Below are 115,343 nucleotides of genomic sequence, written 5' to 3' on the forward strand. Positions count from 1 at the left end.
TAAATCGGCTATTTTAGCCGGATTTAAAGATTTCAACTTGATAAAAAAAAGCGTTGCGGCTGTTCCTAAAATAAGCCCTCCCTGCCACGCCAAACCGCCATTTTGAAGCATAATAACTTCTTTGGGATTTTCCGCAAAGAATTGAAGATTGAGCAGAATAAAAAATATCCGGCTGCCGATGATCCCTGACAAAACACTCCAAAAAACCAGATCAGCAATTACCTCCGCGGAAATTCCAACGCGCCGTGCATCTTTTTGTAATAAAAAAGCACAGACGATGATCGCGATGGCGAGCATTAAGCCATACGAATAAATTGTGAGCGGCCCTATTTGGCAGATAATGGGATGCATTTTATTAAGATAAGGACTGTGCCGATGGTGATCGCGCTATCGGCAATATTAAACACCGGCCAGATACGAAAGTCAATGAAATCGATCACATAACCGTAAAACAACCGGTCGATAAGATTACCGAACGCTCCGCCCAAGATCAAAGAAAATCCGATCAAAGATATTTTATCAATCGTTTTGCTGTTACGAAAATAATAAACAGCAAAAATAATAAGCGCCGCGACAATGACCGGAATAATAGCCAAAACAACGCCTTGGTTTTTGAGCAGACCAAAAGCGATACCGGTATTATGGACCAGAGTAAAATGAGCAACGTTAAGGACAACAGGAATGGATTCGCCTAAGGCAAGAATATTGGAGAAAAAAGCTTTGGAGATCCGATCAAGGAAAAGAACGACCAGGATGATAAAAATAGCTAAAAGGATGTTCGCTCGAGAGTCGGCGCGGCCTCTCATTATTTCGTTTCAAGCTTTTCTTGGCACTTTAGGCAAGTTTGCGCATAAGGGATTGCCTTGAGACGAGCGACGGCAATGGGTTTGGCGCACTGTGCACAAATTCCAAAATTACCGTCATTAACTTTCTGCAAAGCTTCATTAACTTTATAAAGCAGTTCGCGGTCATTGGAAGCAAGCCCTAAAGAAAACTCACGGTCATACATATCGCTGGCAATATCCGCGATATGCATTCCATGCCCGGAGCTATCTCCCGCGATCTCTTTCTGGGAAACGGAGGCATCGTTCGACATTTGCTTAATTTCACCGACAATCTTTTCCTTCATTCCTAAAAGAATTTTCTTATACTGCAGTAAATTCTTTTTATCCATCTTTTTTAACATCGGGCATCTCCTTTACCACCGGGGTACACCGTTCGCACAGTGTTAAATGTTGTTTATCTTGTCCGACAAGAACACTATAATTCCAACAACGTTCGCATTTTTGACCGTCCGCTTTTTCAACCACAACAGCCGTTTGCGGAAAATCCGCGCCAATGCCATTTTTGATCTCGCTGACTAACTTTACCTTAACGCCGGAAACAATGAAAACGGACTTTAGCTCATTTTCACTAAATTGATTTAACTGTTTTAAATCCCTCTCGCTCGCCGTTTCAAAAACAATTTTCGCGTCCAAGGAACTGCCGATCAGGCCTTGCTGGCGCTTTTCTTCCAACGCTTTTGAAACATGCGGCCGTAAAGCGATGAGCACTTTAAACTTTTCATCTGTTTTATCTTCTTTCCACTGGCCTAATGCTTTAGGCCAAGGCAACAGATGAACATTAGCAGCGTTTTTAAGCGTAGGATCCTTTGGCATAAACTCCAGGATCTCCTGCGCTGTAAAGCTAAGCATCGGTGCCGCCATACGGACCAAAACATCCAAGATTTCATAAAGAACAGTTTGCGCCGCGCGCCTTTCCTGCGATTTTGCGGCTGAAGTATACAGTCTATCTTTTAGGATGTCAAGGTAAAAAGACGACAAATCGTCATTGCAAAACGAATAGATCGCCTGATAGGCTTTAGCGAAATCATAATGCGCGTTCTCGACGTGAGAACCGTAAGCCGACTCAACAACATTGAGCGTAAAACCTAACCGATAAAGCGCCCATTGGTCGATCTCTAACAGATCTTTATAGGCAACTTTATCTTTTTGCGGATCAAAATCATAAATATTGCTTAACATATAACGCGCGGTATTTCTGATCTTGCGATACGCGTCAATAAGCCGCTCTAAGATCTCTTTAGAGATCCTGATATCTTCATTGTAATTACTGGCGGCAACCCAAAGCCTTAAAATGTCCGCTCCGTAATTTTTAATAACATCTTCCGGAGCGACAACATTGCCTAAAGACTTAGACATCTTGCGCCCTTGGCCGTCCATCACAAATCCGTGCGTTAAAACAGCCTTGTACGGAGCTTTTCCTTCCATAGCCACCGCCGGAATCAGCGAAGACTGGAACCATCCACGATGTTGATCAGAGCCTTCTAGATATAGATCGACGGGAAGTTTTTCTCCCAGCATAGCCTTAGCAACCGCCTGGTGGCTTACGCCGGAATCAAACCAAACATCCAAAATATCATTCGTTTTTTCAAAATCACTTTTTTTACAATGAGGACAAGTCAGCCCCGATGAAATAAATTCTTTAATGTCTTTTATAAACCAGCAGTCGGTGCCTTCTTTGCGCGCCATTTCGGCAAAACGCTCAATAACAGAAGAATCTAAATGATATTTTCCACAAGCCTTGCAGGAAAGCGCGGGAATCGGAACACCCCAATAACGCTGACGTGATAAACACCAATCAGGGCGCGTTTGGATCATTCCTAAGATTCTCTCCTGCCCTGCCGCCGGAATCCAGCGGACATCTTCTTTGATAACTTTATTCAATTGTTCGCGCAAATTATTGTGATCAATTTTCAAAAACCATTGTTCAGTAGCGCGAAAGATAACCGGTTTTTTGCAGCGCCAACAATGCGGATATGAATGCTGAATTTTTTCGCTAAAAAAGAGCTTTCCCTGTTCTTGAAGCGCTTCAATGATTTTTTCATTGGCTTTAAAAACATGCGTTCCGGCAAAAACACCCGCCTCTTCTTTAAAAATTCCCCGTCCGTCCACCGGCATCACAATATCCAAATGATACTTCAATCCGGTCTGATAATCTTCCTGCCCGTGGCCCGGCGCTGTATGCACCAAACCGGTTCCGTCTTCTTTGGTTACGTAATCAACGGTAACAACAGGACATTCTTTTTTAGAGCCAAATGGATGAACGTACGTTAAGGATTTTAATGATTCGCCGCTTAATTCTTTCAAAACCTTATGATCTCTGATATTGCCTTTTTCTAGGACAGAATTCGCCAAGCTGCTTTCTACGATAAAAACTTGCTGGCCTGATTCGATCAGCAAATATTTATACTTAGGATGGACCGCCACCGCCACGTTGGCCAAAAGCGTCCACGGCGTTGTGGTCCAGATAAGCAAAAACAGATCTTTACCTTTTGGAAAGCCTGAAATACTTTCCGGATTATTCACTTTAAATTTGACATAAACCGCCGGAGATTCGTGGTTTTCATATTCCACTTCCGCTTCCGCCAAAGCTGTTTCGCACGTCGGACACCAGTTGACAGGCTTTAACCCACGGTAAATATATTTCTTATCATTTAAAGCCGCTAATGATTTTAAAATCCAATATTCATAATCTTTGGAAAGTGTCAGATAAGGATTTTCCCAATCGCCAAAAACCCCTAAGCGCTTAAATTGTTCGCGTTGAAGGCCAACATATTTCATCGCGTAATCGTGCGCTTTTTTGCGGAATTCCACGCAATCAACTTTTGATTTATCCGTTTTTAATTCTTTGAACAGCTGATGTTCAATAGGAAGCCCATGACAATCCCAGCCCGGAACATAGTGGCTATCAAAACCTTTCATGGTCCAGTATTTGACGATCATGTCTTTAAGAATTTTATTTAAGGCATGGCCGATATGGATATTGCCATTGGCATAAGGCGGCCCGTCATGCAGAACAAATTTCGGCTTTCCGGAATTATTTTTGCGAATGGCCGCATAGAGATTCTCTTGTTCCCACTTGGCTAACATTTGCGGCTCGCGCCCGGCCAAATTAGCCTTCATGGAAAACTCTGTTTGCGGAAGGTTTAGAGTTTTTCGGTATTCCATTTTATTTGATGTATTTTCCGATAATGATATTGAGGTCTTTTTTAACTTTTGCAGGAATTAGCGCCGCGGGCGTTACAATAGCATTCTTAATGGCACCTTGGGCGGTTAATGTTTTCAATCGACTGACTTGCGGGATAGCTTTTTTTAAGATCCGCTTGGCATTTTCAACATTTTTATTTAAATTGGCGATGATCATTTCTAAACTTACGCTTTCATGCGATGAGTGCCAGCAATCATAATCGGTAATGGCCGCCAGCGTCGCGTAAGAAATTTCCGTTTCACGGGCTAATTTGGCTTCGGTTAAATTGGTCATTCCGATAATAGACATTCCCCAACTGCAATAAAGATGTGATTCGGCTTTTGTGGAAAACTGCGGGCCTTCCATATTAATATAGGTTCCGCCTTTATGAGCGGTTAATCCTAATTCTTTAGCGCTTTTATAAAGAATTTCACTAAGAACAGGACAAACCGGATCAGCGAAAGCCGTATGTACCACAATGCCATCGGTAAAAAAACTGGCTTGGCGCAAAAAAGTCCTGTCGAGAAATTGATCCGGGATAACAAAATCTAAAGGTTTTAATTCTTCTTTCAAACTTCCGCAGGCAGAAACCGAAAGAATGGCGTCAACGCCGAGTTTTTTCATTCCGAAAATATTGGCGCGATAATTGATTTCGCTGGGAGAAATTCGATGGCCTTTTCCGTGGCGAGGCAAGAAAACAACATCCGCGCCTTCCAGCGTTCCGCTCATATACACGTCAGAAGGGTCGCCGAATGGGGTTTTGACCTTGATCGTTTTGAGCTTTTTAATTCCCTCAATGTTATAAAGCCCGCTGCCGCCGATAATCCCAACTTTTGCCATTTTTATCCCTTGGATAATTGAACTGCTCTTTTTTTAGCCGCCGTAAGCGCCGCCTTAACAATTGTTTCAAATTTCTTTTTCGTAAATACATTTAAAGCGGCAGCCGTCGTGCCGCCTTTTGATGTTACTTTTGCGCGCAAAACTTCGGGGTCAAGATTTTTTTGCTGAGCAAGATTAATGCTTCCTAAAAATGTGGCTTTCACTAGTTGCTTCGCCATGGACTCACTAAATCCTAGAGACTTCGCCGCATTGATCAAACATTCCATAAAATAATACACGTAGGCCGGACCGCTTCCCGAGACAGCCGTAATACCATCTATGAGTTTTTCTTGAACAATGATGGTTTGCCCTACGTGATCAAAAATCCTGCGCGCAACAATAAGATCATTTGAGCTGGCATATTTTCCCTTGGCAACCGCCGTTATTCCCTGGCCGATCAAGGCAGGCATATTGGGCATGGTGCGCACTATTCGAACATTTTCTTTGAGGATTTTCTCGATAAAACGAGTTGTGATGCCGGCGGCAATAGAAATCACTAATTGATTTTTTGTAATCCTGCCCTTCAAGACATTAAGAACTTCTTCTATGTCCTGAGGTTTAACCGCTAAAATAATAATATCCGACGATTTAGCGATTGCTGTCAAATCCATCGTCTTAGTTTTGTAGCGGCTCTTTAAATAAGCACAACGTTTCTTGTCTTTTTCGTTAACGCAAATAGAGAATTTCTTAAGGGAGCTGGCGATGATCGCCTCACCCATATTCCCGCCGCCAATGATACCAATTTTTTTCATCGTTTAATACCCTTTTAGGCTTCTTTAAAAATAGCGCGCCCGATGCGCACCATATTTGATCCTTCTTCAATAGCGATCCTATAATCTGACGTCATTCCCATGGACAGATATTTCATCTCCACGTTTTTGCAACCGCTTAATTCGCTTTTTATTCTATCGCGAAATTGCCGCAATTGGCGAAAAGAATTGCGAATTATTTCTTCATCTTGGGTCAATGGCGCCATCGTCATTAAGCCTAAGATCCGCAGATTATTTAATACGGATATTTTTTCGACCGCATCAAAAGCTTCTTCATTAGAAAAACCGAACTTTTGTGCTTCGCCGGATGTATTAATCTGGACCAAGACACCTGCTGGGCGATTAAGCTTTTTAGCCTCTTGATCTATGGATTGAGCCAATTTTAAACTGTCAACCGATTGGATGATGTCAAAAACTCGCAGCGCATCTTTCACTTTATTGGTCTGCAAATGGCCGATCATATGCCGCACAGGCGACGGATGAGCACCTTTCAAATGAGCAAATTTATTTTCCGCTTCCTGTACTTTATTTTCGGCAATGTCCGTAATGCCATAAGCACAGGCTTCATTGATCTGATCAATGGAAGCAAATTTAGTAACAACGACTAAAGTTATTTCCTGCGGATTTCGTCCTAACTTATGGCAAAGCAACGAGATATCATCCCGCAAATGAGCAATATTCTCAGAAATCATTGCCATAAATTATCATAAAATTTTTGGAGAGTCAATGGATATGGGAAAGGATAAAATCAGAGCGCGCAAGCGAAAGCCATCTTCCTCTAACAAATAAAACAGTCTCACAGCCGCCCTGTCCATTATTCGCGGTGTAAGACTGTTTTTCTGTAGGATGCTTCCACGGCATCCGCCTACATTATGATCATTTCACGGCGGAAACAGCCGTTACTTTTGGAACAATTTCTACCCTTAACGAGTGACAAAAAATAACCTCTAAAAATTGATCATTATTAACAACATAAAACCCGCCCTTGACCCGGTAACAAATCGTTTCTTCTTTTGTTTTGGTGTCACACGTTTTAACGATCTGAAGGATCGGCTCGGGTAGTTCTTCGCGCGTTGTCGCTATTTTCTTAACGAGATAAATAAAGACTTTGTGGACGCGCGTAATAGATTTCTTATCCTCGGTTCTCTCGCTGACGTAGAGAACCCGGCGCTTGTTTTTAACGGAAGTTAGGCTTTTACAGAGGATCTCTCTCATATCCGCCTTCTCCTTTACCTGATACGCCATGCTTCTATTCTCCTTACTACTTTTTCGCCTTGTCTTATGGATTTAGAAAGGCCAGGCGAAAAAAAAGCCGTGTTGCCGTCATTAAATGTATTTCTACACTTATCTCTTCGGCAACCCGGCTCTCCCACTCCGTGGCTGGTGGGATCAAAATGGGCTTTGCGTTAGCGTTTTCGGAAAATAAGTTTTGTGTTATTTCCTTTTACTTCATTTGAAGTATATCATCCGAAAAATGTGAAACAAGGCATAAACACCCCTTTCAAGAAAACGTTTCCTCTTTTTTAAAAGAAACACAAAGAAATAGAAAAGTTTTTTATTGTCAAAAAAAGCTAGAGAAGGCAAGAAACAGATGGATAAGCTTGAAAAGCTAAGAAGAAGGGCTTTTTTTGAAGAAGGAAAAGCGAACGCGGGATTCTTGATTTTTTAGCAGTCTTTCGATATTGGAACGATGGCGCAAAACGATAAAAACACAGAAGATGATCCCCAAAACAATAAGCTCGGTGGATTGTTTTAAAACGATCATCCAGACGGGCAAAAACACCGCGGCGATAACGGATGCCAAAGACACAAATCCGGTCGATAAAAATACAATGCCCCAAAGCAGAACCGATAATCCGAGAACCGGACGAATGGCAGTTATCTCAAAGGTGAGCCCAATTAAGACCCCCAAACTTGTGGCCATGCCCTTACCGCCTTTAAAATTTAAAAAAATAGTCCAGTTGTGCCCAACCACAACACAAATAGCCAAAAGGATCCGAGGCAAAACTCCTTCCAATCCAAAAGCATCTCCGATCAAAGTCACCGGGATAATTCCCTTGGCGACATCAATCAGCAAAACAATGCTCCCCGGAACTTTTCCCAAAACGCGAAAGGCATTTGTAGCCCCGACATTTCCGGAACCATGCTGGCGGATATCAATTCCCTTTAATCGCCCGGCTATATAAGCGGTAGGAATAGACCCGATAAGATAACTAATAATTAAACTAAGCGCGATGTTGAGAAGAATCATTGAGAACTTTCACTCCTTCTCTGATATATCCGATGCCGGATATGACCGTTAAAATAACTGCCACGGACCAAATACTTATGGAAAACTCCCATTGCAATAAAATCCCTAAAATGCAAAGAACTTGTAAAAATGTCGTTGCCTTCCCCCACTTTGTCGGAACAATATTCAATTTTCCCTGGACAATATAAATGATCATTGACCCCAAAAGCAGAATAATATCTCGGCTAATGATGGTCACAACAACCCACAGCGGAAATTGTACGGCTCCGAAAAAACTTCGCATTTTAAAAAGACAAAGAAAGGCGCTGATCAAAAGTAGCTTATCAGCCACGGGGTCTAGGATCGCTCCGGCCAGTGTTTTTTGATGATGTGTCCGTGCAATATATCCGTCGATCACATCCGAAATAACAGCCAGCAAGAAAGCACCCAGAGCCACATAGCGCAAATATTCGCGATCAGGCGAAAAGGAAAGTGTTGTTCCGATAAAAAAAGGAACGATCAGAATACGCCCCACCGTTACTTTATTAGCAAAGCTTAGAGCCATTTAATCTTCAACTTCCAATAATTTTGTGTTGTCCTTGGGGCAATTTTCAACTCGAGAGCTAAAGTGCCTACCGCAAAGCGGGCAATATTTTGATTTTATGTTTTGGCCGCTAATAGCTTCAGCCACAACTCCAACCGCGCTTTGTGCTTCTTCAGGAGCCGTACGCTTATCCGTGCTTTGGCAGCCCATAACAAAAATCATCAAAAATGATACAACACCACAAATTATTTTGAAAGGCATAATTTATTTAATAAAACGCATCCGCTGGATCGGCCAATAAATAAGATCTGCTTTGCCGATCAAAAATCCTTCCGGAACAAATCCCCAATAACGGCTGTCTTTACTGGACGCGCTATTATCTCCCAAAACAAAATAAGAATCTTTCGGTACAATGATCTTTTGGCTTATGGCGCCAAAAGACCCGCGATTATAATAATAAATATTTTTGACCGGCGGTTCAGTGATCATTTGCCCGTTAATATAGATCCTTCCATCTTTGATCTCAACGGTTTCTCCGCCAAAAGCGATAAGGCGTTTAATAAAATCTCTTTTAGTATCTTCCGGATAAATGAAAACAACAACATCACCGCGTTTTGGCTTACTAAAACCCGGTAAGCGTATTTTTGTAAACGGCACTTTAGGCCCGTAAGAGAGCTTATCCACCAAGATGCGGTCACCTTCTATCAAGGTCATGCGCATAGAACCCGTTGGTATCTTAAAAGCCTGAATAATGAACGTGCGAATAAAAAGCGCCAGAACAAGGGCGACTAGGATCGATTCTACCCATTCACGCCAAACTGATTTTTTTTGCATAACTCTTCTTTCTTTTATAGTTTCAAAGCCGCTAAGAACGCTTCCTGGGGAATTTCCACTCTACCGACCTGCTTTAACTTCTTTTTTCCTTCTTTTTGTTTTTCCCAAAGCTTTCTTTTGCGCGTGATATCTCCGCCGTAGCATTTGGCCGTAACATTTTTTCCAACGGCACGCACCTTGGCGCTGGAAATGATGCGCCCGTCGCAAGAAGCCTGCACTTTTACTTCAAAAAGCTGTTGAGGAATAAGTTCTTTGAGCTTTGACACCAGCGATAAGCCCTTTTCGTAGGCACGATCTTTGTGAACAAGGCAGGAAAAAGCATCACAAGGTTCGTCATTGATCAAAATATCTAGTTTCGAGATCTGTGCTGTCGTGTAGCCTTTAAATTCATAGTCAATGGAGCCATATCCTCTGGTCACCGATTTGATCAGGTCATTAAAATCAACAATAACCTCCGAAAGAGGCATATCGAAAATCACTTTCATGCGGTCGGAAACATAAGTGCTATTTTGGTACACTCCGCGTTTTTTCTTGGCTAAATCCATAACGCCGTCCATGGAAGAAACAGGTGTTAGGATCGAAACCGTCAAAATAGGTTCTTCGATATGGGTAATTTCCGCAGGATTCGGCAATTGAGCCGGGCTTCTTAATTCCACAATTTCATTATTCTTTTTAACCACGCGATATTCCACGCTTGGCGTTGTCAAAATAAGATTAAGGTCGTATTCGCGCTGTAATCTTTCTTGAACGATTTCCATATGCAAAAGCCCTAAAAATCCGCCGCGAAATCCGTGGCCGAAAGACTCAGAGCTTTCTGATTCATAAACAAAACTTGGATCGTTCAGGCGAAGCTTTTCTACCGCTTCGCGTAAATTCATAAAATCTTTGGAATTGACCGGATAAATGCCGCAAAACACCAACGGTTTAAGTTGACGATAACCTTCTAATGGTTTTTCCGTCGGATGATCTTTGGAAGTGATCGTGTCCCCCACTTTAACTTCGTGAGGGTCGTGGACATTGCACGTAATATAACCGACTTCTCCGCAGGAAAGTTCTTTGATCTTAACGGCTTCCGGTTTAAAAACACCGACTTCTTCAATGGTAAATTCTTTTCCCGTGTGCATCATCTTGATCGGCATGCCGTGCGAAAGTTTTCCGTTCATAACGCGGACATAAATAATGATCCCTTTGTAGATATCAAACTTCATATCAAAGATAAATGCCTGCAACGGAGCGTCGTCATCGCCTTCGGGATGCGGAATAAATGTAACGATCTTTTCTAAAAGATCCTCAATACCGATCCCCTCTTTAGCAGAAACTAAGACGATATCCTGTTCTTTGAATTTAAAAATATCCTGCAGTTCGCGCTTAACATTATCAAGATCAATATTGGCAATATCGATTTTATTGATCACCGGTAATATCTCTAAATTATTTTGAACAGCCAAATGATAGTTCGCCACTGTTTGTGATTCCACGCCTTGAGTGACATCAACAACTAAAAGCGCCCCTTCACAGGCGCGAAGAGATTTTTCCACTTCATAGGTAAAATCAACATGTCCGGGCGTATCAATAAGATTTAACAAATAATCTTTGCCGTCTTTGGCGCGATAATCGATCTTTACCGCCGAGGCCTTAATAGTAATGCCACGTTCACGTTCAATATCCATATCATCTAAAAGCTGATTTTGGAATTTGCGTTCATCAATGGCGCCGGTCAACAACAAAAGCCGGTCGGCTAAGGTAGATTTCCCGTGGTCGATGTGGGCGATAATGGAAAAGTTTCTGATCCGTGTTTTATCCATGGGACGGTTCTTTGATAAGCTTTAAGATCTTTTCAACGACTTCTTCAATTGATAAAAATGTTGAGTCAATGACAATAGCGTCCTCGGCTTTCTTTAAAGGACCGACCAAGCGCGTCATATCTTTCGTATCACGCTCTTTTAAGTCGCCGGCTAATTGCTGTTCGTTTATCTGTTTGCCTTTATCTTTTAATTCCTGAATACGCCGGCGGCTGCGCTCAGTAAAATCAGCATCCAAATAGAATTTCTTTGTCGCTTTTGGGAAAACCACCGTACCGGTATCGCGGCCTTCCACAACAATATTATGCTTTGCTCCCACCGCTTTTTGCCACTCAACCATAATGGCGCGCACTTTAGGCGCCCGGGCAATGTAAAACGTGCTATTGGTGACTTCTTGGCTACGAATAGCTTCGCTAACGTCTTCTTGATCAAGCAAGACCTTAAGATTCTTTCTTTCGTCTAGATCGATTTCAATGGATGTTTTTTTTGCGAGCGCGACTAAGGACATTTCGTCTTCTAAACCAATTTTCTGGCGCATCGCTTTAAGCGTTAACGCGCGATACATCGCTCCCGTATCAAGATAAAAAAAACCCAACCGCTTGGCAAGCTCTTTTGCAATTGTGCTTTTGCCTGCGCCCGCCGGACCATCGATGGTGATAACAACCGGCGATGAACTATTCTTAACTTCGTTCGATGGCATCTCTTTTTTCTTTTGATTTCTTGAACTGCTCGGTGAGATTCTGTTCATTGTCAGCCACGATCGACTTACGGATCGCGGCGAGGATTTTGACAAATTCATCTAAAGATTTCAAGATATCCTTGGAGTTGGTAAAGCAAATATCGCGCCACATTTCTGGATCAGATGAAGCAATGCGCGTTGTATCCCTAAGCCCTTGCGCCGCGTATTCCAGATACGAAGAAGGAATAGCCGCCATAAGCCCAAAGGCCAAAAGATGCGGCAAGTGACTGGTAAAAGAGAGAATCTTATCATGCTCTTCGGGCGAGATAATCTTTGTATTAGCTCCAAGCTTTTCCCAAAGTAATTTTACTTTTTCTAAAGCCGGTTTATTAGTTTTGTCCGTCGAAGCAATTAAACACCAAGAATTCTGAAATAGATCAAGCTTGCTAAATAGCGCCCCTTTTTTCTCCGATCCGGCAAGAGGATGACAGCCGACAAAAAAAGCATGAGACGGAATGTTTTTCTCGGCCGCTTCAACGATTTTCGTCTTACTGCTTCCCACATCGATAATAATGCAGCCTCTTTTTGCGGCCTTTCCGATTTCAGGCAGAAGTTGAATAATCGTCTTGACCGGTGTCGCCAGAATGATCAAATCCGCGTTTTCCACAGATTTTTTGATATCATGCGAGGCCTTATCAACCGTGCCATTTTTTAACGCGTGGACTAAGGATGCATGTTGGCGTGAAACGCCCACAACTTCTTGCGCTAAGCGATTTTTTCGCAAAGCCATGCCCATCGATCCGCCAATAAGCCCGATCCCGATGATCGCCACTTTTCTAAACATTGGATTTCTCTGTTCTGTCATAGATTATAGCTCTCTTCCGACAGCAGCCGCGATCGCCTTAAGATCTTTGATCAAAGTCGCAAAATTCTCCGGTAAAAGCGATTGCGCCCCATCGGATAAAGCCTCTTCGGGATTTTCATGAACCTCGATCATCAATCCATCGCATCCCGCCGCTACCGCCGCTTTTGAAGCGCTGGCAACCAAACCCCATTTTCCGGTGCTGTGGCTAGGATCAACAACAATAGGAAGATGCGATAGCTGTTTAACGGCCGCAACAGCGTTAATATCTAAAGTATTTCTGGTGAACGTTTCAAAGGTGCGGATTCCCCGCTCGCAAAGAATAACATCGAAATTTCCGGCCGAAAGAATATATTCCGCCGACATAAGCCATTCTTTGATGGTCGCGCTCATGCCTCGTTTAAGCATGACCGGTTTTCGGATCGCGCCCACTTCTTTAAGAAGAGAAAAATTCTGCATATTGCGCGCGCCGATCTGCAAGATATCCGCATATTTAGCGATCAACCCAACGTCACGCGGGTCCATAACCTCGGTGATCATTAAGATCCCGACTTTTTCGGCAGCTTCTTTTAAGTATTTCAATCCTTCTTCACCTAAGCCTTGAAAATCATACGGCGATGTGCGCGGTTTAAATGCCCCACCGCGTAAAACGGTAGCGCCGGCTTCTTTAACTTTCTTAGCAACGGAAAGGATTGATTCTTTGCTTTCGACCGAACACGGGCCGCCCATCACCACAAGCTTTTTCCCGCCGATCTTAACGCCGCGGCCTAGATCAATAACAGAATTTTCTTTTTTGAATTCGCGGGAAACTAAACGGTACGGAGCCAAAACAGGCATGACCATTTCCACGCCGCCAAATGCCTCCAAGGGCACCATACGCAGCGCGTCTTCCGGACCGATAAACCCGATCACGGTTCTTTCAACACCTCTGGAAAGATGAGCCTTTAATCCTAACTTCTCGGCTTTTTGAACAATATGCTGAATTTGCTCTTCTGTTGCATCTGAACGTAAAACAACAATCATAAATCCTCCTTCAATGAGACCATCATATTAAAATAATAGTAAGGCCAAATTGAGCTCTGCGCTAATTTTGCTTTGCAAAATTAGCGCAGAGCCTAATGCTAATATTACTTGTTTTTATAAAACTTCCCTTAAGGCTGCAATGAATTTCTTATTTTCTGCTTCTGTTCCGATCGTAACACGTATAAAAGTCTCTAATCCCCAAAATCCCATATCGCGGACAATGATCCCTTTTTTTAAAAGGCCCTGAAATACTTTAAAACCATCCCGTTTCACATCCACCAAAATAAAATTTGTCGAGCTCTCAACAAAAGACAATCCCAGCTTCTTTAACTGCGCATACAGATAACTTCTTTGTGTCCGAATAAGCTTCTTAATTTTTTTGTAATACGTCCTGTCTTTAAGGCACGCCAAGGCTGCCGCCTGAGCTAATGAATTAATATTGAACGGTTCCCGGATGCGATCCAGCAAGTCGATCACTGTTTGATCGGCAATGCCGTATCCGACACGCAAACCTGCTAATCCATATATTTTTGAAAACGTCCGCGTAATAATAATATTTTTGTACGTCTTAAGAAGCTTGATCGTGTCCGGATAATCCGCTTTTTGCACGTATTCAAAATAAGCCTCATCAAAGAAAACTAAAATATCAGGACGGATACTTTTCAGAAAATCATCAACTTGGTTTTTTGTAACGTAAGTCCCCGCGGGATTATCCGGATTGCCGATAAAGATGATCTTCGTTTTATCCGTAATAGCGCGTTTCATCCCTTCCAGATCATAACGAAAATCTTTTAAGGGAATAAATTTCACCGTAGCCCCGCAGGCTTTGGTCGCGATCTCATAAATAAGAAAAGACGGCCGGGCAATGATCACCTCATCGCCTTCTCCGGCAAAAACACGAACCGCTAAAACAATAACCTCATCCGAACCATTGCCAAAGATAATTTGCGACGGTAGAACTTTTAGCTGTTTGGCTAGTTCTTGACGTAAATAAAAGCAATACCCATCAGGATAACGGTTGATCGTTTTAGCCGCCTGGTTGATCGCCTTTAATGCTTTTTGGGACGGCCCATAAGGATTTTCGTTGGACGCAAGTTTAATAACGCTGCGCAACCCTAAGTCCCTCTTGACTTCTTCGATGGGCTTTCCCGGTAAATACGGCTTAATGTCGAGAATATTCTTTCGAGCAACGTTTTTCATAAGCTATTCCGAAACAGGATACGAACCTAAGATTTTTAAATATTTACATTTATCTTCCAGCTGGGCCAAGGCCTTCGCCACTTTTTTGTCAAGCCGGTGGCCTTCCAGATCAACGAAGAAATAATAATCCCATGCCTTTTTCTTGGACGGACGTGATTCTATTTTCGTTAAGTTGATCTTATTTTGACTGAACGGCGTTAACATCGCATGCAAAGCGCCGACTTTATCTTTGATCGAAAAAACAATGGATGTCCGGTCGCAACCCGTTGGAGGGACATCTTGGGTCGAAATGACCAAGAACCGCGTAATGTTATGCGCGATATCTTCGATATCTTTTTTAAGAATTCTTAAGTTGTAAACTTCCGCGGCCAAAACTGAGGCGATGCACGCGGCATTCTTTTTTGTCGCCACGATCTGAGCGGCCTTCGTCGTTGACGCAACTTCGATTTGCTCGGCCTTTGGTAAATTAACTAAAAGCCAAGAACGGCATTGGCCGAATACATACGGATTAGAATAAACGGTTTTGATATTTTCTAATTTTGTATTCGATAAAAGATTATGGGAGATCTCTAAAAGAACTTGTGAGCAAATTCTTAGATCAGAATCCACCAAAAGATCAAAGGTGTGCGTTACCGCCCCTTCAATGGAATTTTCGATAGGAACAACACCATAATCCCCGTGGCCGTTTTCAACCCGACGAAAGATCTCAGAAATATTATCGCAAGGCACATAGTTCACCTGCGACCCGAACTTCTTCATAGCCGCCAAGTTAGAAAAAGATGCCCGCGGGCCAAGATAAGCGATGTTCAAAGGTTTTTCTAAAGAAAGCGACGAGGACATAACTTCCCGATAGATCGCTTCAAGTGCGGCCGCCGGCATGGGCCCTTTGTTCAATGCCTTGATGCGGTCTAAAACGGCCTTTTCTCTATCAGGAGAATAGATCCCTTTTTTGTTTTTGATCTTTTCTTTTCCGATCGACAAACTAATCTTCGCGCGCGCATCTAAAAGCGAAACGATCTGCCCGTCAATAGAATCAATTTTCTTGCGTAGTTTGGCTAGGCTCATGAGAATCCCCCGATGGCACTTCGTTTTTATCTTCTTCTTTTGGTATTGTTTGTGTTCCATCCTCAACCGGTTGGGTAATTTCACTGCGTTCCCCGGCTCGAATAACCTCTTGCTCCGGCTGTTCATCCACCGGCTGAAGCGAAGAAAAATCTTCCAGCTTCGGCAGATCAGCTAATGACTTTAATCCAAAATATTCTAGGAATTGTTTTGTGGTCCCGTAAATATACGGGCGCCCGGGAACTTCTTTGCGCCCGACGATCTTGATCAAATTTTTTTCTAAAAGATGCGCCACAACTCCGTCACAATTAACCCCGCGGATCAATTCAATATCCAGACGTGAGATAGGCTGCTTATAAGCAACGATAGCCAATGTTTCCAAGGCCGGTTTAGAAAGTTTTTCTTTATGCGTGGAATGATAAAACTTCTTTATGTAAAGCGCGTAATCGGGATTGGTCAACATCTGATACCCGCCGGCGATCTCCACAATGGACATCCCGCTTTTTCTTTCCGTATATTCTTGCTGCAAGCTAACGATCGCGCTGTGGATCGCCGCTCCGTCCACGCCCTCAACGATCTCTTTGATCTGATCTAAGGTAATAGGCTTTTCACTCACAAACAAAACAGCTTCGACAATATTTTTTACATAATTATTTTCTGATTGTTCCATTATCGTTTCACCTTTTGTTTGTAGATTTCGTTTAACAAATCTTCCGTCGTTGAAATATCTTTAGAGCGCTCAATGGCCTTTTTGATCATTTCGAGTGCTTCCGGACGTTTATACTGTAGTTGCAGCAATACCGACAATGCTTCTTCTTGCCAATCTGGGACTGCAACCCCCGGAACAACGCCAATTGCCTTATCCTGAATTAAACCAAAGCGCCCCACTTTTCCTTGAAGCTTGGCAATGATCTCTTTGGCTTTCTGCATACCGATGCCGGGCAATGTTTTTAAGAAATTAATATCGCCGTTATCGATTGCGGTCGCAATTTGCGAGATGGGCTTATTTAAAGCCCGCACCGCCGCGCGCGGGCCGATACCGGATACGGTAATAAACTGTTCAAAGAAATCTTTTTCCACTTCATTCATAAATCCCACTAAAACGGGAAATCCCCGAGAAGGATCTATTTGAAAATAATGATACGTCACCAAATCAATATTGCCATCTTTATCGATGCTTTCCTCAATGCGTGGCGAAAGCGCCACAGGAATTGCTACTTCATAATACAGCCCTTGAACATCAACGACTAGCGTATTCCCTTTTTTTTCGATGAATTTACCGCGCAACCGAGCGATCATATTTTTAACCTAAGGGACTGAACATATCCTAACGCGAGCGCCAAAGCATCACTGGCATCCGGCGTTAGTTTTTTCGTATCAATGTTAAGGATGTGGGCAACCATGTTTTGTGTTTGTATTTTTGATGCCGCTCCGCTTCCCACCACGGCTTTTCGGATACGCTTAACACTATGCTCAACAAGTTTGACATCACGCTGTGCGCACAACAGGCAAATAACGCCGCGCACATGGCCTAGGATACAGGCGATGGTCGCATGATGATAATGCGTGTAAAGTTTTTCCAGGACCATAACATCCGGCTTATATTCGGCAAGGATTTCATTGAGGGTTTTATAGACAATGCCAAGCCTATTTTGAATTAAATCTTTTTCTTTCGTTTCGATCGTTCCGGCTTCTAAAACCTTAAGTTTATTTCCATTAAAATCAATAAGGCCGTAACCGGTCGTCTTTAACCCTGGATCAATGCCGAGGATCTTCATTGAGCTCTTTTAGGAAATACTTTCCATCACATCATCGGGAATATCAAAATTCGCATAAACCGACTGAACATCTTCGTGCTCTTCAAGCATTTCCATCAAACTTAAAACTTGTTTGGCGTCATCGCCTAAGACTTTAACCGTTGAACTAGGGATCATCGTAGTCTCGGCTGTTTGTGTCGGAATATTGTGCTTTTGCAAAGCGGCTTTAACAGCTTCAAGGACTGTGGAATCACAATAAATTTCATAAGCATCACTTTCGGTTCTTAAATCATCCGCTCCGGCATCCAGAACAATTCCCATCAGATCGTCTTCTTTAGCTTTTGTTTTTTCGACCGTAATAAATCCTTTTTTAGAAAACATCCACGCCGTGCTTCCGGCGCCGGCTAGGCTTCCGTTTTTCTTAGCTAAAATGTTGCGAACTTCGGCAGTCGTGCGATTCTTGTTATCTGTTAATGTTTCAACCATGATCGCAACTCCGCCGGGCGCGTAACCTTCAAAAATAGCCGTTTCATAAACAACGCCAGGTAATTCGCCGGTCCCTTTTTTAATAGCATTTTCGATATTGGTCGCGGGCATATTAATTCCTTTTGCCCTCTGCATTGCTGCGCGCAGACGAACATTGGTTTCTGTATTGCCGCCGCCATCTTTAGCTGCTGCTGTAATTTCGCGAATGATCTTACTGAACGCAGCACCAACCTTAGCGTCGGTTGCCGCTTTTTTGTGCTTAATTTTTGCCCACTTCGAATGACCTGACATTGTAATTCCCCCTTATAATTTTCCTGTTTTTACGTACTCGTTTTACATTTAAAAGAACAGGCCAGTAAGCCGAGTTCTGTTCCTCTCGATTTTTTCATAGGCGAGATCGACGGTTATTCGACTAACTCTAAAGATTGCTCTCTAGACTCTTGCAGCCTACCCGGAAATTCTAACGAAGCGGATAAACTTCGTTTCGGCGATAAAGCCGAATCTTTCCCTATTTGGCCTTGCTCCATACAGAGATTGCTCGTTTCACTCTTCCTGATGATGCTTTGGCAAAAAATCCTTTCGGATTTTTTGCCAATAGGAAGTATCGTCACTGTGGCTCTGATCCTTGGTTCGCTTACGCTTTGATTTGAAATTGCAACGCAATTTCAAATCAGTGAACCAGTCCCGCATTATCGGGATGTATTATCCTTTGGAGCTCGGACTTTCCTCCCCAATGTTAAACATCGGGGCAACCATCTTGGCCTGTTCTTTTTTTATGGCCGCAGACGCCAATTTATCTGCGTCGCAATTTTTTTCCCTGGGCACATGCCGGATATCAATTGATTTAAATCCTTCGGACAAATGCGTAACGAGAATATTCAAAAACTTTAAATTCGGATTCTTTATCTTATATTCGCCTTTAACCTGACGACAAAGCAATTCGCTATCTGTATTGATCTTGACCGTGTCAGCGCGTAGTATCAATGCTTCCTGGAGGGCATAAATTAATGCCGCATATTCGGCAATGTTATTGGTCGCGTAACCAATCGGTTGGGAAATATTTTTAATGACCTCGCCGTTTTGCATCACAACGATCCCGACCGCTGCCGGCCCGGGATTTCCTTGACAACCACCATCGATATAAAACTCTAGCATTGTTTTTTAAAGATCGTCTTCCAGGTAAAGCACGCGAGCACACATCTCACAAAAAACCAGCCGGTCGTGCATCTTGATCTCATTGATCACCTGCGCCGGGACATTCATGAAACACCCGCCGCAAGATCCGTTTCTAACCGGAACAAGCGCTAAACCTTCCTTATTTTCTAAAACTCTCTCATAGCGAGAGAGATTGGTCTTTTCAATGTCAGGGATGATTTGATTGCGCTTGGCTTCTAAGGCCTTGGTCTTTTCCTGCAGATCCTGAATAAGAGCATCAACTTCTTTTTTTTGAGAAAGATATTTCTTTTCTTCTTCAGCAAGAAACCCTTTTTCCTTTTCGATCAAAGCGCTAACTTGATCACTTTCATCATACGATAAAAGGATTTTCTCTTCGATGATCGATTTATCGGCTTTTAAACTTTCGATCTCTGTTAATTTCGCGTGATATTCCTTATTGGTTTTAAGAAGCGAAAGTTGCGCGTTATGCTTAAGGATATCTCCTTCTTTACTCTGCAGTTCAAGCTCTTTAGATTTACGGTCAACTTGAACGGTTTTTAGCTTATCTTCCAGATTCTTTAAACTTGTTTTTTTGTCCTCAAATTGCTTTTTGAGATCTTCAATATAAAGCGGTTTTTCCCTTAACTCTTTTTTGTGATGAAATATTTCCGCGTCAATCGTCTGCAGCTCAACTAACCTTTTCAATTGATCTCTGATGGAAGTAACGGCCACGATAGTCCTTTTAGATTACCTAAGTTATTATTACAAAACGATTTAACTTCTGTCAAAAAACTGGTGGGCACAGAAGGACTCGAACCTTCGACCTCTGCCATGTGAGGGCAGCACTCTAACCAGCTGAGCTATGTGCCCAAAACCTTCCGTCCCACAACTAAAATTCAAATGATTTGACCCTGCTCACATTCGCTGGGCCCACCAGGACTCGAACCTGGGACCAATTGATTATGAGTCAACTGCTCTAACCGCCTGAGCTATGGGCCCGGAAAATTATATTTTCCAGTTAAATGAAGAGGTATTTTACTATCAAAAGCCTTTTTCCGCAAGAAAAAATATTGGCCCAATTAATTTAAAATTGGTAAAAAATCCATATTTTTGTATAATAGATAGTCCTTTGGCAAGCTTTTGGACAATGCTAAAAGATGCCACTAAAACCAGTAAAAATCAAATAAAAAGTATTGGCTATGAACATCTTAGGAATTTCTGCTTTTTATCATGATAGCGCCGCTTGCCTTGTCCAAAATGGCAAGATCATCTCTGCCGCCCAAGAAGAACGCTTTACCCGGAAAAAACATGACCACTCTTTTCCTGTCAACGCCATCCGTTTCTGTTTAGAACACAGCCGCCTCAATTCAAAAGACATCGACCTGGTCGCTTTTTATGATAAACCTTTCATAAAATTTGAACGTATCCTTCAAACTTATCTAGCTTATGCGCCGCTAGGTATTAATTCCTTCCTTAAATCCATGCCTTTGTGGATCAAGCAAAAGATCTGGATGAAAGAGCTGATCAGCCGGGAACTTTCTTTTGGCGGAAAGATCATCTTCCCCGAACATCATCAATCCCACGCGGCTTCGGCATTTTTTCCTTCTCCGTTTAAAAAAGCTGCCTTTTTGACCATTGACGGTGTGGGTGAATGGGCGACAACCAGTTACGGCGTCGGAGAGGACAATCAGCTTCAGATCTTAGAAGAGATCCATTTCCCGCATTCGCTAGGACTTTTGTATTCGGCATTTACCTATTATCTTGGTTTTAAGGTTAATTCCGGCGAATATAAAGTGATGGGGCTGGCTCCTTACGGAAAACCGATTTACAAAGACTTGATCTTGTCTCACTTGATCGATCTTAAAGCTGACGGCTCTTTCAAGATGGATATGAGTTATTTTAATTATTGTGTCGGTTTAACGATGACCAGCGGACGGTTTCACAAGCTCTTTGGAGGCCCGCCCCGAAAACCGGAATCCCCTCTTCAGCAACATCATATGGATATCGCCCGTTCTCTACAGGAAGTTACCGAAGAGATTATGCTGCGCATGGCACATCATGTTCACAAAAAAACAGGGCAGAAAAATCTTTGCCTGGCAGGCGGCGTTGCCTTAAACTGCGTTGCCAACGGCCGCATCTTAAATGAAGGGCCTTTTGAAAACATTTGGATACAACCTGCTGCCGGTGATGCCGGAGGAGCTTTGGGCGCGGCTTTGATCGGTTGGCATCAATATTTTGGGAATCCGCGAACCGCAAACGGACAGAAGGATTCACAGCAAGGTTCTTATCTGGGGCCGTCGTTTAGCGAAAATGAAATTGAATCCTATCTCAAAGAAAGCAATATTTCTTATACGCGGTTAAGCGATGGACAGATCCCGGAGAAAATCGCCGATCTTCTCAACAGTCAAAAAGTCATTGGATGGTTTTCCGGGCGCATGGAATTTGGGCCGCGCGCTTTAGGCGCTCGTTCCATTATCGGTGACGCCCGATCAGTTCAAATGCAAGAAACAATGAATTTAAAAATAAAATTCCGGGAAAGCTTTCGCCCCTTTGCTCCGTCCGTATTAAAAGAGAAGGCAACAGACTACTTTGATCTTAAATCAGAAAGCGATTATATGCTTTTGGTCGCTTCGGTAACCGAAAAACAGCGCCTGAACGTTTCCGAGAGCGATAAAAGCCTTTTTGGCATTCATCAGCTTCGCGTTGCTCGGTCCACTATTCCGGCTGTAACCCACGTTGATTATTCGGCCCGCGTTCAAACCGTCGATCAACACAACCATCCGCTTTTTTATCGGATGATCAAGAAGTTCGATGAGAAATGCAATTGCCCTGTCATCGTCAATACATCATTTAACGTTCGGGGAGAGCCTATAGTTTGTACGCCAAAAGACGCCTATCTTTGTTTTATGCGCACCAATATGGATTATCTTCTTTTGGGAAATTTCCTTTTAGAAAAAGAAAAACAGATCCCGCTCAATAAAGATATCGACTGGCTGCGGGAATTTGAATTGGATTAAATTATGAGTTACGAAACAAAGAATATTGAAACCGAAAAGAATGAGTGGCGCCGCTTTGGCATTTCTTTTGGTGTAGGGATGCTTATTCTTGGCGGATTACTTTTTCTTAAGGGAACGCATTATTATTTATACCTTTGGCCCATTAGTGTTGCGGCTTTTTCTGCTGCAATTTTTTGTCCGCAAGCATTAAAGCCAGTTCACAAAGTATTTTCTTTCGTCGGAACTTTCTTAGGATGGCTTCTAACCGCCGTCATCCTGATTTTTATCTTTTATATCGTCATGACACCGATTGGGATTATTTTAAGGATTTTGGGGAAAGACACCCTACAGATAAAGCTTAAAAACCCAAACGCACAAAGCTACTGGATCACAAAAAACACTTCCCCGGTAGAAGAAACCTCTTACGAAAAACAATACTAGTTTCTAGAAAAATAAAGGCGCCCCCACTGTTTTGCAAAGCAAAACAGTGGGGGCGCCTTTTCCCTGCAAACCTATTTTCTCTTTACAGCATTCCTTCCCCTTCACGAACCGCCATATCCAAAAAGCTTTTTAATCGGCGTGAGCGGGTGGGGTGCCTTAACTTTCTTAAAGCCTTTGATTCAATTTGCCGTACACGTTCACGGGTCACGTTAAATTCACTGCCAACCTCTTCCAAGGTTCGGCTTGAACCGTCATGGATTCCGAAACGAAGCTCCAATATTTTTCGTTCCCGTTCGGCTAGAGTATTTAAGACGCCGCCAATTTCATCTTTAAGCATCGAATGAAGTGTCGCATTGGCTGGAGAAACAGCTTTTTTATCTTCAATGAAATCGCCAAAATGCGTATCCCCCTCATCACCAATAGGTGTTTGCAGAGAGATCGGAACTTGAGAAATCTTTAAGATCTCTTTCACCTTGCCGATAGGAATTCGCATTTGCTTGGCAATTTCTTGAGCCATCGGTTCACGGCCGTATTCTTGAACAAAGAGCCGAGAGACACGAATGATCTTATTGATCGTTTCCGTCATGTGTACAGGAATGCGGATCGTTCTTGCCTGATCAGCGATAGAACGCGTAATAGCCTGCCTGATCCACCAGGTGGCATAGGTTGAAAATTTATAACCTCTTTGATATTCGAACTTTTCAACCGCCCGGATAAGCCCCATGTTCCCTTCCTGAATAAGATCAAGAAAAGAAAGCCCGCGGTTAATATACTTTTTGGCAATACTGACAACCAAGCGTAAGTTCGCTTCAACCAAAAGTTTTTTGGCCTTATTAAATTTTGATTGACGGATCTTAATGATCCGCAGCTGGTCTTTGACATGATTAACGGGCTCATCTAATTCTTTTAATAACTGACGCTTTTCTTCCTTCAATTTAGTCAGTTGAGCCGCTTTTTTTTGCGCCTTCATCATCCGTTCAACCCGGTCAATGTTGAATAAAATATCCGTCAGCTTGACAACGATATCTTCATTGATCGAAGAAGTTAGTTTAAACTTAGCGATAATTCTCGCCGAGCTTTCCGAACCGATCCGAGAATGGCGCGCCTCATGAATAAGCCTGGTGAGATCCTTAATAAGCTTAGGCCGGCGTTCTAGTTCATCTTTGATAACGTCCTCGACGTTAATTTCCCCTTTTAGAACCTCATTGATGATCGTAATAGCTTCTTTGCGGGCAAAGGTTATTTTAAATAATGATTCCGCAAAACGGTTTTCAGCTTCTTCAATTCTTTTCGCTAAATTGATTTCGTTTTCACGAGACAGAAGAGGAATGGAACCCATTTGCTTTAAATACATCTTAACGGGATCATCCAACGGAATAAATTTCTCCGAATAGACATTAACGTTTTCTTCTTTGGCTTGCTCTTCTCGAAGGCGCAAGATCTCTTGTTCACGCGCATCGTCCCCGGAGCTTTCTTCCGGCGCGTTTTCGGATTCCACCACTTTGATCTCTTTGTCTTCCAAGATGTCAAAAACTTCATCAATATCGCTGGAAGAACCGACATCGTCGGAAAGGACTTCATTGACTTCGTCGTAAGTCAAGAATCCCTTGCTTTTCCCAAGCGTTATCAGTTTTTCTACATCTTGTTTCAATTCCTTATTTTTCATCATTTACCTCTTGATCAACTGGTTAAACTGATGTTTAAGTTCATCTAATTTGTTGCTATCGCCGGACATTTCGGCGTCTTTGATCTGCCCTAAAAGATCCTGGCGTTTTGATTTCGCCTGATCTGATTTGATACGATTGACAAAATCATGGAACATTTTTTCTTTATCGCCAGTTAACGCCTCATCGGACGCCGTTAATTGGGCGATCATCGTAGCAACAGCCCCCTCGCCAATCGTATTGATAAGATTTGCCGCTGTTGCCTCTTGTCCTTGGTCAACTAAAAATAAGATCTTTCCGATGATCTGCCGGATATCTTTATCGTGAAAATCGTCCGCTTGAACACGATCTTTCAAAAGCGGAATAAGGCTTTCATCTGATAATAATAACTTCAATAGGTTTCGTTCGACAATACGCGCCTTGATAAACGGCGCTACCAGCGGCGCGATCTTTTCTTCTCTTGAATTCAATTGCGGAACTTTTTGTAATTCCGTCAGCAAAGCCTGCTCGGGGATCGCCAAAAGGCTTGATAACTGTTTAATATAGCCAAACTTCATAACGGCATTTTTAAACTTGGCGATCGTTGGAAGCATTTCTTTGGCAATGGATGCTTTGCCTTCAACCGTTTTATGGCTATACTTGCCCATTAACGTTTTTAATTTATATTCAATGAGCGGTTGAGCTTGGGCAATACGCTCATTAAATTCTTCTACGCCAAATTTACGAATAAATGAATCGGGGTCTTCTCCCGCCGCTAAGATCGCCACCTTCACATTTATTCCTTCCTCGATCAATAGATCAAGGCTTCGGATCATAGCAGATTCTCCTGCTTTGTCCGCATCAAAGAGCATCACAATATTTTCCGTATAACGGCGGATCAGGCGAATTTGCTCGACAGTCAGCGCCGTTCCTAAAGAAGCGACGATATTATCAACACCGGCCTGGAACGGAATAATAAAATCCATATAGCCTTCAACAACGATCGCGAAATCTTTAACACGAACGGCATCTTTGGTCAAATGAAAACCATAGAGATGATTGCCTTTTGTGTAGATTGGTGTTTCCGGCGAATTAATGTATTTGGCGGCAACTCCCTCTTGCATCGTACGAGCGCCAAAGGCGACACAGCGCGACCTACTATCAAAGATCGGAAAAATAATTCGATTTCTAAACCGGTCAAAAAATCCATCACGATTTTCCCTAGGAACGACCAACCCCGCTTTTTCCATTACATTGATCGTAATGTTTTTTGACCGTAAATGATTGATCAGTTTGTCCCAGCTCTCCGGAGCAAAACCTAGCTGAAATTTCTTAACAATATCTAAATTGATCCCGCGCCCCTTAAGATATTTGACAGCCGTGACAACCGATTCATTTTCGGCTAAGGCAAGCGTTGTATGAAAGAAATCAGCCGCTAATTCATTGGCTTGATAAATAAGCTGATTAAGGCTAGCGACTTTAGGGTCGCTTCTTTCATCGGTCGGTATTTGAATGCCAACTTTTTCGGCTAAAAACCGGACCGCTTCCGGAAATTCCAGACGCTCTTGCTTGGCAATAAAACTAATAACGTTGCCGCCTTCCCCGCATCCAAAACAATGAAATATTTGCTTATCCGGATTAACAACGAACGAAGGAGTTTTTTCGTGATGGAACGGACAATTGGCCTTAAAATTGCGTCCCGCGCGTTTTAAAGGCACGTATCCGGCAACAATTTCCACGATATGGCAACGGTCTAAAACCTGACTAATGATCTCTTCGGGAATAAGCCCCATCAATGCCTCACTCGTTTAAAACCTGAACATGAAATAAATTCAAAATCATCTTTTCGCTCTAACTGATCTAGCAATAAATTAATGCCTAAATTATCGCTGGCAATATGCCCGGCAATGATGACATTGATATGTTCTGATTTAATTCGATTGTAATGATCTTCCGATAAATGCATTCCAACGTAAGTTTTCACGCCAAGCTGAGACATGCGCGCAAAAACTTCTTTGGACCCTTCTGTTCCACCGGTCATATCCACCAAAACTTTTCCTGGTTTATCAGCCGGTTTCCCGATCAAAATGGTCGGCCCCGCTTTATTGATAACCGCATCTTGATATTCAGGTTCTTTCAACAAAAGGCTGATAATATCACGTAACGATCTTGGCTTTGCGGAATCAATTTTCTTCTGCAAATACTGATTCACAAAATTATCGGACGGCGTATGGCAGCATAAAAATGGAATATTAAGCAACCGCGCCGCATCGACCGCGCGTGTATGATTTCCGCCGTGAAGCCGGCGCGCCACTTCATCCATCCTGGAATCCATAAGCATTTTTGCGATATTCTTTTCCACGCCCAAATGATGTAAGATATCCGCTTGCAAACCCATCACATCATAAAGGCCGGCTAACGCGATTCCTTCGGGATGATGGCCGAAAATAAGATCGATCTTCTTTCCCTTTTGGGACAACCGATCCGCCAAAAGAATTTCGCCAACTTCAATATCAATGCCGACTAAGATCCGCTTAACTTCTAACGAACGGTCACCGAAAAGAACGCGCGTATCCGAATAAGGATTTGTTAAGCTATCTTTATCAAAGAGCTTTTTTTCTAAACGACTTAAAGACCGGTATTGTTTCTTTGTCTCAGCGAGCTTTGCGGCAATTTCGCTTTTACGGCGCAAGTCTTTCGCTATGCCTTGCCTGACAAAGAAACCATAGATTTCGCCTAATGTCAACTATCAAACCTCAATGAATAAAATATTATTTCTTATCGTTTTCTAAAACCGCGCTATCCCGAAGATCTAAAGCAGCTCCATTGATTTCTTCGTCGGGAAAGAATTTTTTGACCAAACCGTTGAAAGAAACTTCATAAATCTTCGGTGACAATGAAAGCAGGCGTTCTCCGGTTAAAGATTTATCAATGTTCTTTTTGAAGTATTCGACTCCGGTCACGGTTAAGAATAAAAGTGTCAGGCTGCACAATAAAAGCGCGCGAACAACAGACAAAACAAGCCCGCCCCAACGATCAAGAACGGAATGCGCTTCGATATGAAGCAGCATTAAGAAACCATCGCGCAAAAATTTGAAAACAACCATAACAATGACCCATAAAGATCCAAACGCGATGAACTCTGCCACGCTTAAGGATAAGTGTATTTTTTCGTTTAGAAAATCGGCAAGCTTTGTATAATAGTGAAGTGAAATGAAAATGGAGGAGACAACAGCTAATAATTTAAATAACTCGGTGACAAACCCGTTCTTGATCCCGATGTAAATAATCCTTACGGCAATAAGCCCCACCAAAATGTCGATCCAATTGAGGCTTTTTATGATTTCAGTAGGCATTTTTTCGGAATTTTATTTAAATTTTTATTTTGAAACGCTAAAGTATAACACACGCCCCTAGCAGTGTCAAGGAAACGCTTCCTCGGAAAACTGGGAATACATTAATCATAACATATTGAAAATAATAATGTTACAATCTACGTAAAACACGACAAAAGCAAAGCTAATCTTGACAACACCCCCAAGAAGTGCTATCTTTCCTTTCATGAACTCTGAGGCTCTTAAAAGCGAAGAAAACAACGAAGAAAACAATATTCAGGGCTTACAAGAAGATTTGATGAGTGCGCGTAAAGAATTATCTATTCTTTATGATGTCAGCAATGCCATGCGCACGACCCTCGAACTCAATCACATCCTCTATATCATCCTTACCGGCGTCACCTCTCATGCGGGGCTTGGATTTAACCGCGCCATTCTTTTTCTTGCCAATAAAAAAGAACGTATCCTGGAAGGAAAAATGGTGATCGGCCCCGAATCGGGAGAAGACGCCAACAAAATATGGAAATCCATTGAGGCAGAAAACAAAGACATGGATGACCTTATTTCCGTCTACCAAAGCTCAAAACAAGCCATTGAGTCGCGGTTTAACCAAGAGATCAAAAAGTTGAAGATCCCGCTAAATATGGAAACCGGCGGCTTATTGGCATCCGCATATTTTCAAGGAAAACCGCTTAATATTCACAGCAATGAAATATCAAAATATGCCAGCGATCCTTTATTAAGTGTTTTTAAAACAAACGAGCTGGTCATTATGCCTCTTAAGGCAAAAGATAAAGTCAATGGGATTATCATCGCCGACAATCTTTTTACTCGAAAACCCATCACCGAAAATGATCTTAAAATATTCATGATGCTCGCTAACCAAGCCGGGCTTGCCATTGAAAATTCTCAACTCTACGAGCTCGTTGTTCACAAAAGTCATACCGATTCTTTAACGAGTTTATGGAATCACGGTTTTTTTCAAGATACACTCGTCCTGGAGATCGAAAAGGCACGGCAAAACAATGCTCATGTCGGCATTGTCATTATTGATGTGGATAATTTTAAGAAATTAAATGACACTTGGGGGCATCAAAACGGAGATGTTGTTTTGACTGAACTCGCGAAGATCTTAAAGGATTCTTCCAGGGAAAATGATTATATGTGCCGATACGGCGGCGAGGAATTTTCCATTATCCTGACTCAAACAAACCGCGAACAAGCTTATTTTATTGCCGAACGTCTGCGGGAAAGGATCGCTCAATACAACTTCCCAAAATTTTCTTCCGAGAATTTCTTAAAGTTAACGGTCAGCGTCGGTGTTGCCGCCTTCCCAGAAGACGCGCACACCAAAGAAGATTTAGTGATGAAGGCTGACCGCGCGATGTACACGGCCAAATTCATCGGTAAGAATAAAACCTGCGTTCCTGAACCAGAAAATCCTTAAGCGACCGCGACAGGGTCTTCCTGCCTTGCTTCTTTCTGTTCATCATCCGCAAATTTAACCGAAACGATCTTTGAGATCCCTGTTTCTTGCATGGTAATGCCATACATAACATTGGCATTAACAATGGTCTTTTTATTATGCGTAATGACGATAAACTGCGATATTTTGGCAAAATCTTTGAGGAGATAACCAAATCGGCCGACATTCGATTCGTCCAAGGCCGCGTCAATTTCGTCTAAAATACAGAACGGACTAGGCCGGACCTTAAACACGCCAAAGATAAGCGCGATGGCCGCTAAGGTTTTCTCTCCGCCGGATAAAAGGCTGATACCCTGCAATTTTTTCCCGGGAGGCCTGGCGATGATTTCAATACCGGATTCCAAAACGTTTTCCGGGTCAACCAAAACAAGCTGAGCTTCCCCGCCGCCAAATAACATTCTAAAATAGATCCTGAATTCCTCACTAACTTTTGTAAATGTGTCTAAGAATAACTGGCGCGTTGTGCGGTTGATCTTTCCGATCGTATCTTGCAGTGATTCTTTGGCTGTTAATAGATCACTTTGCTGCTTTGTTAAGAATTCGAAACGTTGGCGCAGTTCATCAAATTCTTCAATAGCGACCAAATTAACAGTCCCATAAGAATCACATTTTTGTTTTAAGCGCTCTATTTCACTGGCCAAGGCATCCGGTGTTAAAACCGGTTGTTCTGCGGCTGGTTCCGTGCTTTGCGCGTCTGCCAGTAACGAGGCATCAACCGGCGGCAGTTCGTCGAAATTGATTTTATACGCTTGGAGAAGCCTGTCTTTAATGCTTTTTTCTTTATAGGAGATCTCTTGCTCTTTCATCTGATGACCATGGCGGACATCATGGATTTCTTCAACATCTTTTTGCACTTTATCAATGCCCTGACGAATTGTACCAACCTGCACTAACACTTTCGCCTTTTGCTCTTCAGATTCGCTCAGTGCTTTTTTAAGCGATTCACCTTTCAGATTTAACTGCGTGATCTCTTCTTTGAGTGTTTCGATCCCTTGAGCAAACTCGGCTTTCTTTACTTTTTGCGATTCTTTTTCTTCTTCTAACTTTTTAATTTCTCCCAGGCCGCTTTCCAATTCCTCTTCAAACATGGTTAAGTTTTCTTGCTCGCTTTTCTCTTTATCTTGGGCTGATTCGATTTCTGTTTCCAGCTGAGCAATAGCAACGGTCGTATCTTCTTTTTCTTGAGACTTAACCGCGATAGCATCTTGTCGTTCTTTGATTTGATTTTGATAGGATTGAATTCCTTGTTCGATCGTTTCTAACTGTAAAGCTAACTCGTCTTCTTTGGTCTTCAAGGAAGCAACTGTGCTCCTGACTTCCCGGATCTCTTCCGTCACCAAGTCTAATTCTCCGACAAGCTTGCTTTCTTCTTGAAGGATATTGTTCTTTTGCGCGTCATAACTTGAGAAAACTTTTTCTAGATCATGAATAGCCGAAACCAACTGAGCTATTGCCTCTTCTTGAGCTTTGATCTCAGATAAAAGTAAACCTTTAGCTTGATTTTTTTCCTCGATCTCTCGGGAAAGCTCATCAATACGCGCGGTGATCTTTTCCGGATCCAGCTCGATAAATTTCATCTCGCAGATTACTTCCCAAAGCTGGTTGGTATTGATCTGAGTAAAATGATTCTTCAAATCGCCTGTTTTCTGAGGATCGACCAACCGGGCCTGTTTAACTTTCCCGATAATACCTTTAAGATTTTCTAAAGGAACGGCGTTCGTTAAAAGCGTTCCCTCAACCACGGGATCAGGCATATCTTGATACTGAACGCGTAACTCTTCAATAAATTGCCTTTGGGAAATTAAAGAGAGTTTCTTTTTCTCCAGATTGTTAACTAACTCTTCTATTTCGGTAAATCTCCCCTTGGTCGCATCCAAGTCTCTATTTCTATTTTGGCGCTCTTCTTCTAAATTCTTGATCTTGCCGGTACACTCTTCGATCTGGCTGAGAATATTCCTTAATTTGCTATCGATCTCTTCTTTCTCAGAAATAACTTTGGCATTTTCGAGCTCTAAGCGGCGTTTACGCGCTAAAGCATTCTGAAATTCCTTCATCACCTCGGTGACCTGGTTTTTAACCGCGACTTGCTGAACATTCAAATTAAGGATCTCTTCTTCGGCTTTACGGATGGAATCTTTGGCTTCCCGGATCGCTTCCGCCACCAGATGCAAAGAGTCTTTTTTCTCGCCTAAGGTTTTCATATTTTCGATCAAGGAAGTTTTGAGAAAAGAAAGGGCGTTTTTTAGCGCTTCGATTTTCTCCTGCTGCATACGGCAACGCGCCGACAATTGCTCTCTTTGCTGTTCAAAGCGGGCTTCATTAGAAAGAATATTGGCAATACGCTCCTCATTAAAACCGATCTGCTTATTATTCATCGCGACTTGATTTTCCAGCTTCAGATCATCGGCATAGATTTGATCGATCGCTTGTTCGAACTTCGCGATCAAGGCTTCCTGTTCGCTTAGACTGCTATTTAATTTTTCTAGTTCAGCATTTAATTGGTTTTCTTGGTCTTGAAGCCCGCTCACCAAACGATTGATCTCTTCTTTTTCTGAATTGAACTGGCTGATCTGATAGGTAGCGAACTTAACTTCAAATATCTTAAGTTTTTCTAACTCATCTTTGTAGCGGCGAGCTTTATTGGCCTGACGCTCCAAAGAGCCTATCTGGCGCTTAACTTCAACAATGATGTCATTAATGCGCAATAAATTATCATCCGTGTCTTTTAGCTTGTTTAAAGCTTCACGTTTTTTGGACTTATACTTTGTAATGCCGGCCGCTTCATCAATGATAATTCTTCTGTCTTCCGGACGAGCACTGACGATCAGGTCAACTTTTCCCTGCTGGATCAATGAATAAGCTTCCGCGCCAATACCGGTTCCCATAAATAATTCCAAAATGTCCTTAAGGCGAACTACAGATTTATTAAGAAGGTACTCGCTTTCTCCGGAACGAAACAAACGCCGCGTGACCGTTACTTCATCGTATTCGGTTGGTAACATCCGCGATTCATTAGAAAATGTCAAGCTCACTTCGGCAAACCCAAGCCCTGATTTTTTGTCGGTTCCGTTAAAAATAACATCATCCATCGATGCCCCGCGCAGCTCTTTAACGCTTTGTTCACCTAAAACCCAGCGGATAGAATCGAAGATATTGCTCTTTCCGCAGCCATTAGGCCCGACGATCGCCGTAATACCGGGTTCAAAATTAAGAATCGTTTTATCGGCAAAAGACTTGAATCCGAAGATTTCGAGCCGTTTAAAATACATGAGAATTCCTCCCGTTGGTTAATTTTTAAATTTATAAGATCTTTACTTCTTACTTACAAGTAATTCTTTCACAATAGAAACTGTTTTGTTCAAGCTTGTAAATTTTGGCAACATATCTTCGGGGATCACAACGCGATATTTTTTTTCGATCGCCGCTAAGATCTCTAGCGCCATCATTGAATCCATCCCTAGGTCTTTCACGAAACTTGCATCGCCGTCGATCGAGGCGGGTTCCGTCTCTAAAACTTCCGCGACTAATTCTCGCATATCTTTTTCGACATTAACCTTTGCCCCTGCATCTGCCATACAATATTCTCCTTTAGTTTTGTTCGCTCTCCAACCAAGCGTCAATACGGTCTTTTTTAAACCGCCACTGACCGACCGTTTTTATCGCCGGTATCTTGCCTTTTTTGAGCCACTCATAGATAGTCCTCTTCTTGACTCGAAGATAAGCAGCGACTTCCTCAATTGTCATTAAGCTTTCGTAGATCATTTTTCCGTTTTCAAAAATTGTTAAAAATCACTGTAAAGTAATTTACAATTTATTACATTCCTTTACATATGTCAATATTTTTTACATTTTTTTTCACTATTTATCGGTAAAGATGATAACACGACATAATCGAACATTAAAATACTGTTTAATGTGATTTTATACTTTTTGTTACCGACGAGAAATAAGAGGAACGGGAGGAAAATAGCAGATAATTCGGAAGAATAATGCTAAAGAAGAAATACTAAAAAAATTATTCGAACTGCGGATCCGCGTCAACATCAGCAGAATAATCAACATCTTTGAAGCCGAACCCAAAAAGTTTTAGAAAATCTTGCCGATAGCCTTCGATGTCAGAAATCTTTTCGACATTTCCTGTGCTGACAACGCTCCAAAGCTTGGCTACTTCGGCTTGAACATCATCACGCATTTCTAGATCATCAACACGAATGCGTCCTTGGTCATCGACAGGAACAGAAGTTCCGTTGTAAAGCCTTTGTGAAAAAAGCCGGTACATTTGTTCAATGCACCCTTCATGAATATTTTTCTCTTTCATGATCCGATTCAATAAAATAAAATACAAAGGAATGAACGGAATAGCTGAGCTGGATTGAGTTACTAATGCCTTATTAACAGAAATAAAAGCTCTTCCGTTGTTTTTCTTGAGGCGCTCATCGAGTTTTTTGGCAGTTGCCTCTAGATGATCTTTCGCCGCGCCGATCGTTCCGTTACGATAAACGGGGCGCGTAACATCCGGCCCTATATAAGAGTACGCGACACTCATGGCGCCATTAGCAAGAACGCCTCCCGCATCAAGGGCATCGATCCACATTTCCCAATCTTCCCCGCCCATCACAGAAACGGTTTGGCGCACTTCGTCTTCTGTCGCAGATTCAAGGCTCACATCAATAATCTCTCCTGTTTCAAAATCAATAGATTTATTGGTGTATCTAGGGCCTACTGGTTTTAAAGCAGACTTAGCCGTTAATCCTGTCTTAGGATGTGTCCGTCGGGGCGAAGCGAGGCTGTAAATAACAAGATCCACAGTCCCAAGATTTTTTTTGATAGCATCAACAGCTTGTTGTTTGATCTCGTCAGAGAAAGCATCTCCGTTAATGCTTTTCGAATACAATCCTTGAGCCTTAGAAAACTTATCAAAAGCGATCGAATTATACCAACCAGCTGTGGCCGTACGCTTATTTTCGGCCGGACGCTCATAAAAAACACCGACGCTTGCCGCTTGACAGCCAAAGGCCGCAACAATTCGTGATGCCAAGCCAAAACCCGTGGAAGCCCCGACCACCAAAACTTTTTTGGGCCCGTTTTTGATGGGAAGATTTTTCTTAACATAATCAATTTGCTCTTGAACATGCCGAGCGCAACCTTGAGGGTGAGCTGTCGTGCAAATAAATCCGCGAATTTTAGGCTGGATGATCATTTTGATAATGCTCTCTCGTGTTTTTTGTGCTTTCCATTTTTTCTTAAAAAATGGAAAGCACTATTTGTTATTTAAGACCTACAAAGACGTTTTTTTAGCAACCATGACAATGCCGGAAGTCGTCACGTCAAAGCGCTTCTTATCTAATTCCAGGTCAAAACCGACCTCGGCGTATGGCGGAATTGTTACTTCTTTATCAATAATAGCATTTTTTATTTTTGCATTCTTTCCGACGACAACACTTTCCATTAAGATCGATTCGGAGACAACAGCCCCCTCTTCAATTCTCACATTCGATGATAAAACTGACTTGGTAACTTTAGCGCCGATAATAACGCATCCGCCGCCAACTAAAGAGTCCAGGACAACGCCCTGATTTGTCTCCGAATCTCCGTTAACGATCTTGATCGGAGGATACTGTTCATGAAATGTGCGCACCGGCCAGGACTTATCATAAAGCGTAATGGCAGAGTCGGGCTTGACCAGATCCATATTGGCTTGATAATAAGCATCGCGGGTCCCGATATCACGCCAATATTTCGACTTATTATTTTCATCAACAAAATTATACGCGTAAACTTTGCGTTTTTTACTGATCATCTGCGGGATAATATCTTTTCCGAAATCATGGCCGGAGTTAAGCTTCGCGTCAATACCAAGTTCTTCAAACAAAACTTCTTTGTTGAATAAATAAATCCCCATCGAGGCTACGATCTTCGATGGGTCCCCCGGGATTGTTTTAGGCTCTCGTGGTTTCTCTTGAAACCCGCAAACCCGCCATTTTTTATCAACTTCAACAACGCCAAACCCAACTGCCGTTTCTCTGGGAGCTTCAACGCAAGCAACCGTCATATCCGCATCCATGGATTGATGCTGTTCGATCATTTTCCGATAATCCATCTTGTAAATATGATCACCCGCAAGAATCAACACCAGCTTGGGGTCACAATCCTGGATGGCGTAAATATTCTGATAGATCGCGTCGGCTGTTCCTTTATACCAATCATCGCCGATACGCTGTTGAGGCGGAATAACATCAATAAATTCTCCCAGCTGAGTGGAAACAATATCCCACCCCGAAAGAATGTGTTTTTGCAAAGAAAAAGACTTATACTGGATCAAAACAAAAATACGGCGCAACCCGGAGTTGATACAATTGCTAAGGGTAAAATCAACGATGCGGTAAATACCGCCGAACGGAACCGCCGGCTTAGCACGGTCACGCGTTAAAGGATGAAGCCTTTCGCCTTTACCGCCAGCCAAAATAAATGTTAAAACTTCACGCATATGAATAAATCCTCGTAGCTTTTAGAAATCCAACAATGAGAACATATTATACGTCTTCATTTCCTAATTTTCAATAGTTGAAAAATCACCAAAAAATAAGCGCCATCTGTATGCTATCAAAACTTAAAGACTAATCCAATAATTTTAAGTTTTTCTTAAGCTCTTGGCTGGCAGGATCGATCTTTAGGCCTTTTTGGAACTCTTCCTTGGCTTCCTTGATTCTTCCTTCTTTGTGATACTTTATCCCGCGCTCATTGTGTACTCTAACCAAATCTTTCTTTGTTAAAAGCAATAACTCTTTGACCTCGGGAGGAAAATCTGAGTCTTTGCCTTCCAAAATAATATCGGCGATCTCAACAAGCTCGGAAAAACTCTTCGGAGAAAGATGATAACCACGCATTAAAGCCTCAAGCGCCCTATTATACTGCTTTGTTTTTGCAAGCACCCGCGCTAACATAAAAAATGCTTTTGAGTTTTTTGGATTTCTTTTCGTGAGCAGATCATACTGCTTAACGGCATTCCCCGGGTCATTGAGCTTCTCATAAGCTAATCCTAAATTTATGCGTGTCTCATAATCCCCTTGGGCAAACATGGCCGCAATGCGAAAATTCTCAAAGGCCTTTTTATTGTCATCTTTCTTGCCATAAATCTTTCCCATCAACTTATAAGGCTCAATGTAAGCCGGAGAAACCTTAAGCGTTTCTTCAATTTCTTTAAAAGCGGCTTTATCAAACCCCAGAGACTCTAATGTGAACGCACGATTAAGATGCTGGTAAGGAACAACCGCGCGCGACCCTAAACGCAAAAGATCCATTTCTTTCGTTTTCCACCGGTTAAGATCAATGCGGAATTTATTAATAACGGATTTATTTTCGGAGGTATTTTTAAGAAAAATAACCGCGTCATAATCAAAATAGACCAAGGCCCAGTCGGGATTTTTATAAAAGAACGATAATGTCTTCTCGTTGATCGGTTCATGCGTAGAATTTAAAAGCGCCCCTGTTAAATTGTAACGGCCCACCGCCTGTTTTAGCAGAGCCTCATCACCCTCTTTCCACATTTTCTGATAATCCTTAAAGAATGCCGCGCCATAAACTTCCGTTCTTCCGTCTATAAAAACCTTTATATTTGGAAAACACCTTCCGATCAAATATGCCCCGGAATTAAAATCATTAAAGAAATTTCCCTTGATCTTATTGGCGATAAGAAAATCCGCCGCCTTATCCGGATAATTTCTTTGGGTGATCCCTCCAAATTCACTTTTAAGCTCATATTTTTCAAAATCAAAATACGTACGCGCCGAAAGAGACAACCCATAGCTAACCATCCACAATATAAGAACGATCTTGGCTAAGCTGCTCGTTAAATGTTGAAATTTCGGATGCGTAAATCTCAAAGGAATAACACTAGAAAGCGAAATACTAGAAAAATTAGTCATGCAAACTAAGTAAGCGACAAAAGAGAAAAAGACCAGATTTCGCACAGCTACTAAAGAAACTAAAAGAAAGATCAGCCAAATAATAAAATCACCGATATCAATTTTCCTTCTGTTGAAGATAAAGCTGAACAAGGAAAGAATGATCAAAAGCTTATAATAGCCGTAATGTCCCAGCGAGAAAACATTCTCAAAAGTGATCGGAGGTTTTAACTCCTGAATATATTTAAAGAATATTTTAGAGTCTCCTCCTAAATTACTTAGAACACCGATCGGATACCAAGCGCCTTTAAAAGTCAAAGGATTAACAAATGATGCCAGGATCACAAGCCCAAAAATCCATTGCAGCCGTTTATATTCATCGTTGGTCAAGCGGCCAGTCGTATTCCACTCCCAAGGCAATTTAACATAGCGTTTTAGCATTTCCGCGCCTAGGCCTACCAAAACGATAAACGGCCCAAAAAAGAAGAATCCGTGAAAATTGGTCCATAAAAGCTGAACGAAAAATAGCAGGTAAACCGACCAGCGTTTATCAATATGCAGCGCGAGAACATAAATATACAAAGCAAAGAAAAGCAGGCTAAAAATATCAGGGCGTATGGTAAAACGCATTTGATAGATCAGCATGCTCAGTAATAAAAGAAAAACGATACCGCTTTGTCTTTCCTTGCTGTAGCCTAAGAAAAGCAAGATCAAAAAGGTCAAGACAACCACAACCACCTGCATGGAAATAAGGCCTTCCGCTCCCCAGGAGTTGAAAAATAAATACGCAATGACTTGAAATAACCACTCGTGATTAACCCACGGTTTCCCGGCGATAGAACAAGACAGGACATCCACATCCGGCACATATTGATGGTGGACAATAAATTCCCCCATCTTTAAATGGAGCCAAAGGTCAAAATCCTTTATTTCAAGATTAGCGGCAAAAACCACTAATCCAAGAAAAGCGCCAATAGCCGCCAACCCTAAAACATAGCTCAGTTTCTTGAACACTGATTCCATTAACAGCCTCCCTTAGGAACATCACGGACAAAATGCCCTTTTGTTTTCTCGATCAAATCTCCCTGATGAAAAATAGCGCCTTCTGATCTATCATCTGATGTTTTATATTCGGTCGCTGCCAATAATAATTTCTTCGTATACGGATGAAGCGGATTGTTAAACAGCTCTTGTGCTAACGCCAATTCAACAATAGTTCCCCTGTGCATCACGGCAATATGCGTGCCTATTTTTCTGGCAACGCGCAAATTATGAGAAATAAAAATATAGGTCGTATTAAATTTCTTCTGTAGTTCAAGAAGTAAATTGATGATCTGATTTTGCACTAAGATATCCAGCGATGAAACAGCTTCGTCTAAGATCAATAGCTTCGGATTATTAATTAACCCGCGCGCGATAGCGATCCTTTGCCTTTCACCGCCGCTAAACTCATGTGGAAAGCGGTTAAGAATATCCGCAGGCAACGCGACTTGTGTAAGAAGATCCCTGATCCTGCCTTCTTTCTCGCTTTTTTTCATTCTATCAAAGATCATCGCCTCGCCGATAATATTTTTTACGATAAATCTTGGGTCAAGGCTGCTAAAGGGGTCTTGAAAAACCATTTGGATATTTTTACGTAAAGAACGTATTTGTCCTGAAGAAAGACCTGTTATGTCCGTCCCGTCAAATATAACTTGTCCGCTATCGACAGGTAATAATTTTAAAATAACACGCCCAAGGGTTGTTTTTCCACAGCCGGATTCGCCCACCAGGCTTAAATTTTCTCCGCTTTTGATGGATAAGCTTACGCCGTCAACAGCCCGGACAACATTTTTCATCCTATGGCGCTCGGGAAAATATTTCTTTATATTTTTTAGCTCTAATAACATTTCAGCCTTTTGAAGCATTGATCAATTCGCACGTTAGAGGATGTTTCGCCGAAGAAAGAATATCTTTAGCGCAACCCTCTTCGACGATCCTTCCGTCATACAAAACTCCCACACGGTCACAAAAATGCTCCACCATCCCTAAGTCATGCGTAATAAGCAAAATAGATGTTTTAAATTCATTTTTAAGATCTCTGAACAACTCAATGATATGCGCTTGCAAAGTGACATCTAAGCTGCTGGTCGGCTCATCAGCAATAATAAGTTTTGGGCTGCCCGCGATCGCCTGCGCGATCATAGCTCTCTGGCGCAAACCTCCGCTTAACTGATGCGGATAACTACGCGCGATCCTTTGCGGCTCGGTAATTCCCACCCGGTTTAGAAGCTGATGAACTTTTTCTCTTCTTTGCCGGCCGGGCATCGGTTCATGAAAACGTAAAACTTCTTCGATCTGAAATCCGATGGTAAAAACCGGATTAAACGCGTTTAAAGGATCTTGAAATACAACGCCGATTTCTTTGCCGCGTATTTTTCGCATTTCCCGTAAAGAAGCCGCTAAAAGATCTTTTCCGTTAAAGATAATGCGTCCGCTGTCAATACGCATGGCCGGCGATAACAATTGTAAAATAGATAACCCGGCTGTCGTTTTTCCGCTGCCGGATCCCCCGACAAGAGCAACTGTTTCAAAGTTTTTAATTTCAAAATTAAAATCCTTTAACAGTTCTCGATCATTATCTTTTTCTTGAATAGAAATTGATAAGTTTTCTATTTTTAATAACGGTTCACTCATTTATGACCTTACCTCTGATTTCAACAGCGGATCAAGGCAATCGCGCAAACAATCGCCGATCACGTTAAAGCACATGACCGTCACAAAAATAAGCGCTCCGGGAATAAGAACCCAAGGAGCAAATTTCACCGCCGCAATGTTCATCGCGTCAGAAAGCAAATTCCCCCAGCTGGCAAAAGGGTCTTGAATCCCTAAACCTAAAAGGCTTAGCGCTGATTCCCCTAAAATATATCCCGGAATAGAAAGCATAACCGCCACAATGGAATAAGAAAGCGTGTGCGGTAAAATATGACGAACAATGATAGCAAGATCTGACAGCCCCATCGCCTTCGCGGCCAAAACATATTCGCGCTCTTTAAGCGAGATGCTCATACCCCGAATAACCCTGGCCAAACTTGCCCAGCCGATAAAAGAAAATATGACAATAATCAGCAAATAGATTTGCACCGAACTTAAATTAGCCGGAAAAGCAGCGCGCAGCGCCAACATCAGATAAAATCCGGGAACCATCATGAACATTTCGCATACACGCATCAAGATATTATCAATTCTTCCGCCGTAATATCCGGCTGTCGCCCCGACGAGAAGCCCAACAAAAAACGAGATCGTAACGCCGATAAGCCCGATAGATAAAGAGATCCTGGCCCCAAAAAGAATTCTTGAAAAAAGATCTCTTCCGCGCGAGTCAGCTCCCCAAAGATGAATTCGCCCAGGAGCATCCACTCCAAAAAGATGACGATCGGCCGGAAATAACCCTAATAATTTATACGCGTCGCCTTTGACAAAGAATTTAAGAGGATATTTCTGGTTGGAATCTGTTTTATAAACTCTTTTGTGAAATTCATCAAACGTCATATAAACACCTAACACATACGGATGAATTGATTTTTTCTCGTGGCGGGCATCTATCAGTTTGATTTCCATCGGTGGACAATACGAATAGTTGCGGTCTTCATTACTAAATGAATACGGCGAAAGAAAATCGGCAAAGATCGCTGATAGATAAAAGATCACCAAGATCCAAAAACAAACAACAGCTAGCCGATTTTCTTTAAAATGGCCTAAGGCTATTTGAAATTGGCTTAAGCTTTTTCTTGGTTTAGTCATAGCGAACCCTCGGATCTGACCAGGCGAGCAGAATATCTGATAATAAATTCCCTAAAAGAAGCAAAACAGCGCCCATCATCATGCTGGCCATGACCAAATAAAGGTCTTTGGCGCGCACCGCTGTTAACATCACCGCCCCTAATCCCGGCCAGCTGCAAATAATTTCAATTAAAGCCGCTCCGCTCAACAGGTCGAAAAGATGATATCCAAAGATCGTGATCAAAGGATTAACGGCATTGCGTAAAGCGTGAACATAAACCACGCGATGTTCGGGCAATCCTTTAGCTCGGGCTGTTAACACATATTGCTGACGCAAACACTCCAACATATTACCGCGCATAATTCTTTGTAAGCTCGCGATGGACGCAAGCGAGATAACGATCGTCGGAATGACAAGATGTGCCAACAGGTCAATGATTTTCCCGCCGTCAGAAAGGTCATCAAAATTGGCGCTACGCATTCCTCCTAAGGGTAATCCTCCCCATTGGCTGGCCAGAAATAAAAGCAACATTGCCAAAAAGAAACTTGGCATGGAAAGCCCGGCAAAAGAAAAGACAGACAATATCTTGTCCGTCAACCGATTGCGATGAACTGCCGCCCAGATCCCTAAGGGAATTGCGATCGTCCAAGTGACGATCAAACTTGCCAAGGACAAAATAAATGTATTGAATAATCGTCCCGAAATAACGCTGGAAACCGGGCAATTATAAAAGAATGAATACCCAAAATCTAGCTTGATGAGGTTTTTTAACCAGTAGAAGTATTGCTGTAATAAAGGCTTGTCTAAATGATAAAGCGCTTCATAGCGAGCGATCGTCTCGGGAGAAACTTGAGGATTAAGTTTAAGAGAATCAAAGAAATTTCCCGGCGTAACCTGAATGAGAACAAAGGTTAAAAAAGAGATCCCTAGAAGAAGCGGGATGGAAATTAAAATTCGTCTGAAAATATACTTAAGCATCTTATCGGTATTCTTCCTTAATAAAAATTTCTTCTAGGTTGTGAAACGCCCCACCGAAACTAGTGGGATGCAAATTCTCAAATTTATTACGGACCGCAAAGATATTAGCGCCAAAAACCGTATAAATAGCCGGTAATTCCCTGGAAACAATAAGCTGCCACTCGTCGTAAAGCACTTTACGTTTTGGCTCATCTAATTCTTGGACCGCTTGATTGAAAATATCATCAACTCTTTTTTCCCACGCTGATTGGGGTTGTTCTTGACGCGGATACCAAACGTGCAACTGTCCGTCGGATGCCCAAACATTTTTTCCAAAATGAGGTTCAATGCCCCCAGTAAGCCCGATCATCACCGCGTCCCAGTCATAAGTGGAAACAAGCCGGCTGACAAGATCATTAAACTCAATGGATACAAGATTAACCTTCATCCCTAAATTTTCCAGATCATGGCGGATCATGGCCGCCATTTGAACACGATCGGTCGACCCGGAATTTGTGTACAAATTAAATTCAACCCGGTAGCCGTTTTTGTCTTCCACGATCCCATCCCCATTCCTATCCGTAAATCCGGACTTTTCTAATATCTCTCTGGCTTTAGCAAGATCATAATCATAACCAATCACCTTAGGATTATAAAAAAATTCCGCGCTGGGGCTTTCAGCAGAATCCTGCGGATAGCCTAAGCCATTCATCACGATATCAATAATTCTTTTTTTATCGATCGCATGCGCCACAGCGCGACGAAATTCACGATTAGCGAACCAAGATAGCTTCTTGGGATCAACAAACATTTTTTTTGTTTTTGGATTTATGCCGTCATTTTGATTGAAAACAATAAAATTGCTCCCAAAATCAGGCCCGCTGTCATAAATAGTAAAATTTTTCTTTTTTTCTTCAGGCTTAAGCAAGGGATAATCGGCTCCGCGCAGTGAACAATAATCTACTTCTCCGTCTAAGAATTTCAAAAGAAGCGTGTCTTGGCTTTGAACGATCATATAAATGATCTTTTCAATGAAAGGCAACTGCTCCCCTTCTAAAGATTTCCTCCAATAAAGATGATTTTTCTTCAAGATAATACGCTGTCCGGGAAGATATTCGGTTAATTGATACGGGCCCGTGCCGACAATATCCTTTAGATCGCTATCAATGCCTAAGGCAAAGTTAAATTTATTCTCTTGAACGATTCTCTCTAACCGATGTTTGGGAAGGATTTCTTGGGACATGCCCCGCAAAAAAGGCGCAAATTTAAAAGGAAGCGTGAATTTGACCGTTAGGTCGTCAATTTTCTCAACTTTAAAAATCTTCCCGTCAATGGTAAAAGCGTCCCGGGCGGAGGTGGGAATTTTTTCATTATAGATAAGATCATTAAAGGTAAAAACAACGTCATCGGCGCTAAACGAAACACCGTCAGACCAAACAACGCCGGAGCGTAAATGAAATGTCCATAATAATCCGTCCGGGCTGATATCCCAGCTTTGCGCCAAATGAGGCTCAACCTTTAATGTTACGCCATTGGTTCTGGTCAATCCTTCAAAAATATGGCTAGTAATAGCTGTTGTGGATGTTTCTTGCGCAACGATAGGATTAAACGAACGCGGGTCGGACGTTGTGGCTAAAACCAACTGTCCGCCATACTTAGAAGGATTTTTTTCTTGTGAAAAGACAAAAGAAGGAAATGATAAAAAGAAAACAAGAATGAGAAGGAATGCGAAGCTCTTGCGTGCGCTACAAAAGCAAAATGAACATTGCTTAAGGATTTTTGGGGGCCTCGGGACTTGCCGGTTGTGGGGCCTGTTGATTTTCCGCATTAGCATTCTCTTGTGGTTTTTGAGTATCGCTGACGGAATTTGAGTTTGGCCCTGAAGCCGCCGCCGGAACGGCCGTGGCAGGGCTTGAAGAAACAACAGAATTCTGAACTAAGGATTTATTTTTTTGTGAGGCAAGGAATGTCAAGCTTAAAGACGTTACAAGAAAAATGCTCGCCAAGATGGCGGTAGCTTTAACCATAACAATGTTTGTTTTTGTTCCAAAAACAGATTCGGCCGCCGAGAAAGTATCCGTGAGCCCTCCGCCTTTGCCGGCTTGCATTAGAATCACTAACACTAAAAGCATGCACACCAACACATGCACTCCTAAGATTAATCCAAACATAACAGATCCTTCCTTTTTCTATTTATGAATGCCGCGAGAATTCTTAACAATATTGGCAAATGAGGCTTCCGTTAAACTTGCCCCGCCGACTAAAGCTCCGTCGATATCTTTTTGGGAAATAAGTTCGGCCGTATTTTCCGGCTTGACACTTCCGCCGTACTGGATACGAACTTCGCTGGCAACTTTTTCGTCAAACATTTTTACTAGCAAGCTGCGAATAAACTGATGAACTTCCTGGGCTTGTGCCGGTGTCGCGGTTTTTCCCGTTCCAATAGCCCAAACCGGTTCATACGCCACAACCATTTTTGTCATTTCTTCTTTTGTAAAACCGGACAAGCCTTCTTCGCATTGAGCCTTGATAACATTAAAAGCTTGATTAGACTCACGCTCTTTTAAATTCTCACCGACACAAACGATTGGAGTAAGCCCGTGTTTTAAAACAGCCTTGATCTTCTTTTTAACATTTTCATTGGTTTCATGAAAGAATTGGCGGCGCTCGGAGTGCCCAATGATCACATATTGCACGCTAAGATCTTTGAGCATGGGCGCAGACACTTCTCCTGTAAAAGCCCCCGAATCTTCCCAGTAAACATTTTGAGCGCCTAAAGCAATGTTGGATTCATTGAGGGCCTCTTGAGATTCTAAAAGCGCGGTAAACGGCGGGCAGACCACGATATCCACGTCGCTCACATCATAGAGTTGCCGCTTCAAGCCGTTGATAAGCTCAATGGCTTCCCGTGAGGTTTTATTCATTTTCCAATTTCCGGCAATAATAATTTTTCTCATTTTTTTATCTCTAATAGATTGGTTTAATTACTTTTTGTCGTTCAGGGCGGCAATTCCGGGAAGTTCTTTACCTTCCAGAAATTCAAGCGACGCGCCACCACCGGTTGAAATATGCGTCATTTTATCTTCCAATTTAAATTTGCTGATGGCAGCAGCCGTATCGCCTCCGCCAATGATAGAAATAGTTCCTTTAAGATCCGCAATGTATTGCGCCACATCTCGCGTGCCTTTAGCAAAGGCATCGGTTTCAAAAATCCCTAAGGGGCCGTTCCAAACAATTGTTTTTGCTGTTGAGAGGATCTTTTTAAAGGCATTGCATGACTCGGGGCCCACATCCACCGCCAGCCAACCGTCAGGGATATCTTTCACAGTTTTTGTCGCCATTGATTCAATGCTTTGCGTAATAACATGGTCGCTCGGTAAGGCGATCGTAACATTTTTTGCTTTGGCTTTCTTTAAAATGTCCGAGGCCATGTCAACTTTATCTTTTTCTAGTTTTGAATTTCCGATCGCTATTCCCTGTGCTTTAAGGAATGTATATGCCATTCCTCCGCCGATAATGATCGCATCGGCTTTGGGTAAAAGGTTTTCGATGAGCGCGATCTTATCAGAAACCTTAGCTCCACCTAAAATAACAACAAATGGTTTTTTCGGGTTGGTTGTTGCTGAACCTAAATAATCAATTTCTTTCCCTAAAAGAAATCCGGCGGCTGAAGGCAAGTATTTGGTTATCCCTGCCGTGGAGGCGTGCGCGCGGTGCGCGGTCCCAAAAGCATCATTGATGTAAACGTCCGCCAAATTCGCAAGTTCTTTAGCAAATGCGGCATCATTTTTTTCTTCTTCTTTATGAAAACGTAAGTTCTCTAATAAAATTATTTGCTCTGAGGATGAGTCTATTTCTTGCTTAACGGCAGTCCCAATACATTCATCGAGCTTAAGAACTTTTTTTGATAATAGCTGTTCGAGTTTGGCAACCACCGGCGTCAAACGGTATTTATCCACGACCTGCCCGTCCGGACGCCCCAAATGGCTCATAAGAATTATCTTCGCCGCGCCATTATCTAAGGCATATTTGATGGTGGGCAAGGACGCGACGATACGAGTATCGTCGGTAACTTTGAAGTCTTTATCCAAAGGAACATTGTAATCAACGCGGATAATAACCTTTTTTCCTCGAATGTTAATGTCTTTAATGGTCATTTTATTCATCTGCAGGCCCTCTTTCGCTCGTAACTTCCAAATTGCTTATTTTGTAAAGATCTAAAATTCTTTCTATTATATCTAAAGCGATTTTTTTGTCAATGAGAAGCAGCCCGGCGCATGCACCAAAACCAGCATCTTAGTGCGCTGTTTCAGAAGAAATGTTGAATTGGATTTTCTGCGCGGCCACACAAACACCCATCATGATCCACATAAGATTTCCCAATTGCACCGAATAAAAATTTGTGTCAACAAAACTATGCGCCAAAAATCCGATCAGGCCCGATAAAGAACCCAAAAGTACGGCAAGTAAAAATTTATCAGACATAAAACGGATGCCCTTAAATGAATTCCAAATGAGGGCATAAATGATCCATAAAAACGCAAAGAGGCCAAAGAATCCCATTTCCGCAGTCAATTGTAAATAACAATTGTGAGGATACCCACCCAGGCGACGATCATGGGATACGCGAGTATACGTATTTAAGCCTGTTCCAAATGGAAAATCTTTGATGATCTTAAACGAGTTTTTCCAAAATTCCACACGCCCGCTGCCAAAAACCGGAACATTCTCGCCAAGCTCAACCTGCTTTGTTCCGTTATCCTCTGCCTTTTTCTTGATCACCTTTAACTCCTGCTGAATTTTCACATTTTCAGAAACGAAAGACACGTTCCTCTTCAATTCTAATTGCGGAAAAAAGAAAAGCAGAAATATAATAATAGTCGGAATGGATGCCTTTAGTGTCTTGGGCCATAAGACACCCAAGAAAATAAAAGCTGTAAAAAATCCCAACCAAGCTCCTCGGGAAAAAGTTCCTCCCAGTGATAAAAAACAAACGATAAGCAGAATTGAGAAAAAGATCTTCTCAACATACGGAGAACACAGCGTCTTTTTCTTGTCTTGTGTTAAACAAGGATTAAATCCGCCGACAAAAACAAAATTAAACATTAAAGAGAAAGCAATGATCAAATAAGCACCAAAATCATTAGCTGTCCTAAACGACGCTGTCAGCCGATCTCCGGGAAACGGATTATGACGAACAAAATCAAAGCCGATAAACTGCTGCAGATAACCGCTTACCGCCGTTACTAAGGCCGAAAAAATAAAAACACCCATAAAAACCTTAAGACGCTTAAGGCTGGTCATTACTTCAATGAAAATAAAACAAAGAAAGGTCCATTCTAACAGTTTAAAGAAGAAGCCTTGAAAACTTAACAAGTGATACTGGCTCAAAATGACCGATGTGAAGCCAGCAAGAATAAAAACAGAGACCGGTCTTCTTAGATAGCTAGGGACGGGTAAAAACGTGCGGATAAAAAGCTTTGTTTTCTCGAGAAAAGAATTTCTGGAGCCTCTCAAGGAGGCGTTTTTTGATTCAAAATAAAAAATAACACCCCTCTTAATAAAAAAACAAAGCTGAATAGCCCCCGCAAAGATCTCTTGCAAGGCAATCGAGATAGGCAGAAAAAAGATCAAGGCACAAAAAGAAAAAGCCATCACTTGGTCAATACGATTTATTATTTTTTGATCATTCATAACAAAATGAGTGTCCTTATGAACCTACAAGCCTAGTTTTTTCATACCAAGCAACTGTCTGCTTTAGGCCTTTTCTAAAATTTACCTTAGCCGTAAAGCTAAATTCTTTCTTAGCTAAAGAAACGTCCAAACACCGACGAGGCTGTCCGTCCGGCTTTGAGCGGTCCCAAACGATCCTCCCTTTAAATCCCGCCAATTCAGCAATAAGATGAGTTAAATTCCGGATCGAAATCTCAAACCCCGCGCCAATATTCACCGGATCAGATTTATCATACTTCTCTGCCGCCGCAATAATTGCGCGGGCCGCATCTTTCACATACAGAAATTCTCTGGTAGGCTTACCCGTTCCCCAAACCGTAATTGATTTTTCTTTCCTTAACTTTGCATCAACACATTTTTTAATGAGGGCCGGAATAACATGGGATGACTCCGGTGAAAAATTATCCCCGGGGCCATAAAGATTGACGGGAAGAAGAAAAATAGAATTAAAGCCATACTGTTGGCGATAGGCCTGAGACTGCACTAAAAGCATTTTTTTGGCAAGGCCGTAAGGAGCGTTGGTTTCTTCCGGATAACCGTTCCAAATATCTTTTTCCTTAAACGGAACTTGGGTCAATTTCGGATAGGCGCAAATAGTTCCTAGGGCAACAAACTTTTTAACACCCAAAACCCTTGATTCCTCCATAAGCTGAGTGCCCATAATAAGATTATCGTAGAAAAATTTTCCGGGATTGGCGCGATTGGCCCCTATTCCCCCAACGGAAGCGGCCAGATGGATCACAATATCCGGCTTAGTTCTTTTAAGCATAAGCCGAATATCGTCAACACAGCGAAGATCAAATTCTTTTTTTCGCGGGACAAAAATACTGCGGCATTTTTTCTCTTTTAATTGCGTAACGACATACTGGCCTAGAAAACCGGCACCGCCCGTAACCACGACCTTCTTAATATTCCAAAATCCCATTATATTTTTCTTTTTTTCGTTCCAAAAACAGTTTTACGTGTTAACTCCATATCCGCGTCCACCATCATCCGAACTAGCTGCGAGAAACTCACCTTAGGTCTCCAGCCCAACTTTCTTCTAGCTTTCGAACTATCCCCGATCAGACAATCGACCTCAGTAGGGCGAAAATACCGTTTATCGATCGCGACATACTTCTTCCAGTCCATTTTGGCGTAATCAAACGCTTCCTGGAGGAATTCTTTGACCGAATATGTTTCTCCCGTCGAGATCACGTAGTCGTCCGGCTTGTCCTGCTGGAGCATAAGCCACATCGCCTCAACATAATCTCCGGCAAAACCCCAATCGCGCTTTGAATCCAAATTCCCTAAAAATAATTTCTTTTGAAGTCCGTATTTAATATGCGCCAATCCCATAGTAATTTTACGCGTTACAAATGTTTCGCCCCGACGCGGAGACTCGTGGTTAAAAAGAATACCGTTACAGGCGAACATCCCATAAGCTTCCCGGTAATTGACCGCCATCCAATGGGCGTAAACCTTAGCCGCCGCGTAAGGGCTTCTGGGATAAAATGGTGTTTTCTCATTCTGAGGAAATTCAACAGTTTTACCGAACATCTCCGAGCTGGAGGCTTGATAAAATTTTGTCTTTATTCCTGAATCGCGGATTGCTTCTAATAAACGCGTTGTTCCCACCGCCACGACTTCAGCCGTATATTCAGGGACCTCAAAACTGACCTTAACGTGGCTTTGAGCTCCAAGATTATAAATCTCATCAGGTTTAACCGTTTTTATAATACGATTTAAAGAGCTGGCATCATTAAGATCGCCATAAATCAAACGTAGGCGTAAATTCGCTTCATGTGGATCTTGATAAAGGTGGTCAATTCGGTCGGTATTAAAGGAGCTTGCCCGACGGACAATGCCATAAACCTCGTATTTTTTCTTCAGCAAAAACTCTGTTAAATACGAGCCGTCCTGCCCCGTAACCCCTGTTAACAGGGCTCTTTTCTTGGTGCCCATTCCAATCCTCTCTTTTCTTCGATTCTTTTTGTTCCTATTTTATAGCAGGAATATTTTGAAGGCGCAATAGTTTATCAATGGAAATTAATAACCCGATCATATACCAAAATAAAACTGAAAGCTTTAAGGAATAGAAATTGGTGTCAAAGAAACTATGGGACAAAAATCCCGCAACACCGGAAATTAACCCCAAATTTAACATAGCTAAATTTTTCTCTGTTTTCTTCATATACGACTTGATCGTCTCCAATGTCTTTTGAAAACTTTGCAGCATCAGCCAGAGAAAACTTCCCAAGCCGAAAATCCCGATTTCAAATGCTATTTGAATATAGCAATTATGCGCATAAGAAGGATAATACAGCGGCAAACCGCTGGGGTTAACAAAACATTTTTCAAATAACATCATGTATGTGTTTAGCCCATAACCAAAGATAGGTTTTTGCGCGATCATTCTCGCGCTATAGAGCCAGACATCAAAGCGCCATGCAACGGAACCTTGCTGGCTTGCCGCGATGCGAAAAGTTTCTTTGACCTGAGAAGATGCAAAGATGGGAAATAATATGGCAGATACGAACAAAACCGTAAGCGATAATAGCGCCGCCTTTGGATTAATAAAAAACAAAAAGAACGCCCCTGCCAAGCAAACAGAGAGCCATGCCCCGCGAGATAATGTAGCGATCAAACACCAAATTGCCGAAACAAAGATGACGAAGAAAATAACTTTCCACGCCCTTTTTACCGAAACAAACAAAAGTGATAGTGCAACCGGAAAAACAAACGTTAAATACCCTCCTAGGCTGTTGTACGTGTTAAAGCTAGCCGTAGCCCCACTCCCTTTAATGATCGTCTGCCCTAAAAAGATGTCCTTTTGAGTGAAATGAAACTGCACAATAGCGTCTAAATTAACGGCGAATGCCGAGAAAAGAAAAACCCCAACAGCCGTCATGATGTGTTTTTTTGTTGCAATAAATTCAAGGACAAGAAAATAAACAATGAACCATTCTAAGGTTTTTGTGGTAAACCCGCGCAACGCATGCAACGGATATGCCGATAAGACAACGGAGATCAAACACGCCGCAAGAAAAACTAAGATAGGAAGGTCAAGAAAACTCGCCGCCGGCCTAAAACTTTTTAAAAATAAACTAATTTTTCCTTTTAATACGAGATTCTTAAAAGATCGCGCATCAAAAAGGATGATCCGTTTAGCGATCCACAACAATAAAGAAATAATGACGCATGCCTCTACAACAGCAGAGCCATACGGAAGCCAGAAAATAAGAAGGGAGAGGAAAACCCGAGCAACTGCATTGATCCGCTCTACTAAAACCCCATTATGTGCGCTCAAGCTGTCCAAGTCCTTAATAAGCTCCTTGGCCTTTGAGAATGGCAGGAATAGTTTGCAGGAGGATGTTGATATCAAGCCAAAATGACCAGTTATTGATATACCAAATATCCCATTTAACCAGCCGAGAGAAAGCAATGTCGCTTCTTCCTCGAATTTGCCAAAGACCTGTCATCCCGGGGCGGACTTCAAGGCGTTTAAGCTGTTTAAAATCCTCTTTTTCAACCTGGTCGATAGGAAGAGGCCTGGGCCCCACTAAACTCATCTCGCCTTTGAGCACATTAAGTAATTGAGGTAATTCATCCAGGCTATATTTTCTCAAGAAACTGCCTACCTTTGTGATCCTTGGATCTTTTTTCATCTTAAAGATCGGTCCATCCACTTCGTTTTTGCACTTTATTTGATTCATGATTAAATCCGCTTCCTTAACCATGCTTCTGAACTTATACATATAGAACATTTCCCCTTTTTTCCCGTATCGCCTTGAAGAGTAAAAAATAGGGCCGGGGCTGTCTAATTTGATCATAATGCCGATTAAAAGGAAAACCGGAAGCAGAATGATCAATGTGATTAATCCAACCGCAAAATCAAATAATCTCTTCCCTGTTTGCTTGCGAGCATTAAACTCATTTTCATATTCTAGAACCGGGATAAATCCAATGTTATACCGAGAAAAATCTCCGGAGGTCAGCTCAAACCCTTGAGGAATAACGCGTACCGCGACTCCCAAATCTCTTGCGTCCTCTAATAACTTCAAGAAAACACTGCTGTCGTGATGAACAGTAATAAAAACTTTATCAATGAATCTCTTCTTGGCGATATCGGAAAAATCAGAGATCTTGCCAATGATCCGCATGTGCTTGTCGGCGGGATCATCTTTCTTAAAATCATCCAGAAAACCGACGATCTTTATTCCCAGCCCCGGCCTGCTGGTAATTTCCTGAGCTAAGGCAACACCGACTTTTCCGGCGCCAACAATGATTGCATTAAAATTGTTATATCCTTGCGCCACCAAATATTCGACGAAAAGCCTTTTGATCACACGCCACAAAAAGAAAGATAAAATAATAAGCGCGATGCTGATCAAGAAAATGCTTCTCGGAAATTCTTGAATTTTAAGAATATACTGGAGGCTAACGACTCCCAACGAAGACAAAAAGACCGACTTGGTGATCATCCAAAGCTCAATGCCTTCCATCAATTCTCTTCTTGTTTGATACAAGCCGAATAGGTTGTTAAAAATAACAACAAAGAAGATCCACGACAAAAAAAGGATCTGAAAAGGATTGGATTGAGAAGAAAACAAACGCTGAAACTCTACAGGGAAAGTCAATGTTTCCTGCCGAAATAAGCACGCGGCAAAAATACACAGGCTGGCAATATAAACATCTATCAATATGTAAATAAAAAGGATGGGTGGATTTTTAGATTTGGATCTCATGGCATTTCTCTGTTTGTTCAGGCCTAAATTAAAAAACATCAGAGAAGAGTTCGGCCTCTGAATTATCTAAGATATTACCAAAGAATGTGCTATTGTCAAGACATACGAAACCCTGGATTCATTGCTATTATTTTCACTAAAAAGATGCCTTTTTTATACATGCTGTACACTAAAAAACCTATGTTGATCAAAACGAAAACTTATCCTTTACTCATTGAAATAAATAACACTTACATCAACATGTTTTCGCTTCTTAGCGTAATTGACACTGGCAAAGACTAATGATATAGTACACCCTTGATCAGTTGTCCCTTTTTGCTTTCCTGTTTATTCTCGTGTTTTAGAAAAAGTAAGTTTTTACTACAGAGTCCTGAAATAAAGCTGCTATGTTGAAACTTAAAGATCTCCTTTCATCTGTTGACAAGAATCGTTTGCGAAAAATCCGCAGTACGCTCTACCAAAGCCTTTTTTATAGGACAGCCTACCAGGCTTCTCACCTCAAAACCCCTCTTTTTAAACATGTCTTGATCCAAACGAACAACCGCTGTACACGAAAGTGTTCTTTTTGCTGGTACGGAATGAAGGATGTCAAAATCGTTGATGAGGAAATGCCGGAATGGCTATTTCATAAGATCATCAATGACCTTGTGGCCATTGATTATTCAGGAAGAATAAGCCTTTTTGAAATGAACGAGCCCTTAACGGATCACCGTGTCTTTGAGTGGGCAAAATATGTCAAGCAGAAACTGCCTAAAGCATGGCAGTTGATCGCCTCCAACGGCGATCTTCTCACGGAAGATAAAGCTATTGCCCTTCTTGAGAATGGTGTTGATTTTCTTAATATTAGCTCATATTCCGATAACAGCTACTTGAGAATGAAGTCGTTAATTCGTTCTCTCCCGAAGAAATTCTCAGATCGCATGATCAATACCAGGTCTAAACCAGAAACTATGTCTGATAATCGGGGAGGAAATTTGCCCCACATTCAAGCCGTTTTTATCCCTCTTAAAGAACCGTGTAGCCGCGTTAATCATGTCCTCTATATTAAGCCAAGTGGAAATGTCGTTTCTTGTTTTGGCGATTATTTCAATGTCAATTCCATGGGCAACACAAAAGAAGAAAGCCTAACCGCAATTTGGTTCGGGAAGAAATTTGAAACACTACGGAAAAATCTAAACCGCGGTAATAGAAATATCTCTTCGTTATGCCAAAGCTGCAATGTCGGCGCCGGAACTAATTTCGTTACACGCGCAAAACAAAACCGATGGCTGCAGGAAAGCAAAATTAAAACCGGAATTATCGTCGGAGCAAGCCAATCCGCTCATCTTTTCTTTCCGTCTTTTAGAAAGTATTGTAAAATTAATTCTGTCATATCAAAAAATCATCTACACGACCCATTTTTCCGCAGCCGAAAAGTTCCCATGACAGAAAATCTCAAAGAGGCCTTATCGGATCCAACCGTTGATTTCGTGTTTGTTGCCAATGAAAGCGGTAATCATTACGAGGCCGCAAAACAAGCCCTGCTCGCTAACAAACATGTGTTGATCGAAAAGCCTACGACTACCCAGGTAAGCCAGGTTGACGAATTAATTGAATTGGCGCGTTCGCGTAATTTAGTTTGCGCCGGAATATCACAATGGCGTTTCCTTAATTTGGCAAGCCTGACTAAGCAATGGATCAAAGAAGGACGGTTTGGCAGTCTTCTTTTTATAAACGCTAAATTACTTTGGCAGCGAGATAAAGATTATTACATTAGGCAACGCGGTACCTGGAGCTCGGATGGAGGCGGAGTTTTGATCAAACAAGCTATTCATTGTTTGGATCTGATGTTTGATCTTGGCGGAGTTCCGGTTTCGTGGAGCGGATATTGTTCAAACCAATCCATGGGGCTAGAGACTGAGGACACCTCTTTGGTGTCTTTACGATTTCAACAAGGCTTTGGGTCTTTGATCGCGACAACGTGCCACTTTGAGGAAGAAAAACCGCAGATCGAGATCATCGGAACGAAAGGAAGGATGGCTTTTAATATTTGCGACCAAATTACCCGTTGGGAATTGCCGTTTTCAAAACCAGTTTTTGTCCCGAGAAGCAATATCTTTGACCGGCAAATAAAAAACTTTTTGGAATCGATCGATGAGCCTTCAAAACTTGTCGTAACAGCCCCTCAAGGAAGAGAAATTCTTGCCGTTATTGAAGATATTTACAAAAAATCATTTCTTAGGGCTGACACCCAAAACGAGATCCTTAAGTAAATAAAAAATAAATTTTGAATTTCCTATCAAGTACCGCCGCCATAATCTTCCCGGCTCGCAGCACAATCTAAATATCCATTCCAGCCCTGAATTTTGCATCCAAATCGGCGCTTGAGATTTTGTTCCGGCGATAAAATCAAAAGCGGCCCCCACGCCAACCATCACTGGAACATTCAATCTTAAACGATGCTCGGACATCCAAATATCTTGCTTGGGAGATCCTAATCCGACCCACAGAATATCAGGACTACAACGATTAATTTCTTCAACAATCGCCTTGTCTTCTTCAAAAGATAAATTCCGGAACGGAGGCGAATACTTCCCGGCAATATTTATTTTCGGAAATTTCTGACGCAAATTCTTCTCTAAAAGATCACAAGTTTCCTGGGATCCGCCATAAAAATAATGAGCGCAGTTTCGCTCTTGGCTTAAACGACAGGTTTCCAGCATAAGATCCGGCCCATACGTTCGTTTTATCGTTTTATGCCCTTTTAAACGTCCCAGCCAAACAAGCGGCATTCCATCCGGCGTTACCATAGCAGCGCCATTAATGATAGAACGATATTGCTCGTCTTCCTGACAGCGCACAACGGTAGAAACCGGAGCAATACATACGTAGGTTTTATTTTTTTGCTCGATCCAGCGAAAGATATGAGCGCACGCTGCCGGAATATCCACAGAGCTTATCTTAACGCCTAAAATATCAACGTATTCCTGAGCCATAAAAAATTAGCTGCCTCGCTTAACAGGCCTTTTATCCTGGGAGTAATCGAAAAAAGCCTGAATGATATAATCTAAGTCTTTTTGAGTAAAATATTCATGACAGCCAATATAAAACGCATGGCGATTTAAGAATTTTGCCACCGGAAACCTGTCTTCTAGCCCGGGGCCAAACAATCGTTCATAGACCGGTTGATTGACAAGCGGAAATAATTCACGTGTTTCTATTCCACGCTGTTCAAGAAAATTGATCAGCTCTGTTTTGGGTTCGTCTTTGACCACCAAGCCGTACAGCATGAACATATTATCCCGGTCTAAAAAAGTAGACGGCAGCTGTAACTTGCTTTCAAGCTTTTTTAACCGACGAGTTAAATACAAAGCATTTTTTCTTCGCCCGCGGATGATCTTATTTCTTTCTTTCATTTGCGCAACACCTAAAGCCGCCTCTAATTCCGTACATCGATAAGAATAACCAATGTCCACAAATCGAAACCTTTTCGCGATCACTTTTCTTAAGCGGTCAGGGCTGGAAACTTTGTCATCATCAATAGTCAAGTAAATCGGATCTCTGCCATGATTCATGAGAGAACGCATCGTAATAGAAAGCTGGCGATCGTTGGTCGTGGCAAATCCTCCCACGCCCGTAACCAGAAAATGCGCCGTATACGTCGAGAAACATCCGATATCGCCGATAGAGCCGACCTTCTTCCCTTTATAATGCGCGAACATTGTTTCGCAAGAATCTTCGATGACTTTCAATCTGTATTGCTTGGCAATTTTCATAATGGGAGCCATGTCCGCCGGAAGCCCCAGCAAGTGGACAGGAATAATACATCGCGTTTTCGGCGTGATCGCTTTTTGAATAAGTTTTGGATCAATATTAAAAGTTTGAGGATCAACATCCACGAAAACAGGCTTCATGCGGCAGGCGATAACGATGTTCGCCGTCGCGACAAAAGTAATTGCCGGAACAATGACCTCATCACCGTCTTTCCAGCCAAACGTACTTTTGAGCGCGTGAAGCGCGATTTGCAAGGCACTCGTTCCGCTGTTTGTGAAAATGCTATATTTTACATCATGCGCCCGGGCGAACATTCTTTCAAGGCTGCGATGAAACGGCCCATAAGAAAGCCGGCTGCTTTGTAAAACTTGATTAACCAGCTTGATCGCTTGAGCGCTAACCTTCAGTTCTCCCACGCCTAATTGCTTCTTTTTAATAACTTTAGCCATGATTCCCCTTTTGTTTTTTCTTGAAATATTGTTGCCACCAATTTAGCACATCATCCAGCGTTTGGTCTAAGCTAATTTCCGGTTTCCAGCCCGTGCGCCTTTTTAATTTTCGGTTATCCCCGCAAAAATCAGGGATATCAAGTTTGCGCATTTTTTGAGGATCCTTCAAAACAGATATTTTAGCATTTGTCTTAGAAAGAAGTCGTTTTAAAATATCCTCGATGGCAACTGATCGGCCGCTACAAACGTTGAAAGCTTCTCCCATATTAGCCTTTTTCATAATGCAATAATAAGCCCCGACAACATCTCTGATGTCACTAAAATCACGTTTTGCCTTGAGATTCCCGACGTAAATTATTGGTTTTCTCAGTCCAAGCTCAATTTGAGCGATCTGGCTGGCAAAATCAGAAACAACAAATGCGTTCGATTGCCAAGGGCCGGAAAAATGGAACGTACGCGTCGTATTGATCCGTAGCTGATAATTTTTTCGATAACGTTCCACAAGTTTTTCTTGTATCATTTTGCTAATTCCATACGGGCTAACCGGGGCAAGGCTTTGGCTTTCGCGGATAGGCAAATCTTTTGGGCTCACCTTCCCATATTCTTCCGCTGATCCGGTTAAAAGAATTTTTGACCGAGGAGAGGTCTTAATAACGGCTTCAAGGAATTTGGACACTCCCAAAACATTGGTTTCATAAATCGAAGGCGCCATCTCAAAAGAACGCGCGACAGTAACAACAGAACAAAGAAAGTATATCTCGTCCGCAGAGACCTTAGAGAGAACTTCTTTGATCCGAGAATAATCATTGATATCACACTGAAAAAGTAAACATCCCTTCAAGGTATTTTTCTTAAAAGCATCAAGCTTTTTATTATAAGTGCCTACAATTTCATTTTTCTCAACAGTTTTAAGATAATTCCAAAGATGCGATCCGGAAAACCCGTCAACACCAAAAATTAATATCCGTTTTTTCATTTTACGTACTTTTCGAAAATGTCGAGCATTTCTTCTGAGTAAAATCGCCAACTTATATTGTCCTCAACAAACTTTCTTGCATTCTCGGCTATTTTCTCGCTTAATTCTTTATGAAGAATAAGTTCTTCAACGGCACGTGCAAGCTCACCGGGAGAATCCGGCCGAACAATCATTGCATTTTCTTGATCTTTGAGCACTTCGCTAGCACCACAGCCATAAGTAAGGACAACAGGGATCCCACACGCCATTGCCTCAAACACCGATAAGCCCCAGGTTTGAGGGCTGTTAGGAAATAAATACGCGTCGGAATTCTCATAGAATTTTAAAAGCTCTGGGGCAGACACGGAACCATTGAACTTAAATCTTTCCTGAAGATTTAATTGGTCGATCAGCTTGAATATTTTTCTTGTATATTTTAAGTTTTGTTTCAAATCCCCGATATGCTCAATAAAAATATTATGCCCGCGGTCAAGGAGGATCTTTAAGGCTCGAACACCGTCTTCCACTTTCCGATGAGGATATAGGACGCTTGTCATCAATATCGTAACAACATCTTTATGCGTTCTTTTCGAAAATTTAAACCACTCCGCGTTAAGCCCGCTACGAACAATTTTTGACTCTCGATTGAAATTCTTTTTTACACCTTTCTGGTTAATACTGTCCAATACGACAATCTCTTCAAACCGCTGAATAAAACGGCGATATTCCGGCCTTATATAATACCCGATCGTTTTGGGGATGCTTTTCAAATTCCATTTAAAAAGAGGAAGATCGTTCATCATCCAAACAACAGGCTTGTCGTATTTTCTCTGCCATAAGCCCGCTGTCACATAAACACCATAATCATGCGGGTTAAGAACGTCCAGATCGGTATCAACAATATCCAACAATTGCCTGTGTTTTTTGCCGGTAAAAAATATGAAATATTTGTACAGATATTCCAGGTCCGTTGCCGGACAATCAGCCTTGTCGGCATTTTTGTGCAGCTTGACACAACGAATGTCCAGCCCTTCACATAACCCGGGGTAACTTCTTTCCTTATCGAAAATATAAGTGTAGATAATAACCTTATGGCCGTCACGCAATAAATTACGCGCTAATTCCAAAGCTTGACGTTGCGTACCGCCTTTAATATCCAGCTGCCAGATTAAAATACCGATTTTCATAATACTTTTTCTGCGGGAATGTGTAGCCCAAAATGTTTTTAATTTTTAGGGACTCTGTTTTTACTTCTTATTCATAAAATATAAAATCCGATCGTAAACTTTACAGAAAATATTGTGGTTTTTCCGAAAATAATCAACGAGAGCCAGAAACATTTCTTCCGATTCTTCGATCATTTCCGGAAAATTCTCGACAGGAAGATCCCGCAACGTAGTATTGTATCTTTTATTTTTGTAAGTATTAGTGCCGCTATTATCGAATCCAATATTTTTCACCAATGCCTGCGCAGGATAAAGCGTTAACCCGCCTTCCAAGAAAATACTGGCATAAAACCGGATAGCCCACGAATCAATTTCGCCGCGTGTTTGCCGCGAAAGCATCCGATAATAGTTAAAGGATCCCTGACAATTGAATTCATGCCGCATTTTTTGATTGGATAATCTTTCAAGTAATTGACCTGCATCTGACTGAAATAATTTCCACGCCCGCTTCCAGGTGCCCCACCCCCAGCTGCTAAAAAGCCGCATAAACCCTGAATCGGTATTAATTTTCTTGATCGGATACAAATATCCCGTAACACTCATAACTTTTTGCTCGGAAGCGTATTTTTCTAATGCTGCATTCATATAGCTTAAGAAATGAGGCGAAACAACGATATCATCTTCTAAAATAATAACTTGTTCGGATTTTTGAAAAAGGTGGCTTACCCCCTCGATGACTTGCCTGGCACATCCTTTATGTTCAGTATTTTCCTGAACAAATAAATTTTTACACCACGGCCGGCTATAGATAATCGATTTTACGCGTTCAATATTCTCACGATCATCTTTTCCCTTCGGGCCATCGATAAAAACATAAAGATCGCTTTCCTTAAACTCTTTATTTTCTGCTAAAGATTCCAGGGATTTTTGTGTATGTTCAGGCCGATTGTAAGCAAAAAAAGCTATTGGGGAGATATTCATACGAAACACTTATAAAACATCGGTTTAAGAAATAGCGGCATCTGCCCCTTAATATCAGGTTTTGCGATCTGGGGGATTTGTGCCAATACCCATGATCAAATGAGGTGTTTTCCTTAATAGCCCCATAAAATTAAGCGAACGTATCTGCAAAAAGAAGACTTCTCTTGTTTTCTTGAACAAAAGATTTGACAGGACTCCGACGACAAGTTGAGAAATAACAGCGGCAATAGCCGCGCCATTTATATCAAATCTGGGAATAAGAATGATGTTAAGCACAATATTAGTGGCGGAAGCAATGATCGTATATGTCATTGTATAGACTTGCAAACTTTCATTAATAGCCCATTTGGTCCTAGCTACACTCCAAAAAACAAATACCAGCGCCCAGATATGGATGGCCAAAACTTGAGCCGCAGGCAGATATGCCGGGCCATAAAATATATTGATGACTGGCCACGCAATGATCGTCACTAAAGTTGAAATCCCCAAAGCCAGCCAGAAAAGCAGCGAAAATAGCGCTTTTAGCCTATTTTGATATAACTCTTTATTCATTAACTTAGCGTTTACGATAGCGGGAAATAAAGAACTCGTTAAAGCGATCGGGACAAAATAGAAGGCCTCGCTGATCCTAACTGCCGCAGAATAATATCCAACGGAAGTAACGCTAAGCATTTGCTTGATCATGATCTGGTCAATGCGCATAAAAATTGAGATCGCCAATCCTGAAATGATCAGTGGCCACCCTTCCTTAAGCAATCTTTTGGCAACATCCCAGCGAAATCGCCAAACGAATATTTTCTGGCCATTTAAGGCATAAAAGACGAGTAATCCAATAGCGTTGATGAACATCTCAATAATGACAACATAGATGAAATAAACAAGCGGCTTTCCTAAATAAACGAATGAAAGACAAAGAAATGACGTTACCGATAGGGAAATAAGTTGCGCGTAAACTGTAAATTTGGAAAGAACCCGAGATTGAAAGTAGTAATCAATAACATCTAAAGACTGGAAGAAAAGACGTAGCGACATTGCAATGATCACGCCTTTAAAATCCGGCTCGATAAATCCTGTATGCACAACGATAAAAATAAGGATAACAGCCGCAAAACTACCAATGAGTTTTAGAAAGAATGCGGCTCCTAAGATCTGGGTCTTTTCTTTGCCATGCCTGATCAGATCTCTAACCACAATTGATTCCAGCCCAAGATCAGATAGGATGTTAAAAAGAAAGACAAAGCTTAAGGCATAACTAAAAACACCGAATTGTTCCGGGCCTAAATATCGGATAACTTGAGCCCAGATCAAGAATGTGATCAGGCCGCGACAGATCTTCTCAAAGAATAAATAGCCCGTATTGTGAAGATATTTTCTGAACCCGCTGCTTTTCATTAACATAACGTTACCTTAATTGATCGTACACAATGACCCTTGGAAAAATACATTTATGCCGAGTACCAGGAACACTTTTTACAAACTTCTGGCTGGTTACCGGTCATAAAGCTTTTCTTGATATCCACAACGACCTGAGAATTATACAATTGCGAGAGGCTTTTCTCCTTAACATTCCCAAGATAAAGCTCATCACGTTCACCTTTCGTATCGATACGGCAACCACATAATCGAACATCACCATTTGGTTGCAACTGCAAAACAGACGTACGCGAGCAAGGAAGGAGCTTTACAAAATCCGAGCTTTTTATTTTCATTCCCGGAAGTAGATCTTCCTGCTTTATGGCCCCTGTCCAAGCATCAAAATGGACCATATTGATCACTTCAACGTTTCTGCCGATATGCGGTTTGATGTACTGAATATAATCATTCAGCACTTCGCATTCACCAAGCGGCCTATCTGCCCTGAATTCAAGAAGTATCTTTTGGATCGTCAACGCCGAGTTTCTATCCTGCTGCAACTTTTGGAACTCTTTTAATATTTCATGAGTATTGGATAGTACTTGCTTATAGGCATTGGTTCGAAAGATCTTTTTGTACGCCTCTTCTGTAAGAGGCGCTAAGGAAATATGCAAGCGAGTCAAACCACTGCAAAGAATTTCAGTAAAACCAAATTTATGAAAAAGGCTTGCATTAGAATACGCGTGAATTGAATCAAATCCAAGCTGATGAAGATAGCGGATCTTTTCCAGCGCCTTAGGGTCAACAAATAGCTCCCCTAAAAGTGGCGTCAGGCCAATTCTCTTCCCGTTTAAATCCCTGTAATCCTTCGCAGCTTTACGGAACAGCTCATCATCCATGACCGCTTTAGGCCGCCGGTCATACTGATAAGAGCAGAAAATACAGTTAGCATTGCAAATACTAGTGGTATCCATGTAGAGAGATTTCGCCACAGCCTTGCCAAAAGGACGAAGCAAGAAAAACACAATATTCTCTTTTGTATTGCCGGCAATACCAAGTAAGAAATTCAGCATGGCAGCACGAAAATAGTTAAGCAATTTTAATACCTCTCTGAGAGCGGCTTTCGCCTGCGGTTTTCTGAATAATATACGCAGGCCGCGCTTTTACTTCTTCGTAGACCATCGCTAAATAACTTCCCAAAATACCGATCGTTATTAATTGGATACCTCCTAAGAAAAGCACAGAGATCAAAATAGAAGTCCAGCCCGGAACGGTAAAATCGGTAAAAAGCTTTACGTAAACCGCATAGACGATGTAGCAAAGGCTCAAGAAAGTCGCGATAAGCCCTAAAAAACCAGCTAGATAAAGCGGCCGGGAAGAAAAACTCAAAATACCTGTTAAGGCAAGAGAAATCGATTTTCCCAACGAATACTTTGTTTTGCCGGAAATACGTGACGGCGCCGTGTAAGCAATACAAGTGGATTTATATCCAACCCAACTAACAAGACCGCGAAAAAATCGGCATCGCTCTTTCATCGCTTTAAGAGATTCAGCGACTTCTCTGCTGATAATGCGAAAATCTAAAACACCTTCTTCGACAGCAACCTGGCAAACCCTGTTAAAAACAAAAGCAAAGGTTTTAGACGACAGATTCTTTAGTGGTCCATACTCTTTATTGTGCTCGCGTTTGGTGTAAACAATGTCAAACCCTTCCTTCCATTTCGCGACAAGCTGCGGGATAAGTTCCGGGGGATGCTGCAGGTCTCCGTCCATCATGATCACAGCATCGCCGCTCGCATGATCCAGGCCGGCTGTTAAAGCACTTTGCTGTCCAAAATTTCTTGAGAATTTGATACCCTTGATCTTAGAATCTTGGCGAACCAAATCTTCAACGATAGCCCAGGTCTTATCTCGGCTTCCATCATCAATAAGAATAACTTCATGATCTTTTAGTTCGGGAGAATTTAAAACACCTTTTAACCTTTGATACAAAACAGGCAGACTCTCTTCTTCGTTGTGAAGCGGAATAACAATAGAAAGAACTGCCATGTTTACCTCCCTGCCTTTAACGGCTTGTTAAATAACTTTTGATCTTTTGCAATGTATTAAGCGGCAACGTTAACCGGAATTCTTCTTTTTGCCCTTTCTTCTCTTTAAGCACCCAGATCTGCCAAGTGCCATTTTGATAGGCCAATTGATCACGATAAATATTTTCCAAAACAACGGCATCAGCTTCATCATTGATAACTAAAAAACTATTTTCTCGAAATGACACATTCTTTTCGTTAATGGCAGAAGCATATGTTATGGGAACAGAGGAAAAATTTTGCAAAGCCCCCGCTGTCTCCTGATAATGCGGCGGATAAAAAAACTTACCCGGATTTTCTTTATTAAGGGCAACAATTGCTTCAACTACTTTGCGCTTATCAGCCATTTTTGAAATCCGCGGAATAATGATCTCGAGCAACACCAGAAAGACAATCACGATAATTGCTGCTTGCGCTAAATAAATAAGGGGTTTTTGCTTCGGCATCCATGCCGCTATCAAAAAATAAATGGATACCATGATAAACGGCGCCAGAGGCGCCAGGAGATAATTGGGAAAACCCCACGGCAAAAGTAAGAGTATGTAGATGATCATCCACAGAGGACAAATCAAAAAAAGCGGATCAAGAAATTGACGCCGCTTACCCCACCAAAAGTAAGCAGCTGTCAAAATACTTAGCCCCGCAATACCAATGGCGACTTTCATCATTCCCGGAATAGTTTTTAACATCCCTAAAAGTACTCCGATATTTAAATTGGATTTGTAGTGCGCCGTGTATCCGCCTAAAATGGTTTTGATAAAGATCACATAAGAAAACCCGGCAATCACGCTGACCAATAAAAGGATCTTTGAGATCTTGATATTCTTTTTGAAGATCAACAAATCCAAAGCGGCATAACCCGCATAGGAAAAGAGGAACACAACGCCTGTTTCCTTGCCGAGAATACTTAAAAACGCCAACGATAAAGCGCCCCATAAATATCCAAAAGAATTATTCCGATAGCTTTTGACCAAAAACCATAAAGAAAGCGTTCCGAATATAAAAATAAATTTTTCCTGCAAAGAAATGTACATAAAGGTATTCCAAAACGGCAAAAAAGCAAAAAAACTTAACGGATAAACATACTTTTTAAATTCCGCCGTCATGCCTCCTTCGGGGAGAAGTTGGTGAATGATCTTTCCCCAGATCAAAAGAACCCAAGCTCCGGTGGCAAAAATAAGAAAATACAAGAAAAGCGGATATGGGATCTGATAAGCTAAAACGATCCAAAGATAAAGAAGTGGGCGAAATCTGCCAAAGACCTGCAGGTCTTCGTTGATCAGGTCAGGAAAAGACATTTTCCCCTGCCAAAACAAAGTTGCCCGTTCACGAGACTGCCAATCATCCATAAATCCCCAACCCGGGCTTAAAATAAAATATGCTCCCGCGACCGTCAGAATAAAAATAATGTAGACAGCTTGCTCCCAGGAAATGCGCCGCAAAAACAATCGCAGATTCGACAAAGCCCCTTGAATATACTTCTCGAAAGATGCCATATTCTTACCTTTTCTTATAATTTTCGATCGCCATTTGATAAATATTATTCAAGTATTCAAAATTCTTCTGAGCCGTATATTTTTCTTCATATTCAAGACGGGCATTTCTTCCCATCTCCAGTATTGCCACATCATTGTTTTGCTGAAACCACCTGGCCTTTTGGACTAAATCTTTAGCATCGCCAGTGTTAAAAATTACTCCCGTGAAAGTTTCTTTAATGTATTCTTTAATCCCTTCGCGAGAACTAGCCAAAACCGGAACTCCGACCGCATAGGCTTCCACAATAGCCCTGGGGAAATTGTCATAACCAACCGAAGGGACAACAACGAATTTTGCTCTATTAAGATACTTGGCGCACTCTTCGTCAGAACAATAACCGAGGATTTCCACATGGTTCATATTTTTCTCTTTTATCATCTTTTTTATTTCACTTAACAGAGGACCAACGCCAATGATCTTCAGCGGTAAATCCGAGAGAGAAGCCCAGGCATCCAACAATACGCGGATCCCCTTCTCTTCACTGATCCGTCCGATATAAAGCGCGTAATTACCGCAAACATTGCGCGCCTTGGGGTCAGGATCAATAAAATGCGGTTTAACGATTATTTTCTCAGGAGCAATTCCGGATTCAATGAATTTCCGTCGGCTAAATTCTGTGGCCGTAATATAGCCATCAATTAAATTGATCCACGTTTTTTTCTTCCAATGATTATTCAACATCTTAACAATAACAGCTGTCAACAAAGATGAATTACGGTAGCAACCATGAAGAACACTTCGCCATCGGGAATAATACATGCATTCCGAGCAGAATTTTCCTTTTCTTAAAAAAACCGCGTTGGCGCAAAGCCAGCGAAAATTGTATAAACTCTGAACAACGGCAACCCCTTCGTCACGGCAGGCAAAATAAACCGAAGGGGTGACCATAAAAAATGCATTGTAAACGTGAACAACATCCGGACAGAATTTCTGGATAATAGCGCGAACTTCACTGTAGGTTTTATCAGACCATGACAAATTTAAAAAAGATTTTATTCTTTCTAAGGGCGACAAGTTCTTGATCTCTTTATTGCTTCGCTCGTAAAAATAAACTTCATGTCCATAGCGGCTCACAAGCGAATACTCAGCCTTGGCAACAGCGTCTTCTCCGCCATATTGCTGATAATGATTATGGATCATGAGTATTTTCATAATGGCTTAAAGATCTGCGATATTTTATCCGCGGAAAAAATGTTTCTTTTTCTTCTCAAAGATTTCCTGCGCAGGCTTAAGATCGGCAAGGCGGCCAAGGTCAAACCAAATATCTTTACTTTCATAACAAAAAACTTTTTCTTTGGCTATTTTCATGCGCCACATCAGATCGGGCATGCCAATGCACTCGCCTTTTTTAATGTAATCTTTACAGCGTTCGTTAAGAATATTAACTCCCAAGCTAAAACAGGATTCTGTTTTTGGTTTTTCATTATAGCTGGTTAATTGCAAACCTTTATCTAAGGAAATAACTCCGAAATCAGCCCGAGTAATAAAACGCTTAAAAACAATGGTGGCGATGCCTAATTTGCTCTTGTGAAAGTTGAGGATATTTTTGAAATTCATATCGGTCAATGTATCGCCGTTTATGACTAGAAAATCATTTTTCATGCCTTTAATGAGCTTTAAAGCACCCGCTGTCCCCAGCGGTTTATTTTCATGCACATAGCGAATACTGACCCCCCAGCGCTTTCCGTTGCCAAAATAAGTTTTAATGAGCTCAGCATGATAACCCGTTGAAATAATAATATCCGTCATGCCAAAGAACTTTAGCTGACGGATAATGATCTCGCAAATAGGAAAGTCTCCGATCGGAATAAGCGGTTTGGGTAAAATAGTCGTGTAGGGTTTAAGCCTTGAGCCTTGTCCGCCAGCCAAGATAACAGCTTGAAGTTTAGACATTATAAATCTCCGCTTTATACTTTGAGAGGTTCGCTTTGATCCACTGGCATGTCTTTTTTAAGCCCTCTTCTAGCGAAACTTTTGGGGCCCAGCCGCAAAGCTGGGAGAAGCAACTCGCATTACACCAAAGCCTTTCCACTTCACTGGTGTGGGGGCGAAGCCTCTCTTTCTGCGTCGTAATTGTTATTTTTTTGCCCATGATCGCAGAAATGAGGCGGACCAATTCTAGAATAGATATTTCACTGTTTGTTCCAATGTTGAATACTTTTCCATCGACATTTTGAGTCTGCGCAAGTTTCATATAGCCGTCAACGACATTAGAGACATAATTAAAATCCCGCGTCGTTTTGAGATTTCCTAATTGGATAGATCTTTTCCCGGAATAAATTTGAGTGATGATCGTTGGAATAACGGCTCTGGCTGATTGACGAGAGCCGAATGTATTAAACGGCCGCAAAATAGTGACGGGGAGTTTAAAGGAATGATAAAACGATAACGCAAGATGATCCGCCGCTGCCTTGGTCGCCGCGTAAGGAGATTGTGGATTTAAGGGGTGATTTTCATCCATGGGAACATATTGAGCCGTTCCAAATACTTCGCTGGTTGATGTATGGATAATTCTTTCAACTCCGGTTTTGCGTGCGGCCTGCAGGACATTTAGAATACCTTTAATATTTGTATCCACATAACTATCGGGAGAATGAAAACTAAAAGGAATTCCGATCAAGGCCGCCAGGTTAAAAACAATATCAACGCCTTTCATGGCTTCCAGGACACCATTAGGGTCTCGAACATCACCGGAAAAGACTTCAATCTTCTTCAGCTGATCTTTTGAAAGGCTGTCCAGCCAACCCCACGTATTAAAAGAGTTGTAATAAGTAAAAGCCCTTAAATGTGCCCCGCTTTTAATAAGCCGCTCGACTAAGTGGCTCCCAATAAAGCCATCTGCCCCTGTGACCAAAATTTTCTTTTTTTTCCAATTCATTTTTTAGCCCTCAGTGTTGAACAACAAGCTTTTTCTTTTGACTATCGTAATACGCCAACATTATCCCAAACAAAGACCAGAATGGAATGGCAAAATACGGCATTTCAAAAATAACCAAGAAATTTGCCGCCACAAGCCACTCAAAAATAATTGTCGAAAGCATAATACCGACCATAGACCCCGTTTTAAGAAAATAGAAAAATGTCCGTAAGAAAATAAAAAGCATTCCAATGATAAAAACAATACCCACGACGCCGCCGCGATAGATCAAATTTAAATATGAATTATGCGGTTCGATCCAGCCGTCCCTTGACCATTCGCCGCTGGCAATATTCGCCATCTCAAGACTGCGCGAGCGAAAAGGCTTGCCAAAATCAACACCTAAAATAGGCTTTTGTTTATACAATTCCCCGATAAGATCCCTCCAGATCAGCAACCTAAAAACAGTATTTGTGCAGCTTGCCAAATAAGGATTTTCCGGAGGTGTATACTCTTTCATTGGCGTATAAAGAATTTTATTCTGATCTTGAGAAGCGCTCTCTCCTTTAGGAGCAATGCTCCCCCCGGAATCAACATGATCCTTAGGGGTCAGGATATACCTAGGAGCGGTTGCTTTCGCTTTATGAACTTCTTTGAGTTCCTTCTTATTCAAAAAATTTGGGAGTTCAGTTTCCGGTGTAAATATCTTAACTTTCTCAATTTCCATCATCTTGTAGCTATCGCCTTTTTCCTCGAGAACCGCATTGTAGTTTTGAAGGATCTTGAAAGTATCTTCCCAATAGATCAAAGTTTTTAATGTCGTTTTATTGGCAAATTTGAAAATTCCCAGAGAAACCAAAACAATGGCAAGGCAGGATGCAACTAGCTTGACTTTTCTCGATAGCTTCATGATCTTGAGGGTAGCGATCATGAGAAATGCAATGCCGATCACGTTAGCAACCAGCATCATCCGTGAAGTGAAAAATAAGTTATGGTACGGGCATAGAACAAAAAGAAGGATGAGCAATGCCCATTTAACTCTACGGTTAGAAAATTTGCTTACCAAAATGAATGCCAGCAGAAAAAGGGCAAACGTCCAATAGATGTCGTACATTTTTGAGAAGAAAACGAATACGCCAAAAATGAGGAAAATGATGCCAAGACGCATTCGGTCATGAAAAAGTTCTTCGCGGTAAAATGCGTACGCTAAGATGGCGCAAGTCGGATAGTAAAATAGCGCGGCGTGACGAAAAGCTAAAGGACCCCAATGATAATATCCATACGCAGCTTTAAAAAGAAAGAAAAAGACGTAGACAATTATTGAGATATTCCAAATATTTGGGTGAAATTGGTTCCAAGATTTAGAATATTTTATAGCGAACAAAAGATACGAGATCGCGAGCCCTATTTCCCCGATAAAAATGGGAAAACTGAGAAAAGGAAGCGCCAGATGAAGCTCGGCAAACATCCGCTTTAAGATAATATATCCCAGCGAGAAAATCCCCAGGATACACAAACCCGCAAAATCGATTGCATGATCTTTTTTACATAAGTTATTCATGTGGCAACCTTTAAGAGTTTTTACCGGTCAAAATCTAACTAGGCACTATACCTTTAAGCTAGACTGACCGTCAAGAAAAATAATAGCCCTTAATCCACTTCAAAAAATACCTTTTTAGCCGCGCTAAAACCATCAGAATATAACGTAAACTGAGGCAAATGTTAGGGTTTAGTTCTTTAAGAAAGACATCATGGCTTAAAAGAGCTGTGGAAAATTCTTTCATTTGTTTCGCCGTAGCCGTAGAACTTTTGCTTTCTTCATGCCAGCGAAATTCAGCAAAAAATCCCTTAATATGGGCAAATCGATAACCCTTCAAAGCCAGCCTAAGAAAAAACTCATAATCCATTGCATAGTGATACGATTCGTCCAAAAAATTTCCTTGCTCAAAAATACTTTTTCTGAAAAACGTTGTTGTGCTCGGGATACATAAAACGTGCAAATATTTTAGCATAAATAGATCAAAATCTAATTCACGTTTTAGCCGAATAACCTTACCTGCCCCGTCAATCAAGCGATAATCACCATAAACAATATCAATATCTTTGTTTTGGCTAAAAAATTCCGAAACCTTGGAGAAACATCCCGGTAAATAACGGTCATCAGCATTAAGCCAGCCAATAATATCGCCCGTAGCGGCCTTAAATCCCTTGTTAAGCGCGTGGCTTTGTCCACGATCGGATTCCGAAACCCACTTGAGATGAGGAAAAGTTCTTAAAAGATCCGTCGTTCCATCCGTCGAGCAGTTATCAAAAATAAGATGTTCGATGTTAGAATAGTTTTGATCTCTGACGCTTTCAATGGCCTCAGCAATAAACTGTTTTTGATTGTACGAGGGCGTTACTATTGAGATCTTAAAATCAGATTTTGTCATTATTCTGTGGCCTTCTAATTTCGTTTTCGCAGCGCATCAATGATTCCATCGGCAACAATTTTGTATCCCCGCTCGTTAAAATGAGCTCCTTTTTTCGGATAGATCTCTAACGGGTTCTTTATTTTACGAAATGATTCAGATAAATCAATAGCAGGAATCGACAAGTCCCTAACAATGGCCATGACTGCATCGTGATCCGAAAGATAACTCATAAATGGAACAGGAAGATACACGAAAATAAAGTCCCCGCCCCAAGAAGTTGTCTTGTCGCGCTCTATTGTCAAAGCCTGTCGCAAGGCCTTATAATCCTCTCTTAGAATTTGCCCTTTCTGTTTCCAATTCTTTAGCTCAGCAATGCCCTCAACCAATCTTTCCTGTGTTTTTCTAAGAAGCAGCAGCTGAAGCCATCTTTGATAGATCATATGATCTGACTGGCGTGCGTCCTTGACAAAACTGTTTATCCCTTCATACGCCTTGTCTATTTCAGACTGGGCAAAATAAAGGTTCTGTGTAAACGTCGGGTCTAAATATGAGCGCAGTAATTCCTCTTGCTCCACGCGCCTCAGGGTATTCTCGGTATAAACCCATAAAACAATTTTTGGCTTTAAAACCTCAACATATTCTCGAAATATGGCTAACCGCATAAGCGGGCCGGCGCCCCCCATTCCAAAATTAATTGTTTTTTGATCGTATGTATTTCTTATCTGCGATGGAAAATCTTTTCCGGGGTCAACACAATATCCATGCGTAAACGAATCGCCCAAAATCGCGATATTAACATCTCCGGGGTGATATAACCCTTTCGGATTATTAAACCCATGTTCGTCGCTCTCATAAATACTCCATGGCCCTCTTTCTTTGCACAAAATTGTTGTTCGCTGCGAAACACCGCTTAAAGGAATCCTTTCCTTTTTATCAACACGAAAAGGAAATATGTTCGCATTTTTTGTCCGCGCGGACTCAGTATAAATAAGCGTGGCAGTAGGGACAAAAAGAACCGCGCGCTTGCCTTCTTGCGTTAAATCATGAAGCACTTGCAAGTCGGAGCGAAAATCAACATTGTCCCGGGTAGATATTCTATCCCAAGGCCATTGAAGAAATTCAAAAATATAGAGGGTCAATAAAACAGACGCGATCACTAAAGAACTATTGATTTTAAAGTTCTTAAAGCGAGGTGTTCTTTGGATAATTAACAATCCCGCTATTAGCACGGGAATGATAAAAACGATCTTTCGTGATAGAGGCTTGATGACCGGATAACGGATAGCAAGATACAAAAAGACAACGCTTAACAGCAGAATGAACAAAAGAATAACAGCATCCGCAAATCTTTCTGCGGCCTTCGGAAAGTGTCCTTGACTATCTCTCATAATGTTTTTCTCAACCATTCTCTAACTTAAGCCTCAAGGTCAAACTCTTCTGAAGCTTAAGCTCTTCATCTATAAGTAAGCGGATCAACTGAGCAAAATCAATTTTCGGCTGCCAACCAAGCTTGGCTTTTGCTTTTTTAGGATTTCCATAAATAACCTTAATATCCGCCGGACGGAACAGTTTCTTATCAATCACAACATATCTTTTCCAATCAAGCCCAAGGCAAGAAAACGCTGACTGAACAAATTCTCTTAAGCTGTGCGAAACCCCTGTCGCCACAATATAATCATCGGGCTTTTCTTGCTGAAGCATGAGCCACATCGCCTGAACATATTCGGGAGCATAGCCCCAATCACGCGCAATATCAATATTTCCTAATCGCAATTTCTCTTTTGACCCCAAAGCAATGCGGACAACCGCAGAAAGGATCTTTTTGGTGACAAAATTAGACGGCCGCAACACAGATTCATGATTGAACAATATTCCGCAGCAACAAAATAATTTATATGCCTCTCGGTAATTAACCGCCAGCCAATGTCCCGTAGCTTTTGAAATAGCATACGGGCTTACGGGATGTAAAACCGTCTCTTCTGTTGCCGGCAAACTTTTGACCGTACCGAACATCTCGCTTGAAGAAGCTTGATAAAATTTTGTCCTTGGAGATATTGTCCGTATGGTTTCTAAAATATTTAACGCGCTTTGAATATTGATATCTAAAGTACTCATCGGCTCTTTAAATGAAAGCCCCACAGAACTTTGAGCTGCTAAATTATAGATTTCATCGGGACGAATTTGATCAATTGTTCTTTTAACTTTGGATAAGCTCAGCAAATCAACTTTAACAAAGTCAATGTCGCGCGCGACATCTAAATATTTTAAATTCTTGATTTTCTCCGGTGACAAACTGCGCACAACACCGTAAACCTTATATCCTTTTTCTAACAAGATCCTGGAAAGATACGCGCCGTCTTGGCCGGTGATCCCCGTAATAAAAGCAATTTTATTTTTCTTCATAATTCAACCTAACTTTTGCTGTGTAGCAATTTTTTGTAAATATCCAAAGTTTTTTGGGCGGTCATATCCCAAGAAAAAAGCTTCGCCCGATCAAATCCATCCTGAATACGGCTGCTCTTACGGCTTTCTGATACAGCTTTGCCCAGCGATCTTATTAATTCGTCCTCATCATTGGGTGAAAAAAATATCGGGATATCTCCCGCTATTTCTATATTAGAAGGAATTGAAGATGCCACGATAGGACATCCACACGCCATAGCTTCAAGCAAAGGAATGCCAAATCCCTCGTACAAAGACGGATAAACGAGCGCAACCGCGCGATTATAGATCTGGCAAAGTTTCGCATCATCAATTCCGGATAACAGCTCGACCTTATCAAGAATCCCCATTTTTTTGTGCTGCATCTTTTCATCTTCGCTTAATGCCGGGCCGACCAATAAAAGATCGATATCATTTCGTAAAGACCATCGGGCATACGTCTTGATGAAAGTATCAAAATTCTTGTAATGCACCCGTGAGCCTATATAAAGCAGGAATGGTTTTTTTGTTTTCAATTCCGCGGAAATCACTTCAGAATTCAAAGGCTTGAAAATTTCACTACCAGCGAGCGGAACAACAAACGTCAATTCCTTTTTAACGTTGCAAAGCTTAATAACATCTTGCCGTGTTGTTTCGGAAATGCAAATAACCGCATCCGCCCGCTCCATACATAAACGTTTACGCCGGCAAAACTGTTCATTCATATGCCCTTTAAATAGTCCCGGAAAAAGCTCGTGGATCATATCAGCAGCGGTTACGGCCACCGGCCCCCGCCAAGAATGCGGCAACGTATAATAAGTAGAGTGCCAGATTTTATTTTTCGTATCGCTGATCCCCTTGGCTTTTAATAATCCATCCGCAATTATCCCCGCCATTGGCACAAGCGGTTTCCATAATCTCTGAGAGCGCAATAAACGAAATGCTTTAGTAATTTGACAATATTCGATACGTTCATGGATCAGCAATGGAGAGACTTTTTCGCTTAATAAAATTTGGATCATTAGGCGAGGATCCAACGAACACATGCGCGCCAGTGTTTCATGAAAAATACGCGAAATCCCTCCCTTGGCCTGTAGCTCGAATATCAATCCGTCGACCAGAACATTCATTGTTGGGATCCCTTTGCCGTTTTTAAAAGCGAATTTTCAATATTCTCGATCGCCTGTTTTAAATTGAGCTTCTTTTCAACGGTTTGCCGCGCATTAAGACGGATGTTTTCAAACAATTCCTGGTCGTGGAGCAGTCTTGATATTTGCCTCACACAATCACGCGCATTTTCTTTTGAGAAACACAAAGCATTTATTTCATCCGTTAATATTTCCGGAATTCCTCCGGTTTGCGTAGACACAATGCCTAAACCGCACGACATCGCCTCCAGTAAGGTAATGCCGAACGGCTCTTCCCAAATAGACGGAAAAACCAAAATATCATTTTGATGATAAATTCCGGGCAATTCCTCTTGCGCCACCGGGCCCAAAAAAGAAACGCGCTGGCTCAAGTTTAAATCAATAACCATCTGCCGCATTTGACGCTCGTATTCGGGCTGTGTAGAGCCGCCGACAACCTGAAGATGAATAGCATCAGATGGATTTTCCCTTAAGAGCACGCCAAAGGCTTCTATGAGAGTGTGCAGGCCTTTGTGGCGCACGATCTGTCCGACATAAAGAATGCGCCGAGGCACTCGCTTAATAGCGTTATAGGAGAATTTTTCCTGGTCAATGCCCCAATAAATAACTTCAGCTCCTTCGGCTCCCATTTTGTGCGTTATGGCATTTCGTTTAAGATAATTGCTGGCAAATTGCACATAACGCAAATCCGGTGATTTTACACTCGTCTCTAAACTTAAGAGTCGAGCTATTGGACAAAGTAAGATTTTTGCTAATGCGACCATAAAGTTATTTTCAGTGTTCGCCCAGAAAGTGTTCCAGGGATTTTGTTGCCAATTTGCCAGCCAATCATCAAAGACGTAGTAGCAAATTGCCTTTTTCATGCGTTGAGCTACTGAGATCAGCGAAATGGAGATGTTCCCCATGTTCCAAAAATAAACAATATCAGGATCGAATTCGCCGCAAAGGCGCGAAAAAACGCTTTGATTATTTTTCTCCATACAAAACAACTTAAACAATTTCCCTATTTTACTCATTTCAAAAGGCGGCCGAAGATGTAACCGCCTTAAAACCTCATCTTGAAAAACCTGCCCGGAAACTCCGTAAGTGCTGGTTAAAACTTTAATGTGATGTCCGCGTTTTTTTAGCTGCTGAACAACATTAAAGCATCCTAATTCATATCCGCCAATGTGGTATGGCGGATAAAAATTTGAAACAACAAGTATTTTCAAGTGTTTTTCCCCGCGTCGATATAAACAGCTAGCCTCGTTCCCTGAATACGATAAATTTTCTTTTCGGATAATTTTTGATGTAAATAATCGGCAACCCCAGAGCACTCGGCGTGATCTGCCATCCAGATATAGTCATCCCAAATAATAACTCCGCCGGGACGGATCAACTTAAACGCATGTTCGGAATCAGATTTAACAAACTTGTACGTATGATCGGCATCCACAAAAACGAGATCCACCGTGCCATAGTAAGAAGAAAAATTAAATGTTCGGGAATCACCGAATAACTGCGTAATTTTTGGGGCAAACGGTGTTTTTAAAAAGAAATCTCCCGCCATATAGTCGGAAAATCCGCCAACACCTGTTCCGTGCTGATGTGTCGCTCGTGCTTCGGGAGCGATGTCTAATGTGAAGATCTTTGCCTGCGCGGAAATATTCATCGCCATAATGAGCGTTGATGTTCCCCGGTAAGTTCCCATTTCAAAAATTTTATTCGGTGACAAGCGACGACAAACCGCGGCTAACGTTAATTGTCCGGCTAAAGACAAAACCATAGAATCCCCAGATAGAACTTGCGAAGCCGGAAGCTGAAGCGAGGAATCATTGATTCCTGGGAACAAATTCTCTATTGATGCCGAAGACAGTAAAAAGCGTCTGTCGCCTTTTAAGTAATCGATCAACTTGCCGTAACGCAATAACTTTTTAACTCTTCGCAATGGCTTTTTTAATGATGAGGCAATATTCATTGAATTATTCCTTTTGAAGCAATAAACATGCCAGGTGGTGTTTTTCATCCTTTAAAACTTTCTTAACCGGAAAAATGCGTTCTCCTGCTGACCAAAAGTCGCCCGAAAAGCATTGCCAATATTCCTGATCGATGATCTTCAATCCGCAATTTTTAACCCATCCTAAAACATTGTTCCTGGAAAACGATTGCGTGATATACGTTCGGTTTGAACCTGCTGTTGATTCGGGTAGTTTGTAAACATTATCAATGTAGCGATTTTCCGTGTACGGACAGGTTAAAACTAAGAAACCTTTGGGTTCAAGCAGGTTAGCCATGTTTTTCATCGCGGAATTAAAATCACGGATATGCTCTAAAGTGCTGATACAGGTGATCAGATCAAATTTATTTGCAAGTTTCGTATTAGCGATATCATCATTTATTACATAAAAGTGTTTATTGAACATGCCATATTTCGACCAGTATTCATAAATATTGTCAATGGCGGTAACTTTAAGCCCGCAAACCGACATGAGTTGCGGCAAAGATGATTTTCCAACTCCCACGTCCAAAACTGTTTTTGGGCAAACCTTCGCGATCGCATCAAACACGAAACGATACTCAATACTGCGCTCATTGGGTTCAAATTGCTGCGCCTCATATTCTTTCTTGAGCATTTGACGGTAATAAGCTTTGCCGATTTTCTGGATCCATGTTTTGAATATATTCATAACGTATCCTAACTTATAAGTAGTTAACAATGCGTTGAGCAGCTTTTCCATCCCACAACGGCGGAATTCTTCCCTTTTTTACTTTTCCCGCAAGAATATTATCAACTTCGCGCTGTAATCGTTCGTAGGCAAATCCTATCAATTGATTTGTTCCCATATCAACCGTTACGGGGCGTTCGGTATTTTCTCTTAAGGTCAAACACGGCACATTAAGAAAAGTTGTTTCTTCCTGAATTCCTCCGGAATCCGTCACGACAACGGTAGCGCCTTTTTGTAGCTTTAGAAATTCTAAATATCCCAAGGGCTCAACGATCTGCAAAGCCGGATTGTTGGATAATAACTTTTCCATTCTTTGCCTGGTACGCGGATGAACGGGAAAAATGACCGGAATTTTCTGGCTGACAGCGGCCAGTGTTTTTATGATCTGCGAGAATATCTTTTCATCGTCGACATTGGAGGGGCGATGCAATGTCACTAAAGCATATTTTTGAGGAACTTTAAAATCTAAATCTTTTTTATCCGCTAATGGCAAAAGCTTAACTAAAGTATCGATCATGACATTGCCCACCAAATGTATTTTACTTGCGCTGATTCCCTCTTTTTTTAAGTTTTCATCGGCATCGCTTGACGGCGTAAAAAGCAGGTCGGAAATTCGGTCGGTTACGATCCGATTCACTTCCTCGGGCATCGTTCGATCAAAAGATCTTAAGCCGGCTTCAACGTGTGCTACGGGAATTAATAACTTGGCGCACACTAAAGCCGCGGCAACGGTTGAGTTAACGTCACCGTAAACCAAAACCATATCCGGCTTTCTTTCTAAGGCAACTTTTTCAAAGCGCGTCATGATCTCAGCGGTTTGCGCGGCATGACTATTGGAGCCAACTTCCAGATTAATATCGGGTTTAGGCAGCCCTAACTGCTCGAAAAAGACTTCGGACATTTGCGCATCATAATGCTGACCGGTGTGCACTAAAAACTGCTTAAAACCTTTTTGAGCACAAGCCTCGATGACCGGAGCTGCTTTCATAAAATTCGGCCTGGCGCCAACAACGTGTATGATATTTTTCATATTATTTCTTTAGGGCGCGTTCAAAATCTTCGATATATCCTTGAGCAACCTTTTGCCAGGAGAATTTTTCCCGCATATTACGCACACCAACTTCTCCCATTTTACGTCGCACGTCTGCTTGCTGTAATTGCAACAACTTGCTGATCAAATCATCTAAATTATTTTCTTCGTAAAGCAAACCATTGCCGTTTACGCGCTCTACGACTTTGACACGATCGCTTAAAATTAAAGGCAAACCGCAAGAAGCCGCATCCAGCTGACTGGTTGATTCTTGCTTGGGCCACACCGCGATATCAGCAGCCTGATAACACTGAGGAAGCTCATCGATCGTAACAAACGGGACAAAAACACATCCCTGATGTTTTTTTAATTGCTCACGATATTCCTCGGGTCCATCTCCAACAAAAATAGCGCGATAAGGTTTCCCTTTTTTTACAAGTTGATCAATGGCCCGCGCTAAAATAAGCGGATCTTTACCTTCATGCAACCTTCCGGTATAAATACAAACAATATGGTCGTCTTGAAAACCTAAACTGCGTCGAAAATTTAAACGCGCCTTCTGATCACATTCATACCAGGGTTTGAACATTTGCGTATCCGTTCCCAAAGAATGAACAACCGTTTTTTTATGGGAAAGCCCAAAATAATCCATAGCGATCTGAGCGGCATCAGTGCTGATCGCGATACAAAGTTCGCAAGTAGCATTTAATAATTTTCCGCATAATAATTTATAAACCCGCCAATACAGCCAACGCTTAAGCGAACGTACCTTAACAAGCATCGGCGGAAATACCGACGCGTGAATATGGCATTCGGCAAATAATTTATATTTGAAAAATGGTTTGGCCAAAGCAAGCTCATAAGTCGGTTCAACCATAAGTCCAAAGCTATGAACAATATCAGGATTAATTTCCTTGATCTTTCCGATAAGCCCGCGAATTCCTAAAGCCCGGCGTGGCCCCATGCGATACGGCAGGCGATGGAGCGTAAATCCCTTGTAAGGACGTACACAACATTCCACAACCCCGGGACCAATGAACCGCTCAAAAATATCTTTGTAGTCCGGACTACCAAAATAAACTTGTGTATTGGATGTCACCAGATGAACCTCATGGCCTAATTCCGCTAAAGCCTTCGGAAGAAAGCTAATGGAATAACCCATTTTTTCTGATAAGGACGCGGAAACAATAACGATCTTCATTTAAACCCTTTATCTTTTACTTCTTAACCAGTAAAACATCTCGGCGCGTCAGAGAAAATGGCTGACGGATATCTTGGCGACACACTTTTCCTTCACAGCCCAATTTCACTGCCTCACAAACGATATATTCGCAATCTAAAGCTAAATTATTATCCGCCGGTAGCTTTTTAACAAATTCCCTAAAGAGCCGGTCATATTCGCCGCGATTCGCCTGAAATTGCTTTAGAATCTTTTCTTCCTCAGGTGTTTTTTTCTTTTGCTCAAATTCTTGACGGGCGCGGACATCGGGGATTTCCGCGATCAAAACCCGTCCGCCGGGCTTACACACGCGGATCAATTCACTAACACATTGACTGATCTGTTTTTCATTTTCCAGATAATGGATAACCGCATACATAAGAACATGGTGAAAAGAATTATCTTCAAACGGCAATTGCAAAGCACTTCCCAAATGATATTCAATATTATTGATCTTCTCTAGGCGACAACGCTCTTTTGCCGCTTCGATCACTTTTTGGGCCGCATCCAACGCGTGAATAAATTTACAGTGTTCGGAAAGCGGAATGGTCACAACTCCCGTGCCGCAACCGACGTCTAAAACAACATCATTTTTCGTTACCGGTAATTTTGAACAAATATCGTCAATGATGATCTTTGATTCCACCGTAACCGGGCGTCCCGAATCATAATAAGCGCCCATCGCGACCATTTGATTGAACATTTCAACCGCATCTCTATTGTCGTACATTAATACCTTCCTTTAAAATCCCGGATAAAATCATCAAAGATATGATCCGGCAAAGAAGCATAAAGCGGAACGGGAACGCACTTTCTGTAATCAGGCTCAAACATATTGCGATTAACGTCAAAATGATAGATGCCGGTAAAGATATTTCGGGCCGACAACCATCTTTGAACTTCTTTTAAGAATACCTCGTCTGAAGATAGGATCGGAAAGCACATCGGCGCCATCGTTTCTTCTTCGTCTAGCGGCAGGATGAAAAAACGATGGCGCGCATTCTTTAACAGCGTTAAGAAATGTTTATTCTGCCTTTGAAAAACTTGTTGAATTTCTTGTGCACTGCGCGGCAGCCGGCCCCTGACAGTTGCCAGCGGAAAACTGACCAAAAGTGTTGCGTACCATTTTAATAGATCGATTTGCATGTCCTGATGTTCGCGATCTTTTAAAGGCGTATTGTAATAATTCAGATATTCCCACTCACCTAATAATGATTCACAACATTCTTTGACTGACGGTGCTCGGCTCAGCTCCTTCTCAATTACGCCAAGCAAAGAAACATCATTCACCTTTAAAGCCCCGGCATAAGTCATCTCAAAGATCTTGGATAAAGAAAATATCGCGGTATCGCCGAAAGACCCCAGGGCTCTTCCCTGAGATTTTCCCCATAAACCATGCGCGCAGTCTTCAATAATACGGATTTTCTTAGGGCGTAGAATATTTTCGGCTTTTGAATAGTTCTGTGGATAACCCCAGTGATGATAAAATAAAACGGCTTTTGTGCGTTCTGTTAAATTTAACGACGGGCTAGCGATCTGATTCACAGAATCTAAGACGCACGTACTCATAAATCGCGGGACCAAAACTTCATCTTCTCGCCGAAGGCCAAAAGCTTTTAATGATAAAATAATTCCCGCGCGCCCTGCATTTGTTAGGAAAATGTTCTGGGATTGAAAATCATCCTTTAGCGCTTTAAGAAAGCGACCTTTATCCTGCCTAAAGAAATTTTTCCAATAAGTTACCCAATCAAGCGTCTCATAATAAAGATGTTGTTTCATATTTTTGGTCCTATTTTTTTGACTTGGAAATACGGAACAATACGCCCGCCATAACTTAATTTATAGGCAGCGCGTAGCGGACTATTGACACCAACCAGATCCAATTCTTTGCATCCCAACTGCTGGTTCAAGAAAACACAACTATCATGAAAATTCTTTGTCCCAACACCAAGCTCTCTAAATTTTAAATCCGTTCCCATGATCAAATGATAGGCGCGATGACGATCATAAGCAAAAAAGCTTATCACCGCCGGCTCTTCATTGACGTAAGTGGCCAACAATTTCCCCGCTTTTACTTTTAGAAAATTCTCACAAGTTGAAATGAGGCTTTTGGCCTCCTCAGGTGAACGCTCAATCCCTTGGCGCTTAAAATTCATTTCGTGCAGATGATCCAACAATGGGATATCATTCGTTTCCTTTGTCGAAAATTGATACCCTTCATCTGTGCCTTTACGTAATTCGCGAATACGCAATCGTGCATAACCGTCCGTATTTTGAGGCTGCGAAATATCTAACAAACTGGTATAACGGGTGGTGATCTGAAAGTATCCTTTTTCCCGTGTATGATAATTCACCCAGTCAAAGGGGCGCATATCAACAATATCCCAGTGATTAGGAAAATTAACTTCCTTGTAATGCTCAAAAAGATGATTCGCAAACGCCTCCAAAGCCAGGAAAACTGTTTCATTAAGACGGTACGGCGTATGTTCACGTAGGTCTTTAAAGATAATTCCGCTCCAAACACCAAAAGGAGCTAATTTGATCCCTTCGTGGCTGTAAGCAAAACCAAACCCGGCAATAGCCTCCTCGCCTTTGTAGCAAATAAGATAATCCGTCGGAAGGCCGTCGCTGGACAAAGCAAAACTTTTGTTGAATACCGTGCCCTGCGGCGAGGCATCAACAAAGGCATCCCAAAATTCTTGCGTGCATTTCTTAATTTCCATAACTGAACCTTTTTTTGATATTAATATTCCGCGCCCTTGCTCAAATAATATGTTTTTCCTGATTCAATATATTTGGAGAACTTGGCGCATATGTCTTGATGCTTTTCTTCGCTCCAAGTCTCTAGAAAATATTTAAATATGCTGGTATCCGGATATCCGCTTTTCTTCATTTCTTCGATATATTGGCGATACGACTTTAAAAAAAGGCTGTCATCGCCCGTGTAATAATAATGCATAAAATAAAATTCGAGGACGCTTTCACGATTAATGTCTTTTTTAAGCCGCGGCAAGCTTTTAAGAAGATTTTCATATTCCATAACATCTTTCGGATGCCAATTAAAATCATAGGCATAATGAGGATTATAGCTGGCATTGATAACCTGAACGCCCAAAGCCGCTAACTCGTGGCCCACCGAACCATAAGCCGTTAAAACGAAATTGATCCCTTCTTTGATCAATTGAATATGAGATGTTGCCGCCGGGATCATGGTGATCTTTGGATACTGAGCAATGATCTCTTGAATAATTTCTTCTGTTCCCGGCAAAGGATCCGGATGCATTTTAATGTACCAGTCATAATCCGTTTGCTCCGATATCTTTCCTAAGAAATGCAGCCATTCGTAAAAATCCACAAAGAACATCTCTCCGTAGGCTTGAGGATTATCATAAAAACAATGATTACAGACTAAAACCTTGATCTTGTCGCTTTGGCGCAAAACCGCTGTGTTATTTTCCGAAGATTGAAACGCCGATTTCGTTGAATACGGCATATCAACGCCAACTTCTCCTTTAAAACGACGTTCTAACTGCCTTCGGGCGATCTCTAAGCCCTGAACTTGTTCGGCCACCGATAGCTTTCTGAATTTTTTGGGATAATCTCTAAAAAGCGGGTCATAGATGGTATACGGTTTTTTAGCCAGACAAATGCTTTTGATATTAGGCAAATAAACGGGAATATTTTTCTGATAGCTAAGCTTGCAGAGAATGTTTTCATAGATATAAGCATCATGTGTTGCGATGACCGCTTTGACATTGTTCTCTTTTAAATAATCCTGCCAAAAGATAAGGATCTCAACCGCTCTTTCGATCGTTTCAAAAAGTTTTGGATCTTTAAGATCAACGGTTGGCTTATTGAAAGCGCGCAGATATGTTTCATAAATATCAACGCCCATCCAAATTCCGTCTACACGAATATCGTAAACATCTTTTTTTGTTTTTATACTCCCTAGAATGCCTTCTAAAATTTCTTTCTTGCGCAATGCTTGCGAACGATCGAGCGTTGTGACAATGAACTTTCGGATATTGAACGAACGGTAGATCTGATCCCTGGCCCAATAAAAAAGACTGCCCGGAAAACTCTTTCGGGTGGAAGAAAAAGAAACGATTGCGGCATTATGTTTTTTAGCAAGAATATTAACAAAATAACTTTGACTGATCCACACCGACGGCATTCCGCTGGAATAATAAAGCAAAATGGTCCCTTGAGGGTCTTCCCTATTCCAGTTTGCCCATACTTTACGGTTATGCTTAAGAAATTCCTGGCAATATTCATCCGGAAAAGCATTTTTAAGCACGCGATGAACTTTTGCTTTAAATAAGGCCAACTGTTGATTGAGATTCTTTAAAACAACCATTTTTATCCTTTAACGTTCTTTGCCCGATAACGCTTTGAAAGACTTTTTCTGCAATCCCATACTTTTTCAAACGCAGTAGCCACATCGCTTAGGTCTTTGCGACTCATCGGCGAGCGCATCAATTCATGAATAAAAAGTTCCGAATTGTGCACGCGCTCAGCCGTCGGACAAATCCCTTGTCTATAACTCACTTTTTTTGCTGATGCGGATGAGTTAAAAGGAAAACCTTTCTTTCCAAAAGCAATTCTTTTCTGATACATCGGCTGAAGATAAAGCGGTTTGACATAGCCGCAGCTTATCAAAACCCCTTCTTGTTCGCGCAACTGAGTGCAGGCAAGTTCCGCTTTCACTGCTTCGATAAAAATATCGCGGCCAAAACCGGCGATCTCTTCTTTAAATTTAAAAGGATGGACATAATACGCATGCGTACATCCCGGCCTCATTTTTGGCGCAACGATACAGGGAATTTGAGAAAGCCTGTGCTCCAAATAACGGCAATTTTCTTGCCTCTCCTTAAGCAACTTTTTTAGCTTCTTTAATTGGCAACGCGTGATAGCCGCCTCAATTTCCGTCATACGAAAATTAAATCCCACCATATTGGAAATATCTTTGACTTTTTTATCAGCTACAACCGCTTCCGCGTGATTACGGATAAGCTGCGTTCTTTCTGCCAGCTGAGCATTATTAGTAACAACAATCCCGCCTTCTCCGCAATGAATATGCTTATGATAATTGAGCGAATAAACACCGATATCGGCTAAGGTTCCGGCGTACTTTTTCTTATATAAAGCGCCGGGTGCTTGCGCGCAATCCTCAATAACAAGCAAATGATGTTTACGTGCGATTTTATTGATCGCCTCGGCATCGTAAGGCAAGCCAAACAGATCAACAACGATGATCGCCTTTGTTCTTGGTGTAATTTTTTGTTCAACCGATTTTGGATCCAGACAAAAATAATCTTCTTCGATATCCGCAAAAACAGGTATTGCGCCATAGACAAGAGCCGCTGTTGCCGAAGCGCTCATGGTAAATGGCGACACGATCACTTCATCGCCCGGACCAATACCCGCTGCTCCAACCGCCGCATACAATCCTGATGTGCAGGAATTAACTGCTACGGCATATCGAGCGCCGAAATAATTCGCCCACTCTTTTTCTAAAGCTTGGATTTGCGGCCCGCCGTAAAAATCTTTGTGCCAACACCCTAAAAACCGCGAAAGAATTCCGGAATCCAAAACATGGGCTACCGCACGTTTTTCTTCTGAGCCGATAACGCGATAAGCCGGAAAAGGTTTTTTGCGGACAGGTTTACCGCCGAAGATGGCTAATGTTTCCATGACGTTCTCCTATAAGCTTTTTAATAACCTGTTCAATATTTTGGACAGCATTCTCTAAGAAAGAAAAATCAACTTTATCAAACTGACCTTCACTAAAAAATGCGGATAAGCGCATTTTGAGATCATCAGCTGAAAGAACTCTTTTGACCTTATCCATTCTGCTTAAAATAAAGGGATCTTGCTGTTTTTGACCGATCTGAACGCTTAGAAAAGGCTTTTGAGCAATGGCTGCCTCCAAAAGCAACATGGATGAAGCTCCGAGCAGAATATCCGCTCCACAAATTAGCTCTTCCGAGGAAGACCCGCGCTCTTTGACCACCTTAATAAAATCATTTTTCATGCCCGCGATCATGTCATCCAAAATATTTTCGTTGTCTTTAGGATGAAGACGGAAAACAAGGCAAAAATTTTCTTGAGGAAATTCTTTGTGGATAGCGCATAAGGCATCAAAAGTGTTTTTCAGCAATGAAGCTTCGTCATATCCCCAGTGAGCTCGGCCTTTATCCCCATACATCGTTCGAACAGCCTCTGAAACAACAACCACAACGTGACAGCCCGAAGCTATGCCAAGTTTCTTCCGGTAATTTTTGTCATCTGTACTTACACGGGTTAGCCTTTGCCGCACTTCAGATAAATGCGGTTGGCCCGTGATCTCTAAAACATCCGAAGAAAATCCCTCTTTGATCATTTCTTTTTTCGCAAAATCATCCATGATACAAATTTTATCGGGAAGGCATTTCTTTACGCCGTCTTTTGCATCAACAGTGTCTGCGGCAGAAGAAAATCGTAAGCAATAACTATTCCAATAATCGAGAATAGCAACGGAAGGAATTCCGGCCTCAGAGGCTGCCTTCCATAAATATTTCTCCGCTAGATCATCCTCACTTGTTCCCGTAACAATGCAGACAGGATTAATGCTGTGAACAAACTCGCGAATATGTTCATAGCTGATATTTTCTTTCAGCAAATCCTTAATATCCTTAAAATCTATTCCGGCTTGGGCGTAACGTTGGCACGCTTTATCTTTTCCAAATAGCAAAATACCATATTCTTTCTTCGCGATCATATGATGCGCGAGGGGAATAATGCAGTTAGCCCCGCCGGGGTCTCTTGAGAAAAATAATATCTTATCCATGATTAGCCTCTTGATACATTTTCAAAGCTTGCGCGCATAAACGCTGACTATGGACCCCTTCTGACAAAGAGCACAAAGAAACTGCCCGCGCCTCGGCCAGATCAGCAACGTGATCAAGAACAAATCCAAAGGCGGCGCCAAAGTTGATCTTTGTTTTCTTCTGACGCGCCCACTCTTGTTTGCCTTTCCATAATAAGCTTGGCTTCAAAGCAAACTCTTCAATGGACATCTTGATTTCGCTAATGCGAATTAATCTTTTCTCGAATAAAAGTTCTATTTCAAAAATCGAGCCGAATTTCTGATCAGCTTCCAGTAAATTAAAAACTCCGGACGGTTTAAATCCGACCGCAAACGTCAGCGTCGGATCTTCTTTAGAAAAATCAACACGTCCTGACGAAACCGAGATAACATGCCCTTCCCCTAAGAAAAACCGCACCAGGTCAACGGCATGCGAACCGTTATTCAAAACTCCTTTTGAGTAATAACAATGCCCGGATATAAATGCTCCAAATTCTCCCTTAGAGATCTTTTCCTTGAGGCTTCTAAATTCCGGCATAAAGCGACGCGTGTAATGAATCAATATCCGATCATCCCAATTCTTGAACTGATCGGCTAATTTTTGTGATTCCTTTAAGTCGTTTGTCACGGGTTTTTCCAAAAGAATAACTTTAGGACTTTTCTCGATCACTTGCCTTAAGACTGCGGCATGTTCTTTTGTGGAAACACAAATAGAAACAACATCATACGTGAGGTCTCTCATGGCATCATTAACCGAAGAAAAAACAGGAACCTTCCACTTCTTCGCCGCTGCCGCCGATTTGAGCGGATCAACATCAACAACTCCGCCAAGTGTAAAATTCGGGTGAGAAACATAGGCTTGCGCATGGCTAAGAATAGATTTCGTACCTGGTTTTCCGAAAACCGATCCAATGTTGCCGCAACCGACCACTAAGGCCTTATATTTTTTCATCGTATGGATTTTTGTTGAACATGATTGTTTATTTGCGCTAATTCCGGAGATTTTGAGAATAATTCCAGAATATCTTCGAGACTAAAATTAGGATCTTTCGAATAAAGGCGGCGTACAACCTCATTTAAAAGACGCCAGTCATCCGCGGTATCTAAGGTTAATCGGATATTTTTTTCAGATTCTTTAAGGCCGCTTTCGATATTTTTAATGTTAAAGCGGCCTGGTTTTTCATAAAAATAAAGACTGACATGCTCGCGGTCTTTAGGATCAGACGTTTTTTGTTCAATTTCCCGCAACTTTCTCGCTGGAAAAACCTGAACGTCCATTCCTAAAGGATATGACTGCTGCACGCAATTAGAAACATAATCGTATTCGCCTTGCAGATAAACTTCAATTGTCTTATCAACAATACGATGATCGATTAGCGGGCAATCTCCGGTAACTTCCACAATAATATCAACATTATTTTTCTCGGCTGCCTCAACAACTCGCAATAAAACATCATCCTCGCTGCCGCGATAACATTTAACTCCGATTTTTTTAGCCAGTAATTCTATAGGATCGTCGGTTTTGTTTATAGTCGCGGCAATAATAATTCCATTTAGATATTTCGAATATTTTAAACGCTCAACTAATAATTCTAAAGCAGGCTTATCCCCCAGCAACTTTAATACCTTGCCCGGTAATCGGCTTGATGTCATACGCGCTTCAATGACCGCGAAAATATTTTTCTTTATGGGTTGTTTCATGTTTTTTATCGATTCACCATCATCCACTGAAGCGGCGTACCCGCTGCTATATCACACGTGGCTTTACGTCCTAAAACTTGCTTTAAGTGTTTTGGCGCAAGTCCATGCGAAGGACGTATCGAGCGGACATTTTCTTCAGAGAATTTTTCGTTTCTTTTGACATCTTTAACCACGAATAAAGAGCGCCTAAAAGTAACACTACTTTTTTCATCCGGCGTTAATCCATAATGAACTTCTCCTATCGAAGATTCGGCCAGGCGAACATCTTCAACAAGTTTCTTAAGTTCCGCGGGTTCGATAGAGAAAAAACTATCCGGCGTTGACAATGTCCTGGAAAGCGTAAAATGTTTTTCAATGAAACACGCGCCTAAAGCGACCGCAGCCACGGGAACTTGCGTGCCCAGCGTATGGTCAGATAAACCTACCGGGCAATGGAATTTTCTCGACAAATCATAAATTGTTTTTAAATTCATCTCCTTCGGGCGAGCCGGATAACTACTCACACATTTCAGTAAGAGAATATCTTTGGTTCCGGATTTTCTTGCCGTGTCAACCGCATCACGGATCTCGCCAACAGTTGCCATTCCCGTTGATAGAATGAGCAGCTTTTTTGTTTTGGCCGCATATTCAATAAGCGGCAGATCAACCAACTCAAAGGAAGCGATCTTATGGAAAGGAACTCGAAGGCCCTGTAAAAGGTCCACACCGGGCTTATCAAAAGCTGTAGCAAAGAAAATAATTCCCTCTTCATCCGCAACTTTCTTTAACTGTTTAAACCACGCAAAAGGCGTGTGCGCTTGTTTATAAAGCGAATAGAGCGTTTGTCCGCCCCATTTAGGATGACGAATTTGGAAATATTTATTTTCACAATCAATGGTTAAAGAATCAGCCGAATACAATTGAAATTTAACGGCATCCGCCCCGCAGGCTTTAGCTTTTCTGATAAGATCGATAGCGCGTTTCAAACTGCCACCATGATTCGCGGAAATTTCCGCCGCAATAAAAACTTTTTTTGCCCATAAAAGTGTTTTCATTAAACACCTGTCCTTATTTTTTGAGAGTAAATTGCATGCAAATCTTTTTCTTCAGATCTTCTCGGGATTTGATCCTCTCAAACCCAAGACTTTTAAAAAATTCTTGTGACGATGTATTGTCGCTTTTAATATAAGCAATGATCTTATCGATACGCTTTTGGTATAAAAAGCGAATGCCATCTTCAAAGATCTTTTTGCCGATGCCACACTGCTGGAATAAAGGATCTACACTAATACTGACAACGGCTTTTTTCTTTTGAATGCAAAATCGAATTTGCCCCAATAAGTCATCCTTCGCATAAGCAACTAAAAAAAGTGTTTTTGGATCTGACAAGGTCTTTGCGAACCATTTTTGATGTTCCGGCCAGGTGATCTTGCGAGGTGCAAAAGAACCTTGACGGATCATAGGCTGATTTGACAGCTCGAAAATAGATTTGATATCTTTTTCTTCTACATGCCGAATTTTAATATGTTGTTCGACATAAGATTTCACGCATGCCGCTACGATCCTTTTCGCTCCTTGCCCGTCAACCGTTTGTGGCCCTCTTTGCGCGGCTAAGCGGCGAAATGTAAGTGAAGATACTTTATTTAAGCCCAGATCTATCTGGCTTAAAAAATTCTTATCGTTCGCTTTCCCGACATAAAAAAAGCACTTTGTTTTCGCCCATGCCTTTGCATGTCGTTCTTGATTGTCCGCCACAACAACGATAACAGCCGCACAACCACAGCGCGCCAATTCATTAAGGGTTTGTCCTCCGGCGGAAACAGCAAAATCCACATCCTGCATAATTCTTGACATTTGTTTGGCATTGGACTCAAAAACAAATTTAATATTTTTACTCTTTTGTTTTAAAATGTCTTTTTTGTGAATGAAGTTCTTGCCAATAATCACAATTTTCTGCAATAAAGGGTATTTTCTGTCAAAAATCCCTAATATCTTCGACGTCATATTTGCCTCATCCGTACCGCCAAACGTAATTAGGATTTTCTTTGCCTTTGCCCGTACTTTTTTTTCAGGAACATCCCAAAACTCCCGGCGCAAAGAAACATACTGAGGGCCTAACAAAGACTCGAAATGCTTAAATCCTCCATAATTCAATTGATCGGCATTGATCGCACCGTTAATAATAATTCCCTTGGGATATTTAATCCTGTTGTTATCGTCAAAATATAAAGACACAGCACTATTATTTTGTATTTTCTGAAAAATCTTTTTAGAAGCTAAGTACGAATCAACGATCGCAATATCGCACCTTGGTTGTTGTCTTTGAAAGGACATCCAGTTTTTATAATCGCCACCGTATACATCAAGTTGGCGGGAAATATTCCGGTCGCCATAAACTAACAGTTGGCATTGAACGCCTCTTTCGCGAAAGGCTTGCGCCAAACCGGCACAACGAGACAAATGCCCCATACCAATACCTCGCCCTGCCTCTGTAAAAATCGTGATTTTCATATCAAATTGCCTTTTGCCGAACCGCTTCATTAATCTTGATCAGATCAGGGTTATCTTTAAGCAACGCAACAATATCGTTTAGAAAAAACTGTTCCTGGCCCCGTTTGAGCATCATTTGATAAATCTCTCTTACGAAACGCAAGTCATCCACCTCATCAACAGTCCAGCGAAAATGAGATAGATCCTCATTGTTTTTCACGCTTTGCATTTTAAATAATTTGGGATGCTCATAAACAAAACTGGTCACATGTTCCCGATGATGCGGTTTTTGGGATTCTTTCCAGGATTTTTCTAAAGCATCCATCGAGATAACTTCCGTATCTAGGCCTCGGGGATAACTCCTCTCGATAACATTGCTCGCGCCGGATGCATGAGAAACGTTTTTTTGATACGCGGCAATAACTTTGTCCACCACCTGTGGGTCAATGAGCGGACAATCCGAAGTGATTCGAACAACCGTCTGCGCCTTATATCGTAAAGCCGCTTGGTAATATCGGCCTAAAACATCCATTTCACTTCCCCGAAAACAAAGCGTATTTTGATTTTGGCAAAATTGTTCAATAAGATCATCTTCTGTTCTTTCCGTCGTTGCGACAACAATGTCTTCTATTAAAGAACATAATTTTAAGCGCGAAATAACTCTTCCTAACATCGGCATTCCCAAAATATCCATCATGGCTTTACCGGGAAGCCTGGTTGAACCCATTCGAGCTTGAATGATAGCAATTGTTCTCAAATCCGCACCTTGATCTCGTGATCAGTTAAATATTTTTTCACTTCCAACGGCGTTGTTTGCGTAAAGTGATACATGCTTGCCGCAGCCGCAGCCGAAGCTTTGCCTTCCTTAAGAACATCAAAAACATGTTCCGGACTTCCTGCTCCTCCGGAGGCAATGACCGGAATAGAGACAGCATCGCTCACTTTTCGAGTCAATTCAACATCATAACCAAGCATAGTGCCGTCGCGATCAACAGATGTTAATAAGATCTCCCCCGCGCCTAAGTCTTGCATTTTCTTGGAAAATTCCACCGGGTCAAGCCCTGTTGTTTTATTTCCTGACAATACAGCCGTTTCATATGTTCCCTTTGATGTTTTTTTGACATCAACGGAAACAATGATACACTGCGAGCCAAATTCTCTTGCGGATTCTTTAATAAGATCCGGCGTTAGAAATGCCGCCGTATTAATGGCTACTTTGTCAGCTCCGCAAGCCAAGAGGCGGCGCACATCTTCGACCGATCTTATTCCGCCGCCAACAGTCAAAGGCATAAAACATTCATCGGCAATATCATCAATGAGATGAAAATCAGGCATGCGATTTTGCTGCGACGCCGTAATATCTAAAAAGATGAGCTCGTCAACTTCCCTCACACAATACACCTTTACCGACTGCAGAACGTAACCCACGCAACGCCAGCTGTCAAAGCTCACACCTTTCACTAAAACAGTATCTCGATATAAAAGTGTTGGAATAATTCTTGTTTTGATCATTTGTTTTAGCTCCTGAAGCGGCTAACACATGGCAATAAAATTGCGTATTAAATTAAGCCCGACGGATAAACTTTTTTCCGGATGAAATTGCACGCCGAACACATTATCTTTTTGAACAGCAGAGACAAAATCATTTCCGTAACTCGTCGTTGCTAAAACATCATCCCTTTCCCGGCAAACAACATGAAAGCTGTGGACAAAATAAAAATCTTTTCCGCTGGCAATGCCATTCCACAAAGAAGATGCCTTCGCGTGATGAACTTCATTCCAACCCACATGAGGGATCTTTAGTGATTTTGACGAGAGCTCAAAGCGTTTTACATCCGCATTGATCCATCCAAGCCCTTTTGTCCGCCCGCCTTCTAAACCCAATGTCGCGATCAACTGCATCCCTAAACAAATCCCCAAAAATGGTATTTTATTATTTAAAACCTGCTCGTTTAAGATTTGATCGAGCCCTTTGGCGCGCAAATTATTCATTCCCGAAACAAAAGACCCCACCCCCGGCAAAACGATTCCCTGGCAAGTCGTAAAGTCTTCCGGCTTTGCCGTTATTTGCGGCTTGGCTCCGCCTTCTTCGATGGCGCGCGCAACCGAATCAATATTGCCCATTCCATAATCAACAATAACAATTCTTTTCATCAATTAGCTGGGATTATCATAGTTGATCTTAGTTAAATTACCGTGGCGATCTTTGACCAAATGACCGCGCGCATCGCAAACAAACAATTTCTTGTTGGTAAAACGATCGCAAATACTTGTAAATTCTTCGACCGTCATATCCAATGGTTCTAGGATCGCTTCCAAAGAATACCCCAGATAAGATTTTGGAAATCTTCCGTCGTGACGGCGCACGAGCATCATAGCCTCTTCACGCGTCAAACGTCCTCGACGCAAATGAAGGCAGGCCAGATCCGTCGCGCGGCCAAATCCGAACTTAAGGAACTTAAAATAATCGTGAATGCCCATCTGGCAATTATCCAAGTTTTCATAATTGACTAAAGCGCCTTCAATCGCCGAATGATAGGTTTGCATTCCATGGGCTTGCGCGATCAAAACATTTGTATATCCGTCCCACGGCACGTAATATCCTAAAAATAAACCCGTCACGCCCACGCGTTTAAGCTCCTCGTCCGTCGGATAGGTATACTGGATAAGATGCTTAGGTTCAATACCTTCCTGCCCGGTAAGATCGGTAACGCGTAAGCCCAGTAACCCTCCAAATTCCTCCAGCCATCTTCGGTCTAAAATATTATGCTCGGCTGCGGCCGCCGGCCCGCCATATTCGTTCTGAGAATTTTCTCCCCAGATCAAAAGCGGAATATTCATTTGCACGGCCACACGCACCGGAATCGTAAAAATAGTTAAGTGTTCCGGCCAAGAAATATCTCCGATCTGTTTAAGCGCAAAACGGTTTATCCGGCGGCGGACAACCGGATTGGTCGTCACTTCGATATAGTCAACGCCGAGTTTCTTCATATTCTCGATATTTTTTCGCCCGATATCGGATAAATGATCGGTTGTTGCGGTCACGCACAAAGGATTCATTCCAAGTTCCAGCATTTTAATGACTTGGAAATGACTGTCTTTGCCGCCGGAAACCGGAACCAAACAATCGTAATTATTGCCGTTACGCGAGCGATAGCGCTCTAAAACATTCAAAAGTTCTTTTTTTCTTACGTTCCAGTCTACCTCTTTGCGTTTTTCAAATGAACGACAAGCATTGCAAATTCCCTGTTCATCGATTTTCAGGTCCGGGCGGGTTTCCGGCATAACACAGCGACGACAATAGCGCAACATAGCGTTACCTCCGTATGTATTTTTTAAGAATGGAAAGAATGTTTAAAACTTTTCTTTTTTGGGATAAAGTCATGGACGCAAAAAGCGGAATGCTGAGTTCGCGCGCGTAAAAGTCTTCCGCCATAGGACACAATCCCTTTTGATAGCCCAGTTGTTGATAAAAGGGTTGCAGATAAACCGGAATATAGTGAACCTGAACACCTAAACCATTTTTACGCAGCAGATTAAAGATTTCCTTTTTCATCGTAATATCTTTGTTCTTAAAACGGATGGAATACAAATGCCAAGAAGAATGCGCGTCATTTTTTTCAACGGGTAAATCAAAGAATGGATTATTCCTAAATACTTGTGAATACTGTCTGGCTAAATTTCTACGCTTCTGGATAAAAGTATTAAGTTTTTTTAGTTGTGATATTCCTAAGGCGCATTGCAAGTCGGTTAATCGATAATTATATCCCAGTGTTTGCATTTCGTAATACCACGGCACATTAGACATGCCTTTTGTTTTGTAAAGTTTTCCATTACGTGTGACACCGTGGTGGCGGAACATGAGAAGCTTTTCATAATATTTCTTCTCATTTGTTAAAACCGCGCCGCCTTCCCCGGTTGTGATCGATTTGACGGGGTGAAAACTTAAAACAGTCATGTCCGAATAGCGGCAACAGCCGATCTTTTTGCCTTTATATTGCGCGCCCAAAGCGTGGGCGGCATCTTCGATCACAATAAGTTTATTTTTACGCGCAATGCGCGAGATCTTTTCCATATCACAGGAATGCCCCGCAAAGTGAACAGGAACAATACCTTTGGTTTTCTTCGAAATATTTTCTTGGATCAAATCGGCATTGATGTTCCCTGTTTCTTTTTCCACGTCGACAAAAACAGGTTTTGCACCGCAATAAAGCGCCGCATTGGTTGTTGCCAAAAATGTGATTGGTGACGTTATGACCTCGTCATCTTTTGAAAATCCGGCCGCCGTATAAGCCGCATGAAGCGCCGCTGTTCCGCTGGAAAGAACAACCGCATAACGCGACCCTGCATAGCGGCAAAGCGCCTTTTCAAGTTTTTGAACAGCAGGCCCCTGGGTTATTAGGTCAGATCTCAAAACCCGGGCAACCTGCGCAATATCTTTCTTGTCGATAGATTGACGGCTATAGGGAATCACTTTTGATCACCTTTTGCAGATCTTTAATGGTTAGCCACTTTTCGTTTTTGTCGCTGCAATACACAAAGTTTTCCGGAACAAAAGGAAATTTATCGTAAACTTTGTGGACATCTTCATTCTCGTAAAATTGCGGCATGATCACATAAGAGCCTTTAAAAATCTTTGTTTTTCTCGCCTCATCTTCCGAGACAAGCGTTTCGTGGATCTTTTCTCCGGGGCGGATACCGATTTTCTTGAACGTACATTTTGGCTCAATAGCCAAAGCCAGATCCGTGACCTTCATCGACGGGATCATCGGGACAAAGGTCTCACCGCCAACCGTATTTTCTAAAGCCTTCAAAACCAGATCAACGCCTTCTTCTAAGGTGATCCAGAACCGCGTCATTTTTTCATCCGTAATAGGAAATTCTTTAATACCCTGCTTTTTAAAATTCAAAAATAGCGGGATGACACTTCCGCGCGAACCGACAACATTGCCATAACGGACAACGGAAAACTTCACCCGCCCGCCCGCATAGGCGTTAGCCGCAACAAAGGTTTTCTCGGCAACTAATTTCGTCGCGCCATAAAGATTGACCGGATTAACAGCCTTATCGGTCGAAAGCGCGATGACTTTTTTTACACCGACATCAATGGAAGCTTCCACGATATTGTCAGCACCCAAGATATTTGTTTTAACGGCTTCCATCGGATTATATTCAAGTGCCGGCACTTGCTTTAAAGCCGCGGCATGAATTACATAATCCACACCTTCAAAGGCGCGAAATAAACGGCTTCGGTCTCGAATATCTCCGAGAAAATAACGAATGGGGTATTTTTTCTCCGGAAATTCTTTCGACATTTCACTTTGCTTAAATTCATCCCGGCTAAAAACAATAAGCTTCTTTGGTTTAAACTTCTTAAATATAACCTGCGTAAATTTCCGGCCGAATGACCCTGTCCCACCGGTTACTAAGATCGTCTTATCGTTCATCGCTTACGCTCCTTTATTATTTCCTAAGAAATTATTGTAAAGAATCTAGGTAATGGAATTTTCCCTTGCGCTCTAATAATTGCTGATAGCTTCCGGATTCGCACACCTTTCCATCGTCAATGACATAGATCATATCAGCCAGCTTTACGGTTGATAGACGGTGCGCGACCATAATGATCGTTAATTCCTTTTTCAATTCACTGATAGTTGACTGAATCATCGCTTCCGATTCTAAGTCTAATTCGCTGGTCGCCTCATCAAGAATTAGTATCTTTGGCTTCATAAATAAAGACCGTCCTAAAACCAACCGTTGGCGCTGGCCGCCGGAAAGCTTAATGCCGTTTTCACCGATCAACGTGTTAAGCCCTTGCGGTAGTTGGTCAACAAATTGATCAATACGCACTTTACGGCAAACATCGAGGATCACTTCATCAGTTACAGAAGATGCGCCGATCGTCAGATTTTCTTTGATCGTTCCGTCCAAAAGCGACGGCTGTTGATTGACGTAAGCAACGCCATTTCGAAACAAATTCTTATCTAGCTCATCATGCCGGATATCCCCATAATAAATAGCGCCTTGGTTGGGTTGGATCAATCCTAAAAGCAGATCGAGCATCGTTGATTTTCCGACACCGGAACTTCCCACAAAAGCCACGGTTGTTTTAGGCTTAATCGAAAAATTAAGCCCTGTTAAAACCTGCTGTCCGGACGGGTAAGCAAAATGAACATCTTGAAACACAATAGGCTGATCACAGAAGAATTTCTTAGAACCGCTTTTTTCTTTATGCTCATCGAGGTCACGCAAATGCTTTTGAAGAGATTTGTGCATCGGAATATTGCTATCGAGCGCGGCATAGATATCAGAGAGGGCAACAAATTGCGGCGCGATCCGCAAGAAAACAAATAAGATCAAAAGCAGTGTTGCATAATTGAGCGAAAGTTGTTGATGGAAAAATAAAAGCCCTATTAAAAATAGCGACGTGCCTAAAACGCTCCAAGAACGCTGGATCTCGATCAAAACGCTTTGACGCTTGATCTGGCGGCATAGATTTCCGACGATCAAAGAAATCGCATCGGTTAATTTTCCGCTTAAAACGGAAGCCTTAAAGAATTTCTTATTCTGTTGAAATCCGATAATATCGTTGGAAAGTTTTTTATAATTCTCATTGTAGCTTTCTGCGACCTTTAAAACACGGTTTGAAATTAAAGCGCTCACCAGCAATAAAAAGGCATAAACAACTGTTGCGGTCATCGTAACAATAAAGGATAACTTCATGGCAATACCAAGAAACGTAATAACTTGAACGAAGTTGATGAAAACCCTTTGGGCATTGAGATTACATTCGCTGGCAAACTGCGCTTCCCGGATAATGGCATAATACATTCCGCCTGAGTGTTTATCGGTAAGCCACAACCAATCGGCGTCGGCATAAGCCTTAATGACCTTTTCTCGATACTTTAGCAATAATTCCTCTTTAGCAAAGGTGGCAATAAGCGAAGAAAGAAATACCAAAGCCTGCCCTATCAAAATAAGGACGCCTGCTGTCAATAAAACCGAATGGAATGTTAGGTCAATACCTAGAAATTTTAAAGGCACGGCAATGACTTTTAGATAGCTTGTACTGTCCGCCGCAAAACTTTTTTCCTGCATAAATTCTAAAACCGGGATAAGGATTGGCAGCCCGATAAAACTGGCCAAACTACTGACGATCTGAAAGAAGATCACCCAGCGGTAGTTAGGCGACGTCACAATAAGATAGGCGATATACTTAAGCTTAGCCGCCGTTATTTGGCACCCCTTTCGCAACAAAGCAAATAAGCTAAAAAATATATTAAAAGGTTTTTGAATGGCTTCCATATCGTTATGAGTCTTCATATATCAGCTTCGATTTGTCTTTTACTAGGTTTTCAATGATATTAACTTGATTGCGGCCAGAATATTTTCCGTTTTTTATGCCCTCTTTACAAATAAGAATGGTACCGATAACTTCTTGTTGAGGAAATTCTGCCAAGTGTTGTATCGTATAGTCATGGATCTGCTTTTCTTTAAAAACCATTTCAATCAACAAGGTCAGATCGGATTCGCCGACAACAAAAAAATTCCGCTCTCCTTTTTCATAAAGCGGAATAACGATTCTTTTGATGGCTTCCTTGATAAGGCCGATAGACCTTAACGTTTTCATCGTGTAGTTCATGGATTTTTGCATCTTTTCGGAGAGCCCTTTAGAGGTAAGGATGTACTTGACTTTCTTTTGATTTAATTGCTTGATGCGGATAAAACCTTTGGCGATAAGCCGGCGCACCAGCATATTGACCATCCCTAAAGAAACCTTCATCTGAAGAGACAGATCACGCTGATTCGAAGCCAGATCGGCTCCGATGATATTGACAAGCTCAAATTCCCGTTCGTTGAGTGTGGGTTTAGGCATGGGTTATGTTCAATGAGTGAACATAATTATACAAAGGTCCTAATTTTTGTCAAGGATAAAAGATGTTGCGGGGAAACGAGTTGCGGAAGCCTTTGAAGCTTAGATAAAGACAAGAACAATCATTTTGTTTTAATTTTCTTGTAAAAAGTCTGCGCGGACACATCCCAACACCAGCCCAAAAAGAAAGCAAAAAGCGGCATTGTCCAGCCAAATTGTCGCTGAAGGAACCAATATTTATTAATCAAATCTATGGCAATAACACATCCTATTCCAAAAACAATAAAAACGGCGAAAAAAACGATCTGTGGCCATTTATCTTTATGCGGAATCAACAAGGAAGCCAACATGCCTAAAAGCAGGAAATATAAAGCCTTATTGCCTATCAAATTACCTAAAATACCTTTTAGAAAGCCGACAAGATTAGTTACCGGGCTTGGGATAAATTCAAACGTCGGTACAGCGCCAAAGAAAATCCTTTTCTCTTGGGAAAACCCAAGATTAATAGACGCATACCACAGCCATATTGCAATGGCGAAAACAAAAAACACTCCGAAGAATTTAATGATCGGATAGATTATTTCTTTAGAAAGGTTGCCTTTATGCCAATTTAGAAATAATGCATAAATAACCGATAGGCCTATAAACAAAATCCCATAAACATGGAAAATGACGACAAAAATCAGAAAAGCACTGATCCAAAGCTTTCTCGACAAGCTCATTTCCTTATATTTTTCCATCAAAAGTTCAGTAAAATACAGCGTTCCTACGGCGAGTGCTGGCAAAACAGCATAAGATCTAAATTCAAAAGCCTGAAATATCAATGTCTGATTTAAACAAACAATGCTAAACGCAACCAAATATCCCCAGATTGTCCGATAATACCTATTGCAGAGCAAATACAAGAAGTAAAACAGTAAAATGGCCGACAAGACATGTGGGATCGCTAAAAACCATTTGTTCGCCTCGGCAACACGCTCTGCGAGAGCATAATCACGGATCAAGGCATCACCAGCAATTCCCTGTTGAGCAAAAATCTTGATAAAAGGATAGGTTAGGATATAGTCGCCGGGAAAACTCGAAAAATCACCATAATGATGCCGCAACCAAAAAGGCTTAAACGGCCCTGCAGAAGATTGGAATTGATACATCTCATCATTGGACAGTGTCCGGGAATTCAATTCGTGAGCCCGTAGCCCCAAAGCCCCAATAAAAAGAAGCGCGCAGATCAGGATCTTTTTATATCGATCATTCCATTTCATAGCCAATGCCTTCCTTGAAACTTTTTAGATAGATAAAGATTTTTACAAAGCTCTTTTCTTGCAGAAATGCGTCTTGTGTTATAATACAACCAATCATGCGTAAACTAACAGATATTTTTAAAGAAAAACAGCAGACATTCTCTTTTGAACTTTTTCCACCCAAGACGGAAGAAGGCTATCAGAAATTGCTTTCAACGATAAAGCAGCTTTCGGAACTTAAGCCGGATTTTATTTCTGTCACCTGCGGCGCCGGAGGCGGAACTCGCGCCCGGACTAAAGACATTGTTGACCACATTCAAGAAACCTACCAGATAACCGGCGTTGAGCATTTAACCTGCATCGGAAATACCAAGGCCGAGATCAAGAAATCACTAGATGATACACAAGCGCGCGGTATTTACAATATCCTAGCTCTTCGCGGCGATCCTCCTCCCAATAGCCCGGCTGTTAAACTTGGGAAGGATAATTTTAAATACAGTTATCAGCTTTGTAAATTTATCCGAGCGACTTATGCGGATGATTTTTCAATAGGCGTTGCCGGCTTTCCGGAAGGACATGTTCTATGCCCGGACCGAGAGCTTGATGCCGATTACTTAAAGATCAAAATGGATGCCGGAGCTGATTATGTCATTACCCAGCTTTTCTTTAATAACAAAGATTACTTTGATTACGTTAAGCGTTTACGCCGACGAGGAATTTTTGCCCGCGTCATTCCCGGAATTATCCCCATCACGGATTATCTCGGCATTTTAAGATTCTGCCAAAAATGTGGAACAAGCGTACCCAAAGAAGTTCAAGAAGTTTTTGCGCCGATCCAAACTGACCCGCAAGCTGTAAGCGAGGCCGGAATAAAATTTGCTATTCGTCAATGCCGTGAATTATTGGAAAATGGCGCTCCGGGTTTGCATTTTTACACGCTCAATAAGGCTTCACCGGTAGACATTATCTTAAAAGAAGTAAGAAAATAATTCTGAAAACAAAAAAAGGCGCCCCGACATTTTGTCGGGGCGCCTTTTTCATTATTCCTTTTCTTATTTCACTGACTCCATATACGCAATGAAATCGATCAGCTTGCATGAATAAGCCCATTCATTATCATACCAAGAAACAACCTTAACAAACGTATCGTTAAGCGCTATTCCTGCCTTAGCATCAAAGATAGATGTTCTAGGGTCTCCGATAAAATCACTAGAGACAACTTCGTCTTCCGTATAGCCCAAGATACCTTTCATCTCTCCTTCAGATGCTTCTTTCATGGCTTTCTTGATATCATCCCAAGAGGCCGCTTTAGCTAATTTACAGGTTAAATCAACAACAGAAACATCCGCCACCGGAACCCGAAGCGCCATTCCGGTCAGTTTTCCGTTTAATTCCGGAATAACTTTTCCCACAGCTTTCGCCGCGCCGGTTGAAGACGGAATAATATTAAAGCTGGCCCCGCGCCCGCCGCGCCAATCTTTTTTAGACGGCCCGTCGACGGTTTTTTGAGTTGCGGTGATCGCGTGGCAGGTTGTCATCAACCCTTCCACGATCCCCCATTGATCATTGAGAACCTTAGCCACCGGAGCTAAGCAGTTCGTCGTACAAGATGCGGTCGAAACAACGTTTAAGTCTTTTTTATACTTTAAGTGATTAACACCCATGACAAACATCGGCGCATCACTAGATGGCGCAGAGATAACGACCTTTTTAGCTCCGGCCGTTAAATGCCCTTGGGCTTTTTCGGTCACCGTAAAAAGGCCGGTTGATTCCACCACGTAATCAGCGCCGACTTCGTTCCATTTCAAACTGGCCGGTTCTTTTTCGCCCGTTACGCGGATAGCTTTTCCGTTAATGATCAGCTTACCGTCTTTTACATCAATGGTTCCTTTAAAATGCCCGTGAACTGAATCATAGCGAAGCATATAGGCTAAATATTCCGCGTCAAAAAGGTCATTGATCCCCACCACTTCCACATTTTTGTTTTGAACCGCGGCGCGAAAAACCAATCTGCCGATACGTCCAAAACCATTAATCCCGATCTTTGCTGCCATCTGAACTTTCCTCCTTCTTTACTTTAACTTTTGGTTTCTAAATTAACTTCCCGTAAATATTTTGCCGCCAAATCAGGCGATGTCGGTACCAGATAAAATCCCGTTCCCCATTCAAATCCGGCCACGCGTGTTAATTTCGGAATAATTTCAATATGCCAATGATAACTTTCGTTATTTTCATAACCGACCGGTGCCGTATGCAAAAAGAAATTATACGACGGATTATTTAACGCTACCTTCATCCGGCGCAGCACCTCGCCTAAACTGCAAGACAGATGATACTGCTCCTCTTCGGTAATGCTGTTAAACGGTGCGCTGTGTTTCTTGGGGATGATCCAGGTTTCAAAGGGATATCGCGGAACGTAGGGGCAGAAACAAATAAAATCCTTATTCTCGGCAACGATCCTTTCTTTATCCTGATACTCCTGATTGATCATATCGCAGAAAATGCACCTCCCGCGATATTCATAATAATACTTCGAACCTTCCAATTCTTCAAGAACATATTTGGGGACCATCGGAAGAGCGATGAGTTGTGTATGCCCATGCTCCAAGGAAGCACCGGCAGAATCGCCAAAATTCTTGAAAATAAGGATATATTTAAAACGTTTATCTTCGGCTAAGCTTTTAGACCGGCTTTGATATTTCTTAACAACCGATAAAATCTCTTCATTGGTAAGATCCGCCAAGCTTTTACGATGATTCGGTGTTTCAATGATGATCTCATGAGCCCCGATGCCGTTCATCGTATCAAAGATCCCAAGACCAGAACGTTTCAATTCCCCTTCGATCCTTAAAACCGGAAATTTATTAGGGATCACCCGAACCATCCAGCCTTGCGTATCCGCTTTTGTATTGTGCGGACGAACGGCTTCGATTTCCGACGGAGTTTGATGTTCCCGGCCATAGCAAAATTGACAGATCGCTTCCTGCTTATAGTGATGTTCTTCTTTGTCGAAGTCTTGCGGGCCCCAAGAATCTTTTGTGTTAACAACCACCCAGCGGCCGACAATGGGATCTTTGCGTAATTCCGCCATTTAGATCTCTACCCTTCTTAGGAATTCCGCCGTCTTTTCCGGCGGAATTGAACAAATATAAAATCCGGTACCTTTTTCAAATCCGGCTACATGCGTTAAGCGAGGCATCACTTCAATGTGCCAATGATAATCTCCTTCAATGGTGTTCCACTCGGTGCTTTTTGATTTTCCTCGTCGAAACGGTGCTGAATGGATCACGTAATTGTAGGCCGGGTCATTTAATCCTATTTTTAATTTCTGTAAGACTTTTTTCATCATTTCGGCTAAATCATATTCAAATCCAATGATCCCTTTGGAAAAATCACAACTATGTTTCTTGGGTAAGATCCATAGCTCGAACGGAAATCTGGCGGCAAAAGGCGAAATAGCCAAAAAATGGTCGGATTCTAAAACCACTCTGGCTTTAGACTCAAGTTCCTGCTTAATGAGATCGCAATAAACGCATCGTTCGTGGTAAGAGAAATACCGTCGAGCTCCGACCAATTCTTCTTTAACGCGCATCGGATTAACGGGAGTGGCGATGATCTGAGAACGCGTGTGGCGGATATTTCCTCCGCCGGCTGACCATCCGTAATTTTTAAACGGCAGGACATATTTAAAACGCGGATCCTTTTCCAGATCGTTGATGCGCACAACATATGTTTCAAAAACAAGCTTGATCTGCGCGGCATCTAGATCAGCCATATTGGCAATGTGTTCGGGGGTTTCAATGATAACCTCATGTGCCCCGACATTATCCATCACATCATAAAGCCCATGGCCGCGGCGCTGAAGATTGCCTTCGATCTTTAAAGCCGGAGCTATGTTAGGGACAACACGGACTTTCCAGTGAGGACTGTTGGGCGCAAAATGGCTTCTGACCGCGTAAATCTCGGGGGGAGTTTTTGACTCTTTATGTTCGCAAAATGGGCATTCACCTTCATCGATGGTTTTATGATTAGAATCGATGAAGGTTCCCGGCCGACGGGCTCGTTCCGTGGAAACAATGATCCATCGTCCGATTATAGGGTCTTTGCGTAGTTCTGGCATAAATTTAGATGAAATGAATAATGTGATGGATTATATCACAAAGGGAGGGTGGTGCAAATCAATTTATCCAAGTTTGAAGCCCTCTTTGATCCGCGACCCCATCAAAAAGCTTTGCGTACTCATCGGTTTTGCGGATTCAAGATGAACTTGGCGGACTAACAAAACCCCTTTTCCTGTCGCCACCGCAAAGTTTTCCTTTGCGATTGAGATAATTTTCCCGCAGTCAGCTTTTGAAAAACTTCCCTCCCCGCAATCCGCCTCCAAAATCTTGAGGACTTTCCCGCTACAATGCGTAAATGCCGCCGGCCAAGGCAAAAGCCCGCGAACCAAACGATGAATAGCCGCGGCATCCTTATTCCAATCAATCATCCCATGTTCTTTAGTTAATTTTGGCGCTAATGTCACTAATTTTTCATTTTGGGCAACACATTGATGAGCATTATCCCTGATCTTTTCTATTATTTCACACAGAAGTTTAGAACCGAGAGAGACCATTTTAGCTCGAAGCGTTATGGATGTGTCTTTTGAGTCGATAGGAAGTTCTTTTTGCGCAATAATGTCACCGCCGTCCATTATTTCATTCATTTTTATAATGGAAATACCCGTTATCTCATCTCCGTTAACGATCGCCCAATTGATAGGAGCCGCTCCGCGGTATTTAGGAAGAAGTGACCCGTGAACATTAACGCAGAATAATTTTGGCAGGACAAGAATTTCTCTAGGCAAGATCTTTCCATAAGCGACGACAACAAATAAGTCAGCTTCAAGATCTTTTAATTTCTTTTGAAAATGAATTTCCTTTAAATCGACAGGCTGGAGAACCGGAATATGATATTTTAAAGCGCATTCTTTCGTTGCCGGCGCCGCCACCTGAAGTCCTCTGCCCTTTGGTTTATCGGGCTGAGCAATGCAGGCAGCAACTTCATATCCGCGTTCGACAAGCTCTTTTAAGTGAGCAACCGCAAAATCATCGCTTCCAAAAAAAATAATTCGCATCAATCATCACCTTTATGAATCTACATTAATACTGATATTAACATCTTTTTTTCGTTTAAATGATTTTAACGCTTTTTGAAGCACAAGCCGCATTTTTTTATGGGATTTTGATTTCAAAAGGATCGTAAACCGGTATTTGCCGCGCAACCTCGGAATAAAATCCGGTTGCGGATCCAAGATCTCAACTTGTTTTCCTTTATTGTGTTCATTCAACAACTCATGGAAAATTTGGATCTGTTCACGGGCTATTTCTTCTTTAACCGCGCGCAACCCAACGGAAACAAAACAAAATAGCGGCGGAAACTTCAGTTCCTTACGAAATTTGATCTCTTCTTTGTAAAATTTATCAAAATCTGACTTTAAAGCCGCCTGTAGGCAATAGTTATCCGGAACATGCGTTTGAACGATCAGCTTTTCTTTTGCCATGTGCCGAAAATCCATCAGCAAGGCAAATGTTTTTTGGCCAGAGCGAAAATCCGCACGGTTTAATTCCGCATCAAGCTGCATAATGCCGATCAAATCAACCGATAATGCGTCATGCATTTTTAAAACCGCTTGAGTCGCGATAAGAATATCAAAATCTTGTGGAAATATCGCTGATTCCTTGTCAAAATGCGCCACCTTAGAGCCCGGAAAAAGACGGGCGATCTCGCTTTCCAACTTCTCAATTCCCATCCCGCTATAACGCAAATAAGAAGTATTACAGCTCGGACAAATGGTCGGCGCGGCGGCTGTAAACTGGCAATAACGGCAAATCATTTTCTTTTCTTCGAAAAGATAAGTTAAATGCGTATCGCACCTTCGGCATTTCATGGTATATCCACACTTGGTGCAACGGATAAGCGTGCTAAAACCTTTGCGATTCATAAAAAGAACGGTCTTGCCTTTTTTGCTTAAGATTTTCTCAATAGCCGCTCGCAGAGGAAAAGAGATCAGAGAAGTTTTTCGCGGATTAAACGCCGACATATCAACAACTTGTACCGGCGTCAAAGGTAAATTCTGAGCGGAAAGATCGACAAATCTTATCTTCTCTTTTGATGCTTGATAAAGCATTTCTACCGATGGGACCCGGCTTACGAAAAGAATATCCGCGTTCTCAATATCTGAGCGCATAAAAGCGATTTGGCTTACATGATAAAACGGCGATTGATCCTGCTTATAGGCCGCATTATTTTCATCCATAATGACAATAAGCCCTAAATTGACAACAGGAGCAAAAATGGTGGAACGCACACCAACGGCAACTTTAACTTTTCCTTCTTTGATCTTGGTCCACTTTTCCAGCTCTGCTTTGGGCGTTGAAGCGCGGTCTAAAACAACGATTTCTTCGGTCAAATTCTCTTTTAATACCCTCACCGCATCATCTAAAAGCCAATTTTCTGGAACGAGAAGAATAATGCCTTTTTTATTAAGTAATGTTTTTTGAATATTTTCCAAGACAAAGGCCCAGGTTTTGTTTTGATCCTGGCCGCGCAAAAGAATAATTTCTTTTTCTTTTGAAACAACCGGAGGATTTTCACCGCCGATCATTTCCGTCGGTTTAGGTTTTCGCAAAGCAACCGGAAGGCTTAATTCGATCGCTTCGCCCCAAGAACAAAAATAATATTCGGCCATCTGTTTTGCCAAAAGAAGGTGCGAAGGGCCCAGAAGTGGGGTTACATCCAGCAGAGAAAGGATTGGCTTTAAGAATTTAAATTTACTTTTTTGGGATAATCCGACAATGAATCCAACCCGCTTTGTCTTTCCGAAAGAAACGACAACACGTTTTCCGACGGAAATTCCCTGAGAAAGAGATTCGGGAATTGAATAGTCAAACGGGCCTTCCACCGGAAGGCCGACTGTAACCTGGGCTACCGCATACTTCATATGATGAGTTTAATAATATCGCTGGTCGCAAAGGGACGCGCCAGACTTTTGGTTCGCCCTTTCGCAGAGAGAAGATATTCCGGATTAGAGCTGAGTTTTTTTAATTCGGCGATAACATCCTTTAGCTGAGTACTGCTGCTGCCGATCCCATAACTGCGCAAGACCAAAACATTGTTCATTTCCTGCCCCGGAATAGGGCAAATTAAAATAAGAGGAAGTTTGCTAACTAACGCCTCGCAAATGGATAAGCCGCCGGGCTTTGTCACCATAACATCGGCAACTGCCATTAATTCATTCATATTATTGACCAGGCCGAATACTTTAACGCCCGGAAGATTTTTTTTGCTCAAGCGTTCAAATAATTCCTGATTTCGCCCGCATACCACAAGCACCTGGTAATCACAAAGCGCTTGCGCGATCTCTTCTAAGGGGCCCATCCCAAAAGAGCCCGTCGCTAATAAAACGGTAAAAACACCTTTTTTGATCTGTAGTTTATCTTTAAGTGCCTCGCGGTCAGGATGATTTGAGAATTTATCATCCGTCGGGATCCCCGTCACAAAGATCTTTTCTCGCTCAACGCCTAATTCCAAAAGTTTGTTTTGAGTATATTCGCAGGCTACCGCGTACTTGTCAACTCCATCAGCTAACCAAATTCTGTGCGCGTCAAAATCCGTCACCACGCAGATGATCTTTGATTTGATCAAGCCTTGTTTTTTTAAAGAGCTTGCAACTTCATGAGGGAAAAAATGAGTTGATACGATGTAATCAAATTGCTCCGCAATGAGAAAGCGGTTCAACTTCTTGGCATTGATCTCATTAAAGATCCGTCGTGACGCTCTTACAAAGGATTGCATGCACGGCAGGTCCGTTAACCAAAAAACAAATCCCCAGGCCCAAGGAAATTTGGTAACAAGAATAGTGTATGTTTTCTGATAAGAGTTCTTATAAAATTGGCTGGTATAATCCAAGGCATCGGCAAAAACAACTTGCGGACCACCGGGTGAGGCTTTAAGAAGATTGGCGACAGCTTCAGCAGCTTTAGTGTGCCCTGCTCCCGCAGCAGCATGAATGGCAAGTATTTTCATTGAGAATAATCCTGGTTGCTTCCAAAAGGTTTTTAACCGTGTAATCGGGCTTGACGCCTAGTTTTTTCATTTCTCGTCGGTGGTCAATACCCGATAAAACAAGGATCGTTTTTAATCCCGCGTTGCGCCCGGCTTGCATATCAAAGTGAGCATCCCCGACAAAGAAACTTTTGTCGGCACTGCGGATATCCTTGTTGATCATTCCAAATGCACGTTTAATGGAGCCGATCTTGGGCTTACGGCAATCGCAATTTTGTTCGGAGGTATGCGTACAATAAAATATCTTTTTAATTCGGCCGCCTGTTTTCTTAATTTCTTTAAGCATATGTGCGGTGATCTGATCAAGCTTAGCCTTTGTATAGACGCCACGGGCAACGCCGGCTTGATTAGAAACAATAAAGATCATATATCCGGCATCAGTTAAATCTTTGATAGCCTTTAAAGCCCCTGGAATAAAATGGAAATCCTTCACCTTCGTCACATATTTTCCAAGCCCGGGAAATTTATTAATAACGCCATCTCTATCTAAAAAAATGATTTTCATCGCCTATTGTTTAATTCCCTTTTTGATTTCCCAATATTTCGCGTAGCTCATAATTTGATAAAGGGAAGCAAAAAACGCGATCATAAAACCAATAAAGCCGTCCTTGTATCCTTTTTTACCAAAGAAACTTCTGGGAAAACGGTCGATGGTGCGCCAAACGGCTTTTCCTAAAGACATTTCGCGCCCTGTTTCAATCCATTTCTTCGCTTCCAAAGTTGTTTGCCGGTTTAAACTTGCCAGAAAATGTTCAAAATCAGGATAACCTTTATGAATAATATCTTTGGTCAAATGGCCTGTCTGTCCGTCCAGGAAAACTTTCGGATGGACACCAACTTCTTCATACTTGAACCGGCTTTTCATAAAAAGCCGCAATTTTCCCGCCGGATACCAGCCGCCATGCTTCACCCAATAATTTCCGATGTAATTACGTAGAGGAATGGAAAACGCGTGAAACGTTGTTGCCGGTAAAATAGCCGAAATCTCACTCTTTAGCTCGCTGCTGGCAATTTCGTCGGCATCTAGGCTTAAAACCCATTCGTTTTTTGCTTGGAGATACGCCCAATTACGATGCGAGCCTTCATTATCCATTTTACGATGAAAGATTTTTCCGGCATAAGACTTGGCTAATTCAACCGTGCGGTCCTTACTTTCATCGTCGACAACAATGATCTCATCCGCCCAGCCATAAACACTTCCTAGGCAGTCTTTGATATTATTTTCTTCGTTTTTCGTGATAACGACAACGGATAGCGCGAGTTTACTCATAGGTAAAATTATTTTGCTTTCACAAGTTCTTTGATGGAGCTTGCAACCGCTTCGATCTGTTCTTTTTTCATATGTGGGAACATCGGTAACGATAAAATTTCATCCGCCACTTGTTCGGATACGGGAAAATCACCTTTTTTATGTTTCAACTCTTGATAGGCTTCCTGTAAATGTAACGGGATCGGATAATGGATAAGGACGCCAATTCCTTTTTTGCGCAGCTCATCATGAATTTGGTTACGGTTTTCCTTGATGCGGATAGCGAATGTTTGATAGACATGCGTACGCCCCTCTTTGGTAATTGGAGTCACAATGCCATCAACATCTTTAAGAAGTTTGCCGTAATATTCAGCGTGCTGGGCGCGCATTTTATTCCATTTATCCAAGCGCTTCAATTTGGCGCTTAAAACAACCGCTTGAAGCGTATCAAGTCGGGAGTTATAACCTTTAATTTTGTGATTGTATCGCCCGACCCGTCCGTAATCGCGCAACATCAGGCATTTTTCATAAAGGTCTTTATTGGCGGTGACGATCATCCCTCCATCGCCAAAAGCCCCTAAGCCTTTGGTCGGATAAAAACTAAAACAAGCGATATCCCCCAGAGAGCCTATTCTTTTGCCGTTATACGCCGCGCCGTGTGCCTGTGCCGCGTCTTCGATCACTTTAAGGTTGTGTTTTTTGGCAATCTGATTGATCTCATCCATATTGGCGGCTTGTCCATAAATATGGACCGGGATAATGGCTTTTGTTTTCTTAGTGATGGCTTTTTCGATCTTTTTAGGGTCAAGATTGTAAGTGTCTTTTTCAATGTCGACAAAAACAGGTGTGGCACCGGTGTAAGAAATGCACAGGGCTGTGGCGATAAATGTGAACGTCGGAATAATAACTTCGTCGCCTACACCGATATCGAGAGAATCTACGGCTAAATATAAGGCATCCGTGCCGGAGTTAACACCAACGCCATATTTAGATTCACAAAACTTAGAGAATTCTACCTCAAACTCTTCTTCTTCTTTGCCTAGAACAAAATCTCCGTGCTTGAAAACTGTTTTAAATCCAACGTCGATCTCGTTTTTAATTTCTTCATATTGCTCGCTAAAATCAAGAAACGGAACCTTCATAAAATGCTCTCCACCTTTCTTAAAACTTCATCAACGGTAATAAGATTTAAGCAGCTGTGATGTTCGCAGCGTGCCATTCTAAACTGCCGGTAACATGGCCGACAAACTAAATCCTTTGTTACGATCTCATGGCCTTGCGCCGGATACGGCCCATAAACTTTTTCATCTACAGGTCCAAAAATAGAAACTGTTTTAGCCCTGACGGCAACGGCCACATGTAAAGGTCCGCCGTCGTTGGCAACAACTAAGGAGCTTCGCGCCAAAAGAGCCGCGCATTGAGTTATGGTTATTTCATTGCAAATTGCGGCTGGGGCATTTTTCATGGTTTGCGCGATATGATCGCACAAACTTTTTTCTTTTAAGTCACCCAACAGTATAACGGCCGCAGAAAATTTTTCAATCATTTTGTCGGCTAAAATAGCGAAGTTTTCTGATGTCCAGCGTTTAAAAGAAGCATCCTTGCCCCAGCTGGCCCCACCACCCGGGATAATCACGATCAAAGGTTTTTTAGGGCTTATGTTAGCTTTGCTAAGAAACTCCTCCGCCCATATTTTATCCGAATCCGACAAAACAAGCTCGAATTCCTTATACGGCGTTGGAATTCCAAGCTCTTTAAGCAGATCTAAATAATATTCAGCGACGTGGCGGCCTTCATATCCATTTCTTAAAAAAATTTTCCTTGTTAAAAACCAGCTTCGGTTACGATAGTTAAAACCAACCCGTTTTTTGATTCCGGCGGCCCACAATAAAAAAGAGGTCGAGTTATTAAACGACAAGTTGATGGCTAGATCAAAATTCTCTTTTTTGATCTCGCGCAAAAATGAGATCATTTTCTTCAAAAAAGCTATTTTTGATCGGCGATACACAGCCTGAAATTCATCCCGCTCATAAATAAATAATTTATCAATTCTAGTATTCTCGCTTAATAGAGGTGCCGTCCTTTTATTGCACACATAACCGACAAAAGAATCAGGATCGTGGCTCTTAATATTTTTTAGTAGTGGCGTAGTGAATAAAATATCGCCGATGCCAAAAATATTAATGATAAGGATTTTATTTTTTGAAGGATTGTTTTGCGCAGTTGCCATCATGGATTTTATATGATCTTTTCTTTCACACGGCGAAATGTTTTCGCCCGGACCTTAAGGATGCGAAACGGATGCCACCAATATTTTCCTCGAATACTGTCAAGGTCTTTACGACTTAGCTCATGGCTTGAAACTCTTTTGTTCATAACACACGGATGTGATCCAAAGTAAACCGGAAAGCGATTTAAATCGCCGTACGAGTAGCTCGCTTGGCGCTCTTGATCTGTCAATGAGGCAAAGCCGATCTGTTCGGCATTTTTCCGGCGCTGACTCATGACTTCCTGCGGATGGACCCAGCCGTAATGATATAGTAATTTCCCTGTGTTGATCCTTCGCATAGGTGCGAGGTCTTTGCGCCGAAATCCATAGGCATCATCGTAGGATTCCATCTGACGATTATTTTTAATGATCCTATCTTGTTTTTGGAACCATCCGCTATCAATGCGATAGCGATAATAGCTTCCATAAAAATGCATCCAGGCAAAGCGTAGCGCATCAACTTTCTCGCTATGCTGATATTTCTGCATGTATTTTCTTAAGGGCCCTAGATCTTTTTCATGGATCACTTCATCTGCTTGCAGATAAAAAGCCCAATCTCCTTTACATTCTTTCAAAGCTAAATTCGTTTCTGCGGATAAAACAGACTTACCTTGAGAAAAATCCCATTTGCGCTGGATGATCTTTATTTTGGGATCACGCAGCGATCTGATCATGCTTAGCGTCTCATCTTCCCCTTCTCCAACATTAACAATAAATTCATCACAGATCGGTAAAATCGATTTGATCGATTCAAGGGCTGGATAATTGAATTTGACGGCATTGCGGACAATGGTAAAGCCACTGACTTTCATTAAATTACGCTAACCTTTCGAATGATAAACTTCACCATAAACTTTTAATGTCTCTTCGGCTGTTTTCAAAAAAGAAAAATCTTTTGCCCGCACCCTTGCTTTTTGCTGAAGGTTTTCTTTTAAGCGTTGATCACCGATAGTCTGGGCCATCGCATCCGCGATGGCCCGAGGATCCATAGGATCTACGGTTAAAGCAGCACCGCCAGCAATTTCCGGGCAAGAAGACACATTAGACGTAATAACCGCCGCGCCGCAACTAAACGCTTCCACAATAGGAAATCCAAAACCTTCATAGAGAGATGGAAAAACAAATACTTCCGCTAAATTATAAAGATATCTAAGTTCTTCGTCGGTCAAATAGCCCAAAAAGACTACATCATTTTTTAGTTTCAGATGATCAACGAAATAATAAATACTTTCATTCATCCAGCCTGACATTCCGGCAATCACCAGCTTTCCGTTAAATTGTTTCTTTTCCTTAAGAAAGAAAAAAGCGCGAATAAGATTGTTAAGATTTTTTCTAGGTTCAATGGTCCCGACAAAAAATATGAACGGATCGCTGATCCCCTTTTCTTCGATCACCTTTTTTGCTTTTTGCCTTTGTTCGCTATCAAGAGGGTAAAAAATATTCTTATCAACACCTTGATGGACCATGCAAATCTTACTTTTATCAACAGAAAAATAACGCTCTAGATCATCCATGGTGCTTTGCGAGCAACAGATGATCTTTGAGGCCTTTAAAACAGCTTCGTGAATATGGCGATCTGTTATTTCAATGGTGCTCTGCGTATGACTTTGTGGAAAGGCCTTATAAATAAGATCATGGACGGTAACAACAATTTTGGCTTTCTCGATCGGAAGACTGTCGGGGCTGGGTGAATGATAAATATCAATGGCGCCTAAAGTCTCTTGAAGGCCACGATTGAACCGGTCGATCTTAACAGAGAAATTCTTTTGGGTAAAAACGGGGGTCTTTCTTTTTGTGTCGAAGAGTTTCTTTTGAACGTAAAGCAGATATTCGTTTTGAGGATCGATCTGGCTTAAAGTATTCACCAGATTGTGCGCATAGCGGCCGATGCCGGTATATTTCTTATTTAAAAAGGAGCGGCAGTTGATCGCCACGCGCATACGGCTATTTTCCTTTTGATTTTAGGAATTTTTTAATTACTTCGATGACATATTTAAGATTTTCAATGCCTAAATCTTGGTGAACACCGATATGAAAACCATAATTGCCGAAATATTCAGCCTGAGGAAAATCACCCAATTTATAGCCTAAGAATTTATACCCCGGACATTGGGTCGGCATGGAATAAAAAAGATTGCGGGAATCAATTCCGGCTTTATCAATATACGCGACAATTTCATCTCTGGTAAATGGCGCTTCTTCCGTTAAAGTCACCGGAAAAGCATGCGGCCCAAGCTTCTCATAGGGCTCTTCTTGAATAGAAAAAAGATAACGGTCAAATTGCTTGAAATTCTCGATAAGAAATTTCATATTCCGACGGCGCTTAGCGAGGATCTTCGAAAATATCTTTATATTGCCCAGCCCAACAGCCGCTTCGATCTCATTCATTTTCGAAGAAAATCCCACGCGCTTAAAAACAAATTTATGTTCCATGCCGTGATTGCGCAGTGACCTTAAAATTCCCGCCAAACGGCTGTCATTGGTTGTGATGATCCCGCCTTCAATGGTCGTAACAATGTGCGCCGCATAAAGGCTAAACGCCGCCATATCCCCAATTGAGCCTATCAATTGGCCGCGATACTCGGCTCCATGAGCCTCCGCGGCATCTTCGATAACGAAAAGTTTATATTTCTTAGCGAGCGCCATGATCTTGCCCATGTCAGCGGGTTTTCCCATCAAATGAACCGGCATAATAGCTCTTGTCTTGGGCGTGATCGCGGCTTCGATTTTTTCGGGATTAATATTAAGTGTTTTTCGCTCAACATCCACAAAAACCGGATTAAATCCCGCGTTTAAAACAGCATTGCCGGTGGCTATAAAAGATAGCGCCGGAATAATGACCTCATCTCCTCGTTTGGCTCCAAAATCATAAAGTGTCGCCAAAGCTAAAGTATCGGCGTCGGTTCCACTACTGACCGCAACGGCTTCTTTGACGCCGAAAAGTTTCGCGAATTTTTCTTCAAAAGAGCGAACGTATTGCCCTTGCGTCACCCACTTTGTTTTTAAAGCTTTGTCGATAAGTTTACGTGCATCACTGGTGACCGAAACAGTTCCGAAAGGAACTCGATAATTTGTTTTATGCGCCATGGATACCTGCTTTTCTTAGGAATTGTTGTACTTGGTTATAACGTTCGGGGGTCCCAATATCGATAAATTCCCCTTTGGCCATATAGGCGAAAAATTCTTCACCGATCAGCTTCGGGAAAAAATCATATTCAATGGAAAATTGTTCGCTTGTTTTCACAGAAGAGAAGATGTTCTTGTTCAAACAATACGTCCCGGTGTTTACGTAAGCGGATTTACCGGAGGCTATTTTTTCCTTAAAAGCTAAGATCCGATTGTTGTGATCAAATTCAATGGTCCCAAAATCACCGCTTTCCAGAACCTTATTAACGGCAATCGTTGCTACAGCTTTATGGCTTTCATGAAACTTGGCCAGATCCTTGTACTCTAAAGTGCAAAAACAATCCCCGTTCATGGCGATAAAATGTTCGCTTTGAACAAGCGATGCTCCCTTTTTGATAGCACCGCCTGTCCCCAGGGGGCTTTCTTCTCGAGAAAAAACAATATCTAAATGTTGAAATGTTTTTTTAAAATACGCTTCAATGACATCAGCGCCGTATCCGGTGCATAAAATAAACCGCTTCCCGCCTTGCGCGGCAATATAGTCGATCAGGACATTTAAAAATGGTTTTCCGTTAACCTCGGCAAGAACCTTGGGCGCATCGCCTGTCACAGAGCGCAGGCGCTTTCCCAGTCCACCGCAAAGAATAACAAAATCTATTTTTGATAAATTGTTCACAGGAAAGTTTTTTAGCGAACCTTGCCGCTATCGGGCTGATAGAAGATGATCTGACTTCCTAAGCTTTCAAAGCGAAAAGGAATTTCTAAATATTTCTTTAGCTTTTCTCGGATCTTTTTTTGTTTTTCAGGCTGTGCGAACAGAAGAACGAAGCCGCCGCCGCCAGCGCCTAATAATTTTCCACCCAAAGCCCCTGCCCGGCGAGCTGTATTGTATAATTCATCAATTTGAGGAGTGGTGATCTTATCGGAAAGGCTGCGCTTCAATTTCCAGCTTTCATGAAGAAGTTTTCCGAAACGCGAAAGATCTTTTCCCTCCACAATATCAAACGCCTCTTTGACCATCTCTTGCATGGCCCCCAGCTCTTTTCTTTTACTAGGGATATTTTTTATTTGATGTTCGGCGATCTCGGAGGCCATCCGCGAAAATCCCGTAAAAAACATCATCAAATGATCTTGCAAAGACTGCAGCCGTTCTTGCGGAATAGTGATCTTTCGGACAGACAAGTGACTGCTTCCGCCAAATTCAATATAGTTAAATCCGCCATAAGCCGCTAATGTTTGATCTTGGCATCCGACATTTTCTTTGCATTTTTTCTGCTCGATATAGATCGCCTCTTTGGCTAAACGCTCTTTGGTCGGCATGGTTCCTTTAAGAGCATACAAGGCATTCAGAAGCCCAACGGTAAACGATGAGCTGGAACCGAGTCCAGTGCGCGCCGGTAAATCACCGTCGTGATGGATTTCGATCCCTTCTTTGATCTTTAAGAATTTTAAAACTTCACGAACCGCCGGATGGCGAATATCTTCAGTTTCCTGAATATGTTCAATCACAGAATAAATAATGCGGGATTTGTGCTCAAAAAATGGCGGTAAATGGCGGCATGTAATATAACAATATTTATCAATGGTGGTCGCTAAAACAGCGCCTTTATTTTCCTTGAACCAATCAGGATAATCGGTGCCGCCGCCAAAAAAAGAAACACGAAAAGGTGTCCGGCTAATGATCATACACAAACCCTTTCTTCAAGAATTTTACGGCGTAATTTTATTTTGGTTGATTTTAACGTTTCGTCGACGGCTGTTTGTCCAAATTTGTCTTTGAGTAAAGCGAGAAATTTTGGGTTGGTATGGTAAGTATGCCACGCTTTATCACGAAATTCCAAAACCTGTTCGGCGCTTAAATATTTTGTCGGCAAAGGCTGGCACGCATAAGAATGTTGGGAAAATCCCGCGTATGTATCAGGCAATTTCCACCCTTCTTTCTTGGCAATTCCATATAAAGGGCTGCCCGGATAAGCCATGGCAGAGTAAAAGTTCGCCATTTCCGTATTAAGCTCAAGGGCTAGGTCAAGTGTCGCTTGCATGGTTTCAAGATTATCCTCGGGAAGTCCAAAAATATAATTCGCGGCAACA

Annotated in this window: 108 protein-coding genes, 2 tRNA genes and 1 other RNA gene (1 of these 111 running past the window's edge); 5 read left to right on the forward strand and 106 right to left on the reverse strand. The window is 41.9% G+C overall.

Annotated features, from left to right (window positions below; translation table 11 throughout):
• The 26 genes from WC676_00005 to WC676_00130 all read right to left on the reverse strand — a co-directional run.
• On the reverse strand, positions 1–351 hold a 351-nt coding region (locus tag WC676_00005; protein ID MFA5058997.1), incomplete at its 3' end, for a prolipoprotein diacylglyceryl transferase family protein.
• Complete coding sequence (gene lspA, locus WC676_00010) at positions 327–806, reverse strand: signal peptidase II (protein MFA5058998.1); 480 nt, start codon at positions 804–806, stop codon at positions 327–329. The genes WC676_00005 and lspA, both read right to left, overlap by 25 nt.
• A complete protein-coding gene (locus WC676_00015; GenBank protein MFA5058999.1) occupies positions 806–1,186 on the reverse strand; it encodes a TraR/DksA family transcriptional regulator in 381 nt (126 codons plus the stop codon). The genes lspA and WC676_00015 overlap by 1 nt, the downstream gene beginning before the upstream one ends.
• The gene (gene ileS, locus WC676_00020; GenBank protein ID MFA5059000.1) at positions 1,167–3,965 is read right to left on the reverse strand and encodes an isoleucine--tRNA ligase; all 2,799 of its coding nucleotides are present in this window, start codon (positions 3,963–3,965) and stop codon (positions 1,167–1,169) included. The genes WC676_00015 and ileS overlap by 20 nt, the downstream gene beginning before the upstream one ends.
• A gap of 46 nt (positions 3,966–4,011) precedes the next feature.
• The gene (gene mtnP / locus WC676_00025) at positions 4,012–4,869 is read right to left on the reverse strand and encodes an S-methyl-5'-thioadenosine phosphorylase (protein ID MFA5059001.1); all 858 of its coding nucleotides are present in this window, start codon (positions 4,867–4,869) and stop codon (positions 4,012–4,014) included.
• A 2-nt stretch (positions 4,870–4,871) separates the two neighbouring features.
• Positions 4,872–5,660 carry a pyrroline-5-carboxylate reductase gene (gene proC, locus WC676_00030; protein ID MFA5059002.1) on the reverse strand — a complete coding sequence of 263 codons (789 nt, stop codon included), beginning with the start codon at positions 5,658–5,660 and terminating at the stop codon, positions 4,872–4,874.
• Between the two features lie 14 nt (positions 5,661–5,674).
• A complete protein-coding gene (locus WC676_00035) occupies positions 5,675–6,376 on the reverse strand; it encodes a YggS family pyridoxal phosphate-dependent enzyme (GenBank protein MFA5059003.1) in 702 nt (233 codons plus the stop codon).
• A gap of 178 nt (positions 6,377–6,554) precedes the next feature.
• Positions 6,555–6,923, reverse strand: coding sequence for a hypothetical protein (locus WC676_00040; protein ID MFA5059004.1), 369 nt, complete (start codon positions 6,921–6,923; stop codon positions 6,555–6,557).
• Between the two features lie 364 nt (positions 6,924–7,287).
• Positions 7,288–7,929: a glycerol-3-phosphate 1-O-acyltransferase PlsY gene (gene plsY, locus WC676_00045; GenBank protein ID MFA5059005.1), complete on the reverse strand. Its 642-nt coding sequence runs from the start codon at positions 7,927–7,929 to the stop codon at positions 7,288–7,290.
• On the reverse strand, positions 7,904–8,473 hold the full coding sequence (locus tag WC676_00050) for a CDP-alcohol phosphatidyltransferase family protein (GenBank protein MFA5059006.1): 570 nt from the start codon (positions 8,471–8,473) through the stop codon (positions 7,904–7,906). Before WC676_00050 ends, plsY begins: the two co-directional genes overlap by 26 nt.
• The gene (locus WC676_00055) at positions 8,474–8,674 is read right to left on the reverse strand and encodes a hypothetical protein (GenBank protein MFA5059007.1); all 201 of its coding nucleotides are present in this window, start codon (positions 8,672–8,674) and stop codon (positions 8,474–8,476) included.
• A 42-nt stretch (positions 8,675–8,716) separates the two neighbouring features.
• Entirely contained in the window at positions 8,717–9,286 is a 570-nt protein-coding gene (lepB, locus tag WC676_00060; GenBank protein ID MFA5059008.1) for a signal peptidase I, read from the reverse strand.
• A gap of 14 nt (positions 9,287–9,300) precedes the next feature.
• Positions 9,301–11,091, reverse strand: a complete 1,791-nt coding sequence (gene lepA / locus WC676_00065) for a translation elongation factor 4 (GenBank protein MFA5059009.1) — start codon at positions 11,089–11,091, stop codon at positions 9,301–9,303.
• Positions 11,084–11,788: a (d)CMP kinase gene (gene cmk / locus WC676_00070; protein ID MFA5059010.1), complete on the reverse strand. Its 705-nt coding sequence runs from the start codon at positions 11,786–11,788 to the stop codon at positions 11,084–11,086. The genes lepA and cmk overlap by 8 nt, the downstream gene beginning before the upstream one ends.
• On the reverse strand, positions 11,769–12,632 hold the full coding sequence (locus tag WC676_00075) for a prephenate dehydrogenase (protein ID MFA5059011.1): 864 nt from the start codon (positions 12,630–12,632) through the stop codon (positions 11,769–11,771). The genes cmk and WC676_00075 overlap by 20 nt, the downstream gene beginning before the upstream one ends.
• 3 nt (positions 12,633–12,635) lie before the next feature.
• On the reverse strand, positions 12,636–13,652 hold the full coding sequence (gene aroF / locus WC676_00080) for a 3-deoxy-7-phosphoheptulonate synthase (GenBank protein ID MFA5059012.1): 1,017 nt from the start codon (positions 13,650–13,652) through the stop codon (positions 12,636–12,638).
• Positions 13,653–13,766: 114 nt separating this feature from the next.
• Complete coding sequence (gene hisC / locus WC676_00085) at positions 13,767–14,852, reverse strand: histidinol-phosphate transaminase (GenBank protein ID MFA5059013.1); 1,086 nt, start codon at positions 14,850–14,852, stop codon at positions 13,767–13,769.
• Between the two features lie 3 nt (positions 14,853–14,855).
• A complete protein-coding gene (pheA, locus tag WC676_00090) occupies positions 14,856–15,917 on the reverse strand; it encodes a prephenate dehydratase (protein MFA5059014.1) in 1,062 nt (353 codons plus the stop codon).
• Positions 15,886–16,584 (reverse strand): SMC-Scp complex subunit ScpB, encoded by a 699-nt coding sequence (gene scpB, locus WC676_00095; GenBank protein ID MFA5059015.1) that lies wholly within the window; start codon positions 16,582–16,584, stop codon positions 15,886–15,888. Before scpB ends, pheA begins: the two co-directional genes overlap by 32 nt.
• Positions 16,584–17,213 carry a Holliday junction branch migration protein RuvA gene (gene ruvA, locus WC676_00100; protein MFA5059016.1) on the reverse strand — a complete coding sequence of 210 codons (630 nt, stop codon included), beginning with the start codon at positions 17,211–17,213 and terminating at the stop codon, positions 16,584–16,586. Before ruvA ends, scpB begins: the two co-directional genes overlap by 1 nt.
• Positions 17,210–17,692 carry a crossover junction endodeoxyribonuclease RuvC gene (gene ruvC / locus WC676_00105; GenBank protein MFA5059017.1) on the reverse strand — a complete coding sequence of 161 codons (483 nt, stop codon included), beginning with the start codon at positions 17,690–17,692 and terminating at the stop codon, positions 17,210–17,212. Before ruvC ends, ruvA begins: the two co-directional genes overlap by 4 nt.
• A gap of 9 nt (positions 17,693–17,701) precedes the next feature.
• Entirely contained in the window at positions 17,702–18,448 is a 747-nt protein-coding gene (locus tag WC676_00110) for a YebC/PmpR family DNA-binding transcriptional regulator (GenBank protein ID MFA5059018.1), read from the reverse strand.
• 49 nt (positions 18,449–18,497) lie between these two features.
• An RNA gene (gene rnpB / locus WC676_00115) (RNase P RNA component class A) lies at positions 18,498–18,926 on the reverse strand.
• A gap of 392 nt (positions 18,927–19,318) precedes the next feature.
• Positions 19,319–20,017, reverse strand: coding sequence for a C4-type zinc ribbon domain-containing protein (locus WC676_00120; GenBank protein ID MFA5059019.1), 699 nt, complete (start codon positions 20,015–20,017; stop codon positions 19,319–19,321).
• An 88-nt stretch (positions 20,018–20,105) separates the two neighbouring features.
• Positions 20,106–20,182 (reverse strand) — tRNA-Val (locus tag WC676_00125).
• Between the two features lie 55 nt (positions 20,183–20,237).
• A tRNA-Ile gene (locus WC676_00130) sits at positions 20,238–20,311 on the reverse strand.
• A gap of 200 nt (positions 20,312–20,511) precedes the next feature.
• Here WC676_00130 and WC676_00135 point away from each other — a divergent pair.
• Both WC676_00135 and WC676_00140 read left to right on the forward strand, forming a co-directional pair.
• Positions 20,512–22,329, forward strand: a complete 1,818-nt coding sequence (locus WC676_00135; GenBank protein ID MFA5059020.1) for a carbamoyltransferase — start codon at positions 20,512–20,514, stop codon at positions 22,327–22,329.
• Positions 22,330–22,332: 3 nt separating this feature from the next.
• Entirely contained in the window at positions 22,333–22,749 is a 417-nt protein-coding gene (locus WC676_00140) for an SxtJ family membrane protein (GenBank protein MFA5059021.1), read from the forward strand.
• A gap of 82 nt (positions 22,750–22,831) precedes the next feature.
• On the opposite strand, the gene rpoD is transcribed toward WC676_00140, so the two are convergent.
• From rpoD to WC676_00160, 4 genes are read right to left on the reverse strand one after another with little or no spacing between them, the layout of a single operon-like run.
• The gene (gene rpoD, locus WC676_00145; protein ID MFA5059022.1) at positions 22,832–24,418 is read right to left on the reverse strand and encodes an RNA polymerase sigma factor RpoD; all 1,587 of its coding nucleotides are present in this window, start codon (positions 24,416–24,418) and stop codon (positions 22,832–22,834) included.
• Complete coding sequence (gene dnaG / locus WC676_00150; GenBank protein MFA5059023.1) at positions 24,419–26,185, reverse strand: DNA primase; 1,767 nt, start codon at positions 26,183–26,185, stop codon at positions 24,419–24,421.
• Positions 26,185–27,138 carry a Nif3-like dinuclear metal center hexameric protein gene (locus tag WC676_00155; protein MFA5059024.1) on the reverse strand — a complete coding sequence of 318 codons (954 nt, stop codon included), beginning with the start codon at positions 27,136–27,138 and terminating at the stop codon, positions 26,185–26,187. The genes dnaG and WC676_00155 overlap by 1 nt, the downstream gene beginning before the upstream one ends.
• A gap of 25 nt (positions 27,139–27,163) precedes the next feature.
• Entirely contained in the window at positions 27,164–27,748 is a 585-nt protein-coding gene (locus tag WC676_00160) for a CvpA family protein (GenBank protein MFA5059025.1), read from the reverse strand.
• Positions 27,749–27,953: 205 nt separating this feature from the next.
• On the opposite strand from WC676_00160, the gene WC676_00165 reads away from it, so the two are divergent.
• Complete coding sequence (locus WC676_00165; GenBank protein ID MFA5059026.1) at positions 27,954–29,174, forward strand: diguanylate cyclase; 1,221 nt, start codon at positions 27,954–27,956, stop codon at positions 29,172–29,174.
• Here WC676_00165 and WC676_00170 read toward each other — a convergent pair.
• The 19 genes from WC676_00170 to WC676_00260 form a co-directional block, all read right to left on the reverse strand.
• Entirely contained in the window at positions 29,171–32,482 is a 3,312-nt protein-coding gene (locus WC676_00170; GenBank protein MFA5059027.1) for an AAA family ATPase, read from the reverse strand. The two genes, WC676_00165 and WC676_00170, sit on opposite strands and share 4 nt — an antisense overlap.
• A 42-nt stretch (positions 32,483–32,524) precedes the next feature.
• Positions 32,525–32,788: an acyl carrier protein gene (locus WC676_00175; protein ID MFA5059028.1), complete on the reverse strand. Its 264-nt coding sequence runs from the start codon at positions 32,786–32,788 to the stop codon at positions 32,525–32,527.
• A 13-nt stretch (positions 32,789–32,801) separates the two neighbouring features.
• Complete coding sequence (locus tag WC676_00180) at positions 32,802–32,975, reverse strand: helix-turn-helix domain-containing protein (protein MFA5059029.1); 174 nt, start codon at positions 32,973–32,975, stop codon at positions 32,802–32,804.
• Between the two features lie 253 nt (positions 32,976–33,228).
• Positions 33,229–34,413 (reverse strand): enoyl-ACP reductase FabV, encoded by a 1,185-nt coding sequence (gene fabV, locus WC676_00185; protein MFA5059030.1) that lies wholly within the window; start codon positions 34,411–34,413, stop codon positions 33,229–33,231.
• A gap of 78 nt (positions 34,414–34,491) precedes the next feature.
• Positions 34,492–35,700, reverse strand: coding sequence for a glucose-1-phosphate adenylyltransferase (glgC, locus tag WC676_00190; GenBank protein ID MFA5059031.1), 1,209 nt, complete (start codon positions 35,698–35,700; stop codon positions 34,492–34,494).
• 130 nt (positions 35,701–35,830) lie between these two features.
• Positions 35,831–38,140: a hypothetical protein gene (locus tag WC676_00195; GenBank protein ID MFA5059032.1), complete on the reverse strand. Its 2,310-nt coding sequence runs from the start codon at positions 38,138–38,140 to the stop codon at positions 35,831–35,833.
• Positions 38,140–39,006, reverse strand: coding sequence for an ATP-binding cassette domain-containing protein (locus WC676_00200; protein MFA5059033.1), 867 nt, complete (start codon positions 39,004–39,006; stop codon positions 38,140–38,142). The genes WC676_00195 and WC676_00200 overlap by 1 nt, the downstream gene beginning before the upstream one ends.
• Position 39,007: 1 nt before the next feature.
• A complete protein-coding gene (locus WC676_00205; protein MFA5059034.1) occupies positions 39,008–39,793 on the reverse strand; it encodes an ABC transporter ATP-binding protein in 786 nt (261 codons plus the stop codon).
• On the reverse strand, positions 39,794–40,900 hold the full coding sequence (locus tag WC676_00210) for an ABC transporter permease (protein MFA5059035.1): 1,107 nt from the start codon (positions 40,898–40,900) through the stop codon (positions 39,794–39,796).
• Positions 40,893–41,858, reverse strand: a complete 966-nt coding sequence (locus WC676_00215) for an ABC transporter permease (GenBank protein MFA5059036.1) — start codon at positions 41,856–41,858, stop codon at positions 40,893–40,895. Before WC676_00215 ends, WC676_00210 begins: the two co-directional genes overlap by 8 nt.
• A 1-nt stretch (position 41,859) precedes the next feature.
• On the reverse strand, positions 41,860–43,479 hold the full coding sequence (locus WC676_00220) for an ABC transporter substrate-binding protein (protein ID MFA5059037.1): 1,620 nt from the start codon (positions 43,477–43,479) through the stop codon (positions 41,860–41,862).
• Positions 43,480–43,606: 127 nt separating this feature from the next.
• Positions 43,607–44,008 carry a preprotein translocase subunit SecG gene (secG, locus tag WC676_00225; protein ID MFA5059038.1) on the reverse strand — a complete coding sequence of 134 codons (402 nt, stop codon included), beginning with the start codon at positions 44,006–44,008 and terminating at the stop codon, positions 43,607–43,609.
• An 18-nt stretch (positions 44,009–44,026) separates the two neighbouring features.
• Complete coding sequence (gene tpiA / locus WC676_00230) at positions 44,027–44,794, reverse strand: triose-phosphate isomerase (GenBank protein ID MFA5059039.1); 768 nt, start codon at positions 44,792–44,794, stop codon at positions 44,027–44,029.
• A gap of 27 nt (positions 44,795–44,821) precedes the next feature.
• Positions 44,822–46,003 carry a phosphoglycerate kinase gene (locus WC676_00235; protein MFA5059040.1) on the reverse strand — a complete coding sequence of 394 codons (1,182 nt, stop codon included), beginning with the start codon at positions 46,001–46,003 and terminating at the stop codon, positions 44,822–44,824.
• A 130-nt stretch (positions 46,004–46,133) separates the two neighbouring features.
• Positions 46,134–47,531 carry an O-antigen ligase family protein gene (locus tag WC676_00240; protein MFA5059041.1) on the reverse strand — a complete coding sequence of 466 codons (1,398 nt, stop codon included), beginning with the start codon at positions 47,529–47,531 and terminating at the stop codon, positions 46,134–46,136.
• Positions 47,532–47,547: 16 nt separating this feature from the next.
• Positions 47,548–48,495, reverse strand: coding sequence for a GDP-L-fucose synthase (locus WC676_00245; protein ID MFA5059042.1), 948 nt, complete (start codon positions 48,493–48,495; stop codon positions 47,548–47,550).
• Complete coding sequence (gene gmd, locus WC676_00250) at positions 48,495–49,514, reverse strand: GDP-mannose 4,6-dehydratase (protein ID MFA5059043.1); 1,020 nt, start codon at positions 49,512–49,514, stop codon at positions 48,495–48,497. Before gmd ends, WC676_00245 begins: the two co-directional genes overlap by 1 nt.
• A 34-nt stretch (positions 49,515–49,548) precedes the next feature.
• Entirely contained in the window at positions 49,549–50,859 is a 1,311-nt protein-coding gene (locus WC676_00255; GenBank protein MFA5059044.1) for an O-antigen ligase family protein, read from the reverse strand.
• Between the two features lie 13 nt (positions 50,860–50,872).
• Entirely contained in the window at positions 50,873–52,297 is a 1,425-nt protein-coding gene (locus WC676_00260; GenBank protein ID MFA5059045.1) for a sugar transferase, read from the reverse strand.
• A 578-nt stretch (positions 52,298–52,875) separates the two neighbouring features.
• Here WC676_00260 and WC676_00265 point away from each other — a divergent pair.
• Entirely contained in the window at positions 52,876–54,549 is a 1,674-nt protein-coding gene (locus tag WC676_00265; protein MFA5059046.1) for a Gfo/Idh/MocA family oxidoreductase, read from the forward strand.
• On the opposite strand, the gene WC676_00270 is transcribed toward WC676_00265, so the two are convergent.
• From WC676_00270 to WC676_00470, 41 genes are all read right to left on the reverse strand, one after another.
• Positions 54,508–55,272, reverse strand: coding sequence for a WecB/TagA/CpsF family glycosyltransferase (locus WC676_00270; GenBank protein ID MFA5059047.1), 765 nt, complete (start codon positions 55,270–55,272; stop codon positions 54,508–54,510). The genes WC676_00265 and WC676_00270 overlap by 42 nt on opposite strands.
• Positions 55,273–55,278: 6 nt before the next feature.
• Positions 55,279–56,499, reverse strand: a complete 1,221-nt coding sequence (locus WC676_00275; GenBank protein MFA5059048.1) for a DegT/DnrJ/EryC1/StrS family aminotransferase — start codon at positions 56,497–56,499, stop codon at positions 55,279–55,281.
• Positions 56,492–57,475, reverse strand: a complete 984-nt coding sequence (locus WC676_00280) for a GDP-mannose 4,6-dehydratase (protein MFA5059049.1) — start codon at positions 57,473–57,475, stop codon at positions 56,492–56,494. The genes WC676_00275 and WC676_00280 overlap by 8 nt, the downstream gene beginning before the upstream one ends.
• Positions 57,472–58,641 carry a glycosyltransferase family 4 protein gene (locus tag WC676_00285; GenBank protein MFA5059050.1) on the reverse strand — a complete coding sequence of 390 codons (1,170 nt, stop codon included), beginning with the start codon at positions 58,639–58,641 and terminating at the stop codon, positions 57,472–57,474. The genes WC676_00280 and WC676_00285 overlap by 4 nt, the downstream gene beginning before the upstream one ends.
• Before the next feature lie 60 nt (positions 58,642–58,701).
• Positions 58,702–59,601, reverse strand: coding sequence for a glycosyltransferase family 2 protein (locus WC676_00290; GenBank protein ID MFA5059051.1), 900 nt, complete (start codon positions 59,599–59,601; stop codon positions 58,702–58,704).
• A 54-nt stretch (positions 59,602–59,655) separates the two neighbouring features.
• Positions 59,656–60,999, reverse strand: a complete 1,344-nt coding sequence (locus WC676_00295) for a flippase (protein ID MFA5059052.1) — start codon at positions 60,997–60,999, stop codon at positions 59,656–59,658.
• A 47-nt stretch (positions 61,000–61,046) separates the two neighbouring features.
• Complete coding sequence (locus WC676_00300; GenBank protein ID MFA5059053.1) at positions 61,047–62,051, reverse strand: radical SAM/SPASM domain-containing protein; 1,005 nt, start codon at positions 62,049–62,051, stop codon at positions 61,047–61,049.
• Entirely contained in the window at positions 62,044–63,003 is a 960-nt protein-coding gene (locus WC676_00305) for a glycosyltransferase family 2 protein (GenBank protein MFA5059054.1), read from the reverse strand. The genes WC676_00300 and WC676_00305 overlap by 8 nt, the downstream gene beginning before the upstream one ends.
• 16 nt (positions 63,004–63,019) lie before the next feature.
• Entirely contained in the window at positions 63,020–64,537 is a 1,518-nt protein-coding gene (locus WC676_00310) for a hypothetical protein (protein MFA5059055.1), read from the reverse strand.
• Positions 64,538–64,541: 4 nt separating this feature from the next.
• A complete protein-coding gene (locus WC676_00315; GenBank protein ID MFA5059056.1) occupies positions 64,542–65,729 on the reverse strand; it encodes a glycosyltransferase family 4 protein in 1,188 nt (395 codons plus the stop codon).
• Between the two features lie 24 nt (positions 65,730–65,753).
• Entirely contained in the window at positions 65,754–66,470 is a 717-nt protein-coding gene (locus WC676_00320; protein ID MFA5059057.1) for a sugar phosphate nucleotidyltransferase, read from the reverse strand.
• Complete coding sequence (locus WC676_00325) at positions 66,463–67,455, reverse strand: NAD-dependent 4,6-dehydratase LegB (protein ID MFA5059058.1); 993 nt, start codon at positions 67,453–67,455, stop codon at positions 66,463–66,465. Before WC676_00325 ends, WC676_00320 begins: the two co-directional genes overlap by 8 nt.
• Before the next feature lie 10 nt (positions 67,456–67,465).
• Complete coding sequence (locus WC676_00330; protein ID MFA5059059.1) at positions 67,466–68,995, reverse strand: hypothetical protein; 1,530 nt, start codon at positions 68,993–68,995, stop codon at positions 67,466–67,468.
• A gap of 70 nt (positions 68,996–69,065) precedes the next feature.
• Positions 69,066–69,866 (reverse strand): glycosyltransferase family 2 protein, encoded by an 801-nt coding sequence (locus WC676_00335; protein ID MFA5059060.1) that lies wholly within the window; start codon positions 69,864–69,866, stop codon positions 69,066–69,068.
• Positions 69,867–69,880: 14 nt separating this feature from the next.
• Positions 69,881–71,236: a hypothetical protein gene (locus WC676_00340; protein ID MFA5059061.1), complete on the reverse strand. Its 1,356-nt coding sequence runs from the start codon at positions 71,234–71,236 to the stop codon at positions 69,881–69,883.
• A 10-nt stretch (positions 71,237–71,246) separates the two neighbouring features.
• Entirely contained in the window at positions 71,247–72,251 is a 1,005-nt protein-coding gene (locus tag WC676_00345) for a GDP-mannose 4,6-dehydratase (protein MFA5059062.1), read from the reverse strand.
• An 8-nt stretch (positions 72,252–72,259) separates the two neighbouring features.
• Complete coding sequence (locus WC676_00350) at positions 72,260–73,399, reverse strand: glycosyltransferase family 1 protein (protein ID MFA5059063.1); 1,140 nt, start codon at positions 73,397–73,399, stop codon at positions 72,260–72,262.
• Positions 73,396–74,628 (reverse strand): glycosyltransferase family 4 protein, encoded by a 1,233-nt coding sequence (locus tag WC676_00355; GenBank protein MFA5059064.1) that lies wholly within the window; start codon positions 74,626–74,628, stop codon positions 73,396–73,398. The genes WC676_00350 and WC676_00355 overlap by 4 nt, the downstream gene beginning before the upstream one ends.
• Entirely contained in the window at positions 74,625–75,374 is a 750-nt protein-coding gene (locus tag WC676_00360; protein MFA5059065.1) for a class I SAM-dependent methyltransferase, read from the reverse strand. Before WC676_00360 ends, WC676_00355 begins: the two co-directional genes overlap by 4 nt.
• A gap of 4 nt (positions 75,375–75,378) precedes the next feature.
• Positions 75,379–76,083 (reverse strand): class I SAM-dependent methyltransferase, encoded by a 705-nt coding sequence (locus tag WC676_00365; protein MFA5059066.1) that lies wholly within the window; start codon positions 76,081–76,083, stop codon positions 75,379–75,381.
• Between the two features lie 13 nt (positions 76,084–76,096).
• Positions 76,097–77,152 (reverse strand): UDP-N-acetylglucosamine 2-epimerase (non-hydrolyzing), encoded by a 1,056-nt coding sequence (wecB, locus tag WC676_00370; GenBank protein ID MFA5059067.1) that lies wholly within the window; start codon positions 77,150–77,152, stop codon positions 76,097–76,099.
• A 1-nt stretch (position 77,153) separates the two neighbouring features.
• The gene (locus WC676_00375) at positions 77,154–78,353 is read right to left on the reverse strand and encodes a glycosyltransferase family 4 protein (GenBank protein ID MFA5059068.1); all 1,200 of its coding nucleotides are present in this window, start codon (positions 78,351–78,353) and stop codon (positions 77,154–77,156) included.
• Positions 78,354–78,369: 16 nt separating this feature from the next.
• Positions 78,370–79,101: a class I SAM-dependent methyltransferase gene (locus WC676_00380; GenBank protein MFA5059069.1), complete on the reverse strand. Its 732-nt coding sequence runs from the start codon at positions 79,099–79,101 to the stop codon at positions 78,370–78,372.
• On the reverse strand, positions 79,101–80,150 hold the full coding sequence (locus WC676_00385) for a DegT/DnrJ/EryC1/StrS family aminotransferase (GenBank protein ID MFA5059070.1): 1,050 nt from the start codon (positions 80,148–80,150) through the stop codon (positions 79,101–79,103). Before WC676_00385 ends, WC676_00380 begins: the two co-directional genes overlap by 1 nt.
• Positions 80,147–81,094 (reverse strand): GNAT family N-acetyltransferase, encoded by a 948-nt coding sequence (locus WC676_00390; protein ID MFA5059071.1) that lies wholly within the window; start codon positions 81,092–81,094, stop codon positions 80,147–80,149. Before WC676_00390 ends, WC676_00385 begins: the two co-directional genes overlap by 4 nt.
• Positions 81,095–81,114: 20 nt before the next feature.
• The gene (locus WC676_00395) at positions 81,115–82,728 is read right to left on the reverse strand and encodes a hypothetical protein (GenBank protein MFA5059072.1); all 1,614 of its coding nucleotides are present in this window, start codon (positions 82,726–82,728) and stop codon (positions 81,115–81,117) included.
• A 2-nt stretch (positions 82,729–82,730) separates the two neighbouring features.
• Positions 82,731–84,065, reverse strand: a complete 1,335-nt coding sequence (locus WC676_00400) for a DegT/DnrJ/EryC1/StrS family aminotransferase (GenBank protein MFA5059073.1) — start codon at positions 84,063–84,065, stop codon at positions 82,731–82,733.
• Positions 84,037–85,200: a hypothetical protein gene (locus WC676_00405; protein MFA5059074.1), complete on the reverse strand. Its 1,164-nt coding sequence runs from the start codon at positions 85,198–85,200 to the stop codon at positions 84,037–84,039. The genes WC676_00400 and WC676_00405 overlap by 29 nt, the downstream gene beginning before the upstream one ends.
• Positions 85,193–86,170, reverse strand: a complete 978-nt coding sequence (locus tag WC676_00410; protein ID MFA5059075.1) for a Gfo/Idh/MocA family oxidoreductase — start codon at positions 86,168–86,170, stop codon at positions 85,193–85,195. The genes WC676_00405 and WC676_00410 overlap by 8 nt, the downstream gene beginning before the upstream one ends.
• On the reverse strand, positions 86,167–86,919 hold the full coding sequence (locus tag WC676_00415) for a glycosyltransferase family protein (GenBank protein ID MFA5059076.1): 753 nt from the start codon (positions 86,917–86,919) through the stop codon (positions 86,167–86,169). Before WC676_00415 ends, WC676_00410 begins: the two co-directional genes overlap by 4 nt.
• Before the next feature lie 5 nt (positions 86,920–86,924).
• Positions 86,925–87,953, reverse strand: coding sequence for a pseudaminic acid synthase (pseI, locus tag WC676_00420; protein ID MFA5059077.1), 1,029 nt, complete (start codon positions 87,951–87,953; stop codon positions 86,925–86,927).
• Between the two features lie 13 nt (positions 87,954–87,966).
• The gene (locus WC676_00425; protein ID MFA5059078.1) at positions 87,967–89,409 is read right to left on the reverse strand and encodes a GNAT family N-acetyltransferase; all 1,443 of its coding nucleotides are present in this window, start codon (positions 89,407–89,409) and stop codon (positions 87,967–87,969) included.
• A 1-nt stretch (position 89,410) separates the two neighbouring features.
• A complete protein-coding gene (locus WC676_00430) occupies positions 89,411–90,145 on the reverse strand; it encodes a glycosyltransferase family protein (GenBank protein ID MFA5059079.1) in 735 nt (244 codons plus the stop codon).
• Entirely contained in the window at positions 90,142–90,900 is a 759-nt protein-coding gene (locus WC676_00435) for an imidazole glycerol phosphate synthase cyclase subunit (protein MFA5059080.1), read from the reverse strand. Before WC676_00435 ends, WC676_00430 begins: the two co-directional genes overlap by 4 nt.
• Positions 90,901–90,921: 21 nt before the next feature.
• Positions 90,922–91,542 carry an imidazole glycerol phosphate synthase subunit HisH gene (hisH, locus tag WC676_00440; GenBank protein MFA5059081.1) on the reverse strand — a complete coding sequence of 207 codons (621 nt, stop codon included), beginning with the start codon at positions 91,540–91,542 and terminating at the stop codon, positions 90,922–90,924.
• Between the two features lie 3 nt (positions 91,543–91,545).
• Positions 91,546–92,700, reverse strand: a complete 1,155-nt coding sequence (locus tag WC676_00445) for an N-acetyl sugar amidotransferase (GenBank protein MFA5059082.1) — start codon at positions 92,698–92,700, stop codon at positions 91,546–91,548.
• Between the two features lie 4 nt (positions 92,701–92,704).
• On the reverse strand, positions 92,705–93,862 hold the full coding sequence (pseC, locus tag WC676_00450; protein ID MFA5059083.1) for a UDP-4-amino-4,6-dideoxy-N-acetyl-beta-L-altrosamine transaminase: 1,158 nt from the start codon (positions 93,860–93,862) through the stop codon (positions 92,705–92,707).
• Complete coding sequence (gene pseB, locus WC676_00455; protein MFA5059084.1) at positions 93,849–94,835, reverse strand: UDP-N-acetylglucosamine 4,6-dehydratase (inverting); 987 nt, start codon at positions 94,833–94,835, stop codon at positions 93,849–93,851. The genes pseC and pseB overlap by 14 nt, the downstream gene beginning before the upstream one ends.
• A 31-nt stretch (positions 94,836–94,866) precedes the next feature.
• Positions 94,867–96,711, reverse strand: a complete 1,845-nt coding sequence (locus WC676_00460; protein ID MFA5059085.1) for an ABC transporter ATP-binding protein/permease — start codon at positions 96,709–96,711, stop codon at positions 94,867–94,869.
• Positions 96,698–97,264, reverse strand: a complete 567-nt coding sequence (locus WC676_00465) for a hypothetical protein (GenBank protein MFA5059086.1) — start codon at positions 97,262–97,264, stop codon at positions 96,698–96,700. Before WC676_00465 ends, WC676_00460 begins: the two co-directional genes overlap by 14 nt.
• Positions 97,265–97,383: 119 nt before the next feature.
• Entirely contained in the window at positions 97,384–98,523 is a 1,140-nt protein-coding gene (locus tag WC676_00470; protein MFA5059087.1) for a hypothetical protein, read from the reverse strand.
• 95 nt (positions 98,524–98,618) lie between these two features.
• Between WC676_00470 and metF the strand changes: the two genes are divergently transcribed.
• Positions 98,619–99,491 (forward strand): methylenetetrahydrofolate reductase [NAD(P)H], encoded by an 873-nt coding sequence (metF, locus tag WC676_00475; protein MFA5059088.1) that lies wholly within the window; start codon positions 98,619–98,621, stop codon positions 99,489–99,491.
• Between the two features lie 63 nt (positions 99,492–99,554).
• On the opposite strand, the gene gap is transcribed toward metF, so the two are convergent.
• The 16 genes from gap to WC676_00555 form a co-directional block, all read right to left on the reverse strand.
• On the reverse strand, positions 99,555–100,556 hold the full coding sequence (gap, locus tag WC676_00480) for a type I glyceraldehyde-3-phosphate dehydrogenase (GenBank protein MFA5059089.1): 1,002 nt from the start codon (positions 100,554–100,556) through the stop codon (positions 99,555–99,557).
• Positions 100,557–100,579: 23 nt separating this feature from the next.
• On the reverse strand, positions 100,580–101,593 hold the full coding sequence (galT, locus tag WC676_00485) for a galactose-1-phosphate uridylyltransferase (protein ID MFA5059090.1): 1,014 nt from the start codon (positions 101,591–101,593) through the stop codon (positions 100,580–100,582).
• Positions 101,594–102,622 carry a galactose-1-phosphate uridylyltransferase gene (gene galT, locus WC676_00490; protein MFA5059091.1) on the reverse strand — a complete coding sequence of 343 codons (1,029 nt, stop codon included), beginning with the start codon at positions 102,620–102,622 and terminating at the stop codon, positions 101,594–101,596.
• Positions 102,623–102,685: 63 nt separating this feature from the next.
• Positions 102,686–103,618, reverse strand: coding sequence for a methionyl-tRNA formyltransferase (gene fmt / locus WC676_00495; protein MFA5059092.1), 933 nt, complete (start codon positions 103,616–103,618; stop codon positions 102,686–102,688).
• A 12-nt stretch (positions 103,619–103,630) separates the two neighbouring features.
• A complete protein-coding gene (gene priA / locus WC676_00500) occupies positions 103,631–105,484 on the reverse strand; it encodes a primosomal protein N' (protein ID MFA5059093.1) in 1,854 nt (617 codons plus the stop codon).
• Positions 105,481–106,569: a glycosyltransferase gene (locus WC676_00505; GenBank protein MFA5059094.1), complete on the reverse strand. Its 1,089-nt coding sequence runs from the start codon at positions 106,567–106,569 to the stop codon at positions 105,481–105,483. Before WC676_00505 ends, priA begins: the two co-directional genes overlap by 4 nt.
• Positions 106,523–107,113 (reverse strand): HAD-IIIA family hydrolase, encoded by a 591-nt coding sequence (locus WC676_00510; protein ID MFA5059095.1) that lies wholly within the window; start codon positions 107,111–107,113, stop codon positions 106,523–106,525. The genes WC676_00505 and WC676_00510 overlap by 47 nt, the downstream gene beginning before the upstream one ends.
• A gap of 3 nt (positions 107,114–107,116) precedes the next feature.
• Complete coding sequence (locus tag WC676_00515) at positions 107,117–107,878, reverse strand: glycosyltransferase family 2 protein (GenBank protein MFA5059096.1); 762 nt, start codon at positions 107,876–107,878, stop codon at positions 107,117–107,119.
• Between the two features lie 8 nt (positions 107,879–107,886).
• Entirely contained in the window at positions 107,887–108,999 is a 1,113-nt protein-coding gene (locus WC676_00520) for a DegT/DnrJ/EryC1/StrS family aminotransferase (protein MFA5059097.1), read from the reverse strand.
• Positions 108,996–110,090 (reverse strand): lipopolysaccharide heptosyltransferase II, encoded by a 1,095-nt coding sequence (waaF, locus tag WC676_00525; GenBank protein ID MFA5059098.1) that lies wholly within the window; start codon positions 110,088–110,090, stop codon positions 108,996–108,998. Before waaF ends, WC676_00520 begins: the two co-directional genes overlap by 4 nt.
• A gap of 5 nt (positions 110,091–110,095) precedes the next feature.
• Positions 110,096–110,938, reverse strand: coding sequence for a glycosyltransferase (locus WC676_00530; GenBank protein MFA5059099.1), 843 nt, complete (start codon positions 110,936–110,938; stop codon positions 110,096–110,098).
• Between the two features lie 9 nt (positions 110,939–110,947).
• The gene (locus WC676_00535; GenBank protein MFA5059100.1) at positions 110,948–112,066 is read right to left on the reverse strand and encodes a glycosyltransferase family 1 protein; all 1,119 of its coding nucleotides are present in this window, start codon (positions 112,064–112,066) and stop codon (positions 110,948–110,950) included.
• Between the two features lie 4 nt (positions 112,067–112,070).
• Positions 112,071–113,213, reverse strand: a complete 1,143-nt coding sequence (locus tag WC676_00540; GenBank protein MFA5059101.1) for a DegT/DnrJ/EryC1/StrS family aminotransferase — start codon at positions 113,211–113,213, stop codon at positions 112,071–112,073.
• On the reverse strand, positions 113,203–113,928 hold the full coding sequence (locus tag WC676_00545; GenBank protein MFA5059102.1) for a nucleotidyltransferase family protein: 726 nt from the start codon (positions 113,926–113,928) through the stop codon (positions 113,203–113,205). Before WC676_00545 ends, WC676_00540 begins: the two co-directional genes overlap by 11 nt.
• An 11-nt stretch (positions 113,929–113,939) precedes the next feature.
• Positions 113,940–114,938, reverse strand: a complete 999-nt coding sequence (locus WC676_00550; GenBank protein MFA5059103.1) for a kinase — start codon at positions 114,936–114,938, stop codon at positions 113,940–113,942.
• Positions 114,935–115,343 carry the 3' end of a radical SAM protein gene (locus WC676_00555; protein MFA5059104.1) on the reverse strand. Its footprint extends 1,103 nt past the window's final position, so the window shows 409 of its 1,512 coding nt (coding positions 1,104–1,512); the start codon falls outside the window, past its right edge; its stop codon occupies positions 114,935–114,937. Before WC676_00555 ends, WC676_00550 begins: the two co-directional genes overlap by 4 nt.

The sequence above is a fragment of the Candidatus Omnitrophota bacterium genome, assembly GCA_041649175.1.
Lineage (GTDB): Bacteria > Omnitrophota > Gorgyraeia > Zapsychrales > JBAZNR01 > JBAZNR01.

Bases quoted from the DNA above. Each gene is read 5' to 3' on its own strand.
- WC676_00535 (MFA5059100.1), bottom strand. From the start codon at position 112,066: ATGCGCGTGGCGATCAACTGCCGCTCCTTTTTAAATAAGAAATATACC.
- WC676_00435 (MFA5059080.1), bottom strand. From the start codon at position 90,900: ATGATCAAAACAAGAATTATTCCAACACTTTTATATCGAGATACTGTT.
- proC (MFA5059002.1), bottom strand. From the start codon at position 5,660: ATGAAAAAAATTGGTATCATTGGCGGCGGGAATATGGGTGAGGCGATC.
- cmk (MFA5059010.1), bottom strand. From the start codon at position 11,788: ATGCCATCGAACGAAGTTAAGAATAGTTCATCGCCGGTTGTTATCACC.
- WC676_00315 (MFA5059056.1), bottom strand. From the start codon at position 65,729: ATGAAAATACTCATGATCCATAATCATTATCAGCAATATGGCGGAGAA.
- WC676_00350 (MFA5059063.1), bottom strand. From the start codon at position 73,399: ATGAATGTTCTGGTCGACGGATTGATATTCGAGCTACAGGCCAAGGGA.
- ruvA (MFA5059016.1), bottom strand. From the start codon at position 17,213: ATGATCGCTCGGTTGCGCGGTAAATTCATCGAAAAAAAAGGGAATACG.
- ruvC (MFA5059017.1), bottom strand. From the start codon at position 17,692: ATGAAGATCCTCGGCATTGATCCAGGGTTAAAGACGACCGGTTACGGC.
- rpoD (MFA5059022.1), bottom strand. From the start codon at position 24,418: ATGATGAAAAATAAGGAATTGAAACAAGATGTAGAAAAACTGATAACG.
- WC676_00405 (MFA5059074.1), bottom strand. From the start codon at position 85,200: ATGGATAAGATATTATTTTTCTCAAGAGACCCCGGCGGGGCTAACTGC.
- pseB (MFA5059084.1), bottom strand. From the start codon at position 94,835: ATGAACGATAAGACGATCTTAGTAACCGGTGGGACAGGGTCATTCGGC.
- WC676_00180 (MFA5059029.1), bottom strand. From the start codon at position 32,975: ATGATCTACGAAAGCTTAATGACAATTGAGGAAGTCGCTGCTTATCTT.
- aroF (MFA5059012.1), bottom strand. From the start codon at position 13,652: ATGATTGTTGTTTTACGTTCAGATGCAACAGAAGAGCAAATTCAGCAT.
- WC676_00400 (MFA5059073.1), bottom strand. From the start codon at position 84,065: ATGGAAACATTAGCCATCTTCGGCGGTAAACCTGTCCGCAAAAAACCT.
- dnaG (MFA5059023.1), bottom strand. From the start codon at position 26,185: ATGGGGCTTATTCCCGAAGAGATCATTAGTCAGGTTTTAGACCGTTGC.
- gap (MFA5059089.1), bottom strand. From the start codon at position 100,556: ATGGCAGCAAAGATCGGGATTAATGGTTTTGGACGTATCGGCAGATTG.
- WC676_00465 (MFA5059086.1), bottom strand. From the start codon at position 97,264: ATGCCTAAACCCACACTCAACGAACGGGAATTTGAGCTTGTCAATATC.
- scpB (MFA5059015.1), bottom strand. From the start codon at position 16,584: ATGGAACAATCAGAAAATAATTATGTAAAAAATATTGTCGAAGCTGTT.
- WC676_00390 (MFA5059071.1), bottom strand. From the start codon at position 81,094: ATGGAAATTAAGAAATGCACGCAAGAATTTTGGGATGCCTTTGTTGAT.
- WC676_00110 (MFA5059018.1), bottom strand. From the start codon at position 18,448: ATGTCAGGTCATTCGAAGTGGGCAAAAATTAAGCACAAAAAAGCGGCA.
- WC676_00360 (MFA5059065.1), bottom strand. From the start codon at position 75,374: ATGAATATTGCCTCATCATTAAAAAAGCCATTGCGAAGAGTTAAAAAG.
- WC676_00380 (MFA5059069.1), bottom strand. From the start codon at position 79,101: ATGTACGACAATAGAGATGCGGTTGAAATGTTCAATCAAATGGTCGCG.
- mtnP (MFA5059001.1), bottom strand. From the start codon at position 4,869: ATGGCAAAAGTTGGGATTATCGGCGGCAGCGGGCTTTATAACATTGAG.
- WC676_00280 (MFA5059049.1), bottom strand. From the start codon at position 57,475: ATGAAAAAACGGATATTAATTTTTGGTGTTGACGGGTTTTCCGGATCG.
- metF (MFA5059088.1), top strand. From the start codon at position 98,619: ATGCGTAAACTAACAGATATTTTTAAAGAAAAACAGCAGACATTCTCT.
- WC676_00425 (MFA5059078.1), bottom strand. From the start codon at position 89,409: ATGAAAATCACGATTTTTACAGAGGCAGGGCGAGGTATTGGTATGGGG.
- WC676_00245 (MFA5059042.1), bottom strand. From the start codon at position 48,495: ATGGGATTTTGGAATATTAAGAAGGTCGTGGTTACGGGCGGTGCCGGT.
- WC676_00035 (MFA5059003.1), bottom strand. From the start codon at position 6,376: ATGGCAATGATTTCTGAGAATATTGCTCATTTGCGGGATGATATCTCG.
- waaF (MFA5059098.1), bottom strand. From the start codon at position 110,090: ATGATGGCAACTGCGCAAAACAATCCTTCAAAAAATAAAATCCTTATC.
- WC676_00240 (MFA5059041.1), bottom strand. From the start codon at position 47,531: ATGAATGATCAAAAAATAATAAATCGTATTGACCAAGTGATGGCTTTT.
- WC676_00530 (MFA5059099.1), bottom strand. From the start codon at position 110,938: ATGAAAGTCAGTGGCTTTACCATTGTCCGCAATGCCGTCAAATTCAAT.
- WC676_00160 (MFA5059025.1), bottom strand. From the start codon at position 27,748: ATGCCTACTGAAATCATAAAAAGCCTCAATTGGATCGACATTTTGGTG.
- glgC (MFA5059031.1), bottom strand. From the start codon at position 35,700: ATGCGTGAAGTTTTAACATTTATTTTGGCTGGCGGTAAAGGCGAAAGG.
- secG (MFA5059038.1), bottom strand. From the start codon at position 44,008: ATGTTTGGATTAATCTTAGGAGTGCATGTGTTGGTGTGCATGCTTTTA.
- WC676_00285 (MFA5059050.1), bottom strand. From the start codon at position 58,641: ATGAAAATCGGTATTTTAATCTGGCAGCTGGATATTAAAGGCGGTACG.
- lepB (MFA5059008.1), bottom strand. From the start codon at position 9,286: ATGCAAAAAAAATCAGTTTGGCGTGAATGGGTAGAATCGATCCTAGTC.
- gmd (MFA5059043.1), bottom strand. From the start codon at position 49,514: ATGGGCACCAAGAAAAGAGCCCTGTTAACAGGGGTTACGGGGCAGGAC.
- ileS (MFA5059000.1), bottom strand. From the start codon at position 3,965: ATGAAGGCTAATTTGGCCGGGCGCGAGCCGCAAATGTTAGCCAAGTGG.
- WC676_00200 (MFA5059033.1), bottom strand. From the start codon at position 39,006: ATGTTATTAGAGCTAAAAAATATAAAGAAATATTTTCCCGAGCGCCAT.
- WC676_00510 (MFA5059095.1), bottom strand. From the start codon at position 107,113: ATGAAAATCATTTTTTTAGATAGAGATGGCGTTATTAATAAATTTCCC.
- WC676_00540 (MFA5059101.1), bottom strand. From the start codon at position 113,213: ATGGCGCATAAAACAAATTATCGAGTTCCTTTCGGAACTGTTTCGGTC.
- WC676_00445 (MFA5059082.1), bottom strand. From the start codon at position 92,700: ATGTTGCGCTATTGTCGTCGCTGTGTTATGCCGGAAACCCGCCCGGAC.
- WC676_00325 (MFA5059058.1), bottom strand. From the start codon at position 67,455: ATGAATTGGAAAAAAAAGAAAATTTTGGTCACAGGGGCAGATGGCTTT.
- WC676_00470 (MFA5059087.1), bottom strand. From the start codon at position 98,523: ATGAAATGGAATGATCGATATAAAAAGATCCTGATCTGCGCGCTTCTT.
- WC676_00515 (MFA5059096.1), bottom strand. From the start codon at position 107,878: ATGAGTAAACTCGCGCTATCCGTTGTCGTTATCACGAAAAACGAAGAA.
- WC676_00275 (MFA5059048.1), bottom strand. From the start codon at position 56,499: ATGGCTAAAGTTATTAAAAAGAAGCAATTAGGCGTGGGAGAACTGAAG.
- plsY (MFA5059005.1), bottom strand. From the start codon at position 7,929: ATGATTCTTCTCAACATCGCGCTTAGTTTAATTATTAGTTATCTTATC.
- galT (MFA5059091.1), bottom strand. From the start codon at position 102,622: ATGCCAGAACTACGCAAAGACCCTATAATCGGACGATGGATCATTGTT.
- WC676_00055 (MFA5059007.1), bottom strand. From the start codon at position 8,674: ATGATTTTTGTTATGGGCTGCCAAAGCACGGATAAGCGTACGGCTCCT.
- fmt (MFA5059092.1), bottom strand. From the start codon at position 103,618: ATGCGAATTATTTTTTTTGGAAGCGATGATTTTGCGGTTGCTCACTTA.
- fabV (MFA5059030.1), bottom strand. From the start codon at position 34,413: ATGATCATCCAGCCTAAAATTCGCGGATTTATTTGCACGACAGCTCAC.
- WC676_00340 (MFA5059061.1), bottom strand. From the start codon at position 71,236: ATGAGAGATAGTCAAGGACACTTTCCGAAGGCCGCAGAAAGATTTGCG.
- WC676_00295 (MFA5059052.1), bottom strand. From the start codon at position 60,999: ATGTTAATGAAAAGCAGCGGGTTCAGAAAATATCTTCACAATACGGGC.
- WC676_00505 (MFA5059094.1), bottom strand. From the start codon at position 106,569: ATGAAAATACTTGCCATTCATGCTGCTGCGGGAGCAGGGCACACTAAA.
- WC676_00395 (MFA5059072.1), bottom strand. From the start codon at position 82,728: ATGGTTGTTTTAAAGAATCTCAATCAACAGTTGGCCTTATTTAAAGCA.
- WC676_00375 (MFA5059068.1), bottom strand. From the start codon at position 78,353: ATGAAGATCGTTATTGTTTCCGCGTCCTTATCAGAAAAAATGGGTTAT.
- WC676_00015 (MFA5058999.1), bottom strand. From the start codon at position 1,186: ATGTTAAAAAAGATGGATAAAAAGAATTTACTGCAGTATAAGAAAATT.
- WC676_00290 (MFA5059051.1), bottom strand. From the start codon at position 59,601: ATGAATATCTCCCCAATAGCTTTTTTTGCTTACAATCGGCCTGAACAT.
- WC676_00265 (MFA5059046.1), top strand. From the start codon at position 52,876: ATGAAGGATGTCAAAATCGTTGATGAGGAAATGCCGGAATGGCTATTT.
- WC676_00165 (MFA5059026.1), top strand. From the start codon at position 27,954: ATGAACTCTGAGGCTCTTAAAAGCGAAGAAAACAACGAAGAAAACAAT.
- WC676_00195 (MFA5059032.1), bottom strand. From the start codon at position 38,140: ATGGAATCAGTGTTCAAGAAACTGAGCTATGTTTTAGGGTTGGCGGCT.
- WC676_00365 (MFA5059066.1), bottom strand. From the start codon at position 76,083: ATGAATATATTCAAAACATGGATCCAGAAAATCGGCAAAGCTTATTAC.
- WC676_00415 (MFA5059076.1), bottom strand. From the start codon at position 86,919: ATGAAACAACCCATAAAGAAAAATATTTTCGCGGTCATTGAAGCGCGT.
- WC676_00210 (MFA5059035.1), bottom strand. From the start codon at position 40,900: ATGACTAAACCAAGAAAAAGCTTAAGCCAATTTCAAATAGCCTTAGGC.
- WC676_00330 (MFA5059059.1), bottom strand. From the start codon at position 68,995: ATGAATAACTTATGTAAAAAAGATCATGCAATCGATTTTGCGGGTTTG.
- WC676_00310 (MFA5059055.1), bottom strand. From the start codon at position 64,537: ATGGCATCTTTCGAGAAGTATATTCAAGGGGCTTTGTCGAATCTGCGA.
- WC676_00320 (MFA5059057.1), bottom strand. From the start codon at position 66,470: ATGTCTAAACTTCAAGCTGTTATCTTGGCTGGCGGACAAGGCTCAAGG.
- WC676_00175 (MFA5059028.1), bottom strand. From the start codon at position 32,788: ATGGCAGATGCAGGGGCAAAGGTTAATGTCGAAAAAGATATGCGAGAA.
- WC676_00075 (MFA5059011.1), bottom strand. From the start codon at position 12,632: ATGACAGAACAGAGAAATCCAATGTTTAGAAAAGTGGCGATCATCGGG.
- hisC (MFA5059013.1), bottom strand. From the start codon at position 14,852: ATGAAAAACGTTGCTCGAAAGAATATTCTCGACATTAAGCCGTATTTA.
- priA (MFA5059093.1), bottom strand. From the start codon at position 105,484: ATGAAGTATGCGGTAGCCCAGGTTACAGTCGGCCTTCCGGTGGAAGGC.
- pheA (MFA5059014.1), bottom strand. From the start codon at position 15,917: ATGAGCCTAGCCAAACTACGCAAGAAAATTGATTCTATTGACGGGCAG.
- galT (MFA5059090.1), bottom strand. From the start codon at position 101,593: ATGGCGGAATTACGCAAAGATCCCATTGTCGGCCGCTGGGTGGTTGTT.
- WC676_00170 (MFA5059027.1), bottom strand. From the start codon at position 32,482: ATGTATTTTAAACGGCTCGAAATCTTCGGATTCAAGTCTTTTGCCGAT.
- pseI (MFA5059077.1), bottom strand. From the start codon at position 87,953: ATGAAAACACTTTTATGGGCAAAAAAAGTTTTTATTGCGGCGGAAATT.
- WC676_00410 (MFA5059075.1), bottom strand. From the start codon at position 86,170: ATGAAAAAATATAAGGCCTTAGTGGTCGGTTGCGGCAACATTGGATCG.
- WC676_00385 (MFA5059070.1), bottom strand. From the start codon at position 80,150: ATGAAACAACATCTTTATTATGAGACGCTTGATTGGGTAACTTATTGG.
- WC676_00550 (MFA5059103.1), bottom strand. From the start codon at position 114,938: ATGATCATTAGCCGGACACCTTTTCGTGTTTCTTTTTTTGGCGGCGGC.
- lepA (MFA5059009.1), bottom strand. From the start codon at position 11,091: ATGGATAAAACACGGATCAGAAACTTTTCCATTATCGCCCACATCGAC.
- WC676_00335 (MFA5059060.1), bottom strand. From the start codon at position 69,866: ATGACAAAATCTGATTTTAAGATCTCAATAGTAACGCCCTCGTACAAT.
- WC676_00305 (MFA5059054.1), bottom strand. From the start codon at position 63,003: ATGGCAGTTCTTTCTATTGTTATTCCGCTTCACAACGAAGAAGAGAGT.
- WC676_00140 (MFA5059021.1), top strand. From the start codon at position 22,333: ATGAGTTACGAAACAAAGAATATTGAAACCGAAAAGAATGAGTGGCGC.
- lspA (MFA5058998.1), bottom strand. From the start codon at position 806: ATGAGAGGCCGCGCCGACTCTCGAGCGAACATCCTTTTAGCTATTTTT.
- WC676_00135 (MFA5059020.1), top strand. From the start codon at position 20,512: ATGAACATCTTAGGAATTTCTGCTTTTTATCATGATAGCGCCGCTTGC.
- WC676_00040 (MFA5059004.1), bottom strand. From the start codon at position 6,923: ATGGCGTATCAGGTAAAGGAGAAGGCGGATATGAGAGAGATCCTCTGT.
- WC676_00520 (MFA5059097.1), bottom strand. From the start codon at position 108,999: ATGAAGGTTCCGTTTCTTGATTTTAGCGAGCAATATGAAGAAATTAAA.
- WC676_00050 (MFA5059006.1), bottom strand. From the start codon at position 8,473: ATGGCTCTAAGCTTTGCTAATAAAGTAACGGTGGGGCGTATTCTGATC.
- WC676_00345 (MFA5059062.1), bottom strand. From the start codon at position 72,251: ATGAAGAAAAATAAAATTGCTTTTATTACGGGGATCACCGGCCAAGAC.
- wecB (MFA5059067.1), bottom strand. From the start codon at position 77,152: ATGAAAAATATCATACACGTTGTTGGCGCCAGGCCGAATTTTATGAAA.
- tpiA (MFA5059039.1), bottom strand. From the start codon at position 44,794: ATGAGAAAAATTATTATTGCCGGAAATTGGAAAATGAATAAAACCTCA.
- WC676_00215 (MFA5059036.1), bottom strand. From the start codon at position 41,858: ATGCTTAAGTATATTTTCAGACGAATTTTAATTTCCATCCCGCTTCTT.
- WC676_00460 (MFA5059085.1), bottom strand. From the start codon at position 96,711: ATGAAGACTCATAACGATATGGAAGCCATTCAAAAACCTTTTAATATA.
- WC676_00235 (MFA5059040.1), bottom strand. From the start codon at position 46,003: ATGAATAAAATGACCATTAAAGACATTAACATTCGAGGAAAAAAGGTT.
- WC676_00270 (MFA5059047.1), bottom strand. From the start codon at position 55,272: ATGGCTCAGGAATACGTTGATATTTTAGGCGTTAAGATAAGCTCTGTG.
- WC676_00205 (MFA5059034.1), bottom strand. From the start codon at position 39,793: ATGAGTGAACCGTTATTAAAAATAGAAAACTTATCAATTTCTATTCAA.
- WC676_00260 (MFA5059045.1), bottom strand. From the start codon at position 52,297: ATGAGATCCAAATCTAAAAATCCACCCATCCTTTTTATTTACATATTG.
- hisH (MFA5059081.1), bottom strand. From the start codon at position 91,542: ATGAAAAGAATTGTTATTGTTGATTATGGAATGGGCAATATTGATTCG.